Annotated in this window: 88 protein-coding genes and 2 tRNA genes (2 of these 90 only partly in view); 57 read left to right on the forward strand and 33 right to left on the reverse strand. The window is 42.5% G+C overall.

Annotation, left to right across the window (positions count from 1 at the left end; genetic code table 11):
• The 5 genes from AC1DUD_RS17400 to AC1DUD_RS17420 form a co-directional block, all read left to right on the forward strand.
• Positions 1-616: the 3' portion of a RagB/SusD family nutrient uptake outer membrane protein gene (locus AC1DUD_RS17400; RefSeq protein ID WP_477376588.1), read on the forward strand. It extends 1,220 nt beyond the left edge of the window; 616 of the gene's 1,836 nt are visible here — the last part of the coding sequence; its start codon lies beyond the left edge, outside the window; the stop codon is at positions 614-616.
• Between the two features lie 69 nt (positions 617-685).
• Positions 686-2,020, forward strand: a complete 1,335-nt coding sequence (locus AC1DUD_RS17405; protein WP_477376590.1) for an IPT/TIG domain-containing protein — start codon at positions 686-688, stop codon at positions 2,018-2,020.
• 214 nt (positions 2,021-2,234) lie between these two features.
• Complete coding sequence (locus tag AC1DUD_RS17410; protein WP_477376592.1) at positions 2,235-3,788, forward strand: hypothetical protein; 1,554 nt, start codon at positions 2,235-2,237, stop codon at positions 3,786-3,788.
• A 25-nt stretch (positions 3,789-3,813) separates the two neighbouring features.
• Positions 3,814-5,331 (forward strand): right-handed parallel beta-helix repeat-containing protein, encoded by a 1,518-nt coding sequence (locus AC1DUD_RS17415; RefSeq protein WP_477376594.1) that lies wholly within the window; start codon positions 3,814-3,816, stop codon positions 5,329-5,331.
• A 146-nt stretch (positions 5,332-5,477) separates the two neighbouring features.
• On the forward strand, positions 5,478-6,512 hold the full coding sequence (locus tag AC1DUD_RS17420) for a LacI family DNA-binding transcriptional regulator (RefSeq protein WP_477376596.1): 1,035 nt from the start codon (positions 5,478-5,480) through the stop codon (positions 6,510-6,512).
• A gap of 10 nt (positions 6,513-6,522) precedes the next feature.
• On the opposite strand, the gene AC1DUD_RS17425 is transcribed toward AC1DUD_RS17420, so the two are convergent.
• From AC1DUD_RS17425 to AC1DUD_RS17440, 4 genes are all read right to left on the reverse strand, one after another.
• A complete protein-coding gene (locus tag AC1DUD_RS17425) occupies positions 6,523-7,947 on the reverse strand; it encodes an alpha-L-fucosidase (protein WP_477376598.1) in 1,425 nt (474 codons plus the stop codon).
• A 31-nt stretch (positions 7,948-7,978) separates the two neighbouring features.
• Complete coding sequence (locus tag AC1DUD_RS17430; RefSeq protein WP_477376600.1) at positions 7,979-9,340, reverse strand: alpha-L-fucosidase; 1,362 nt, start codon at positions 9,338-9,340, stop codon at positions 7,979-7,981.
• Between the two features lie 59 nt (positions 9,341-9,399).
• Positions 9,400-11,532 carry an alpha-N-acetylglucosaminidase gene (locus AC1DUD_RS17435; protein ID WP_477376602.1) on the reverse strand — a complete coding sequence of 711 codons (2,133 nt, stop codon included), beginning with the start codon at positions 11,530-11,532 and terminating at the stop codon, positions 9,400-9,402.
• 765 nt (positions 11,533-12,297) lie between these two features.
• Complete coding sequence (locus tag AC1DUD_RS17440; RefSeq protein WP_477376604.1) at positions 12,298-13,413, reverse strand: WD40/YVTN/BNR-like repeat-containing protein; 1,116 nt, start codon at positions 13,411-13,413, stop codon at positions 12,298-12,300.
• A gap of 1,059 nt (positions 13,414-14,472) precedes the next feature.
• On the opposite strand from AC1DUD_RS17440, the gene AC1DUD_RS17445 reads away from it, so the two are divergent.
• Positions 14,473-15,816, forward strand: coding sequence for an SAM-dependent methyltransferase (locus tag AC1DUD_RS17445; protein ID WP_477376606.1), 1,344 nt, complete (start codon positions 14,473-14,475; stop codon positions 15,814-15,816).
• Between the two features lie 173 nt (positions 15,817-15,989).
• On the opposite strand, the gene AC1DUD_RS17450 is transcribed toward AC1DUD_RS17445, so the two are convergent.
• From AC1DUD_RS17450 to AC1DUD_RS17465, 4 genes are read right to left on the reverse strand one after another with little or no spacing between them, the layout of a single operon-like run.
• Positions 15,990-16,757, reverse strand: a complete 768-nt coding sequence (locus tag AC1DUD_RS17450) for a LytR/AlgR family response regulator transcription factor (RefSeq protein WP_477376608.1) — start codon at positions 16,755-16,757, stop codon at positions 15,990-15,992.
• A complete protein-coding gene (locus AC1DUD_RS17455) occupies positions 16,741-17,904 on the reverse strand; it encodes a sensor histidine kinase (protein WP_477376610.1) in 1,164 nt (387 codons plus the stop codon). The genes AC1DUD_RS17450 and AC1DUD_RS17455 overlap by 17 nt, the downstream gene beginning before the upstream one ends.
• Before the next feature lie 47 nt (positions 17,905-17,951).
• Positions 17,952-18,323 carry a TSUP family transporter gene (locus AC1DUD_RS17460; RefSeq protein ID WP_477376612.1) on the reverse strand — a complete coding sequence of 124 codons (372 nt, stop codon included), beginning with the start codon at positions 18,321-18,323 and terminating at the stop codon, positions 17,952-17,954.
• A gap of 7 nt (positions 18,324-18,330) precedes the next feature.
• Entirely contained in the window at positions 18,331-19,581 is a 1,251-nt protein-coding gene (locus AC1DUD_RS17465) for a rhodanese-like domain-containing protein (RefSeq protein WP_477376614.1), read from the reverse strand.
• An 846-nt stretch (positions 19,582-20,427) separates the two neighbouring features.
• Between AC1DUD_RS17465 and AC1DUD_RS17470 the strand changes: the two genes are divergently transcribed.
• Positions 20,428-20,805, forward strand: coding sequence for an alkylphosphonate utilization protein (locus tag AC1DUD_RS17470; RefSeq protein WP_477376616.1), 378 nt, complete (start codon positions 20,428-20,430; stop codon positions 20,803-20,805).
• 278 nt (positions 20,806-21,083) lie between these two features.
• Here AC1DUD_RS17470 and AC1DUD_RS17475 read toward each other — a convergent pair whose 3' ends face one another.
• Positions 21,084-21,230 carry a hypothetical protein gene (locus AC1DUD_RS17475; protein ID WP_477376618.1) on the reverse strand — a complete coding sequence of 49 codons (147 nt, stop codon included), beginning with the start codon at positions 21,228-21,230 and terminating at the stop codon, positions 21,084-21,086.
• Here AC1DUD_RS17475 and AC1DUD_RS17480 point away from each other — a divergent pair.
• The 18 genes from AC1DUD_RS17480 to AC1DUD_RS17565 all read left to right on the forward strand — a co-directional run bounded on the left by AC1DUD_RS17480 (position 21,219) and on the right by AC1DUD_RS17565 (position 48,377).
• Positions 21,219-21,371 (forward strand): hypothetical protein, encoded by a 153-nt coding sequence (locus tag AC1DUD_RS17480; RefSeq protein WP_477376771.1) that lies wholly within the window; start codon positions 21,219-21,221, stop codon positions 21,369-21,371. The two genes, AC1DUD_RS17475 and AC1DUD_RS17480, sit on opposite strands and share 12 nt — an antisense overlap.
• 429 nt (positions 21,372-21,800) lie before the next feature.
• Positions 21,801-22,403 carry an RNA polymerase sigma factor gene (locus AC1DUD_RS17485; protein ID WP_477376620.1) on the forward strand — a complete coding sequence of 201 codons (603 nt, stop codon included), beginning with the start codon at positions 21,801-21,803 and terminating at the stop codon, positions 22,401-22,403.
• Positions 22,404-22,471: 68 nt separating this feature from the next.
• Positions 22,472-22,609 (forward strand): hypothetical protein, encoded by a 138-nt coding sequence (locus tag AC1DUD_RS17490; protein WP_477376622.1) that lies wholly within the window; start codon positions 22,472-22,474, stop codon positions 22,607-22,609.
• Positions 22,594-23,565, forward strand: a complete 972-nt coding sequence (locus AC1DUD_RS17495) for a FecR family protein (protein WP_477376624.1) — start codon at positions 22,594-22,596, stop codon at positions 23,563-23,565. Before AC1DUD_RS17490 ends, AC1DUD_RS17495 begins: the two co-directional genes overlap by 16 nt.
• Before the next feature lie 148 nt (positions 23,566-23,713).
• Complete coding sequence (locus AC1DUD_RS17500) at positions 23,714-27,172, forward strand: SusC/RagA family TonB-linked outer membrane protein (RefSeq protein ID WP_477376626.1); 3,459 nt, start codon at positions 23,714-23,716, stop codon at positions 27,170-27,172.
• Between the two features lie 10 nt (positions 27,173-27,182).
• Positions 27,183-28,652, forward strand: coding sequence for a SusD/RagB family nutrient-binding outer membrane lipoprotein (locus tag AC1DUD_RS17505; RefSeq protein WP_477376628.1), 1,470 nt, complete (start codon positions 27,183-27,185; stop codon positions 28,650-28,652).
• 91 nt (positions 28,653-28,743) lie between these two features.
• The gene (locus AC1DUD_RS17510) at positions 28,744-30,066 is read left to right on the forward strand and encodes a purple acid phosphatase family protein (RefSeq protein ID WP_477376630.1); all 1,323 of its coding nucleotides are present in this window, start codon (positions 28,744-28,746) and stop codon (positions 30,064-30,066) included.
• Between the two features lie 2 nt (positions 30,067-30,068).
• Positions 30,069-31,043, forward strand: coding sequence for a purple acid phosphatase family protein (locus AC1DUD_RS17515; protein WP_477376632.1), 975 nt, complete (start codon positions 30,069-30,071; stop codon positions 31,041-31,043).
• Between the two features lie 144 nt (positions 31,044-31,187).
• Entirely contained in the window at positions 31,188-31,784 is a 597-nt protein-coding gene (locus AC1DUD_RS17520) for an RNA polymerase sigma-70 factor (RefSeq protein WP_477376634.1), read from the forward strand.
• Positions 31,785-31,850: 66 nt separating this feature from the next.
• Entirely contained in the window at positions 31,851-32,873 is a 1,023-nt protein-coding gene (locus AC1DUD_RS17525) for a FecR family protein (protein ID WP_477376636.1), read from the forward strand.
• 264 nt (positions 32,874-33,137) lie between these two features.
• Positions 33,138-36,575 carry a TonB-dependent receptor gene (locus tag AC1DUD_RS17530; protein ID WP_477376638.1) on the forward strand — a complete coding sequence of 1,146 codons (3,438 nt, stop codon included), beginning with the start codon at positions 33,138-33,140 and terminating at the stop codon, positions 36,573-36,575.
• Between the two features lie 2 nt (positions 36,576-36,577).
• Positions 36,578-38,287: a DUF4397 domain-containing protein gene (locus tag AC1DUD_RS17535; protein ID WP_477376640.1), complete on the forward strand. Its 1,710-nt coding sequence runs from the start codon at positions 36,578-36,580 to the stop codon at positions 38,285-38,287.
• Between the two features lie 36 nt (positions 38,288-38,323).
• Positions 38,324-39,490, forward strand: coding sequence for a hypothetical protein (locus tag AC1DUD_RS17540; RefSeq protein WP_477376642.1), 1,167 nt, complete (start codon positions 38,324-38,326; stop codon positions 39,488-39,490).
• A gap of 33 nt (positions 39,491-39,523) precedes the next feature.
• Positions 39,524-40,606, forward strand: a complete 1,083-nt coding sequence (locus AC1DUD_RS17545; RefSeq protein WP_477376644.1) for a fasciclin domain-containing protein — start codon at positions 39,524-39,526, stop codon at positions 40,604-40,606.
• Between the two features lie 22 nt (positions 40,607-40,628).
• Positions 40,629-41,873, forward strand: coding sequence for a fasciclin domain-containing protein (locus AC1DUD_RS17550; protein ID WP_477376646.1), 1,245 nt, complete (start codon positions 40,629-40,631; stop codon positions 41,871-41,873).
• A 32-nt stretch (positions 41,874-41,905) separates the two neighbouring features.
• Positions 41,906-42,892, forward strand: a complete 987-nt coding sequence (locus AC1DUD_RS17555; protein WP_477376648.1) for a fasciclin domain-containing protein — start codon at positions 41,906-41,908, stop codon at positions 42,890-42,892.
• 27 nt (positions 42,893-42,919) lie between these two features.
• Complete coding sequence (locus tag AC1DUD_RS17560; RefSeq protein WP_477376650.1) at positions 42,920-46,165, forward strand: TonB-dependent receptor; 3,246 nt, start codon at positions 42,920-42,922, stop codon at positions 46,163-46,165.
• Positions 46,166-46,190: 25 nt separating this feature from the next.
• Positions 46,191-48,377, forward strand: coding sequence for an IPT/TIG domain-containing protein (locus AC1DUD_RS17565; RefSeq protein ID WP_477376652.1), 2,187 nt, complete (start codon positions 46,191-46,193; stop codon positions 48,375-48,377).
• Between the two features lie 692 nt (positions 48,378-49,069).
• On the opposite strand, the gene AC1DUD_RS17570 is transcribed toward AC1DUD_RS17565, so the two are convergent.
• Complete coding sequence (locus AC1DUD_RS17570; protein ID WP_477376654.1) at positions 49,070-50,458, reverse strand: S41 family peptidase; 1,389 nt, start codon at positions 50,456-50,458, stop codon at positions 49,070-49,072.
• A 171-nt stretch (positions 50,459-50,629) separates the two neighbouring features.
• On the opposite strand from AC1DUD_RS17570, the gene AC1DUD_RS17575 reads away from it, so the two are divergent.
• The 4 genes from AC1DUD_RS17575 to AC1DUD_RS17590 all read left to right on the forward strand — a co-directional run bounded on the left by AC1DUD_RS17575 (position 50,630) and on the right by AC1DUD_RS17590 (position 57,456).
• Entirely contained in the window at positions 50,630-51,622 is a 993-nt protein-coding gene (locus AC1DUD_RS17575) for a FecR family protein (RefSeq protein WP_477376656.1), read from the forward strand.
• Positions 51,623-51,709: 87 nt separating this feature from the next.
• On the forward strand, positions 51,710-55,009 hold the full coding sequence (locus tag AC1DUD_RS17580; protein ID WP_477376658.1) for a TonB-dependent receptor: 3,300 nt from the start codon (positions 51,710-51,712) through the stop codon (positions 55,007-55,009).
• A 156-nt stretch (positions 55,010-55,165) separates the two neighbouring features.
• Complete coding sequence (locus AC1DUD_RS17585) at positions 55,166-56,602, forward strand: hypothetical protein (RefSeq protein ID WP_477376660.1); 1,437 nt, start codon at positions 55,166-55,168, stop codon at positions 56,600-56,602.
• Between the two features lie 83 nt (positions 56,603-56,685).
• Entirely contained in the window at positions 56,686-57,456 is a 771-nt protein-coding gene (locus tag AC1DUD_RS17590; RefSeq protein ID WP_477376662.1) for a hypothetical protein, read from the forward strand.
• Positions 57,457-57,688: 232 nt separating this feature from the next.
• Here AC1DUD_RS17590 and AC1DUD_RS17595 read toward each other — a convergent pair whose 3' ends face one another.
• Positions 57,689-58,264, reverse strand: a complete 576-nt coding sequence (locus tag AC1DUD_RS17595; protein ID WP_477376664.1) for an RNA polymerase sigma factor — start codon at positions 58,262-58,264, stop codon at positions 57,689-57,691.
• Positions 58,265-58,573: 309 nt separating this feature from the next.
• Between AC1DUD_RS17595 and AC1DUD_RS17600 the strand changes: the two genes are divergently transcribed.
• Together AC1DUD_RS17600 and AC1DUD_RS17605 are read left to right on the forward strand one after the other, a co-directional pair.
• The gene (locus tag AC1DUD_RS17600) at positions 58,574-58,999 is read left to right on the forward strand and encodes a hypothetical protein (protein WP_477376666.1); all 426 of its coding nucleotides are present in this window, start codon (positions 58,574-58,576) and stop codon (positions 58,997-58,999) included.
• A 7-nt stretch (positions 59,000-59,006) separates the two neighbouring features.
• On the forward strand, positions 59,007-59,282 hold the full coding sequence (locus AC1DUD_RS17605) for a hypothetical protein (protein ID WP_477376668.1): 276 nt from the start codon (positions 59,007-59,009) through the stop codon (positions 59,280-59,282).
• Positions 59,283-59,428: 146 nt separating this feature from the next.
• On the opposite strand, the gene AC1DUD_RS17610 is transcribed toward AC1DUD_RS17605, so the two are convergent.
• The 3 genes from AC1DUD_RS17610 to AC1DUD_RS17620 form a co-directional block, all read right to left on the reverse strand.
• A tRNA-Leu gene (locus AC1DUD_RS17610) sits at positions 59,429-59,513 on the reverse strand.
• A gap of 72 nt (positions 59,514-59,585) precedes the next feature.
• Positions 59,586-59,658 (reverse strand) — tRNA-Gly (locus AC1DUD_RS17615).
• 123 nt (positions 59,659-59,781) lie between these two features.
• Positions 59,782-60,264 (reverse strand): regulatory protein RecX, encoded by a 483-nt coding sequence (locus tag AC1DUD_RS17620; RefSeq protein WP_477376670.1) that lies wholly within the window; start codon positions 60,262-60,264, stop codon positions 59,782-59,784.
• 60 nt (positions 60,265-60,324) lie between these two features.
• On the opposite strand from AC1DUD_RS17620, the gene AC1DUD_RS17625 reads away from it, so the two are divergent.
• Positions 60,325-62,787 carry a bifunctional UDP-N-acetylmuramoyl-tripeptide:D-alanyl-D-alanine ligase/alanine racemase gene (locus tag AC1DUD_RS17625; protein ID WP_477376672.1) on the forward strand — a complete coding sequence of 821 codons (2,463 nt, stop codon included), beginning with the start codon at positions 60,325-60,327 and terminating at the stop codon, positions 62,785-62,787.
• A gap of 15 nt (positions 62,788-62,802) precedes the next feature.
• Positions 62,803-63,393, forward strand: a complete 591-nt coding sequence (locus AC1DUD_RS17630; RefSeq protein ID WP_477376674.1) for a DUF502 domain-containing protein — start codon at positions 62,803-62,805, stop codon at positions 63,391-63,393.
• Between the two features lie 60 nt (positions 63,394-63,453).
• Here AC1DUD_RS17630 and AC1DUD_RS17635 read toward each other — a convergent pair whose 3' ends face one another.
• Positions 63,454-64,710: a TCR/Tet family MFS transporter gene (locus tag AC1DUD_RS17635; protein ID WP_477376676.1), complete on the reverse strand. Its 1,257-nt coding sequence runs from the start codon at positions 64,708-64,710 to the stop codon at positions 63,454-63,456.
• Between the two features lie 311 nt (positions 64,711-65,021).
• Positions 65,022-66,287, reverse strand: coding sequence for a TCR/Tet family MFS transporter (locus AC1DUD_RS17640; RefSeq protein ID WP_477376678.1), 1,266 nt, complete (start codon positions 66,285-66,287; stop codon positions 65,022-65,024).
• A 93-nt stretch (positions 66,288-66,380) separates the two neighbouring features.
• On the opposite strand from AC1DUD_RS17640, the gene AC1DUD_RS17645 reads away from it, so the two are divergent.
• Positions 66,381-68,333 (forward strand): TlpA family protein disulfide reductase, encoded by a 1,953-nt coding sequence (locus tag AC1DUD_RS17645; protein WP_477376680.1) that lies wholly within the window; start codon positions 66,381-66,383, stop codon positions 68,331-68,333.
• Between the two features lie 75 nt (positions 68,334-68,408).
• Here the strand turns inward: AC1DUD_RS17645 and AC1DUD_RS17650 are convergent, their stop codons facing one another.
• On the reverse strand, positions 68,409-69,116 hold the full coding sequence (locus tag AC1DUD_RS17650) for an LOG family protein (protein ID WP_091219526.1): 708 nt from the start codon (positions 69,114-69,116) through the stop codon (positions 68,409-68,411).
• A 120-nt stretch (positions 69,117-69,236) separates the two neighbouring features.
• Positions 69,237-70,733 carry a sodium:solute symporter gene (locus AC1DUD_RS17655; protein ID WP_477376683.1) on the reverse strand — a complete coding sequence of 499 codons (1,497 nt, stop codon included), beginning with the start codon at positions 70,731-70,733 and terminating at the stop codon, positions 69,237-69,239.
• A gap of 213 nt (positions 70,734-70,946) precedes the next feature.
• Between AC1DUD_RS17655 and recR the strand changes: the two genes are divergently transcribed.
• From recR to AC1DUD_RS17670, 3 genes are read left to right on the forward strand one after another with little or no spacing between them, the layout of a single operon-like run.
• Positions 70,947-71,573 (forward strand): recombination mediator RecR, encoded by a 627-nt coding sequence (gene recR / locus AC1DUD_RS17660; RefSeq protein WP_121228440.1) that lies wholly within the window; start codon positions 70,947-70,949, stop codon positions 71,571-71,573.
• Positions 71,574-71,575: 2 nt separating this feature from the next.
• Positions 71,576-72,409: a glycosyltransferase family 2 protein gene (locus tag AC1DUD_RS17665; protein ID WP_477376686.1), complete on the forward strand. Its 834-nt coding sequence runs from the start codon at positions 71,576-71,578 to the stop codon at positions 72,407-72,409.
• Complete coding sequence (locus AC1DUD_RS17670) at positions 72,396-73,211, forward strand: SDR family oxidoreductase (protein WP_477376688.1); 816 nt, start codon at positions 72,396-72,398, stop codon at positions 73,209-73,211. Before AC1DUD_RS17665 ends, AC1DUD_RS17670 begins: the two co-directional genes overlap by 14 nt.
• An 84-nt stretch (positions 73,212-73,295) precedes the next feature.
• On the opposite strand, the gene AC1DUD_RS17675 is transcribed toward AC1DUD_RS17670, so the two are convergent.
• Positions 73,296-74,237 (reverse strand): ion channel, encoded by a 942-nt coding sequence (locus AC1DUD_RS17675; RefSeq protein WP_477376690.1) that lies wholly within the window; start codon positions 74,235-74,237, stop codon positions 73,296-73,298.
• A gap of 309 nt (positions 74,238-74,546) precedes the next feature.
• Between AC1DUD_RS17675 and trpD the strand changes: the two genes are divergently transcribed.
• The 3 genes from trpD to trpA all read left to right on the forward strand — a co-directional run bounded on the left by trpD (position 74,547) and on the right by trpA (position 78,229).
• On the forward strand, positions 74,547-75,536 hold the full coding sequence (trpD, locus tag AC1DUD_RS17680) for an anthranilate phosphoribosyltransferase (RefSeq protein WP_477376692.1): 990 nt from the start codon (positions 74,547-74,549) through the stop codon (positions 75,534-75,536).
• 3 nt (positions 75,537-75,539) lie between these two features.
• A complete protein-coding gene (locus AC1DUD_RS17685) occupies positions 75,540-77,348 on the forward strand; it encodes a bifunctional phosphoribosylanthranilate isomerase/tryptophan synthase subunit beta (protein ID WP_477376694.1) in 1,809 nt (602 codons plus the stop codon).
• 110 nt (positions 77,349-77,458) lie between these two features.
• Positions 77,459-78,229 carry a tryptophan synthase subunit alpha gene (gene trpA / locus AC1DUD_RS17690; protein WP_477376696.1) on the forward strand — a complete coding sequence of 257 codons (771 nt, stop codon included), beginning with the start codon at positions 77,459-77,461 and terminating at the stop codon, positions 78,227-78,229.
• Between the two features lie 18 nt (positions 78,230-78,247).
• Here trpA and AC1DUD_RS17695 read toward each other — a convergent pair whose 3' ends face one another.
• The 4 genes from AC1DUD_RS17695 to AC1DUD_RS17710 all read right to left on the reverse strand — a co-directional run bounded on the left by AC1DUD_RS17695 (position 78,248) and on the right by AC1DUD_RS17710 (position 81,749).
• Entirely contained in the window at positions 78,248-79,432 is a 1,185-nt protein-coding gene (locus AC1DUD_RS17695; protein ID WP_477376698.1) for a site-2 protease family protein, read from the reverse strand.
• Between the two features lie 413 nt (positions 79,433-79,845).
• Positions 79,846-80,118 (reverse strand): hypothetical protein, encoded by a 273-nt coding sequence (locus AC1DUD_RS17700; protein ID WP_477376700.1) that lies wholly within the window; start codon positions 80,116-80,118, stop codon positions 79,846-79,848.
• Between the two features lie 102 nt (positions 80,119-80,220).
• Positions 80,221-80,841 (reverse strand): L-threonylcarbamoyladenylate synthase, encoded by a 621-nt coding sequence (locus tag AC1DUD_RS17705; RefSeq protein ID WP_477376702.1) that lies wholly within the window; start codon positions 80,839-80,841, stop codon positions 80,221-80,223.
• Positions 80,842-81,206: 365 nt separating this feature from the next.
• Complete coding sequence (locus AC1DUD_RS17710) at positions 81,207-81,749, reverse strand: YceI family protein (protein WP_477376704.1); 543 nt, start codon at positions 81,747-81,749, stop codon at positions 81,207-81,209.
• A gap of 185 nt (positions 81,750-81,934) precedes the next feature.
• On the opposite strand from AC1DUD_RS17710, the gene AC1DUD_RS17715 reads away from it, so the two are divergent.
• The 8 genes from AC1DUD_RS17715 (at position 81,935) to smc (ending at position 92,617) form a co-directional block, all read left to right on the forward strand.
• Complete coding sequence (locus AC1DUD_RS17715) at positions 81,935-83,569, forward strand: FMN-binding glutamate synthase family protein (protein WP_477376706.1); 1,635 nt, start codon at positions 81,935-81,937, stop codon at positions 83,567-83,569.
• Between the two features lie 180 nt (positions 83,570-83,749).
• Complete coding sequence (gene nfi / locus AC1DUD_RS17720; protein ID WP_477376709.1) at positions 83,750-84,451, forward strand: deoxyribonuclease V; 702 nt, start codon at positions 83,750-83,752, stop codon at positions 84,449-84,451.
• 22 nt (positions 84,452-84,473) lie between these two features.
• The gene (locus AC1DUD_RS17725) at positions 84,474-84,797 is read left to right on the forward strand and encodes a hypothetical protein (RefSeq protein ID WP_477376711.1); all 324 of its coding nucleotides are present in this window, start codon (positions 84,474-84,476) and stop codon (positions 84,795-84,797) included.
• Entirely contained in the window at positions 84,794-85,444 is a 651-nt protein-coding gene (locus tag AC1DUD_RS17730; RefSeq protein WP_477376713.1) for an ATP-binding cassette domain-containing protein, read from the forward strand. Before AC1DUD_RS17725 ends, AC1DUD_RS17730 begins: the two co-directional genes overlap by 4 nt.
• A gap of 60 nt (positions 85,445-85,504) precedes the next feature.
• Entirely contained in the window at positions 85,505-86,479 is a 975-nt protein-coding gene (locus AC1DUD_RS17735) for an aspartyl protease family protein (protein WP_477376715.1), read from the forward strand.
• A gap of 49 nt (positions 86,480-86,528) precedes the next feature.
• Positions 86,529-87,908, forward strand: coding sequence for a hypothetical protein (locus AC1DUD_RS17740; RefSeq protein ID WP_477376717.1), 1,380 nt, complete (start codon positions 86,529-86,531; stop codon positions 87,906-87,908).
• Positions 87,909-88,076: 168 nt separating this feature from the next.
• A complete protein-coding gene (locus tag AC1DUD_RS17745; RefSeq protein WP_477376719.1) occupies positions 88,077-88,862 on the forward strand; it encodes a PhzF family phenazine biosynthesis protein in 786 nt (261 codons plus the stop codon).
• A 212-nt stretch (positions 88,863-89,074) separates the two neighbouring features.
• Entirely contained in the window at positions 89,075-92,617 is a 3,543-nt protein-coding gene (gene smc, locus AC1DUD_RS17750; RefSeq protein WP_477376721.1) for a chromosome segregation protein SMC, read from the forward strand.
• A gap of 201 nt (positions 92,618-92,818) precedes the next feature.
• Here smc and AC1DUD_RS17755 read toward each other — a convergent pair whose 3' ends face one another.
• From AC1DUD_RS17755 to AC1DUD_RS17770, 4 genes are read right to left on the reverse strand one after another with little or no spacing between them, the layout of a single operon-like run.
• The gene (locus AC1DUD_RS17755; protein WP_477376723.1) at positions 92,819-94,342 is read right to left on the reverse strand and encodes a S41 family peptidase; all 1,524 of its coding nucleotides are present in this window, start codon (positions 94,340-94,342) and stop codon (positions 92,819-92,821) included.
• A 54-nt stretch (positions 94,343-94,396) separates the two neighbouring features.
• Positions 94,397-95,005: an HAD family hydrolase gene (locus AC1DUD_RS17760; protein ID WP_477376726.1), complete on the reverse strand. Its 609-nt coding sequence runs from the start codon at positions 95,003-95,005 to the stop codon at positions 94,397-94,399.
• A complete protein-coding gene (locus tag AC1DUD_RS17765; RefSeq protein WP_110585961.1) occupies positions 95,005-95,304 on the reverse strand; it encodes a hypothetical protein in 300 nt (99 codons plus the stop codon). The genes AC1DUD_RS17760 and AC1DUD_RS17765 overlap by 1 nt, the downstream gene beginning before the upstream one ends.
• Position 95,305: 1 nt before the next feature.
• Entirely contained in the window at positions 95,306-95,965 is a 660-nt protein-coding gene (locus AC1DUD_RS17770) for an ABC transporter ATP-binding protein (RefSeq protein WP_477376728.1), read from the reverse strand.
• Positions 95,966-96,428: 463 nt separating this feature from the next.
• On the opposite strand from AC1DUD_RS17770, the gene sucC reads away from it, so the two are divergent.
• Positions 96,429-97,622: an ADP-forming succinate--CoA ligase subunit beta gene (sucC, locus tag AC1DUD_RS17775; protein WP_477376730.1), complete on the forward strand. Its 1,194-nt coding sequence runs from the start codon at positions 96,429-96,431 to the stop codon at positions 97,620-97,622.
• A 349-nt stretch (positions 97,623-97,971) separates the two neighbouring features.
• Here the strand turns inward: sucC and AC1DUD_RS17780 are convergent, their stop codons facing one another.
• Positions 97,972-98,832, reverse strand: coding sequence for a sigma-70 family RNA polymerase sigma factor (locus AC1DUD_RS17780; RefSeq protein WP_477376732.1), 861 nt, complete (start codon positions 98,830-98,832; stop codon positions 97,972-97,974).
• Between the two features lie 228 nt (positions 98,833-99,060).
• Here AC1DUD_RS17780 and AC1DUD_RS17785 point away from each other — a divergent pair, with 228 nt between their 5' ends.
• Positions 99,061-99,708, forward strand: a complete 648-nt coding sequence (locus tag AC1DUD_RS17785; protein WP_477376734.1) for a DUF2975 domain-containing protein — start codon at positions 99,061-99,063, stop codon at positions 99,706-99,708.
• Between the two features lie 3 nt (positions 99,709-99,711).
• Positions 99,712-99,912: a helix-turn-helix domain-containing protein gene (locus tag AC1DUD_RS17790; RefSeq protein ID WP_091219610.1), complete on the forward strand. Its 201-nt coding sequence runs from the start codon at positions 99,712-99,714 to the stop codon at positions 99,910-99,912.
• 347 nt (positions 99,913-100,259) lie between these two features.
• Here the strand turns inward: AC1DUD_RS17790 and AC1DUD_RS17795 are convergent, their stop codons facing one another.
• Positions 100,260-102,503: a sodium-translocating pyrophosphatase gene (locus tag AC1DUD_RS17795; RefSeq protein ID WP_477376737.1), complete on the reverse strand. Its 2,244-nt coding sequence runs from the start codon at positions 102,501-102,503 to the stop codon at positions 100,260-100,262.
• Between the two features lie 152 nt (positions 102,504-102,655).
• Here AC1DUD_RS17795 and AC1DUD_RS17800 point away from each other — a divergent pair, with 152 nt between their 5' ends.
• Positions 102,656-104,122: an APC family permease gene (locus AC1DUD_RS17800; protein WP_477376739.1), complete on the forward strand. Its 1,467-nt coding sequence runs from the start codon at positions 102,656-102,658 to the stop codon at positions 104,120-104,122.
• Positions 104,100-105,506: a D-alanyl-D-alanine carboxypeptidase/D-alanyl-D-alanine endopeptidase gene (gene dacB / locus AC1DUD_RS17805; protein ID WP_477376741.1), complete on the forward strand. Its 1,407-nt coding sequence runs from the start codon at positions 104,100-104,102 to the stop codon at positions 105,504-105,506. Before AC1DUD_RS17800 ends, dacB begins: the two co-directional genes overlap by 23 nt.
• Before the next feature lie 19 nt (positions 105,507-105,525).
• Here the strand turns inward: dacB and AC1DUD_RS17810 are convergent, their stop codons facing one another.
• Complete coding sequence (locus AC1DUD_RS17810; protein ID WP_477376743.1) at positions 105,526-106,458, reverse strand: HNH endonuclease; 933 nt, start codon at positions 106,456-106,458, stop codon at positions 105,526-105,528.
• Positions 106,459-106,561: 103 nt separating this feature from the next.
• On the opposite strand from AC1DUD_RS17810, the gene AC1DUD_RS17815 reads away from it, so the two are divergent.
• Complete coding sequence (locus tag AC1DUD_RS17815; RefSeq protein ID WP_477376745.1) at positions 106,562-106,963, forward strand: hypothetical protein; 402 nt, start codon at positions 106,562-106,564, stop codon at positions 106,961-106,963.
• A 3-nt stretch (positions 106,964-106,966) separates the two neighbouring features.
• On the opposite strand, the gene AC1DUD_RS17820 is transcribed toward AC1DUD_RS17815, so the two are convergent.
• The 3 genes from AC1DUD_RS17820 to AC1DUD_RS17830 form a co-directional block, all read right to left on the reverse strand.
• Positions 106,967-107,428, reverse strand: coding sequence for a lactate dehydrogenase (locus AC1DUD_RS17820; protein ID WP_477376747.1), 462 nt, complete (start codon positions 107,426-107,428; stop codon positions 106,967-106,969).
• 84 nt (positions 107,429-107,512) lie between these two features.
• Positions 107,513-108,556, reverse strand: coding sequence for a response regulator (locus AC1DUD_RS17825; protein ID WP_477376749.1), 1,044 nt, complete (start codon positions 108,554-108,556; stop codon positions 107,513-107,515).
• A complete protein-coding gene (locus AC1DUD_RS17830) occupies positions 108,553-109,740 on the reverse strand; it encodes a PAS domain-containing sensor histidine kinase (RefSeq protein WP_477376752.1) in 1,188 nt (395 codons plus the stop codon). The genes AC1DUD_RS17825 and AC1DUD_RS17830 overlap by 4 nt, the downstream gene beginning before the upstream one ends.
• Positions 109,741-109,926: 186 nt before the next feature.
• Here AC1DUD_RS17830 and AC1DUD_RS17835 point away from each other — a divergent pair, with 186 nt between their 5' ends.
• The 3 genes from AC1DUD_RS17835 to AC1DUD_RS17845 all read left to right on the forward strand — a co-directional run.
• Positions 109,927-111,168: a YdcF family protein gene (locus AC1DUD_RS17835; RefSeq protein WP_477376754.1), complete on the forward strand. Its 1,242-nt coding sequence runs from the start codon at positions 109,927-109,929 to the stop codon at positions 111,166-111,168.
• A 95-nt stretch (positions 111,169-111,263) separates the two neighbouring features.
• Positions 111,264-112,142 (forward strand): hypothetical protein, encoded by an 879-nt coding sequence (locus AC1DUD_RS17840; protein WP_477376756.1) that lies wholly within the window; start codon positions 111,264-111,266, stop codon positions 112,140-112,142.
• Positions 112,143-112,504: 362 nt separating this feature from the next.
• A protein-coding gene (locus AC1DUD_RS17845) for a SusC/RagA family TonB-linked outer membrane protein (protein ID WP_477376758.1) crosses the window boundary here: on the forward strand, positions 112,505-115,343 show its 5' portion. It continues 452 nt past the right edge of the window; the window shows 2,839 of its 3,291 coding nt (coding positions 1-2,839); the start codon lies at positions 112,505-112,507; the stop codon falls past the right edge of the window.

Below are 115,343 nucleotides of genomic sequence, written 5' to 3' on the forward strand. Positions count from 1 at the left end.
TTCATCAGATGCCAATATTGACGGAACAGGCCGGGTTGAATTTTATTATAACGGTAAAGCCGGTGCAAAAGCCAGTGGTGCAAGTAATAATATTACCGGATATGATGTGTTGAAAAACGTAAGTCCTGCCGATAATATAAGGCAGGATGCCACCAATTACCGGCCTTTTATACTCATGAGATACGCCGAAATATTGCTGGATTATGTAGAGGCCCTGAATGAATATGATCCCTCTAACTCCAATATCGTGCTTTATCTTGATCAGATCAGGACAAGAGCCGGCTTACCCGGTATAGAAACTGTTTATCCGGAAGCTGTTGGAAACAAGGATTTAATGCGGAAATATATTTTAAGGGAACGCCAGGTTGAGCTTTGTTTTGAAAGCGACAGATACTTTACTCTTGTAAGAAGGTTGTTGTTGGGTGCCGATGAAAATCAGACCATTTACGGATTGAATGTCAATACGGATGATCAGGGACAGGGATTTGCTTTTACCGGTCTTTACAACAAAACGCTTTTTCAGAAAAGGGTGTGGAACAATAAAATGTACCTGTTCCCAATATCTCAGTACCAATTGGACCGCGATAGGGCATTGGTGCAAAACCCGGGTTGGTAATGCCGGCTCTTATTTACCCAACAGGGTGTAAAAGATCTGGAAATAAATAATTAAACCGTAATTATTCAAATGAAAACATTTATAAACATATTGGCAAAAGGTATCAATCAATACCTGCTTGCCGGGGCGCTTTTTATAATGGTAGCTTTTATGAGCTGTAAAAAAGAAAAAGTTCCTGCACATGACCCTGCATCACCTATCAGTATCAGTACATTTATCCCTGCACAGGGCGGGGGTGGTACTGAAGTACTCATCTCCGGTACTAACTTTTCAACAGATACCTCGCAAGTTTCGGTTACCCTGAATGGGTTTAAACTGAAGGTAATCGGTGCTAATACCAAACAAATGATGGTAGTGGTGCCTAAAAAGGCTGGTTCCGGGCCTATTGTTGTAACTATTGGAAAAGGAACCGCAACAAGTACCGATAATTTTACATACCAATATACCAGGACTGTCACTACACTGGCAGGGTCGGGCAAGGCTGGTTTTGCAAACGGCCAGGGCACAGATGCCATGTTTGATTTTAGCGGACAAAGCTGGTACAGAAGCTGCGGGGTAACCGTTGATGACAACCTGAATGTTTATGTTGCCGATCCCGGAAATCATTGCATCAGGAAAATTGACACTGCCGGTAATGTATCCACGCTTGCAGGTAATCCCCTGGTTTCGGGTTACGCGGATGGTAAAGGAAGCGCGGCAAATTTCTCCTTACCTTATGATGTAGCTGTTGATGCCCAGGGAAACGTATATTCTGTTGATCCCGGAAATTATGATATCCGTAAAATAAGTCCCGATGGTACTGCAACCACCTGGGCCTGGGGCAACCAGTCGCCATGGAGTGTTGCTATCGACAAAACAACAGGTTATGTTTATTACTCCAGTTGCTCCAGTCCCGGAAATATCTACCAGGTATCAGCCCAGTGGACTACCAAACAGGTTATATCCGGTCTTAACTATCCCGCTGGAATCAAATTTGACAAGGCTGGCAACTTATACGTATCGGTTAACGGCGACCAGGTTATCAGGAAATTCAGTGCCGGCAATTGGAATGGTAGTATCATAGCAGGGCAGCTTGGGGTTTCTGGTTATTTAAACGGAGCCGCTACAACAGCAAAATTTGCTTATCCATGGGGCATCGCGGTTGATAACAGCAGCAATATTTATGTAGCAGGCAACGGAACCTGGGACGGCGGAAGCTATAATCCCGACCAAAGCATCCGCTTTATACAGGCCAATACTTTTGATGTAAGCACCTTTGCCGGCAGCGGCACAGCAGGATACACTGATGCTATAGGTGGATCTGCGCTTTTTAGTGCGCCAACCGGTGTTGCTGTCGATAAAAACGGAACTGTTTATGTTTTGGATAAAATCAACAACCGGATAAGAAAAATAGTTTCGGAATAATGACGGTCCGCATTGAAAATACTATCACAGTTTGGTTTTTAACCCTGGCAATGTCCTTTTGTTGCCGGGAAAATTTTGAGTAGTAGTTAATAATTGTTTGGTTTTATTTAAGGGTACTCCGTAGCACAAAACATGTTTCTGCTACGGGCAGGTACTGCCTGGCTTTTAGTGCGATAAACTTAAGCGGGTACACTGATTTTTTAGAATAGATTTAATGAAACATTATATAAATATCTTTTTAATACATGTTTTTGCCATTCAGGCTATGGCCTGCAGCAAAAAAACATTGAGTAATGATGTAATCCCTTCAACAGGTAATACACATATCTACTATGTATCGGTTAATGGCTCTGATGCCAATTCGGGCAAAATTAATGCGCCCTTCCAAACTATCAACACAGCCCTGGGCCATGCTATACCCGGCGATACCGTAATGGTAAGAGGAGGTAACTATTATGAAAAAGTGATATTTCCACAATCGGGTATCATGAACAAGTTAATTACTTTAAAAGCATATCCCGGCGAAAAACCGGTGATAGACGGGAGTAAAATAATTGTTTCGGGCTGGGTGCCGCTGGTTACGCTGAGCAATGTAAGGTATATAACACTGGATGGCTTTGATATTTGCAATCTTACGAGCTCCACTTTTAATACTGATCCCGAAGGTATCGCTATCAATGGCAATTCGCACGACATCACTATCAAGAACTGCAATATTTATAACATAAAGAACAACGCATCCCTGAACGACTGGCGAAGCGGGCACGCTATACTGGCAATAGGCAACGGAACTACCGCCATTACTAACCTGGTTATTACTAGTTGTACAGTACATGATACGCAGACAGGTACAAGTGAAAATGTAACGCTGGCCGGTAATATTGACGGTTTTGTTTTTAGCCATAATAAAGTATATGATACAGAAAACATCGGGATAATTGTTGCCGGTGGCGATGGTTTAAATCCCAAAGGAGATGTGGCTACCAACTATGCCCGCAATGGCGTGATAAGTGATAATATTTTTCACGATAATACCATGACCAGAACCCCGGAAACCTGGGGGCCTGACAGGTACGGTGCTATCTCAATTTACGTTTGCGGCGGCGCTAATACTATTATTGAACGAAACAAGGTGTACAATAGCGACAGGGGGATAGGGCTGGTAAGCGAGAGCAATGTATATGCAACCAGAACCACCATTGTGCGAAATAACTTTGTATATAACTGCTATCGCACCGGTATATACATGGGCGATTACCTGAATTACACCTCGGGCGGAACCAAAAACTGTTACATCGTAAACAATACCTTATATCAGAATAACCGTGTACCAGGCGCGTTTGGCGAAATTGAAGGAGAGATAAGACTTACGGAGCATTGCGACGATAACGTGATCAGAAATAACATAGTTTATGCAAGGCCTGTTGATGTATTTATTCATAAGTATACCACAACAGGCAGCAATAACATTATCGACAATAATTTATACTATACTACAGGAATTCCGCAATGGATCTGGAACAGCACTAACGGTGCACCTTATACCGATTTGAGCGCCTGGAAAGCAGCCAGTGGCAATGATGCCGGTTCAACAAACGGGCGGGACCCTCTGTTGCTGAGCACCTCGTCGCCTGATCTTCATATACAATCGGGCTCTCCTGCAAAAAATACCGGGAATGTAATCTCTGCCGATATAAATGGCACTGCAGATATTGACAGAAATACACGCATTGTAAATAATAAGATAAGTAAAGGCGCACAGCAGTAAGATGTTTAATTAAAAAAGTATGCTTATGAAATGTAATGTCAACGTTTTTTTAATGCTTGGTTTTGCTGTACAGGCATTTGGCTGCAGCAAAAAAAACGATGCGGGCGGTAATGTTACCACTACCGGAAATACTCATGTTTATTATGTAGCTGCCAACGGGCAGGAGTCAAATAAAGGAACAATTGATGCGCCTTTTCAAACTATTAATAATGCGCTCTCCCACACCATTCCAGGCGATACCGTAATGGTAAGGGGCGGGGTATATAGCGAAAAGGTTGTATTTCCCAAATCGGGGGTAATGGATAAATATATTACCTTAAAAGCATACCATGGCGAAACTCCGGTAATTGACGGGAGTGCTTTTAGCGTTAACGGGAGGGAAGCCCTGATAACCATTGATAAGGCAAAGTTCATTGTTGTAGATGGCTTCGAAATACGCAACCTCAAAACCGCTACAGGCGATCCCAAAGCCATTATGGTTAAAGGCGGTTCTGATTATATTACCGTAAAAAACAACACCATATATGGTATTGATTATACTCAGCTGCCGCTTAACGGGGGCGGTAATGCCATTTTAGTTATCGGAAACACTTCTGATCCGGTAACTAATATTACTGTTACAGGGAATACCATTCACGATTGTAAAACCGGTTATGGCGAAAATTTAACTATCAACGGCTACGTTGATGGTTTTACCGTTACCAACAATACCATCTATAACGCTCAAAATATCGGCATTGATGCAGCCGGCGGCTATGCGGCCAATAGTGATCCCGCACTAAACTATGCCCGTAACGGTGTTATCAGCGGCAATACCCTTTATAATATTGAAAGTAAAAGGGGGCCGCTTGGCGGGCATGGGGCTATAGGTATTTATGTGGATGGTGGCAGAAATGTGATAGTAGAGAAAAACAGGGTGTCTGTTACAGACAGGGGGATTGGTGCAGTGAGCGAGACAAATGGATTTCCCACGGATCATGTTACCATAAGGAACAACCTGGTATATAACTGTTGGTGCGCTGGTATTTACATGGGTGGGTACTTAAATTATACAGGTGCCGGCACAAGTAACTCGGCCATTGTAAATAACACTTTATATAACAATAACCAGGCATTGGGCGCTTTTGGCGAGATAGAAGGAGAGATAAGCATCAGAGAAGATTGCACTAATAATGTTATTAAAAATAATATCATTTACGGCGGGGCTGCTGATCTATTTATTCACAAGTATACCAACAGCGGATCGGGCAATATCATTGACTACAATCTGTATTATACAACAGGTGCCGCGCAATGGACATGGAACGGCGTTTCATATACCGGCTATAGTGCATGGATGGCCGCTATGAACGGGGACGCTAATTCAACAAATGGAGTAGCACCCTTATTTATAAATACATCCAGCCCCGATTTTCACCTTCAGTCATCCTCTATAGCAAGGAATAGCGGTCAGGTGATATCTGAAGCGGTTAACGGCGATACTGATTTTGATAATAAACAACGTATTGTTAATAAGCAAATAAGTAAAGGTGCTTATCAATGATCAAGTAATTACGCTGTAAACGGATTATGGCTTTGCCCCACTGGGTTTAAATTTAAAAATCCGCAAGGATGATAATCCTTCACTTGTTAAATGCTCAGATGTTTTGGACTAAATAGATATACTCATTGTTTTAATCCCAATTAAAAATGGAGAAGATTCCCACAATTAAAGAGATAGCTAAACGCTTGAAGGTAAGTACGTCTACTGTGTCGCGCGCGCTTCATGGCCATCCCAGCATTGGCCTTGTAACTACTATGCGGGTTAATAAGGTAGCAAACGAATTAAATTATGTGCCAAATCAAACCGCCATATCTTTTAAGCAACGTAAAACATTTACTATAGGTGTTATTCTTCCGGATTTTTCCGATGCTTTTTTTTCTGCTGCCCTTAGCGGGATAGAAAATAGCGTTAGCAAACGTAATTATAACGTTTTTATCGGGCAGTCATCAGAAGATCCCGCAAAGGAAAAGCGCATTTTGGAAGCCATGAAAAACCAACGCTTAGATGGCATTATCATATCCATAAGCAAAAACACCACCGATTATGGCGTGTTTGAACAATTAAAAAAATATAATATCCCGGTTGTGTTTTTTGATCGTATTCCTGGCATGGAGGATATCCATTACTCTGCTTGTAATCTGCAGTCGGGAATGTTACAGGCCATTGATAGCTTAGTAGAAAAGGGACATCGTCGTATCGGGTTAATTAATGGCCCATCGCAATTGCTTGCAAGTAAAGAGCGCCTGGATGGTTATAAAAAAGGGCTCCATAAACACCAAATAGATATAAATAACGAGTTTGTTGTTTCGTCAGATCTGTCACCGGCACAAAATTACTATGCCATGAAGAGACTTTTATCTTTAGAGCAAAGACCTACGGCCATCATCACTTTTAATGATTATGTAGCACGCGATGCAATTGCGGTGGTTAAAAATAGCAATCTGGTTGTTAATCGCGACATAAGCTTTATCAGTTTTGCAAATTCACCTATCTGGAGTTTTATGGATAATTCGCCACTTGCTTCCATTGAACAGTTCCCTAAAGAACAAGGAGTAAAAGCAGCCGAAATACTTTTCAAACTAATTGACTATCGCATTGAAGAAACGCCATCAGCTCCCGTTTTTCATCGGGCTGTATTTGATTCCAGTATGGTATCTCACAAGGTAAATTTCGTGGCATAGGCGTAGCCCTTTAGTATTCCAATACAAAAGCGCCACTATACTTTAAAGTGGTGCTTTTTTGTAAAGCTTCCGGTATTTGAATGTTTAACAGTCCGCTTTTGTAATTCCATTTTAGTTTTTGGACGCTGCCCAGCAAAGTTATCTTTTTAATTTGTTTGATATTATTTACCGGGATGGTTACATTGGCCGGAAGGCTTACAATATCCTTTTCAGACAGCCAAAAAGCATATAACTTTTTTTCAGTTTTCGATTTAGTGAAATAGATATTACCCGCCGAGTAAGGGGCCACCGGTTCCGAGCCATAAATACCCTTGCCATTAATTTTTATCCAGTCGGCAACATCCTGTAATCGTTGATAGGCAACAGGGTTCCAGTCACCATCAGGGCCCGGGGCAATATTAAGCAGCAGGTTACCTCCCCGTGATACTATTTTTATGAGCGTTTGTACCAGCTGACGGCTGGGTTTAAATTCATCATCAGGTACATAGCTCCAATATTTACCAATGGTCATACAGGTTTCCCAGGGGTAGGATAGGGGGGTATCCGGCACCTCCTGTTCTGGCGTGGTATAATTTTCAAATTCACCGGCAACCGTGCGGTCTACCATGATAAGGCCGGGTTGATGACTGCGGCTCATTTTCGCTATTTTAGCCATATCAAGATCCTGGTTATAGTGCTGCGGATCATCACCTTTTTCATGAGACGGTCTTACCCAACCACCATCAAGCCATAAAATATCCACCTTACCATAACCGGTCATCAATTCTTCAATCTGGTTATAGGTAAAATCTTTAAATTTTTGCCAGCGTTCGGGGTAGCGTTGCGGATCGTAATTAACGTTGTGGTCTTTTGGGGGATAGTAAGGCCACCAATAGTTTTGATTATGCCAGTCGGGCTTGGAAAAATATGCCCCGATCATGAAGTTGTCTTTACGAAAGGCGTTAAATATTTCTTTAGTTACATTGCTTCGCGGATTTTTTGAAAAAGGCGTCTTAGGGTCTGTAATTTTATAATCGGTTTGTTTGGTATCAAACATGCTAAAGCCATCATGATGTTTGGTTGTAAATACCACATAATTCATGCCTGCGGCTTTGGCTGCCCTGACCCATTTTTCGGGGTTAAAGTTTACAGGGTTAAAAGTAGTTTGTAAGTTTTCGTATGCCTTTTTGTAGGTAAAATAATCATCACTATAAGGGCCGGTTCGTGTAACCCAGTCATCAGGGCAAATTGTCCAGCTTTCTGCAACTCCCCACTGGCTGTAGGTGCCCCAGTGCATAAACAATCCAAATTTTTGGTCTTGCCATTGGGCAAGTTTTTGCCGTACCAGGGAGTCTTTAGGTACCTGGTATGTATTTGACATTTCGTGCTCGTTTTGCGCGAGCACTATCTGGCTGCATAACAAAAAGCAAAGGCCAAACAGGAGTTTCTGAATCATGATGAATATAAACTATTGATGATGAGTAGATTTAGTTTAATACCAGTTCAATTACCGGGATCTCGCTATCGGGTTTACTTTCCGGAAGGTTTAATACAAGGTCGTTTCCCTGCTCTGTTGTTTTGCTGCTTGTCTGTATCTCTGATGCATCGTGCAAAAACTGAATGTATTTTACCTTATTCTTATAACCGGGTAAAGTAATTGTTTTGCCCGGATACTCTAACAAATGAACATACAGTCGTTTGGTGGCCGCATTATAGGTAAGCATGGTGTGATCCGGGGCTTTGAACGTTGCCGGAGCTTCGGTACATCCATAAACCGACCGGCTGTTGTATTTCATCCAGGCTGCTATTCCGTCCAATCTTTCATTGGCCCGTTTATCAAATAAACCGCGGGCAGTGGGGCCCACATTCAATAACAGGTTACCACGTTTGCTTACGGACTCTATGAGCATTGTAATTAATTGTTTGGTGCTTTTCCAGCTGTTCTCATCGCGGAAATATCCCCAGGAGCCAGAAAATGTTTGGCAGGTTTCCCAATACGTTTTATAATCGTTTTTCTTTACCCATTCACTTAAGTTTACCTGTTCGGGTGTCAGGTAATCCCAACCGTCCTGGTATTCGTTTAAATCAAGGCGGTTATCAATGATAATGTTGGGTTGTAGTTTTCTTATTTCTTTAACCAGTTCAACAGATCCCCAGTCTTTGGCCCCTTTGCCGTGTTTACCGTTATCAGGGTATGAAAAATCGAGCCAGAGCATATCAATTTTGCCGTAATTGGTAAGCAGTTCTTTAATTTGGTTATGCATGTAGGTACGGTACCTGGCCATATCACGGCCTTTATTGAGCTTGTCGTAATCTTCGTCCTTTTCGCTTGCGGGTTGTAAAGGGTGTAAAACATCAACCGTAAAATCCGGATGATGCCAGTCCAGTAACGAGTAATAGAAACCTATTTTTATACCCTCGGCCCTAAAAGCATCTACAAATTCTCTTACGAGGTCTCTTTTTGCTGCGGTATTTGTGGCCTTATAGTCGGTGTATTTTGAATCAAACAAACAAAACCCTTCGTGATGTTTGGTAGTAAGCACGGCATATTTCATTCCGGCTGCCTTGGCCTTCTTTGCCCATTCTTTAGGGTTAAATAAATCGGGATTAAACTCGTCAAAATAAGGTTGGTATTGTGCATCTGTCATGCGCTCCCACCGTTTTACCCACTCATGCCTTGCAGCCTGCGAATAAAGCCCCCAATGAATAAACATGCCAAAACGGTCGTTTGTCCACCAGGATATACGTTTGGCCTTTTGTTCGGGCGTTTCTATTCCTATTCTCTTTTGGGCATATAATGGAGAAAATGCAATAAGGATCAATAAAATAGCTAAAGCGTTTTTTTTCATCGGATAGATAGAGGGCCGTTAGTTTTAAATAAAAGGACTGTTTTGCGGATAAGCCGTTTTTATAGCGATAAAATTTCATTAACTACTTCCTGTATGGGCCTTTGAGGTTTTTCAGGATATAGCTTTTGATTTTCATCCACCCATTTACGCTCCCATGAAAAGTAATCGGGCTCCTGAAGGCTTTTGCCCTGTAGGCTACCGCGCAGGTAATCAAAATAAATCTCCCAGCGGGGCAGGTAATAACCATCCATAAGGCCGGCCCATTCTTTGTAGGCATACTCATGCAGGTTATCTTCAGTGCGTACGTTTTCGCCCCAATAGGTGATCTGCATTAACATGTTTTTTAAATTGTTTGCCTTTTCCTCTGCTGTATTGCCGTTATCTATTGATTGTTTAAGATAGGTATTAAGCCTGAAGTAATGATCGGTGTTCAAAAGATCATCAGTTAATTTGATCATATTCAAAAACTTTCCGCTCGCCTTGTTGAAGGCCTGCAGGTCCTTATTGTTATATGCTGTTACCAGATCATTAAAAACAAGGGTTCCTTTATTGGCCAGTAACTGCCTAACCATATTGATAAGGTCTATTTTATAAGTTGCTGAATTAATGAGCGCAGGGGAGGCTTTGGCAAATTCTCTTACGGCATTTTCAAACTTAACGGTATCATAATTACGGGTAAGCGTACCCCAGCTGGAAATTGATTTAACTTTGAGTGCCGGCCTGGCGCAAAAGATAGATTCGCCTGCACCTTCCTGGTAGCCCGGAAGGCTTTGATAAATTGTTTGTAAAAATCCTTGCCAGGCATTATTGGCATGGTCATTACTCTTACCGTAGCGATATTTTGCATAATCATTGATCCAGTTACGGGTATCTACATGGTCTTTGCGCCAGCCTAATTCAAGCATCAAATCATAATCCGGTGGATTGTTATTAATGCCTTCGGGCATTATGCCTACGCCTTTAAGATAATTGCTGTAATTACTTTTTCGGGCTCTGTCTATTTCGTCAGCAAAGCGCTGTAATTTTCCATAAACACCGGGACGTTCGCCAAAATTGTTAACACTGCACCATATAAATGGAGTGCCATCATAAGCTTTACGCTTTTCCCAGTTATTTGTAAATTCACCAAAAAGCTCCTGCACTAATACTTTTGATTTATCGAGGCCATCAAGCATGCCCTGTTTGGGGTTATCCTGCCAGCCCTGCAACACCCATGTTGAACCCGGGTAATATTCTTGCATGGATGCCTGTATGGCAGCTCCTGCCTTCTTCAAGTCAACACCTTCTGTTTTGCCTCCTTCATGAAAAGGATCGCCTGCAAAAAAGTGAATATTTTTACCATATAATGCATGCATTTCGCTGTAATATATGCCTGCTATGCGGGCAAATTCAGGGTCGGTAGGATCAAGTATATCGGGCCTTTTAAAAGCCCCCCAGGTTAATTGATCAATGATATGCGCTTTGCTCTTGCTTTTTAATGAGCTTGGCACCATACCATAAAAGCCCTGCAATACCGGTTCTATGCCCAATTCATGCATCCGCTTCATCATTTTTTGTTGAAGCAGTTTCCGGTTGTCGATCTGACTTTGAGGCATAGGGCCTCCCCAGCCTTCGATATTACCCATCAGCCACCAGGCAGTATAGGCCGGGCCAACTATAAAATCGTTAATTTCTTTTTCGCTGTAGCCTATCTTCCTCAGCGTGTTTTGCCACACTGCTTCCATGCCTTCAACGGTAAGCATGGTATTTACTCCATTCAATGCCATCCAATCCAGCTCCCGTTCCCAGTCCGGCCAACTGTAAAAGCTCATTGTATAATTGTAAGTACAATAATTTAATGCGTATCGATACTTAGCCGCGGCCTGTACAGTCGTCTTTTTGCTAACAACTGGAATAGGGAATACAGGTGTCAGGTTGTCGCCCATGTGCGACATAGAACGGTGGCAATAGTGTTTCAAATACCAGTTAACACCAACGGCAGCAGCATTAGCGCCGGAGGCTGTGATAACCAGTTTGTTTTTTACGGTTTGCAGCTCAACTATCTCGGGGCCGGTACCTTTTAATGACTTGAAAATAACATGTTCGCTTAACCAGGGGGCACGCCTTTTAACCAATCCTTTTACAGGATCAAACTGTTGGGCAAAAAGCTTTAATGGCAGTAACAAAACAAGCAGGCAGGTTAGTTTTCGCATAAAAATGGGTCGATTTTTTCCGTTAATATGTCCGAAACTAACTAAAATTTAATGGAAAGATGGCTTGTGGTTGCATGCCCCATGACCTTAAAAATTACGCAAACGTTTGTTATGGCACACACAACCGATTGCGTAATTTTTCGCTATTTTTTTGGATTATAATTTTGTTACAATTGTAATCAATGGGCGCTGATCTATACTTTTTGCTGATGTCTTGCTCGGCATACCTTATCCCTTTCTCCAAATCGGGATGCTATCACACTCGAAAAAAACTTAAGTGTTTTTGAACTTACTTAGTAACACAGTTGAAATTGACCTTTAATGAAAAATAGTATTATCAGCCTGCTCCTTTTAATATATCTGCTAAGCTGCAAACCTGCTTTTGGTCAGCAGGAAATAAATGAACCGTTTAAAATTGTATGCTTTGAACGCGTAGAGGGGGAATTCGTGACTCCGGGAGTATTAAACGGATAATTTAGGTAGTCAGTGGAGTCGCCCGAACCTATAATCCAATGTTAGATTAGGATTTTTTGACAACAAAAAAGCGATTGGTGTATTTACCTAATCGCTCTATTTTTAAGTAATATCGAAGATGCTGATTTCCAAATACTTTATTGAGGATTTGGAAGTTTTATTACGTTTAATCGCTTAAGTCGGTATTTGCAAAGAAGGCGGTGGGAAGAAGATTCAAACTTTTATTGAATTTAAAACTGATCCCACCGACGGCCTTTTTTATGAATAGTTATTATAAGGTTTTTTGATTTTTTAACATCCTTTATTTGGTATGGCATAAATCACGTTGCCTGAAACAGATAAACTGAAGCCCTTATTTTCTATAGAAGGAAGTAACAGTTTTTCCCATGTTTTGCCCATATCAGACGATCGGAATGCACCATCTGAGCGACTACATATTAAATATTTGCCCGCTTGTTTGATAGATAAAATATCCGATGAAGATTGAACTAAGCCTATTTTTTTCATTAATAAATTACTCCAGGAAGGCTGAAGTTCTTCGCCTATGGCATTCCAGGTTTTTCCATCATCCAGTGAAATGTGTATACTGTTTGTTTGGGTTATTGTGTTGTTTACTATAGTAGCAAATCCTCCATCAATACGTTCCACAGCGATGCCAGCCCCCCCTTCGTTAAGGACACGATCCCAGTTTTGACCATCATCCGTCGATCTTAATATTCCTTCATAGCTGGTAGACAGAAGTACACCGTTTGACTCTGTCAATGTCATTCTACCGTCTCCAACATGTACTTGTTTCCAGGTTTTTCCACTGTTAGTGGATCTAAAAAGCATGTTGTTGGAGCCGATGAAAACTGTGCCTCCGGCAGTTTCAAAAACGCTGCGTACCTCCCTCTCTTTATAATTCTTGTACATCCAATCTATCGTTTTGTCTATGCGTACGGCTTGCTCCTGAAAATTCGTGTACATGGGCGACCAATCACTCTTTCCGTTTATTTTTTGTAAAAACTGCCCCCTGAAATTATATGCAAATATCCCATTCTTGCCAGGGGCAATCTCACGCTGTTGACCAGGAAAAATCTCTTTTGTCCAAAAAGCAGTTGTGGAATTTGGTTCACTGTGATAAACCCCATTTCCGGTACGTAAATAGAGCCCATGGTCATTTGCAAATAAACCATGACTCCACACACCTTCTCTTTGCAAATTTCCAGGCAGTCCTTCGCTAATGTTCTGCCATGTTTGTCCGCCATCAGTAGATCTGAAAACAATATTCAAAACACCTGGTTTAGCTCCTTCTGTTGTCTTCCCGCCAGCTTCTTTTTCTTTTAGCACAAAAGAATTTAGTAGAAATAATACCAGGAGGATAGCCGGAACAAATACAAATAATTTTTTCATTTTTTCATTTTTCATCGCCTATAAATTTGATACAGCAAATCTACTTTGATGTTTCCCGGCTTAAGGAATCAGGATTGTAAATAAAACTGTAAATTTTGTAAATAAATAGTAAATGGAATGTTTTATAGCCGAAATTTCCTCTCCGGGAAACGCAAATACCTGTGCAGATTGATACTGTTCTTGCTTCCCTCTGTAATCTGCACAACGTACAGCATGGAGAGAAATGATGATTTATCCTATGGTCGGTGTTATCACTGCAGGTGTTTGGAAGAAATAAAAAAGCTGGGGATTGTGTGATTCCGCCCTTGGGAGGGTGTAGGGAGGGGGGCACCGATAGGATTATCTGATTGAAATGGTGCATAAACCCCTCCCTGACACTGTACAACTCTGCAGCATCCATCCCCAAGGAGGTAATTAAAAAATCTTCCGAACACCCATGGTCCGTAAAAAATACTTGCGGCCGGAAGGAGCGTTGAAAATGTCATTGTAGGGCATTAAAAAAGGGTTTTCGAAAATCGCCAGATCTTCAAAAAACCTTTCAGTACACTTAATGATACAACTATACAATCATTTTTTGGGGGATATTCAGCTTTTGGGACGTTTAATAGCATAAAATCAGATAGAAGACGATACAATTATCCGGACGTTTCTAAAGACTTAGGAAGATATTCTATGGGACAATTGTTATGCATCACGCATCATCAAAAAAGTTGAGTTACAGACAGTGCAAACGCAATTGTCATTACCATTTATGCCCCCCTTCAACGCATTCCTGACAGGATACGAATTATCATCCTTGCACAAATAAATCATGTCGCCACTCGCGTCGTTGCCGCAATTTTTGCATTCGGTTTAGGTTTCCGTGATTAATGAGGTGGGTTAAGTAACTGCAATAATTATCCTAAATATACTGTATTTGTTGATAGTAAGTTAGTTAAATATATTTTACACGATGATATTTAAACAATATGGCAAGGCTAATAGTTATTCCGCATAGTAAAAAACATACTAAGGGAATTAAATGCAGATGATGAAATTATAACGGCCATTGACACCAGTGATGACCTTTACCGGGTGGGACTGGGTTTCTCTGTAGGTTTACGTTGTCCATCTTTCCGCTTATATCTTCATACACGCTGTAAGCAAAAGGGCTACAAAGCTGTTTATAACGCCCTGCGCTGGAATGTAGACGGCATTGAGCGTTCTAGGTACTACTTTCATTTCCACTCTGATGGAGTGGCAAGCGCCATTAGTGGCACTATACCATCCCAACTTGTTCAAGCGTTTAATGCACTTACAGATATTCAACTATTTAAACAGCTTTCGGGATACTGGTTACGAAGAAATACTGCGGGACTGATTGATCAAACCAACGTTACTTTATCCTGGCATCCGATTGCCGGGCAACTGGCTGGTATCAAAGCTGTTTTTAATACCTTACAGATTCGATCAGCAGATTTGCAGTTTTTAGCGGATATACCTTTACGCCATGTTGCATTTAAACCGATTGATGGGGCGCCGGAAGTTACTTTTTATATATCAGGAGCGGTGCCGCATTCCTGGCCGCAAAATGAAACAGCATTACAACAGCTTGTAATTGATAGCGCTATTAGTACGGCTCGGCAAACGGAAGGCTTTTTTGCCAAATTGCTCCTGCCAGAAAGTGAACCGGCGGGCTATTCCCCGGTTGATTCCTATGATGTTGATACCTGGCAACGAATATTAGGCCCCGGCATGCATTATCATATGGGTTTGTTTGAAGGGACCGGGCCTTTTGATGACGGGGACATGGAGGCTGCAATGATTAAAGCCGTGAAAACGCTTTACCCGCATTTGCCGCGCGGCGGTTCCGTTTACGATATTGGCTGCGGCTGGGGCGGACCAATGTCAATGATTAGCCGCGACCTTGATATACAAGTGCTTGGCCTAACGAAAAGCAGGCAGCAATTCGAATATATAACTGCACTCGGTTTCGATGTACGGCTGGGAAATGCCGAGCATTTGCTGCCGCCAGGCAATTTCGATGCCGTGCTGATGCTGGAATCATTGTGTCGCATCACAGATAAAAAGTCACTCTTAAAAACACTTTCTTTTTTTACTAAAAAACTGATTATTCGCATGAATTGCCAGGATAATGGAGTGCCGGGCGAAGCTTTTGACAATACCAGATATATGATTAGTTCAGCGGAGCTACGTAACCTGTTAACTGAAACCGGGTGGACGATCCAACATTGGCAGAACATTCGTATGCAAACGCTTCCATCTATTAAGTTCTGGAATGAAAGGGTAAGTTCCATTCTCTTTTACCGGGATCCGCATATCGATATGCTCAAAACATGGTCGGCAAGGGTGCTGTCTTATGCCGACGAATGGGGCCGAAATAATCCGCTTATAGAAGTTGTAGCTATAAGATATTGAGATGCGCATTAAAGTGTCCAATAAACTGATATCACAAGGGGCCTATTATGCTTTTTTAATTTTAGATTGCTTTTAAGGTAGGAAGGGAAAATTACAATTAAAAGCAATATGTTTAAAATTTCTCTAAAAATTGTCGGCGAAGAGAAGGTTTGCGTTATGAAGTACACTGTAATTTAAATCCCAAACGCCTCCTTGACGATTCCGAAATACGAGGGGCCGGTAATAATGCGCGTAAAATCCTGATTGTTTAAAACCAGTGAGTAGCGGTTGTTGGAGTATTTATGTATTTCGACTACTTTTTGCTTGTTGACAATATAGGATTTCTGCACGCGGATGAAATCGGCAGATAGCTTTTCTTCCAGCACAGCCAGCATGTGATCGCAAAAAAGCTTTTGCCCGTTCTGCGTATGCACGTAGGTGTATTTATCATAGGCTTCGAAATAAACGATATCGCACAGTTGTACCAGTGTGAATTTGGTGCCTTTTTTTACCGAAAGCGTTTTGATCTCTTTTCGCGGCTTGAACCCATTAAACATCGACTCGATATTATTCCAAACCGGGTTGACCTCGTTACCGCCTGCAAAGTGCTGTAACTTATTAATTGAACGTGCTATCCGGTCTTCTTTTAAAGGTTTCAGCAGGTAATCTACCGAGAGTGCGTCAAATGCTTTGATGGCATATTCATCATAAGCGGTAGTGAAAATAACAAAAGGCTTGTAGTTTAATTCCTTCAGCACATCAAACCCTAGCATATCGGTTAATTGAATATCCAGGAAGATAACATCAGGTCTTAGCTCATCGATCAGCTCAATCGCGGCCCTTCCACTATCAGTCTCTCCCAAAATATGGATCGTTTGTCTGTGTTCGCCTAAAAGCTCTGCAAGCAGCCGCCTTGCCGGGGCCTCATCGTCGACAATAACGGCATTAAACAAGTTGTGCATTTTTTACAGTGTCGGTTATAGTAATGGTTACTTGCTTTACTGGCTCGTTCTCAAAATAGATGGCATGTTTATCAGGATAAAATAAGCTCAGCTTATCCATCACGCTTTTTAAGCCGTAACCAATTTGTATATCTTCCGGGAAAGGTTCGCCATTGTCAAATATGATAAGATCAATATGATTCGCCTCACCCGTAATCGTTATTTTGATGAGCCCTTTTTTATCAGGCGCTTTCAATCCATGTTTCACCGCATTCTCAACAAGCGGCTGCAAGATAAACTTGGGAACCTTTACCTGCTTTACAGCTTCATGCATTTCAATCGATATTTCCAGTTTATCTTCAAATCGGATCTTTTCTATCATCAGGTAATTTTCAACCATTTCAACTTCGTCCTCTAAAGCGATCATGGTTTCGTTCTTTTTATTCAAACTATACCTAAACAATTCAGCGAGGGCTATCGTCATCTGCCTGGCTTTTGCGCCCTGGTGCAAGGATAACTCGGCAATAGAATTAAGCGTGTTATATAAAAAATGGGGGTTCACTTTGGCCTGCAACGCGTCCAGTTCCGCTTTCGTTTTTTGCTCGTTCAATTTTGATATCTCCAGTTCCCTTTCAAAGCGAAGTCGTTTTTCGGCGAGATTAGCGTAGGTGATATTAAGGTATAGTGCTGAAACGATCCCGCTAAACAACAGCGACATCAGGAAGGTATAGGTAATGGTATTGATGCGATGACTGGGGTCTATAAGCATAGCCATCCAGATATTGGTAGAGGTGAGGAAAAAAAATATACAGGCTACAATAATCAAATGCTGCTTAAAGAGTGGCAAGCCCCTGTTTTCGAGCCATCGTTGTATGTAGGATATGACCAATACGGGCAGGAAAACGAAAAAAGCCGACCTTAATAAATGAAAGAAGGAAACAAGACAAAATTGTCCAAACGTATCGAACCCGTTATAACACGGGTAAAACGACATGATAGCCATGTAAAAGCACAGGAATATGAGGCACAGCGCCAATCTGCGTCGGTTAAAGCTGCTGATATTAAACCCGCTGAATAGGATTTCGGACCGGTAATATAAATAGATCCCGATGCTCGAGAAGATGAAAATATTACTTAACACCACTGCCGTTCCAAAAGGGATATGCATAATTTAGTTTTAATAATAGCGCAGCCTGTTGATCATACCGGGCGCATTTATTTAGTAAAGATCATTTTAGCGGCGATAATTACCAACAATACCGCAAACATTTTTTTTAATAACGGGACTGGCAGGTTTAATGCCAGTTTTGAACCAAGGTAACCGCCAAGCATAAATACGATAGCGATAATTAAAGCATATTTGATGTTTACATAACCAGCCTTGTAATAATTAAAGGCAGCAAAAAAACCGATCGGCGGCAGCATAATTGCAATAGTTGTTCCCTGCGCCATACGCTGATCCATAGACAGGAAAAGCATCAGCGCAGGTATCAGGATAATGCCCCCGCCAAGGCCGACCATACCGCCAAGAAAACCCGCTGCGAGGCCTATCAATATAAGAATTAAAAATGTTGACCCGCTCATCATAATATAGTCAATAAAGGTTTTGATGATCGGTTAAAATAGTCTTTGCATCACGGCAGCTTTCAACATTACCGGACGCCCATACTACCGAATACAGGCCATTATACAGCAGGTACACGTGAGTATAGCCTTCTGATGTTAGTTTTTTACAAAGTGAGCTCACATCTACCCCGGTCATTCCCCGCATTTTCATACTTGCAGTAAAGGCCCCGTAAATCAGAACAGGGGTAGATTTGGGTTTATCCCTGAGGTAGGTTTCCAGGCCCGTTTCAGAAAAATTAACAGCATTTTTAATGTGCCCTAAATTTGAGTAGTTATTGGATGACATATTTTTAAACTCCATCGCCGGCCGGATGTCTGCTACTATTAAGCCGGGCGTTTTGTTCACCAGGTCCACGGTTTCCCTGACACCGATTATTTTATAGGCGGGTGCGCCGATAATTAATTCCTTTCGCAAATCTGATGTGGATATAGTGTTAGTCAAAAAAGAATTATATCCTTCGAAAAGTACAGATACGTTCCGGAACCCTACTTTAATTAATTTCGAGGCGGCTTTCATCGCATCGTCGGTATGCAACTCGTATACTAAAACAGGGCGCTCTTTATATTGCTCAAGCTTTGATATTTCCTGGTCAAAATTACTTAAAGGCACATTAACAGCGCCTTTTAACCGGCCAACATTCGCATAGTCCATGCTATCTGTGCCGTTAAATGCCGCCACAGACCTGACATCGATCACCACATTGTTTTTATCTTTAACAAATGTGAAAGCATCTTTCGGCCCCATTAATTTATAAGGCATCGCGGTGGTGAATAATGATGCTTTACAAGGAAAATCAGCATCCGGTGCCCTGTCAACTTCGGTCATCCCGCCATTTAAACTGTAAACTTTGGTGAACCCATTATCAGCCAGCGCTTTACTCACCACACGGCTACGCTGGCTGTGGGAACAATAAACCAGTATTGTTTTATCCCTATAGGTCTCCAGGTCCTTGGCATGATTATCAATGGAGTCAATGGAGATATTGATGGCCCCTTTGAACCTTCCTATATTGGAGCTAATATACTTGCTGGTATCCGCATACTCGCCCGGCGATCGTACATCAAGCAAAACGATATCCGGATTTTTAGCGATCAGGTCGCAAGCTTCTTTAAAGTAAATGGCTTTGTAATTACTATTGTCAAAACGCTGGTTTATTTGTGCATTTGCAGTGAAGCAAGCGATGCTGCAAATGGAAAAGACAAGGGTTTTAAATTTCATATGGTTGTTATTCAGATTTATTCCCTAAAGATATTTAGCACGCGACAGTCCGCCTAATAAAATGGAGTGAAAGCAAGGATAGCTGGAGTGAAGTAAGATTAATGAAGCTCATAGGGAAAGCTTTTTCGAACCCTTTTTAGCAGAATTAAGACTGTTAGCCGTGTCCGTATAAATATGAGACATTAATTTATAGTGTTTTAAAATGCTCTTCCAATCGCAGAGATTTGTTTTTACTTAACATAATATGTATCGTGTATCGATCGAATCAACATCTAATGTATGCTTGATGGTATTGGTGAAAACTTTTGCCCTTGCCACACACAGCAAGGCGGGCATTTATATCAAATAGTATCTGCCCGGGGCACCCGGGTTTCCTTTATTAGTGGTGTATGGGGGATAATACCGCCCCCTTATTTTTTGTAAACGGAATAACAGATATGGTCTTATAGGCGCTTTTGCGCTTGATCCCGGCCCTTGCTTCTTTGAACAACTGCATATTAAACTAAAGATGAAAATTATTATGGTGATTTATTACGCTTTTTGCTATTTTTTTAATGCCCGTTCTAATCCAAAATCAAGGATTAAACGATAGCTATAAACAAAATAATTACCTTTACGCCCATTTTTAGCAGCAACACAACGATGAATTTAGAGGAGCAATTACACGAGCGAAGCAATAACCAATGCGAACTATGTCTGTCTACTACAGATCTTTCTGTATACGAAGTACCGCCGCAAGACAGCAGTAACGCCGTTAATAGTATTCTGCTCTGTGGAAAGTGCGTCGCTCAGGCAGAAAAAAAGGAAGTATTGGACAACAGTCATTGGAGTTGCCTCACGAGCAGTATGTGGAGCGAGGTTCCTGTTGTTCAGGTAATGAGCTGGAGAATGCTCAATCGTCTGCGGCAGGAAAGCTGGGCGGCAGAGAGCCTTGATATGATGTATCTGAATGATGAACAACTGACCTGGGCCAAAGCTACCGGTGATCACGATGACGATAGTAGCGTGGATCTGCACAAAGATTGTAACGGACAGGTATTACAGGCTGGAGATAGCGTAGTACTTATTAAATCACTTGATGTGAAAGGCAGTTCACTCAATGCAAAAATGGGTACGGTAGTAAAGAATATAAAACTTGTAGAAGATAATAGCGGGCAGTTAGAAGGTAAGATAGAGGGGCAGACGATCATTATTCTTACTAAATTTGTAAGGAAACAGCACTGAAATATTTCCTGACTTAAAATAAAGGAGGCGAAATGATGACTATCTGAAATCGCTGCCGTCAGTATGGATTATAACATAATCCTTGAGACCTTCTATGTACAATATGTCATTAAAAAAAATCTTATGGTAGCGGCGTTCAGCCTTCACTGGTATGAAGTCTACCGATATGCTTTCCGCAGTGCCTGACCGGGTTAGCAGTTGCTGATACAACAAGGCTTTGTTAACAGCCCGGTCTAACTGCTCTTTTTTAATAGGCTTGACGAGGTAGTAGATCGCCTCTACCTGATAGCTGTCCAGGGCATATTTAGAATAGGCCGTGGTAAATATGACCAGCGCTTCTTCGGAAGTGTCACGGCGAAATCCAATCCATTTATATCCGGCATCTGAATATCTAAAAAAATCAGGTCGACCAGATGATCCGACATGTAAGCAGCAGCTTTACGCGTGCTATTGAAGCTACCGGCCACGTTGACTACCGGTATGCCCCGCAGCTGTATCAGCAATCTTCCCTGGCCAGCGGCTCATCGTCAATAATGATACAATTCATAGTGGAAAATTTAGTTTGATGTTATCAAGAACCGGGAAGGTCCCGATCTGTAATAAATAATTGACTAAGGCATCGAAAAGTTCACTAGACCATTCTTCGAACGCGTCCGTTTTTCTCGCACTTGGAGTGTCTTTCAGTTTTTGAACCGTAAAATATGCGGTTCGAAAACTGCCCAGTAAGGGTTCACTAAAAGCGCTCCAATTCATTTAAAACCCGGATTTGTTCTAAAAGTTGGTTCGAATTCCACCCAGTTAAGGGAGCCGGCGGATCATTTTTGATTGCAAGACTTTTTGAATGAGTCCATACGTAAGGCGAATAAAGTCGACTTTCCACCGATTAATAGTAAACATCGTTAGATTATTGGGTTGTTTACAATAACTTAAAGATTCCTTATCGCAGGCTCAAAACAGGGATTAATAATTTTGCCCGTATCCAATAGTGGGTGTATATGGCAGGTAAAGTTAATATGATGTTGAATGAGCAGGAAATCCTTGAACGATTGAAAGATCAGGATCAAAGCGCTTTTACCGTCATCTATAACACTTACTCCAAAAAAATTTACCGTTACGCCATTCGTTTTGTAAAATCAAACGATATGGCCGAAGATGCTGTTCACGACATTTTTGTTAAGCTTTGGAACAACGCGGCCGAGTTGGATATCCGGGTTTCCATTCAGTCTTATCTCTATAAGCTCGCCCATAATCATTTACTTAACCTCATCAGGCGGGAAGCGGTTGAAGGTCGCTATATTGATGAGATGATGAACAGTGCCGCCGACTTCAGTCAGAATACTGAAGAAACTATTCAATACCGCGAAACCCTCGCCAAGACACAACAAGCTATTGATAACCTGCCCCCGCAAAGAAAACTGATATTTGAAAAGGGCCGCGGCGAAGGCATGAGCCACAAACAAATTGCCCGCGAACTCAATTTAGCCGACAGCACGGTTAACAATCAAATTGTAAAAGCGCTTAAATCAATTAAAGACCATCTCTTGGCTACCGGCGCCATCGGTGCTATGACCGGTTTTATCCTCCTTCTAAAAAAATAAAAATATTTTTTATTTGGCGATAGTTATACCGCCTAACCTGGGTGTCTTTATCAATGTAGGACAGGAATATGGACCAGGAAATAATTTTATTATTACGTAAGTACGCTAACAATAGCTGTAACGCCCGGGAGCTGGAGCAGGTAAAACAGATCATCACATCCGGACAATACGCCGCCGATAGGACAGGAATATGGACCAGGAAATAATTTTATTATTACGTAAGTACGCTAACAATAGCTGTAACGCCCGGGAGCTGGAGCAGGTAAAACAGATCATCACATCCGGACAATACGCCGCCGAGTGGGAAGCTGTTTTACTGGAGGAAACTTTAAATGAAGATACCGAAACTTCAGATATACCAAACTTTAGGCAAGACGAAGTTTTAAGCCGTATAAACCGTAGCATTAAACCGGTTAAAAAGCTGACTTTGCCGCGTTGGAGCTTGGGCGTAGCCGCCGCGATATTGATCATGCTTTCGGCCGGTTATCTGTTTTTTAGCGACCACAATCCTGTTTCGGAAAACCAACCTTTGCTGAGCGTAACTTCATCAACAGGTCAACAAAAAAAGATCACTCTTACAGATGGTACCGAAGTTACGTTGAACAGCCAGAGCACACTACATTATAAAGATGTATTTAACGGGGCTAAACGAGAAGTTTATTTAGAGGGAGAGGCTTTTTTTAATGTAGTACATGATGCGCAACACCCATTTATAGTACATACCCAAAAACTGCACGTTCAAGTGTTGGGTACTTCATTTAATGTAAGGGCTTATGCGCGTGACCGGAAAACTACCGTAAGCGTAGCAACCGGAAAAGTAGGTGTAAATGTTTCCAATTCAGCTCATGCCAACATGTTGCTGCCCGGCGATAGGCTTAGCTATAATGCCGATAACAATATTCAAACAGATCATATCAATCCTGATGATGTGCTGGGCTGGCAAAAAGGTATTCTCATTTTTCACCAGGAAAGCATTCGTGATATAGCGCCGGTATTGGAGCGGTATTATGGTGTGCATATCTACTTTGGTAAAAATAACAATCCGGGTAAGCAGGTTACAGCCGCTTTTAAACAGAAAACACTATCGCAGGTAATGGTGATTTTATCTCAAACGGCTGGATTTACCTACCAATTGACTAACAACGAAATACATATTGATTAAACCCATTAAACAAGGAGGTACCCCAAAAGGAAACTTTACAAAAAAGTATGCGCCCTGTTGGAGCAGGGCGCAGAATATCAACTGAATTTGGAGATTCAATTAACAAAAATGCAGGTTTTTGACCCCTGCGATAATCAACACTAAAATAATGAAAAAAATATTTAGGTATCAATTTTTGATGCTTGTTTTTATGCTGTGCGCCGTTTTGCCGCGTGCAGAGGCGCAAAATACCGAACGCGCCATTACATTTAACAGCGGCCAGATAACACTGCAACAGTTTATAAAGCAGGTTAAAGACCAACAGGGTATTGAATTTACGTTCGATCAGGATGTTAATTCCCTGATGGCGAAAAAAATCACCGTAAGAAAAAAGAAAACAACCGTTGCCAACGCTTTAAAGTGGCTTACTGCCGATTTGCCTGTTAAATACAAAGCCATCGATAATTATATCATCCTCAGCCTGGCAAATGCGGGCAAGAGCGCTGGCGGAAAAGGCCATATTTCTGGAAAGATAGCCGATGAAGCTGGTGAACCATTGCCTGGTGCTACCATAAGTGTGGTAGAGGCCGGTGTATCTGCTACTGCCGATAAAGATGGTTTGTTCAATATCCCTGTGTCTGCGGGATCGTACACACTTGAAGTTACGTTTATCTCTTTTCAAAAAGAGGTAGTAAAAAACGTTTTGGTAGGGGATGACCGTTCGGCGGCTGTTACGGTGGTGATGAAAGCCAAGCCTAATTCACTTAACGAGGTTGTGGTTACTGCTTTGGGTATCAAGAAGCGCGAGCGTTCATTGGGCTATGCCAGTTCACAATTAAGCGCTAAGGATGTGAGCACTGTTCCGCAGCCTAACGTATTAAATTCATTGTCGGCAAGGGTTGCCGGTGTAAATGTACGGTCTACGGGTTCTGATCCCGGTTCGAGCGTGATGGTTACCATTCGCGGTCAATCATCATTAACTAAAGATAATCAGCCTTTATATGTGATTGATGGGATCCCGGTAGCGCCTGCGCTTCAAAACCCTACCGCTGGTATCGACGGTAAACAAACTATAGATTACGGCAGTCCCATAGGCGATTTGAGTGCCGATGACATAGCCAGTGTAACGGTATTAAAAGGGGCAAGCGCGGCTGCATTATACGGCAGCAGGGCAGGGTATGGCGTTATCCTCATCACAACAAAATCTGGCGCTGAGAAAAAAGGTTTGGGTATCAGCTTTAACTCAACCACCATTTTTGATAAAGCTTACCTGTTTCCGCATTTTCAAAACGAATATGGTTCTGGCGATTCGCCGGTTTCCGATAATACCATCAGCACCAGTGCCTGGGGGCAACGTTTAAACACAGGTACCAAACTGGTTCAGTGGAACAGTCCTCTTGATGGCAATGGCAAGCAGATAGCCACCGATTGGGTATCATACCCAAACCGGGTAAAGGATTTTTTTAAAACCGGGCATACCATTACCAATAATATCGCGGTTTCTAAATCGGGTGAGGCCGGTGATTTCAGGATCTCGTATGCCAATATGCAAAATAAGGGCATCGTTCCTAATACTGATATTAAACGTAATAACCTCAATTTTGCAGGTAACTACAACATTATTAAATCAATAAGGTTAAGCACCAACCTTGCTTATACCAATAACCAGAGTGATAACCGCCCATCAGCTTACAGCGAAAGTGTAACGTCTGAAGTATATAAGCTTACGCCGAATATCAACATTAATGACCTGCGCAATTACTGGGTTCCTGGCAAAGAAGGGATAAAACAATACAATCCGTTATCAAGCGATGACAACCCATTTTTAATAGCCTACGAAGAAACGAACGGCTTCAACCGTAACCGTTTAACCGGTCATGTGCAATTAGCAGTTGATCTCTTGCCTAACTTAACGCTTACCGCGCGCACCGGTTTGGATTACTATTCAACCGATTTAAACGAAAAGCGCCCATTCAGCGCCAAGCGTAACCCTAAAGGGGCTTATCTTACCCAAAACGACTATTTTAAAGAGCAAAACAGCGATTTCCTGTTAACCTATAAATCTAAAGTTGGCCACGACTGGAATTATTCAATTTCGGCGGGTGGTAATCAGATGGATCAGAAAGTTCGTACAGTACAAAACTATACTGGCACACTTACTTTGCCGGGGATCTACAATCTGTCAAACGCGGCTGCCGGCTCAATGATCTACGCTGAATCAGCATCACAAAAACGTATTAACAGTATCTACGGTTTAGGGGAGATCAGCTACAAACAATGGGCGTTCCTGAACTTAACCGCCCGTAACGACTGGAGCAGTACATTGCCCGAGGCCAATAATTCCTATTTTTATCCATCGGCATCATTAAGCCTTATCGCGTCCGATCTGTTGGGTATTAAATGGGATAAGCTATCGTATCTAAAGCTCCGCGGAAATATCTCGCAGGTAGGTTCAGATACCGACCCTTACCAGCTTTATAACGTGGTTCCATTTGATACCGATTGGGGTTCGGTAAAAAGGGCATCATTATCTTATGATCAAAAAAACAGCCAGCTAAAACCTGAAATTGCAACCTCATACGAAACAGGTGCCGATATCAGCTTTTTTAATGATAGGCTGGGCGCAAGTTTTACCTGGTATAAAACCAATAACAAAAACCAGATCATCCAGGTGCCAACTACCATTGCTTCCGGTGCCAGTACAAAACTGATCAATGTCGGTAATATCCAAAACTCGGGTATTGAATTTTCAATAAACGCGGTACCTTTTAAAGGCAAATTTACCTGGCGCACCGATTTGAACTTTACCCGCAACCGCAATAAAGTTGTTTCGTTAACTCCGGGTATAACCAATTATTTATTGGGCAGTACCGATGGCAGCAACGTTGAATACCTCATTAAAGAAGGTACCCAAATGGGTGATTTTTATACCCGCAGCTGGAAAAAAGTACCGAGCGGGCCCTATGCCGGTCAGCCGTTATTAAATAGCAATGGTTTGTTGCAGCAATCAACAGATTTTGAGAAGATAGGTAACTACAACCCTGATTTTATTTTAGGGATCAACAATAGTTTTACTTACGGGCCAGTTACCATGAACGTGCTTATTGACTGGCGTAAAGGCGGCAGCTATTACTCGTATGTAACTAAAAGCCTTATCGATGATGGTTTCCTGGAAACCACTTTACCCGGTCGTGATGCTGCCCATGGCGGTTTAGCCTGGACTGACGGCGACGGCGTGAAAAGAAATGATGGTATGATAATGCCGGGATATGTGGCCAATGCCGATGGCTCATACAGCGCAAACAATACCATTATTGCCGCGAGCGATTTTTACGATAGCAAATACTGGAAATACTACCAGAACGATACGTTCAGTGCTACCTATGTGAAGCTGAAAGAGGTTTCATTAACCTATACATTCGATAAAAAGATCATACGCCATATCCCGTTCATCAGCAATCTGTCGTTATCGGCGGTAGGTTATAACCTGTACACCTGGACTGCCGCTAAAATGGGCTTCGATCCCGAAACAACCATGAGCCTTTCTGGTCTGCGTTACCAGGGCGTTGGTCACTGGACACTGCCCGGAACCCGCTCATACGGTTTTAAACTGAGTGCCAATTTTTAACAACCAACACATGAAAGCTTATTCCCTTTTATATTTAGCAATTGGCGCGATGTTTTTTACATCATGCACCAAAGATTTTCAAAAGATCAATACCAATAATAATAGCCCGTCGTCAACCCGTCCTGAATACCATTTCACCGAGGCTATTACACAAACCGCTTATGCCTACCAGGAAAACGCATTCGATCGCCGCCCGGCAGCCTTGGGCAGGTATATCACCCTGGTACGTAATAACGACTACGAAACTTTCAGGTGGACAGCCGTTGATTGGAACGACATTTACCAGCGCGCCATGATCATCAAAACGATGCAGCAGGAGGCTACCACCACAGATCAACCTGTTTATGTAGCTACGGGTAATATTTTGATGGCTTTTAATATATCGTATCTAACCGATTTGTATGGCGATGTGCCTTATTCGCAGGCGCTGCAATCGGTAAGTACAGGTAATATCAAACCGGCTTATGATAAACAGCAGGATATTTACATGAGCCTGCTCCAGTTACTTAAAGATGCCAACGAGCAGCTGCGTACCGCCGGTACCGGTATTGATGCAAGCGCCGATGCTTTATATGCAGGCAAAGCTTTGCAATGGAGAAAATTAGCCAACTCATTGCGTTTGAGATTATTGCTGCGTTGCTCAAAAGTTTACGCAAAGGCATTTACAGATATGCAGGAGATCATTAACAACAGCGATCTGTACCCGATTTTCACCGCTAATACTGATAATGCCGAGGTAATTTACCAGGGCGTTAAAAAAGACGACAGCTGGCCTGGTGGCGCGAAAAACATGATCGATGCCGACTTTGCCAAAACCAAAGCAAGTAAAGAAATGGTTGACGCCCTCATTGCCCGTAATGACCCGCGTTTGGCAGTCTGGGTAGCACCCGTTGCTTCAACCGCAGGTTCAACGGTTGATCATAACCAGTATGTGGGTGTACCTCACGCGTTGGCTAACCCGGCAGATTATAATGGCGGTGAAACCCATCAATCGGTATTATCCTCATTTTTCAGGCAGGATAAGGCTACTGGTTTGAAAGCCAGCTTAATGATCTACCCCGAAATATGTTTCATATTGGCCGAAGCCGCGCAAACAGGCAAAGTAACCATCCCTTCAAAAACAGCCGAGTCATTGTATCATGATGGCATCGAGGCCTCGATGGATTATTACGGTGTTAAAGCACAGGCTGCGAGCCAGGCTTATTATGATTTGCCGCTGGTAAAGTACGATGGTACGCAAAAGCAGTTGATCATCCAAAAATGGCTGGCAATGTTGTTCCGTGGCTCTGAAGGTTGGTTTGATTTTCGCCGCACCGGCTTCCCGGAGTTTGTAGCGGGGCCGATGGCATTCCAGCCGAAATTTCCGGTGAGGTATTGCTGGCCAACCAGCGAGCCAAACGTAAACAACGACAGTTATCGTGCAGCTATAGCTGTATTTGGCGCCGACGATATCAATACCAAAATGTGGTATCTAAAATAAAATTATCCCCTAACACTACATAACAAATCAATAAGGATACGGACGGCAGGCTAATGAACCTTGCTGTCTTGTATCCTTTTACCAATGTTTTATGAGCAAAATAGCAAGAAGGAGTTTCATTGGCCGCACCTTGAAAATGGGGGCGCTATTGCCTGTTATCGCATCGCCGGTTAAGTTATTAAGCAGAGGTGCCGAACTGACAAACTACTCCGCCACTGAAATACCCGACCGTGTACTACTAACCATAACAGAAAATCCAGCTGTTAGCATTACCATTAATTGGCGTACCGCGATAACATCCGAAGTAAATTCGGTTGAATATACAATAGCCGATGCACATCCGGAATTTGTATCGAAAGCTAAAACGGTAAATGCTGTTTCAAAAAAGTTCAGCTTTGAAGAGATCAGTTTTGTTAACCATCGGGTTACTTTAAATGATCTCCAACCGGATACCTTATATGCCTACCGGGTTGGATATGGCGAAAACAGGAGCGAGTGGTTCCAGTTCCGTACAGCCAAGGCCAATCTTGAAAAAGCCAGGCTAAGCTTTATTTACCTCGGCGATGCGCAGGTGGGCATCAAACCATTATGGAGCCGTGTTATCCGCAAAGCTTACGCCACCGCGCCCAACGCGCAGTTAATGATCCACGCCGGCGATCTGGTAAATCGTGCCAATAAAGATGATGAATGGGGCGACTGGTTTGCCGCCGGTAATTACATCCATGCCGGTATGCCTGCTTTAATGACACCCGGTAATCACGAATATACCCACGAGGATGGTAAGCCCCACCTTTCTGTTTATTGGAACGAGCAATTTAGCCTGCCCACCAATGGTCCTGATGATGAGTTTTTGAAAGGAAGCTGCTATTATACCGACATACAAGGTGTAAGGTTTATCTCGCTCAATACCCAAATGATTGAAGAAGCCCCATCTGATGATTGCATACAACGGCAGGTAACCTGGTTACACAATGTATTGAAACAAAACCGCCAGCAATGGACATGTGTGGTTATGCACCATCCTATGTACTCAACAAAAAAAGGGCGGGATAACAAAACATCACGCGGGCATTTGAAACCCATATTTGATCAGTACGGAGTGGATCTTGTATTGCAGGGGCATGACCACGCTTATGCTCGCGGCATGAGTAAAATAAAGTTAACCAATGGTGGCCCTAATGATACTTCGCACACGGCTTACGTAGTATCGGTAAGCGGTTCAAAAATGTACGAGACCGAGCCGATGGATTGGGCTGATATCATCATTAACCATACCCAGGTTTATCAAACCATAAACATTGATGGCGATACGCTGCAATTTAAAGCATACCTGGCCACCGGGGAAATTGCCGACGCGTTTGATTTGATTAAGAGAAAAGGTAAGCCCAATCAGCTTATCAATAAAAAATCATAGATATGAAAAGAAGAGATTTTGTGAAAGGAACGGCTTTAACAGCCCTGGGCGCGTCAATTATAGCCCCGCTTGAAACACTGGCAGGCAGCAGGGAAACACACCTGGAAAGTGACGACCTATCAGGTGCCGTTGTTGCTGATGAAAATTACCCCCTCAATTTTGTGGCCATTGGCGATTGGGGCCGTAACGGCGAATATCATCAAAAAGAGGTAGCCGACCAGATGGGGAAATGGGCAGCTACGCATGCCAATAAATTCATTATTTCGGTAGGTGATAACTTTTATCCCAAAGGCGTTGTAAGTGAAAACGATCCCCTTTGGCATTACTCTTTCGAAAATGTTTATACAGCGCACTCTTTGCAAGATGACTGGTATCCTGTTTTGGGTAATCATGATTACGGCACCGATCCGGATGCGCAAGTGCGTTACAGCAAAATAAGCCGTCGTTGGAATATGCCGGCATTGTACTACAGTAAAGAAGTAAACATCAATAAGGTGGATGGAAAAGTATTGTTTGTATTCATAGATACCCAACCTATTGTTTATGATTTTGAAGAACGTCAACCCAAAAAACAATTGCAGTGGATAGATGACACGCTTGCTAAAGCATCTGCCGATGTAAAGTGGAAAATTGTTATTGGTCACCATCCTTGTTACACGGTTGGCCCAAGGATTAAAAACTATGATACGCTTGCTATCAGGAAAGCGTTATCCGGCATCTTCGAAAAACATAAGGTTGATGTTTATTTATCCGGGCACGAACATTCGCTGCAACATTTAAAAGCTGATGGGTATACACATCAGTTTATATCCGGTGCAGGCTCTGAACTTACTGAGGTTACCGCGGGCATCCCTTATTGCCGTTTCCAGGCTTCTGAGCATGGGTTTATGTATTTTTCTATCAATGCCAATAAACTTAGGGTAAACGCCATTAATGATGAAGGCAGGGTTCTTTATGAAACTACTTTAAGCAAATAATAATACAGCCGGGTTGATGCGATTATTGGATATCCACCCGGCCTTGTATACTTTACTGATATAAATAGAACGATAACTTAATATTGAGTTAATGTGATGAGGGGGCAAGCCTGTTTATTTTTGCCGGGGTTTGTTTGGTTAAGCATGACGAAGGTAATTAAGGATTTTTCAGATCGTTTATTGTGGGATGAATATCAGGGCGGCAATACCAGTGCTTACGATATCCTGTTTAAACGCTATCATGACCCTGTTTTTAACTACGCCCTGAAAAATGTACCAGACAGGGAAATAGCCGAGGAACTTACCTTAGATGTGATGCTAAGGCTTTGGCAAAAAAAAGGTGATCTGATTATAGAAACAGATCTTCGTTCGTACCTCTTTCGCTCCATCAAAAACGCCATTTATAACTACTACCGCAAAAAAATCCTGAGCACCATTCCTATCGATCTGTTAACCTTACAGGATACCCCTGTTGGCGGCGCAACTGATGACAAACTAAAATACGTTGAGCTGGAAAAGATCTATCATCAAAAGCTAAATGAGCTTAGCCCACAACGCCAAAAAATTTTCAGAATGAGCCGGGAACGGAACATGACCTACGCGCAGATAGCCGAAGAGACAGGTCTTTCGGTTAATACCATCGAAAATTATATGGTGATTACCTTGCGCATATTACGCCGCGAATTAAGCGAACATGCCGACCTGACGGTGATGCTTATCGCCATCGCATCTTTTTTTTAATTTTTTTCAAAACCGATAGGTGGTGCATCCGCTAAATGGTGTTTTCTATTTTGAGAGCCCATTTAAATGCAATCAGAAGAGAAAATAAAATCACTTATCAGGAAATACATTTCCGGTCAACATACTCCCGAAGAATTGGCAGATATCCGGGAGTTTATTTCAAAACCCGAATCACAGCAGCTTTTTGACGAGGTGCTGGAAGAGCAGGGAACAGGCCTTATTCCTGAGGAAAATATCGACCAGCCCCATCTTGAGGATAAGCTCAATCTTTTTTATCAAAAACTGCAACAACAAACGCAGGATGAGGTTCCGGAACCAACACCACGTGTTGTATCTATTTTTAAAAGAGGTTACCTGCGCCACGTCGCTATCTGGACAGTGTTTATACTGGGTGCAGCTATTTATGGTATAACGCGTTTTCGTAAAGTACCGGTAAAAGAACAAATAGCTTTTCACGAGCAGGTGAACCCCTTAGGCCAGCGATCAAAAATTGTGCTGCCCGATAGCTCGGAAGTTTATCTTGGGGCAGGCAGCAGATTGCATTATCCCGATAAGTTTGCAAATAATACCCGCGAAATTTCATTAGAGGGCGAAGCCTTTTTCCAGGTAACTAAAAATCCGCATAAACCATTCATCATTCATACGGGTACCGTGCAAACCCGGGTATTGGGCACTTCATTCAAAATAGATGCCTTTAAAGATCAGCCTTTGTCAGTTTCTGTTGCCACCGGTAAGGTTAGGGTTGATGATGTAAAGGGGAACAAAATTACATCATTAGCTGTGCTGATACCCGGCCAGATGGTTACCTACAATAACAGCCAGGCAATTACTTCGGCGGTGTTGGCTACCGAGGTGAGCGACTGGAAAAATGCATTGCTTTCATTTCATAACCGCAGCCTGAAGGATGTTACCTCAATACTTGAGCGCTGGTATAATGTGAAAATCCTATACCGTAAGCCGGCCATCGCCAATAAAAAAATATCTGTTGCCTTACAGGCCGATATGCCATTAAATAAAATTATGAAAGTGCTGGCGGCAACCGCTCAATTCAATTTTATCATATCCGGCCAGGAGGTAAATGTCAATTAACAATGATTCAGGTAATAAATACACGCTAACGAAAGGACAGGATATGTAACCTATTTGTACAAACAAAAAACGTCCCCTGCCACAGGCCGGGAACGCGTAATGCTTATAAACCGTGTGATTTTCGACCTCCCGCGGTTTAGATAAATAACCCATACCTTGAACAGGTATGGCCATTTAACAGATCATCGCCTCGGGGCGAATAACTTCATTATGCTCAAAAATATGCAAAAAGGATTAAAAGAATATCCTTCAATCCGATTTTTTATGAAATGCTCTTTTGTGCTCATTGTTGTCAGGCTCACTTTTATAGGTATGCTGATGGCAAGCAATGTGAAAAGTCAGAACCTTGATCGCCAGATAAGCTTACAGTTAAAAAATGTGAGCGTGGCAGAAGGCCTGACAGTTATAGGCAAACAAGGCAATATCAGGTTCTCCTTCCAGGAGCAAACTATGGATGCCGAAAAAAAGAATGTGACCCTGGTTGCCGAACATATTTCGGTAAGGAACGCATTGAATAACCTGTTAGCACATACCGGTTTGGAGTACAAACTGGTGGAAGGATATGTTGTAATAGGCAACAAGCCTGTACCCCTGGTTATAACCGGTACCGTAAAAGATGAAAAAAACGGCGAAACGCTGATAGGTGTTGCGGTTAGAGTAAAAACCACCGGTGCCGCCGTAGCTACAGATGCGAACGGGCGCTTTAAAATAACCCTGCCCGAAGGCGGGGCAACGCTGGTATTAAGTTATATCGGCTATCAAACTAAGGAAGTAAAGGTTGGCCCGCAGGATCGTGAGCTGACCATCACTCTGAAAGCATCGTCAACCCAACTGAGCGAGGTAACCGTACAGGCAAGGAGAAGAACCAACACTGAAATTTCTGTACTGGCCGAAAGAAAGAAAGCCGCCATTGTGCAGGATGCTATCTCGGCTGCGCAAATTGAGCGTACTGCCAGTATCACCACTACTCAGGCTCTGCAAAGGGTATCGGGCGTAACGGTTACTGATGATAAATATGTAGCTATCCGCGGCCTGGGCGACAGGAGCGTGATCGGCCAGTTGAACGGCATCCGCCTGGCTTCGTCTGACCCCGACCGCAGCGCTATCCCGCTCGATTTGGTACCGGCATCGTTACTGGATAACATCACAATTTTTAAGACTGTAACCCCCGATAAGCCGGCCGATGCCGCGGCAGGTATTGTGGAACTGAAAACTAAATCGGTACCTGACAGTATGGTGTTTGAAGTTGCGGCCCAATCGGGTTTTAACTCAAATATTGGTGTAGGCGGACAGTTCAATAGCTTTTATAACAGCGATATGGGTTTCTTGGGCCAAAAGATCAATAAAAAAGATCTGAGCAAAGATTTCCTTGATCTGGGTACTAAGTACAAAGGTGGCCTGTCGCAAATTCAAAAAATGATAGCCAATAGCGGCTATAGTGCCGAAACCCGGCAGGAGGTAAACCGCATTAACGGCATTATGCAGGGTTTTGATCCAGTTTTAACTACCCGTTATAAGCAGGCGCCGCTTAACCAGTTGTATTCGGCATCATTTGGTAATAGCTATACGCTGTTTAAAAAGCACAAGCTTGGCGTAATTGCCGGTGTAAACTATTACAGCCGCACTACTGATATCTCTGGCGGTGATGTGCAGCAATACAGCATATACCAGGGCGTAATTACCGGTAACCCGCAGGTTTATAGTCCGCGTAATATTCCTAACTATATCACGCCCAATAACCTTTACATGGGCAGGTATCAAACTTATAAAGAAAATACCGGTACCCAAACCCTTAACTATGGTGGCTTACTGGGATTAACCTATCGTTTCAGCCCGCAGCACGAGATCAGCATGCAATACCTTGGTAGCTGGGGTGGCGAAACGCAGGCTTATAACTTAAATGGTAAGTATGATTACACTGGTTTGCCTGGCGAAGTAAAAAGTACGGTTTACTCATTAAAGCAATCGTACCGCAAGCTGAACACGTTTAACTTACAGGGTGAGCACAAGTTTTTAAAGGGTGTTTATTCGCCGCGTTTAAGTTATAACGTAGCCACATCAAAAGCCGGTCAGAATGATCCCGATTATCGTTTCGTAAACCTTGCCGATTATACGCCAAGGGGAGGAGCCTACATTGCAGACCCAACAGTAGGTTCTACAAATACGAATCCCGGGTCGGTTTATACCAATCATTTATACGCGCTATCATCAGGTTATGTAAATGGTTTTGGTGCTTACGGCATTATCCAGGCCGAGCCTAACGGTCGCCGCTACCGCAACCTATCCGAAACAAACTACAACTACAAGGCCGATTTGACCCTGCCTTTTAAATTTTTAGGTAAAAAACAGGAATTTAAAATTGGTGTAAACTACCTAAACCGCGACCGCGTATTTACAGAGAACGTTCTGTTTTTACCGGGATCGAATTTTTCCTCTTTAGGAGCGCAGTCGTTGTACAGGGTGGAAGGCAATCTCGATCGTTTGGTAAGCTCAGAAGTAATAGGTATCCACCCAACAGCCTCCGGAACGGGAGAAGGCGCAGCACCTATTGGCGGCTTTTTATACAACAGCCAAAAATCACCTAACAACTACAAAGGCTTCTTTGAAACCAAGGCAGGTTATGCCATGCTTGATATGAAGCTTACCGAAGATTTGAGGGTTACAGGCGGCGTAAGGTTCGAATCAACAAATATCCAGTCGGCGGTTGATACTTCGGGCGTTTTTCTTGATCCGGCATTAACCACAACCCGCCCGGACGGCTCGCACATTCCTCTTTCATTAACCAACCCTAACTCGGTATATAAACAAAGCTATAAGCCATTTTACTCGTTAAATATGACTTATAACTATAAGGAAAACATGAATTTTAGGGCCGGTTTTAATACCACGCTCGCCCGTCCCGAATTAAGGGAAATCACCAATGTATTTGAGTTCGATGCTTTTCAGGGCGGTTTGGTTGTTGGTAACCCTAATTTGATCAATCAATCAACCCAAAATCTCGATTTCAGATGGGAATATTTCCCCGCGGCAGGCGAGGTGCTCTCTTTTTCACTATTCGGCAAGCGGATAAAAAATCAATTGTACAAAGTGTTCAGCCTGCAAACCAGCGGTCTTGCAGCTACTTATCCCGAATACCCAACCATCCGGTTTGAAAACGACCCTAACACAGGTAAGGTATGGGGATTGGAAGTAGAGATTGTTAAAGATCTGGGCAAATTATGGAGCCCTTTAAATAATTTTTTCATCGGCTCCAACTTGATGCTGGCGCAAAGCGATATTAAAAAATCAGCCCAACGGTTGGAGGCTAACCGCTCTATCGATCGTCACTCGCCCGATAATAGTCCACTGTTTGAGCAGGCCCCATACTCGGTTAACGGGTGGTTAAACTATACCAGTAAACGCTGGGGTACCACTTTTACCGGCACATTCAATATGGTAGGCGAGCGCCTGGTGCAGATAAACCTAACCGGCGAACCCGACCTGTATACCCGCCCCGTGCCGGTGTTGGATTTTGTGTTCAGCCAGCGTTTAAACCGTAAAATACTGTTTAAAGGTTACATCAAAAACTTGATTAATCCGGCTGTGAAAACCGTTTATGCCAACCCCGGTACCGGCGGCAAATGGTATGGCGGCGAATACATTAACCGCAGCTATCAGCGCGGCAGCGAGATCATGCTTGGTTTCACCTATAACTTATTGTAACCATGAAAAAACTGAATAAATATTTATGCAATCCGGTATTAGCGGCATGTTTGGCTTTAATGCTGGTATCAGCTTCCTGCAAAAAAGCCAAGTTCGATACTGTAATTGATAACCGGGCTGTTACCGATGCACGCAAAAACTCTACTGTGCGTATTGTTAATCTTGGCAGCTACAACCAGTTGCAGGCTAACGGCGATACGTTAACAAATTATTTAATAAGGGACAAGAATGGCCCCTTGTATGATAGTTACCCGGCTACCAAATATTTTCCAACCAATGGCAGGCTTAGCACCACCTGGGGTATCCCGCAAGCGATTTTAAATAATGGGTCAGCAAAATTTATAGCCGAAACAAGCGGTTACCAGGAAACGCCAACCAAAGTTGAATTTAATGTGCAGGAGAACGCGCAGCAACCGGTTGATTATTACCTGCTTCCTTCTCAGGCTTACATGCAGGTTACCGGTTTGCCTGCTTACTTAAAAGTGCCGCGTTCAATTGCCCCGGCTGCTGATGCCTCGCATTTTAAGATAAGATTACTTAATCTTAGCGGAACCCCCACAGATGATTCGCGTTTGGAGAACCTGGTTAGCCCGTTAACTTTAACCTGGGCCGACGGTACGCCCATTAGTACCCAAACCAGCAATATAGCTCCCGGTCAGTATTCTGAATATATTGATCTGCCTTATACAACGGCTCAAATTAAGGTGCTCACCACCAGTGGCGCGCAAGTACCGGGCTATGAATCAACTTTAGTGCTAAATCCTGCCAATTCAACTATTGAAGGTGCACCGGGACTTAGCTATATCCCTATTAAAACTTATGCGCCGGGTGGTGTTTACACCATGGTGGTTACGCCAAGGCCATATAATGTTCCGTCGCCGGGCACCACAACAGGTGAGACTGTGAAGGCACACCAAAACAGCGTAAGGCTGATAGCTGATATCAGCGAACCGGTTAACGTTACCTATTTCAGGATGCAGGCCGTGAATACCCTACCTGGAGTAAATGGTGTTAAAATATTGGTAAACGGCAAAACATTAGGTGCAGCTATTGATTACACTGCACATACCGATTACGATACTTTTATAATCGGGCAGTACGATATCCAGGCAGTAAATGCTTCCGGAACCGTTTTGGCAAGTACAAAAGTTAAAGCCGAGGCTAACAGTAATTATACACTTTGGTTAAACCCCGGTGCTGATGGTAAACCTGCCTTGGCTGCGGTAGCAAATGACCTGAGCGGAACTTTGGTAACCAATGCTACCGATGACGCTACTTATGCCCGCTACAGTAACGAGTTTTCATTCAGCATGCGTTTCCTGAACCTGAGTCCCGATATTCCTTACTTAACACTCACTACCGATAATGCGCAGGATTTTGTTAGCCAATATGGATTTGATACAGGCGCGGTGACTAATCTGCAACCCGGCAAAGTTCCTGTTGAGTTTCCTTACATCCGTGTTGGTTTTGATGCAAAACCTTACCAGATCATGGCATTCCGTTCTAAACCTACGGTGGTTCCGGGTACCTGGGCCAGCGATATCCCCGTGATTAACAGTAAAGACCTTATTGCCCGTCCGGCACTGTATGTAAAAGGAGTTTTGCCAAACCATGAGGCCGGTTTTTATACGATAGCCCTTATTGGTAAAACCGGCGCGCAGGCATCCGCGGCAGATAAAGCAAAAATGATCATTGTAAAACACAGCAAATAAAAAATTATGCTACGATCAAGATTACAATCTACAATAATGAGTGCTTTGGCCCTGCTGCTTTTAGCTTCGGGCTGTAGCAAGGTAGAATATAGAAAGATAGATAGCCCCGCCTATTTACGGGTATTTAATAACCTGAACTATACCATATCACTTGAAAACAAAGACGAACCGGTTCCCTTTCTGACGATGCTGATTGACCCACAGACCGGTCAGGACGGGATGCCGGTAAGCGCCGCCATTAAAGGCGATTTCCTGGATCAACGCGATCCTTATGCTCCGCCGTATCCATCGCATGTGGGCACAAGCATTTCCTATAAAAACCCGGAATATCCCGGTAAGGAAAATGTATTGGTTGGGCCTGTACTGAACGGTTTTGACCTGAGCAGCTGGGCGCAGATCCCATCAGGCAAGCATCGCGTTGTATTCATGTTCAGGCCGGTTAACAACACGCCGTTTTTTGACCTCGAACCGCGGTTAAAGAAAAGTGTGCTGATAGATACTACGCTAACGCTTGACGCCAAAGAGGTGTATACCCTGCATGTACTGCAAAAAGATTTTATATCCAAAAAGAACGGCATTTACCTGAGGCAGGAAAACTTTCATAAGCTGCCCCTGTCCGATTCGATGGTGTATGTTAACTTCTATAACATGAGCGCCAAGGGTTTCCAGGAAGCTGATAACAGCCTTAAAACTGGTTATAAAAAATCGGGGGCGCTGCAAAACGGGGTAAAGGATAACATGAATATCTTTTACACGCTATATAAAACCGAACCTTCAGCCGCATCGCCATTAACAGGTTACACACAAAAGTTTTTAGGTACACTTATCCGTAACTCAGAAGTACTGCAGGTAACCCCATATTACAGCTTCCCTCTTTTTGCCGACGGAGCATCGGATGGCATACATACTACTATATGGCAGCACCTTGATTTTATGGCACCGGGCATGCATCCGGCCAACAACCCGTATTATCCTTTTCAGTCTCAAACTGATGGAAACTGGGCACCGGTAGAATGTCTGCTGGCAGGTAAAACCGCTGTAAAGGGTAAAGATAACAGTGCGCTGCTGCCCAATATGATCGTGAATATCCCATCGGGCATTTATAACCCGCGCTCGTTTGCCACGGTTAATACCATCGAGATAGTTAACGGCAATATTTATCTCACCACAGTGCAGCGTAAATACGCCCCTCCAATTTATTAACCAAGGCAATCAGCTATCAAAAACATAGTCTAAATGAAAAATAGAAAACCGATAAGAAACTTGTTGCCGCTCATCCCCGCGCTGCTGATGCTGTTGTTCAGCGCCTGCAAGCACGATGACCTGGAAATTGCTAAACCGAACGAAAACTTCAGGCTGGCAACTGATTTTGTAAAGAATAATTATGACCTCACGCTCTTTTCGGCAGCGGTAGAAAAATCAGGCATGGCCGAAACGTTACGCGGCAAAGGGCCATTTACACTGCTTGTGCCAGCTAATTTGGCCTTTAATGAGATAGGCATCAACCGGGCATCTGATTTTGATAAGATGAATACCGATAGCTTAAAGGCCCTGGTACAACGTCACATACTTGATCAGCAGTTAAATTTTAACCAGGTGCCGGTTAACGGGGTTGATATCCGTTACCATACCCTCGCCGGAACCGATGTTTACGCCACCCTGGCAAGTTATGCGCCTAATAACAGCGCTTACCCTGCCAATGAACTGTATTTCAACGGATCGTCGGTAACGCGAAAGGATGTTACCGTGGCCAATGGGGTTGTTCATGTACTCAATAAAGTAATGAAGGTTACGCCCAATAGTACCGTGCAGGATTGGCTGGCTAAACGCCCGCAATACAGCATTTTTGTAAGCGGCCTTAAAAAGTTTGGTTTTTGGGATAAGCTTTCGGGTACAGGGCCATTTACGGTATTCGCCCCGCAAAACAGTGCATTTGAAGCAAATGGTATCACTGAAGTTTCAGTGGCCGATTTAGATCCTGCAATCTACTCGGGCGAAAGGTTATTTGGGAGTTATATACTGAATAACAAACACTTTTTTATCTCCGATTATAGTGTGTTTAACATTATCAACAATGAGCCCACTTACAACGGGCAGCTGGAAAATGACAGCTGGTATTTCATTATAGGCAGCACCAGGGATTTCTTTACAGGAGCAGTTACATACGGAGCGCATTTGCAATCGGCACTTACTTATCCTTATGATACCTACCCTGGTGCAACATCCACACCGGCTTTAACGGATAACCTGACAGATAACGGGCTTGTTCATGATATGCAAGGCTTGCTGCTATTGCCCGAACAGGCTTTAAAACATTGATAGATATTAAAGATTTATAGCTATGAAACTGATGAAAATTATTGCGTTTTGCCTGCTCACGCTAAGCATAGTGTCGTGCAGGAAGGCCGAATTTATGCCTGTACCCGAAGGTGCGGCTATCCCGCATACAGACATTACAATTACCTTGAAGGAGGCGTTGGCCACATCGCCTTATACCCTGTTCAAAGCCGCCTGGGAACGCAGCGATATGAACAGCATTATAAAAGCTAAAGGGAGCAAAGCCCCCTTCACTTTGCTGGTGCCAACAGATGCCGCTTTTATTGCAGATGGTTTAACGCTTGATGTGATCAACAAAACCACACCCGCTTTGCTGGATAGTATCCTGTTATACCACACCATATCATCCGGCATAAGTTTAGATGATATCAAAACCAGGAAGGATAGCTTTAAAGGCTTGTCGTTGTTGCAAAACCCATACCTGAAGGTTGCGCCGGCGGCCGGGGCCACTGGGGCAACCACATTCGATATTTATTCATATCTGCAATACATCAAAGTTGAGGACAGGACTTTATTGGTTAACGGCAAGGCCTGCGGTAAGCTAACACCAACCGAAGCTAAAGACGGCTTGCTGTGGCCAATAGACCATGTTTTGCACAAACCAACCAAAACCTTGCTGCAAGCCTTACAGGATGACGGCCGTTTTGGAATGTACATCGAGCTTGGTTTACAAAACGATGCTTTATATAACGAGTTAACCTTTGGTATTGTTGTTCACGATTTTACGCAGGGCTTGGTGCTTTTACCTTATTATGCCAATTATAACCTAACCTTTTCATCATTATTTGCTATTCCTGATGAGGTTTTTCATGCTGCCGGTTTCCAAACGGTTGATGACGTAATGAAACTGAACGACCGCAACCCGCTCCCTACTGTTGATTGGGATACTTATTCGGTAGTGGGTGGCCTTGCTACCGATACTTTGGTGGGCTATCACCGCTGGGGTACTATGTTTTCCTTTTATGATGTAAACTATGGCCGTGGAGATATCAATGCCCTCAATTTTTACACGCCTGATTTGACCAATGCTTTACTGGGTAATTATACAGTAGTAACCTCGGGTTCGAATGGCACTTACCCAATTTATCCGATGCCGCTTGATTTTGGTAAGCAGAACGGTGCCATTACCGTGAATGTAAAAGGCTCAAACCACCCGGCGGCAAAGATCATTGAGCCGGATATCAATACGCTGATGGGGCCAATACATGTAGTTGATCATTTTATGGTGCCAAAAAACTTTAAGTTTTAAACGCTGGTAACACACATCTAAACAAAAAATTAATGAAAGCTTATAAATATATGCTATTGCTTTTGCTTGCCCTTACTATGGGCAGCTGCAAAAAAGATAAGCAGGAAAAAGCGAACCAAGGCGGTAATAAGTTAAGTGATATTATTGCCGATAACTTTAACCTTTCGGTTTTTAACACCGGTTTAACAGCTGTTAGCTTACGCGCAAAATTGGCGGGTAATGGGCCTTTTACGGTGATCACCCCATCAGATGATGCTTTTGCACGGGGAGGCTACGGAAGCTCAGAAGCGGTTTTGAGTGAGGCCCCGGCACGCATCTCATCGATACTTAATTACCACATCCTTAATGGCGAGTATGAACTGAACAAACTTCCGTTTCTTTTTAACCAGGAGTTGAAATCATCAAACGGGGGTAAGCTTTTTGTTACCCATTGGATAAACGGTGCCGATACCGTACTTACCATAAACGGCGCGAGGGTGCTATCGCAAAATATAAAGGCGAGCAACGGATTGATCCAGGTGATTGACCGGATGCTTGAACCGTATACTTATGAGCAAATTACCGACGCCATAGCATCCGATAAAAACCTGAGTTTATTTTATCAGGCACTTCAGCGGGCGGGGCTGGTCACTTCGTTACAAAGCGGCGGCCCTTACACCATTTTCGCACCCGGTAATGCGGCCATGATTTCGTACGGTTATCCAACTTTAGCCGCCATTAACCAGGCCGATCCTAACACCCTGAAAACATTTTTACGATACCATGTCCTGAACGACAGGCGGTTTGTTTACGATTATGTTTTAAGCGCCGGCGCATCTAACAAAACCGAGCAGACCATGCAGGATGGAAATTCTATAGCGATAACCATATCATCCACTTCCGGACAGGGGGGCACAATTTACAGTATCAACTTAAAGGGAAGCGGAAATACATCAACCGTACAGACAACTAAACAGGATGTATTAACCGGGAACGGCGTTTTACACACCATAAACGGTGCGCTTAAAATTACCCAATAAGTATAACTCAAAAAAGACTTTACAGAGATGACGATATACAAAATATTCAAAAGGATCTTTTTACTCCTGTTGCTGCTATCGCCCTTTGTGGTAAGCGCGCAGGAAACAAGCGGTGCCATAAGCGGTTCGGTAACTGATGCTTCGGGAATGGCTTTGCCGGGCGCTACCATTACGGCAGTGCACTTGCCGTCAGGAACCCGTTATGCTTCTGCCGCTAATAAGGACGGCCGCTTTTATCTTAACAACTTACGCATAGGCGGCCCTTACAGTGTTGAGGCGACCATGGTAAGTATGGCTTCGCAGAAAAAGGAAGATATTACCATCAGGCTCGGTGCTGCTTATGAGGTTAACTTTTCGCTGGCAGATGCATCAAAGCAGCTTGGTGAAGTTGTAATTAAATCCACCCAAAAAAGTGCGCAGGCCAGTACTTATGGCTCGGGTAAAAATATCAGCGCAACGCAGGTGCGCAATATGCCTACCGTATCGCGCAGCATTACCGATATCACCAGGTTGGTACCGCAAGGCAGTAAGGATAATAGTTTTGGCGGCAGTAACTTCCGGTACAACAACGTAACTATTGATGGTGCTATCAATAATGATGCTATCGGTTTTAGTCCTTCATTGGGCGGACAGTCTGGTACTTCCGGTATGGCCGGAAGTTCAACCCGCACCAACCCTATATCGCTGGATGCTATTGAGGATATGCAGGTTTACCTGGCCCCGTTTGACGTGAAGATAGGCAATTTTACAGGTGGTTCGGTAAACGCCGTAACCCGCAGCGGTACCAATACTGTAAGCGGTTCGGTATATGGTTTTGGCCGTAACGCCGCGCTAACCGGTAACGATAGGGTAGGCACGCTGGGCAAAATGAATAGCGATTTTTACGATTACCAAACAGGTATCAGGCTGGGCTTTCCTATTATTAAAAATAAACTATTCTTTTTTACCAACGAGGAGATAGCCCGCAGGCAGGACCCTGCTCAGTTATTGGCAGGTCAGGCAGAAACCAGCCAGATCTTGAGTGTTGCCGATGCCAAAGCCATTGCCGATGCTACGCCGTTTAATGCGGGTACTGCCGGTAACTTTAACACTTACGCACGATCTGTTAAATTTTTTAACAGGTTGGATTGGAATATCGACGATAAAAATCAGCTGGTGGTACGCAATAATACCATCTTATCAAAAGCTACCATTATGGATCGTGATCAGCAGGATTTCAGGTTCAGCAGTATGGCTTATCTACAGAAAAATAACCAGAGCTCAACCGTTGCCGAGCTTAAAAGCAGGTTAAGCAACACGTTGTCGGGTAATTTACTGGTAGGGTACACCATGGTAAATGATTCGAGAGATCCATCAAGTGACCCGAGCCTGCCGCAGGTGCAAATTATGGGCCGCACGCCGGGTACCACCATTTATTTAGGTACCGATCGCGAAGCCAGCATATTTGATATGAAGCAACGCACGCTTGAACTTACCGCTAACCTGAACTGGACGGCTGGTAACCACCGCTTTACCGTAGGTACCCATAACGAGTTTTATAAAATTACCTACGGCTTTGTAAACGCATGGAACGGCCGTGTTGATTATAACAGCATTGACGATTACCTGAACAATAACCCTTACCGGGTACGCGGCGCATACAATTACACCAATAACAACCGTGATTATATCCTTAATAATCCGGGTGCTAAATTTGATGTGAACATGTACAGCGCCTACGTTCAAGACGAGATCACGGTATCGGATAAATTTAAGGTGATCCCCGGTTTACGTGCTGATATGACCTATTTGCCCGAAATGCCGTTTTTAGGCGATAAAACCCGTACCGCGCTGGATGATCCCAATTTTGGTACGACCTACACTTACACGCCGCTTAAAAAAATTACCAATAACTTTTTAAACAAGGTGCAGGTATCACCCCGTATCGGTTTTAGGTATGATTGGTTTGGCGATCAAAGCCTGATTTTGCGTGGTGGTGCTGGCTTGTTTACCGGCCGCATCCCTATGGCCTGGCTGGCTTATGCCTATTACAACACTGGTAACAGCTATGGCGCATTTGATCAAAAGGCCGATCAGAAACCTTTTGTGCCAGGCAGTAACCCGCTAAAAGGAGGCCCGAATGGCATTGCCGATTTTATCCAGGCCAACGGCGCGGTAATCAATAACCCCAACAGCGGCAAAACTCAGGTTGATTTGGTTGATAATAATTTTGTGATGCCACAGGTATTACGCACCAGCTTAGCCGGCGATTACACTACTGCCGACCAGTGGAAGTTTACCGTTGAGGCTATCTACACTAAAAACATTAAGGATGTACTGTTTCAACAATTGAACGTATTGGATAACCCAACATATTATCCGTACGATAAAAATCGTCAGCAACCTATTTACAGCGGCACTGTCGATCAGCGTTTTTCAAATACTTATTTGCTGAGCAATACCAATAAAGGTTATCGCTATAGCTTAAGCGCAACGGTAAGTAAAACCATTGCCAACCAGTTGCAGGCTTCGATATCATATACCTTCGGTCAATCAAAAGATCTTTCAAACGGGGTACGTAACTCTATGGAATCAAACTGGCAGTTAAACCAGTCGCTGGTTCCTAATAACCCAACTTTAGCTAACAGTAACTTCGATATCAGGCACAGGATTGTTGCCAATATCGGTTATAATAAAAATTGGGTTAAGGCTGGCCATACCAACGTTTCCTTGTTTTTCAGCGCGCAATCAGGCAGTCCGTTCAGCTATGGTGTAGTTAATAATAGCGTGCAGGGTTTGCCGCAGCAGGTTAGTTTAGTTTATATCCCAACAAGGGATGAAGCCATCCGCTTTTTCCAGGATAGCCCAACAGCAGGCACCGCGGTGCAGCAGGCTACAGCGTTTAACGCTTATATTGATAAAGACAGCTACCTGAACAGCAGGAGGGGCAATTTTACCGAGCGTAACAAAGGCCGCACACCATGGAATGTCCAGGCCGATCTGCATATCGCCCATGATATCTACTTAAACGCTGATAAAAAGCAGTTTTTCACTATCACGGCAGATGTAATGAACCTCACCAACCTGATCAATAAAAGCTGGGGCGTTCAGTACTTTTCGCCAAATACATTTAACTCTACCGCCAGTGTGGGCCTAACCCCGGTTTTATTCCCTCCGCAGCAAAACGTGGGCGGGTATCCGCTATACCAGTTCAGTACACCGGGTAAACCTTACAGTATTGACTACTATGGTTCCAGAACACAAATGCAATTGGGCGCACGATATACATTCTAAACCAGGAATTTAAAAAATCAACAACATGAAAAAATATAGTATCAGGTTTTTCAGCATGGTGTGTTGCCTTATGGTGATTATGCTGGGTGCCTGTAAAAAAGATAAGGATAAAGGCGTAACGCCCCAGCCCAAAGTTACAGAGTATTACCCTAACAGCGGTGGCGAAGGTACACTTGTTACCGTTGCAGGCAGCGGCTTTAGCGGCAGTATATCAGCTACGTTTGCCGGTACAAGTGCGGATGTAGTAAGCGTTACGACTACCGAAATGGTTGTAAGGGCACCTAAAGGTGGTAGCAGCGGGGATATAGCCTTAAAGCTGGATAACGCATCGCTAACTGTAGGCAAGTACACTTACCAGGATTTGAGCATCCGTAAAATAAGCCCCATCAACGGTACTGCCGGCGCGCATGTGCGTGTATCAGGTTCGGGCTTCAGTAGCGCCACCGGGCCTGCTGTAGTTACCATTAACGGGAAAACCACGCAGATAGTAAGTGCTTCAGACACCCTTTTGGTTGTTGAAGTGCCTGCCAACGTTGGCACAGGACCGGTAAAGATTACTGTTAATGGTAAAAATGTTACCGGGCAAAGCTTCAAATACCAGGTCATCAATACCATAAAACCGCTTACCGGTGGTAAGGGTACAATTGTGCGTATTAACGGCAGTGGCTTTGAAAATACCATTGTGGGTAACACTATCGATTTTAATGGTAAGCAAGCAGTAGTGAAGGAAGCTGATGTTGATCATATTATAGTAGTTGCTCCTGATGCGGTACAAACCGGGCCGCTATCGGTAACCATTAACGGGCAAAAAATTGTTGGTCCGGTGTTTACCGCAGTGCCGCCGCCGGTTATTCAAACAGTTACTCCGTTAAGCGGGCCTGCAAAAACAGTAATGACCATAGCGGGAACAACATTTAGTGCCATACCGGATGAAAATAAGGTAACCATCAATGGCATAACAATCCCGGTTACGGCAGCCACGGCTACAAAACTAACCTTGACCATTCCCGGTGGCACAGGTAACGGCAAAGTGATTTTAAGTGTAAACGATCAAACGGTGCAAGGGCCTGATTTTAAAGATCAATCGGTAGGTATTACCTCTTTGAGCCCGGAAAATGGTTTGGCAGGTACACATGTTATCATCAGCGGCTTAGGCTTTAATACTACCGCAAGTATGAACAAGGTAACCTTTAATGGCGTAGCCGCTACCGTGGTAAGCGCCACAGCCTCCAGCCTGGAGGTAATTGCACCGCAAGGTTTATCAACAGGCCCGGTAAAGGTGGTAACCGATGGAGTTGAAGCACTCGCTCCGGCCGACTTTAAACGTGCCGGCGTGATAACAATTGCCGGTGGGCCTGGAAACACTTCATTAACCCTGGCCTCGTACCGCTCAGGTAGTTTGGCTGTGGATAGCAAAGGCAATGTTTTTGTGATAGAGGTGGAGCAAAGCCGTATTAAGAAGATAGCCACGAATGGCACAGTTACCTTATTTGCAGGCAGCCCAACAGGCGAAAGAGGCTATGTAGAAGGCCAGGGCGATAAAGCTTTGTTTAACCTAAGTACCAACCCCGGCATGGATATCGACGAAAACGATAACCTTTATGTTAGCGATGGTACTAAGGTTCGTAAAATAACGCCGCAGGGCATGGTAAGCACTTTCGTGAGTAATTTAGGAACCATCAATAAATTGGCGTTTGATGAAACCGGGATCCTTTATGTGATGGGGAGTTTTAACGGCGCATGGCGAATAGATAAAGAGGGCACCCGCTCGGCTGTGAGTATTATCGCTTCGCAGGATGATTCACGCCCTGCTCCATATAATGGTTATTTATATAAGGTGAGTAACGAGGGGAATTATCTTGATAGTTATAACCTGCTTACCAATAGTTCTTTAAATAGATGGGTTGGCTCAAATTACGGTTTTGCTGATGGCATAGGGATGGCAGCCGCGTTCAGTGCTATAAACGGATTGGTATCTGATCGTGCCGGTACTATTTATGTATCTGATTACATTAATAAGGCGATCCGTAAAATAAATATCGCCACCAGGGAGGTTACCACCGTGTTACAATTCTCAGCAGGTACCAATGTTGATGGCGCATTCAACCAGGCCAAATCAGGCTCGTTAGGAGATATCACTGTAGACAGGCAGGGCAATATCTATTTTATAGATATGAGCAATAATGCAGTGAGGAAGATTTTCCTGAAATAAAAAAAGCGATGTAATAGTTTATGAACCGGGACAGTTTAATTGTCCCGGTTTGTTATTCAATATGTTTTATTTATTTTAGGAAAACATTTCTTCGGATTATAAGCCAGTAATGATAATACCTCATCAATCTTTGTTTTCATTTTAGATTAATTATCATGTCGCAAACTAAAGAAGAAGCCTATTCATTCCATAATCCGCATTTAATGATATTAGGTTTAATCGCAGTATTAGGAGGTTTAGCCATATATGGAGCGATTACGTGGCTTGTGTTAATTGTAACCGATACTAATTAAACCGGCGAAATAGCTTTAATATGCTACTATATGTTAAATTAGGGGCTCTCTGGTTGCCATTATTTCTGATATTGATTTGCATATACAAATGATAACCTGCTTTTAAAATCTTGATTGAAGCTCCGAAAATGAGCAGAAGGAAGCCATCTGCAAACTTTTCCAAATCATTAGCCAGGCTTTTGAAAAGTTTGGTATTATTATCACTTAAGTAAATCCTTAAACGGCACCGCCCGCTGTTGCTTGGTAACAGCGGGCGGTTTTTGACTTTAAGTATATTTCTTCTATAATCTGCCCTGCCAATTGGCTGATCCTTTTTAGGTGGTAAGACCTTCGAATTGAAAGGGGATGGTTAAAATTGCCATGGAACAGCAATCTGCGGCAGTACATCAAGGGGACTTGCTATTGTTTAACATGATGAACATTAACCGGCGCAGCATGGGAAGCCCGCTCTTGTGCCGAATGGTACGTTAGTATTGTAGTTGCGGCCGTGTTTAGTGCCATTTTATTTTTTGTAACTGTTGATGTGGTTAAATTACCTGTCAATTTAAGTGCCTCATTCAGTAAAGGATCTGCGGGATCTCCAAATTGTTTAAGCGGGAGCCCGGTAAATTCATCAGCCTGATAATCGGGTACCAGGCCGCTGCTGTAATCTCCATCTCCCCTGGCATTGTACAGCTTAAACACAAGCGGATGAAGTACCAGGTTTACAAGGGCTGGCTTACGTTCATCGGTAATCGAAAAACTGGCCATATCTTTACCTATGGTTTTTTGCCCTATTTGTATCACCGAAGTATAGGGCTTTAAGGTATTAATCAGTAACTCGGCCGATGAAGCAGTTGCGGCTGTGGTTAACACTATTATTTTTTCGAGGGACAGGCGCCTGTTTTTAATTTCTGAAAATGATTGCGGTTGATAATCGTTTTCAAGCATGGTTTGCTGAAAAGTGCGGCTGCTCCGGCCTCCGTTTTTGTTGGCCTGGTATATGGCAAACGTTTGGTTTGCCTCGGTGTTGGTTAATAACCCTGCTATTTTAGCGGCCGAAGAAACGTCACCACCGGGGTTATAACGAAGATCAATAACGAGGTTTGAAATTCCGGCTGCTCCCAGTTTTGATAATGAATCGAGCATATTACGATCAAATACGCCGTTAAAAGCATCATAAAAAATATAGCCTGTCTTTTTACCGGCCAGGCCGAATGTTTTGGTAAGATATACCGGCTGTTCGGTAAAATAAAGTGTAGAGAGGTTAATTGTTCCGGCGCTGATAAAAGCGCCGTCATGTAATTGGGCCAATTGTAGCTTGATATTACCACCCTGTTTAAAAATATGCTGTACATTGCTGCTGGTAGTACTGTTAATGGTAATATCATTAACAGCAGTAAAAAAGTCGCCCCGTTTTAATCCCGCTTTGTCGGCTGCACTGCCGGGCACCATCAATGTTACTGTAGCTATTAGTGACTGGGGTGCAGTGGCATTAGTTAATAAGGCATAATCAAACCCGTAATATCCAAATGAGGAGTATTCTGTTTTTACCTCGTCAGGATCATCAAGGTATGAAAACCTGTCGACACTATTTAGCAGGCTTTTAAAAAATGATGTGGCCGACTTATTCTCTGATGGGTTGCTGGGCAAAGTTTCATTCCAGTAATAATATACTCGCATACTATCCAATATCCATCGCCGGCTGGAAGAAAGGCTATCAGAAGTCACATTTTCCTTTTTGCATGATAGGGCAGTGACCATTATCAGCATTAAATAAAAAAACAGTGGGTGGGAATTGACCTTCATTTTTATCAATTTGAATTGTTCCTTCCTGTCATACGAATGGCAAGAAGGGATTCCCTATTGAGATTGGTGTTTTTCCTTACAGACAGAATTACCCTCAAAAAAATCAAAACCGGATAGGGAATCGGATCGGCTGCCGCGTATTATCAATAAAGAAAGAAAATACACCACCATATGGCCGATACGATCACCAAAACATTACTCAAAAAATACTTTGATGGAAATTGCTCCATTGATGAAAAAAAGCAGGTTTTAAAATATTTAGAGCGGGACGATCAATCGGTATTGGATGAGTATATAATGGAACAGGCTGCAGTGGGCAGCAAAATCGAAAGTTCTGCGTCGTTAAAAGAGCAGTTTTTCAATAGGCTTAGGTCGGCTATTGATAAACCGGATCAGCGCAAAATAATTAGTTGGAAACACGCAGTAACCTATCGCGTTGCAGCGGGGATTGCTTTACTTATGGCCGTTGGCATAGCGTACTGGCTTATTGGTAATAAAACAAATGAAAAAATACAGCAATTGGTTACCATCAGCAACCGTGAAAACTTCACTCATAAAATTGTATTGAGCGATGGTACTCAGGTTTGGCTTAATCCTAACTCTTCCCTTAGCTACAATAAAATTAATTTCTCAGATACCAGCAGGGAGGTTGCCCTGACCGGTGAGGCTTTTTTTGATGTAAGCCATGATGCTGCTAAACCCTTCAGGGTTACATCGGGTAATATTGTCACCCGTGTTTTAGGTACCGCTTTTAATATAACAGCTTATAAAAACGAGAAAAATATCGATGTATTACTTGTACGTGGACGGGTGCAGGTATCATCGGGCAGCCAACAGCGGTTGCTCACCCCCGGACAGTTGCTTAGCTACAACAACAGCAACAGTAATATCGATGTGCACAGTGTACAGGTTGATGGTAAAATGGATTCGTTTACCAGCGGTAAAATGGTTTTCGACAATACACCGCTGGCTACTGCAATTAACCGCATAGCCGATGCCTATGCTGTTCACATTGACTTTAAAGACAGTTCATTAGTTAAAAACAAAATGATAACCGGAGCCTACACCCGTAACACAGCAGATGAAGTGCTGCGCAGGATCCTGTTTATACATGGATTGAAATTTAAAAAGAAGGGAGAGCATGAATATATCATAAACGATTAATCCCTATGTTGAAAATTGGGAATACCGCAGCAACGGTATCCCCTTAAATTTTGAAATAAGTCCTCGAAAAACGTTATCAAAAAATTTATGTACGTATTTACTAATAATAAGTTCTTCAAACAAAAAAAAATCCATTTCACAGCTCAACTATTCTTTTTTATTGTTTTTTATGCGATATCCAAAGTCAATGCCCAGACAAATATCAGCCAGCTTCGCAATTCTGTGAGCCTGACCCTGGCCTCCGCTAATTTAGATGAGGTACTGGTGCAATTAAAGAAGCAATCGGCATATGACTTTTTTTACGATAAAGAAGCTGCAAAAAAAGTAAAAGTCAACAACCTGAAATTCAGCGACACCCCCTTAGGCAGCGTTTTACTCGATCTCAAAAAGAAACTGTCGCTTGAATACAATCTCGAAGGCCGGGAAATATCAGTAAGGATAGAAAAACGGCCGGTACAAAGCCCGGCTAAACAACAAAAGGACGGTAAAATTACCGGTAAGGTACTTGACGATAAAGGCGAAACATTACCCGGTGCAACCATTAAGCTTACAGAAGCCAATAAAGCAGTGCAAAGCGGCCCCGACGGCTCATACATGTTTGTAGTTACTCCCGGAACATACACCATTGAGATCACTTATATTTCCTTTCAATCGCAGCGGATCTCCGGCATTATTGTAACTGAAGACAAAAGTACGCTGCTGGATATTGCACTTAAACCTGCCTCAAATGCATTGAATGAGGTGGTGATCAAATCCGATTATAAAAAAGCATCGGTAGAAGGTTTATACGCGCGGCAAAAAAACAACGCTGCTGTATCTGATGGTATCACCGCCGAACAGATTAGCCGTACGCCGGATAATAATACCGCGCAGGTACTTACCCGGGTAAGCGGTTTGCAGGTATCACAAAACAGGTTTGTGGTGGTACGCGGCATGAGCGACAGGTATAACAATGTGATGCTGAACGGAGCACAACTGCCCAGCACGGAGCCTAACCGCCGCGATTTCGCGTTTGATGTTATCCCAAGCCCGCTGGTTGATAATATTGTAGTAAATAAAACCGCCACACCCGATTTGACCGGCGAATTTACCGGCGGACTTGTGCAGATAACCACTAAGGATATCCCTGATGAAAACTTTGCGGAGTTTACCGTAGGCAGCGGCTACAACAACAGGGCTACCGGCAAGGATTTCATAAGTGGATACCGCGGTTCTAAAAATTATTGGGGCTTTGCAAATGATTATCAGCGTAAGCCCACAGGTATGAGCCTGAATGAGTATAATAACCTGGCCATTAAAATTGGAGGGGGTACGGCAACCACCGATGAAAAAGCGCAGGCCGCCAAATTTTTAGGAACCTTGCCCAACAACTGGGCTTTAAGAAAATATACCGCGCAACCTATTCAAAACTACCAGTTTACCGCAGCACATAGTTTTCCTTTTAAGGATAATTCAACCCTGGGCATTGTTGCCGCTTTAACCTACCGTAATGAGCAGTTGGCCAATGAACACAATGTATATCAATCAACTGTAAGTGATTATAAAGGGACTGATTATATATTTAACACACTATGGGGCGGCAGTGTTAACCTTGGTTATATTAACGGCACCAACAAGTTTACTTTAAAAAACACCTATAACCGGCGTTTTAGTGACAAGTATTTTACCTATGCCGGCATTAATGGTGAAAACAATTCTAAGATTGACAACTACAGTGACCAAACCGTAATAAATGAATTATTTCAAACAAATTTTACCGGCGAACATATTTTAGGCAAGCGAAAGATTAAGGCCGATTATGGATTTGCGCTTTCAACTGTAAATCGCGATCAACCCTTTAGCCGTTTGATGGACAGGGTGATACCTAACGGGAACCAAACCCCCGATGATTATTTCACTTATAATTTCAGCGATAGCAATATAAAAAATGGCAGTGTTTATTATTCAGACTATGCCGAAAAACGCTACTCATGGCAGGCAAACATACAGGTACCTTTTCAATTGTTAAAACTCAACCAGGCTTTTAAATTTGGTTACCAGGGTAATTATCGTACTGCTGATTATCAAACAGATTTTTACCGCATAAAAAATGTTGGCGACAGTGGTACTGGAAACAGTCGCTACGATGGGTTAGCTTATTATGATGTATACAATTCATCTGAATTTGCCAAAGGAAACCTGTACCTGTTTCCTACTATTGCTGATGGTAACGGAGTAGCTGATAAAACAGTTGGTACCGGTTACAAGGGCCGCCAGAACCTCAACGCGTTCTATGGCATGTTTGATGCCAAGCTTACCAAACAGATAAGGTTAATTGCCGGGGTAAGGTACGAACAAAATACGCAGAAGGTATCTACTCGTACACGTAGGCCCGTGCCAGGCGACCAGGTAGCCCCGATTGTAGACAGCCTCATTACCACCAAAAAGAACACCCTGCTACCATCTGTTAATGCTATTTATGCCCTAACACCTAAAATGAATATCAGGGTCGCTTATTACAAAACAGTTGCCCGTCCGGATTTCAGGGAGCTCTCTTATTTTAGTTATTTTGATTTTGATCTGTTCAGGTCTGTAAGGGGATCAAACCTGAAATCAACTACCGTACAAAATTTTGATATCAGGTATGAATATTATCCTTCACCGGGTGAAATAATATCCGTATCAGGTTTTCACAAGGATTTTAAAGATCCCATCGAGATACTTTACCCTAATCAGGTTCCAAGGTCTTACGTATACAGTAATTTAAAGAGTGCTAAAAATACTGGCTTTGAAGTAGATGTACGAAAATCATTCAATTTTATTTCAACGTCTTCGTCCTTTTGGTCAAGCCTTTACCTTTCGGGCAATTTTACTTATCTCAAAGCCAGTGTTGACCTGGGTACTGTATACGCTGTTAATGATAAGGGCGAGGCCGTACCCAGCAAGCGCGACCGGCCGTTAACAGGGCAATCGCCTTATATTATTAACGCGGGCATTCTTTATACCGGCAGCCACTTTGGTTTTAACGCTGTTTATAATCGTTATGGCCAGCGTATAGTTTACGCGTCGCCAAACCGTGCCGAAGATCAATATGAAAACGGCAGGGACGTGATAGACCTACAGCTGAGCTACAAATTCCTTAAAAACAATAAGGCCGAGTTCCGCTTAAATATCAGCAATTTGCTCAATAGCCAAATGTTTTATTACGTGAACGCTTATCCGCCGGGCAACAAAACTTATTCTGAAGCAACACCTTCTGTTGATACTTATCCTGGCGATGGCACGCCGCCTCTGCCAGCAAATCAGGTTGATCCCAAGGGGACCCGGTACAATGCTGCTTATGACACAAAAATATTTACCTGGAAGTACGGTACTACTTCAACGCTCAATTTCATTTATCGCTTTTAATTGTAACCATCATATAAATTTTAAGAAGAAAGGAAACAAACATCTATCAAAAAACAACAAAAGCCTGCGTTGCTTACCGGCTTAAAAGGTGAAGCCAGTTAAAAACCAAATTGAATAAAGGGAACCAAATTTCTATTTATTTAAAAAGCACACACTATGAAAATGCAATTTAAATCCATCAGTTTATTAGTACTTGCTGCGGCTTTAGGCTTTAGCAGCTGTAAAAAACAGGAAGGCGTAACTGCTCCTCAAGGCGATTTTGACCGCTCCTCAAAAGCGTTATTCCCTGATACCCATGCGCTGCCAACTGCAACTGGTACTATCAGCGGCCTTATTACCAGCAACATTACCCTTACTAATGATAAGGTATGGTTTATTAATGGCCCTACTTTTGTTGACAGCACTGTTACTATCACTATACAGGCTGGTACTTATATTAAAGGTTTAGCAACTGCCAACACTACAAGCGGCTTCCCTTCATACCTGGTTATCAGGAGAGGGGGTAAAATTGACGCACAAGGTACTACTGCTAACCCTATCGTATTTACATCGGCCAAGGCAAGCGGCCAGCGTGCAAAAGGCGATTGGGGTGGTGTTGTACTTTTAGGCCAGGCTCCAACTAACCAGGCTAAACCACAAATTGAAGGTATCCCTGTAGCCCAGATCCCATCTGGCTTAGCAGGTAAAGACGCTATCGGTTACGGCGGCGCTACTGAAACTGATAACTCAGGTATCCTTAAAAATGTACGTATTGAATTTGCCGGTGTTGTTGTTAGCGACGGTAATGAACTAAACGGCCTTACTTTGGGTGGTGTTGGTGCAGGTACAACATTGGATCATATCCAGGTATCATACGGTGCCGACGATGCTTTTGAGTTTTTTGGTGGTTCGGTAAACGCTAAATTTTTAATCTCTTATGGTAATGATGATGATGATCTGGATTTTGATCAGGGTTACCAGGGTTCAATCCAGTTTGCCCTTGCTGCTAAAGATCTTAACTTTACTTATTCATCAAGCCCTAACGGTATCGAGAGCAACAATATCTCTTCTCCTATCGTTACCACCGGCGGTGCATTTGCAAGCCGTGTAACACAACCGGTTTTATCAAACATTACCTTTGTTGGTGGTGCTACAGCGGGCCCAACTTCAGGTATCGGTCACCTGTTCCGTGTAAATTCAAGTTACAAAGTACGTAACTCAATTAATTTTGGCTTTAACGCCGGTGCCACATTGATCAATACTACTGGTAGTGAGTATTCAAACAGTTACGTTCATGGTTACAGCACAGCTGTTACAGGTGCTGCTTTAACTTCAACCGCAGTAACATCATTAACCGGTGCAAATCCAAACACTACAATTAAGCTGGTTGCTCCGTTCAGTGCTACTGCTCAAGATTGGAGAATCCTGCCAAGTGCACCTGCAAATATCAGAACCGGCGCTGTGTTTACAGGCCTTGCTGTTACCCACCCGGGCGGTACTTTCTCCGCATTTGATACCACACCAGCTTATTTAGGTGCATTTGGGTTACAAGCTGCTGCCCGTTGGGATAGCGGTGGCTGGGCTTCATACGAGCCTTTCACCAATGCTTACTAATTAAAATTTATTTTGACTGGTTATAATTAAAAGAAATAAAGTACCGTGAGCATAAGGCTCATGGTACTTTTTAAATTAGTTTTATGAAAAAAATCAAACTCCTGTTTTTAATAATATTCGTTACACAATTCTTTATTGCATGTAAAAAAGAGGGTAAGCTTATTGAAGCAAAAAGCTACGGTAGTTTTTATATCAGTTCAACTACTACTACAGACATAGGTATACTTTTAATTGATATTGACGGTAAAATAGCCGATACATTGAAAGCCCCGGCAGATAGTAAAACTATCAAGGCATATATTGGTAGCCACAAAATAAAAATATATCAGCCTGGTAAATCGGGTAATCCGGTAATTGACACCGCGCTTAATGTAAAAGCCAATAATTTAAAACTGAATTTTTTATACACCGGCGATTTAAAAATTATTGGCGGCGGCTACGATGGTAGCATAAAACCGGCAACTGGAAACAGCCTTGTACAATTTGTTAACCTTGACAATTCATTACCAGCATTACTAAATATGAAGATCTATGAACTTTACTATAATGACGCAGGTGAATATTTTTACGATGAAGTTTCAACTATAAATGGTATAAGTAAAACGGGGTTTAGTCCTTATATAGAATTGCCGCCGCCTAAACATATTGATGATGGCTTCGGTGGTTATTATTATGAAGTTTTTAACGCCGCAAACAATGATAAATTGGTTGATGTATTAACCGATTTTCCAGCAGTATTATTTGAGAATCAATCACAGCAATTCGTACCTAACAAGGTCATGTCATTGGGTATAATTAAAGATCCATCCGGCCTCTTCAGTTCAACCATTATCTATGATACCATGCTCAAATAACCCCAATTAACAAATCAATATATATATAATAAAAAAGGCCGGTTCCAAATAACCGGCCTTTTCAAAATGCAATTTATCCATCAGATAATTTCTTATCGGGATATCCACAAAAATACATTTTTATATCGTTTAAATTAGTGTAATTTTAATATTAACTCCAAGTATAAATATATCAAATAAGTTAATGTTTGTTGGTAGTCACCCCCGGCATGTTACGCTAATCACTACTGAACTAAGTTGTCAACAGTTGAATGATCAGCACAACGGTTAATGATGACAAATTACCGGTTTGGTAAGCGAGTTTAACCTGTTTCCTTATTTCTTTTGATGCTTCATTCAAGTGGTTATCCACTGTTTTTGATGAGATCCCGAGACTTAACGCTATATTTTTATAGCTAAGGCCATCCTCCTTAAACATACGGTAAACACGCTGCCGTTTTGCGGGCATTTTATCAATAATTTCTTTAACGATAATTTCATATTCCTTTAATTCGGCCGACCCCTCCGAATCAACTGATGATGCGGCAAAGTATTTTAATTCGTCCCTGGCAATTTCCTGCCTGCATTTTTTTCGCAGTTCATCCCTGAAAACGTTGCGGGCATATACATATATTACCGGTGTATAATCGCCATGATCTTCCAGTTCATCCAGCTTTTCCCATAGCTTTATGTACGCTGTTTGTAATATATCATGGGTTTGCTCCTCATCCCGTGTCAACTTTAAAAAAGTGTTCCTGAGCTTATCAAAGGTATCGCTGTAAATTTCTTCAAAACGGGTTAACCGGGCAGGTTTATCAGCTAATTTCATATGCAGGTTTTACGTATGTAAATTATCCAGCAGATATTAACTGAATGTTAAAAGCCTAAAATATTTTTTGAATATTGTTCCTTATAAAATAAATATAAAATAGGAAACATAATTTAAAAATGCCGTCCTGACCAGTAGTACGACTTTATAAAAGTGATATGTATTGAACACCTTTGGTTAATCCTGCATTCGCTCATGACTTAATGGGAGAGCAAAGAAAAAAGCTACTCAATATAAAGTAGATCATTGTTCGAAAGGTTGTAGGACAAGATAAAATCGGAATTCGTAAATAACAGCTATAACGAGAGATTGCAGGAATTGCGTCTTTTAGATGGATCGGTCGGATTGTTTGATCTTGTTTTGGAGGATGAGAATATTGGTGTTCAAAGGATTGAATATCTGCAGGACCGCAGGTTATTAATAAAACAACTTGAAGAACAACGGTTGGTGATTTCGAAGGCAAGAAAATTATTTGTTGCAGATAGGTTGAAATTTGATGATTTTAAAGAACTTAAGATAGAAAGCCAGGCAATTTGTAACAATGTAGGGGTAGAGTTGAACAGTAATGCATCTAAATTAAAATTACTTCGGGAACAATTAAAAGTAGAAGGAAGAACTATCAATCAGATATTTTACAACTTTTTAAACCTGGACATATTGGATAAGATGTATATTGTGAGTATGATTCCACCAACAACTATTAATATTACTACAGGCTGTATCAATACAAATTAATAGTGTTTTGGCAAATATATTGTCTTTTAAAAACCCGAACGCAACCTTTGAAGGGGCGACTCCGGATAGGGAAATAAAAAGTTATAGAGAAAGAAAAGTTCCGACAAGACGGGCGATTTCGATCCTGATAAAAAATGGTATTCAATTAGATGAAAGCGAAGCCGGGGTGGTTTTAGATTTTCTATATCGCATGGCAAAAACATATAATTTTACTAATGCCCCAAATAACAAGATCCCTAAGTGGATATCGAACCAGCAAAAAACAGAGCAGAAGGTATCTTAAACTTACTTTTTAGACTACATCTCAAAAAGGTATAACAAATATTTACGGAAAAATCGAACCGTTGCTGGGAGTGGTGTAACTATTTGATTAGTAGATTTTTACGGGTATAAAAAAAGGAAACAACGACCATGTGTTGTTTCCTTAAGTACTCAGAGCGGGAATCGAACCCGCACTCCGTTTACGGGAACAGGATTTTAAGTCCTGCGTGTCTACCAGTTCCACCATCTGAGCAGCGCTTGTCCCGATTTGATCGGGATGGCAGTTTTAAAAATAAAACCCTTCTTTTTATCAGGAAGGGCTTTGAGCGAAAGACGAGATTCGAACTCGCGACCCCGACCTTGGCAAGGTCGTGCTCTACCAACTGAGCTACTTTCGCATTGGTATTTTCCTCGCTTTGAGTTGGCTTTCGTTAACCGGCTGCCTATCTCGTTTGCGGGAGTGCAAATATAGGCAGAAATGTATACTCTGCAAGGAAAATTTTAACTTTTTTGAAAATAGTTTATAACTCGCTGTTTTTCAAAATATCAGATATCAGCTCGGCCTCAAATCCGCGGCCCATGGCGTACTGTTGCAACTTGTATCGGCGCTTAAGCTGGTTCTTTTCGGTTATGGTAGCCGATTTTTTTTGCAGCAGGTGGGTTAATGCAGCTAAATAATCGTCCAAATCGATACCAAGGAGTGCTTTTTTGATCAATACATCCGGTATTCGTTTAAGCTTTAATCCTTGTTTTATTTTAATACGGCCCCAGGTTTTTTGGTTGAATTTGCTTTTAGCATAGAGCTTTGCAAAACGTTCTTCATTAAGGAAGTTACCCTCTATCAACTGGCTGATGATGTGTTCAACGGCATCCGGCCAAAGTCCCCAATCGTAAAGTTTGTCGCGTACTTCCTGCTGGGCACGCTCCTGGTAGGCACAAAAGTGTTCGGCTTTGGCAAGGGCAACTTTCTCGTCGGTAATTTTAATTGATTTGGGCTGATCCATTTAGAAATCAAAATTCGTTAAAAATTATTCTTTTTGTTTTAATATCTCCAAATTAGCATCATGCGCAGTAACACGTACACTATAACCGCTATAAAAAAGATCATCAAGGCAGATGGCAACATTGTTGATGAACATACCATCAGTGCGCTTTTTACTGATAGCCGCCGGATCAGCAATCCTGCCCATGGCTTGTTTTTTGCCCTGAGCGGCAGGCGCAACGGCCACGAGTTTGTTGCCGAAGCTTATGCAGGTGGTGTGCGCAATTTTGTGGTAGAGCATGGCCCTGAGTTTAACCTGCCCGGCGCCAACTTTTTAATAGTGCCCGATCCGCTGGCTGCACTACAGACACTGGCGGCTTATCACCGTAGCCGCTTTAAGCTGGAAGTGATTGGTATTACTGGCAGCAATGGTAAAACTATAGTTAAAGAATGGCTTTACCAGCTGCTTTCGGCCGATAAAAATATCGTACGTAATCCTAAAAGTTATAATTCGCAAATTGGTGTGCCGTTATCTGTATGGCAAATCAACGACCGCAACGAACTGGGTATCTTTGAAGCGGGCATCTCCACGGTAAATGAGATGGCTAAGCTGGAAGCTATCATCAAACCCGAGTTAGGGGTACTAACGCATATTGGCCCGGCACATGATGAGGGTTTTGAGTCGCCCAAACAAAAGCTCCTGGAAAAGCTTGGACTTTTCAAGCACAGCCGGTTGTTGATCCATAATTATGATCAGCTGATCGGTTATGAAAAAGATATCGCCGCCAAAGAAACTTTTACCTGGAGCCGCAAATTCCGGGAATCTGACCTGTATGTTTTCAGCGAGACTGTGATCTCCAAAAACTACTATTTCCGCGCCCGCTACCAGGGTAAGGAGATCGAGTGCCTTATTCCTTTTACCGATCAGGCTTCGGTAGAAAATGCCATTACTTGCTGGGCTGCCATGCTGGCTTTAGGCTATAGCCCTGTTGAGGCCGATAAACGCATCGAGCGCCTTGCGCCGGTAAGTATGCGGCTGGAATTGAAAAATGGGGTAAACAATTGCTCGGTTATCGATGATTCATATAATTCGGATCTGCAATCGCTTGAGATAGCGCTTAATTTTCTGTCGCAGCAAAATCAACATCTAAAAAAGACACTAATCCTGTCGGATATTTATCAATCGGGCCTGCAGCAGGATGTGTTGTATAAACAAGTGGCCGAATTGATCTGTGCCAAAAAGATAGACAAGTTTATTGGCGTGGGAGAGGCCCTGCTAACGCACCAGCAGTATTTTGATGTGGCTGAACAGTATTTTTATGCCGATACCACCACATTGCTACAACAATTAAAAGCGCTCAATTTTAAAGATGAAACCATCCTGATCAAGGGATCACGCAGTTTTGAATTTGAGCAGGTAAGCCGTGCATTGGCTCAAAAAGCACACGAAACCGTAATGGAGATCAACCTGAACTCCTTACTAAATAACCTCAACTTTTATAAGTCGAAATTAAAGCCGGGCGTAAAGGTAATGGCTATGGTAAAGGCATTTAGCTATGGCAGCGGTACGTTTGAGGTAGCCAATATGCTGCAATACAATAAGGTTGATTACCTGGCTGTGGCTTATATAGATGAAGGGGTAGCCTTAAGACAGGCCGGGATCATCCTGCCTATTAAAGTGCTTAATCCCGAAGCTTCGGCATTTGATAAACTTGCCGAATACAAGCTTGAGCCTGTAATTTACAGTTTTGGTTTGTTAGATGATTTTGTGGGATACGCTTCGGCGCGGGGTATTGCCGCTTACCCGGTTCACCTTAAAATTGATACGGGTATGCACCGCCTCGGTTTTGAAAATTATGAGATAGAAACCCTGTGCGATATGCTGGAAGCTAACCGTTACGTACGGGTGCAGTCGGTTTTTTCACATTTGGCAGCAAGCGAAGCTCCGGAGCATGACGAGTTTACAAAAAAACAGATCAAGCGTTTTGAAAAAGCTTTTAAGGAGATAGAAAAGGCACTGGGTTATAAGGTGATCAAGCATATCTGTAATACGGCTGGTATCATCCGCTGGCCTTCGGCGCATTATGATATGGTACGACTGGGGATAGGTTTGTATGGGATAGATTCGTCGGTACCGGCATCGGATGCCGGTTTGCAGCCTATTGCCAGCTTAAAAACCAGTGTTGCCCAGGTTAAAAAGATAGGGGCGGGGGATACCATCAGTTACGGCCGCAGTGGCAGTCTCCTGAAAGATGGTAAAATAGCTACCATCCGTATCGGTTATGCCGATGGTTATTTACGTGCCTTTGGCAAAGGTGTTGGCAAAATGCTGGTAAAAGGAACACTGGTACCTACGGTAGGTAACATCACTATGGATATGTGTATGCTGGATGTAAGCGGATTGGATGTGCGGGAAGGCGACGAGGTGATCATATTTGACGAGCACCAACGCATCGAAGAACTGGCAAAGCAGATAGGTACCATCCCCTATGAAATATTAACCAATATTTCGCAAAGGGTAAAAAGAGTGTACTTTTACGAGTAGAAATCAGGGGTTAAAATGAACAGGTTAGCGCGGGTATTATTCAAGTATTTTGTAAAAGGGATGTTAGTGGTAGTACCCGTTGGTGCCGCCATTTTCCTGATGTACTGGGCAGTGGCCAGCATTGATAAGGCACTTAACCTGAGCGATCTGTGGGTTGATAAAACCGGGAAACATATGTATATCCCGGGATTAGGGATCTTGAATGTGATAGTGGTTATCATGATCATGGGGGTATTAGTTACCAATGTGATCACCGAACCTATTAAAGGCTGGTTCAGGCGTTGGTTTGCGCGTTTGCCCATCTTTGCGTTCCTATACTCATCGATAAAAGATTTGACCGAAGCTTTTGTAGGAGAGGAGAAAAAGTTCAACGAGCCGGTGTTAGTTGAGGTGAACGAGTTCGGTTTAAAAAAGATAGGTTTTTTGGTTCAAAAAGATCTGGCCAAGATAGGACTACCTGGTGAAGTTGCTGTGTATTTTCCTTATTCTTATTCCTTTGCCGGGCAGGTGGTTATCATTGCTGCTGATAAGGTAAAACCGATGGATAAGAGCGCTGCTGATGTGATGAAGTTTGTGATATCAGGAGGGGTAAGCGGATTGGATTAATTTTTTGTAGAGACGCATCACATGCGTCTTTTCGCTTCAATAGACGCATGTGATGCGTCTCTACGTAATTACTTCCACTTCCTTTGACTCTACCAACTTTGCTTTCCTAAAACTTCTGATCGCTAAAAAAACAGCAATTAACATTAAAACGGCTCCCAAAATATAAGGCGCACCCGGAAAATAAGTTGAAGTGTTGCGATGGGTAAACAAATGAAACACCGAACTCATCAACAGTGGACCAATAATCACTGCCAAACTACTGATACTGGTTAAGGAGCCCTGTAATTCGCCCTGTTCTTTAGCAGACACGGTACTGGTGATCATGCCTTGTAACGACGGCCCGGAAATACCCCCAAGGCAGTAAGGCACCATAAAAACGTACATCATCCAACCCTGGTTAGCAAAGGCTATAAGCGTTAAGCCGATGGTGTAAAATAGCAACCCTGCCACAATGTTTTTCTCCTGCCCAAATTTGGGGATGGTATACCTGATGAGTCCCCCTTGTATAGCTACCAGAACAATGCCTATAAAAAAGCCTAAAAAGCCTATGCTTTTGAGTGCCCAATCAAATTTTTCGGTTACATAAAATGATAATACATATTCAACTGCTTTTTGGGCTATGTAAACCAATGAGAACGCGCCTATAAGCCCGGTCAAAGAGGGATAGCGCGACAGGTTCCGTAACGAACTAATAGGATTGGCCTTTTTCCATTCAAAACGCCTGCGATTTTTGATGTTCAACGATTCGGGCAGTACAAAATAGCCGTATGCAGCGTTTAGGAGCGCCAGACCCGCGGCCAGCATGAATGGGAACCGCACATTTAATGCACCCAAAAAGCTTCCGGTGCCTATACCAATAATAAATCCAAGTCCGGATGCTGCGCCAACCAAGCCAAAGTTTGCTGCCCGGTTTTTACCGGTGCTGATATCGGCTATGTAAGCGGTTGCTGTGGTGTTACTGGCACCAGCAAAGCCTGCTATTGCCCGGCCAATGAACAGCCATGCAACGGTAGGCGCAAAGGCCATAAAAACATAATCGATGCCGAAACCTAACAGGGAGCCCAATAAGATAGGTCGGCGGCCATATCTGTCGCTCAGGTTACCCAACAACGATGAAAACAGGAACTGCATAGAGGCATAGATAAATGTTAAGTAGCCGTTGTACTGGGCGGCTGTACTTACATCCATATTGCCCAGTTTTTCGAGTAAGGAGGGCATTACCGGGATAATGATGCCTAAACCAAGTACATCAATAAAAAGCGTTACGAAAATAAAGCCTAAGGCGGCGGTATGTTTTTTTTTAGGTTTGGCGCTCATTAATAATGATAAAGGTTTAAACAGGTTAAAAGTTTTGGGAGTCGATATTTTACAGTTTGACCGTTGATTGATACTTGTGCTTTTGCTGTTATTGATGGTAGCTCCATAAGGTTAGGATGGCAAAAAAATATGTCCTTACGAGGAGGAACGACGAAGCAATCGCATACTATACAGGGCGGTTATACTTCCGTGCGATTGCCGCGCTATGCTCGCAATGACATAGCTTTTGTTTGATTTTCCGGACGCCTATGGTAATAACATCAACAACGGCGAAGCTTTAAGCTTTGTGCATTCTGCTTTTATATAAATGATCAATGCAACGTAGCTACAGCATCAATATCCTTTGCCGAGGTTTTCTTTACGTTTTTAAAATTACGGATAGCAAGCAAGGCGCTTATGAGCATCAATATCGCACCTAAAATAAAAGGTGCCCCCGGTAAAAAGAAAGGCCTTTTATCGTTAGTGAAATAATAAAACAAAGTGGTCATCACCCATGGGCCAAAAATGGCGCTCAGGCTCATCAAACTGGTGAGGCCGCCCTGTAGTTCGCCCTGTTCATTGGCGGGTACCTGGTTGGTCATGATGCCCTGTAGTGCCGGGCCCGCAATACCGCCAAGAGCGTAAGGCACCATAAAGGCGAACATCATCCATCCCCGGGTTGCTAATGCAAACAGGATGAGCCCTACGCTGTACAGCAGCAGGCCAACCCAAATGCAACGTTCCATACCCAGCTTAGGTAGTATGATACGCATCAATCCGCCTTGAACAAGTGCTATCATCAAACCTATAAAAGCGAGTGAATAGCCAACAGTATCCTCGCCCCATTTAAATTTTTCGAAAGTGAAATAAGTCCAAACGTTTTGTACAGCCTGCCCTGCAAAATACACCAGGAACAGTGACAATGCTAAACCCATTACCGAAGGGTATTTTTTTAACTGCAGCAACGAACCCAGCGGATTTGCCCTTTTTAAATCAAAAGGGCGGCGATGCGCATCGTCCAGTGATTCAGGCAATATGAAGAAACCATAGATAGCATTCAAAAATGCTAAGCCGGCGGCCGCAAAAAATGGATATTGAACATCCATTTTACCTAATATGCCGCCAATTGCCGGGCCAATGATGAAGCCAAGACCGAAAGCAACGCCGATCATTCCAAAGTTTTGGGCCCGTTTTTCGGGCGTGCTTACATCAGCAATATAAGCAGATGCTGTAGTAAAACTTGCCCCGGTGATACCGGCAATAGCCCGGCCTAAAAACAGCCAGCCTATAGATGGTGCAAAAGCAAGAAACAGATAATCGATACCAAAACCTAACAGCGAGCAAAGTAAAACCGGGCGGCGACCGTACTTATCGCTCAGGTTGCCTATTAATGGTGAAAACAGGAATTGCATTACCGAATACGCAAGCGTTAAAAAACCCGCGTATAACGAAGCCTCGCTCAAGCCGGCATGGATCAGTTTTTCAATTAGCTTGGGCAGCACAGGTATAATGATCCCTAATCCTACCACATCAATCAGTAAAGTAACAAAGATAAAGCCTAATGCCTTCTGCGGTTTATTCTTGACGGAATTGTCCATGGTGCAAAATAAATTATTAAGGTTAATAATTGTTAAAATAATTGTATTTAAAATAATTTGTACCTAACTTCAACTATATTATTAGTTAAACCTATGAAACCACACAAATCAATCCTGCTATTGCCGGCTTTGCTGGCTATACAATGCGTTTTTGCACAAAAAACTCATCTTACATTATCCAGTAGTAATCCATCTCCAACTGAAAAGATTAAGATCACCTATGATCCGGAGGGTACGCCTATTGCCGGCAAAAAGGATATCGGTGCAGAGGTGTATTACATTGATGGAAAAGATAACCCGGCCACCGATATCAGTTTGAAAGCGGAGGGAAGTTTATTGTCAGGTGATTTTACTATCCCGGCTACAGCGAAGGCTTTCTTTATAAAAATATTTAGTGACGGTGATATTGATAACAATAACGATAAGGGGTATGTTTATTTAGTTTATAAGGATAAAAAGCCTGTCCAGGGCGCTTATGAAGCCCAAGGTTATATATTAAGTGGTGTTGGTAATAATTATGCCAAAATAAAGACCGACTCTGAAGAAGGCCTGGCATTGTTTAAAAAAGAGTATGACGCCTATCCTCAGGCCGAAAAGCCTTATCAGTTTAATTACTATTACATATTAGCGAAGAAAAAAGATCCCGCTACTGCAGCCATGTTAAACGCCAAGGTTAAATCGCTTGAAAAAAGCGCCGTGGAGAAAGACCTGATCCTTGCAGCCAATATCCTGAACTGGCGAAACCAAAAAACATCTGCCGATTCATTGGGCGAAATAATCAAAGCTAAATTTCCCAAGGGCGAATCGGTGAAAAATGATGCCGAGTTTGTTATGGTGCGCGAGCGTGACGTGCACAAAAAGGATTCGCTTTATACCGCTTATGTGACCAAATTTCCTGAAATGGCCACCGATAAAGGCGGAAGGATAGATTTTATAAGAGGTCAGTTAGCCGGTGGTTTTTTAAGAGCTGGTGATACCGTGGCGTTTAATAAATACGCAACGTTGACTCAAGACAAAATGAGCATAACAATGAGCTACAATAATATGGCTTATGAATGGGCACAAAAAGGAGAAAACCTTAATCAAGCCGAAAAGCTTTCAAAGCAAACGCTGGATATCATTACTGGAAAAATGAAGAATCCGATTGTATCATCGTTCATGTCGGTAAATGATGCAAAAAAGCAAAATAAAGTTGTTTACAACATCTATGCTGATACTTATGCATTCATTTTATATAAAGAGAAAAAATATGATGAGGCACTTAAGTATCAGAAAGAACTTTATGCCACTAACAAGGATAATGACCCAACCACAAACGAGCATTACGTACTTATTTTGAATGCCCTCGGTAAATATGCCGAATCAAAAGAGGTAATTGAAAGCGCGTTTAAGGCAGCTAAAGTTTCACCGGTTTTAAAGGATGAATTGAAAAAAGCTTATGTTGGATTAAAAGGTAGTGAAACGGGTTATGATCAGTACCTGGTTGGTTTATCAGATATCGCAAAAGATAAAAAGAGGGAAGAGGTGGCTAAGCAGATGATCAACCAACCAGCCACAAAGTTTGCCCTTAAGGATTTTGCCGGAAACACTGTTTCGCTGGCCGATTTGAAAGGCAAAATTGTTATAGTCGATTTTTGGGCTACCTGGTGCGGCCCTTGTAAAGCATCTTTCCCGGGTATGCAAATGGCCGTAAATAAATACAAGGACGACCAGGATGTGAAATTCCTGTTTATAGATACCTGGGAAAATGGAGATAATTATATTGATGGCGTAAAGAAATTCATTGCCGATAATAAATATACTTTCAACGTGCTGGTAGATGAAAAAGGAGGCGATGGCAGGCAGTCAAAAGTAGTATCACAATTTGGCGTGAACGGTATCCCAACAAAGTTTATTATTGATAAAAATGGCAATATCCGCTTTAAGGTTGTGGGCTTTGATGGTTCGGCAGAGGGGTTGGTAGATGAAGTGAGCGCAATGATTGACATGGCAAAAGGGCCTGTCACCGCCGAAGCTGCTGTTGCTCCAAAACAAAGCATGAAATAGCTGATCACAAACCTAAAACTATATCAAATAAAAATGCCGCCCTGATGGAGCGGCATTTTTTTATTGGTGAGCCTGTTAAAAGTTTGGCTTAAGTACGTATTTGTTGTAGAACCTGGTGATGTGCTCAACGGCTTCTTCGGCAGTGTCAACAACCCGGTAAAGGTTAAGATCGTCGGGGTTGATGTTATGCTGTTCGTTCAGCATTTTTTCCTCAACCCAATTAAACAGGCCTTTCCAGTATTCAACCCCAACAAATATGATGGGGAAGCGGGCAATTTTACCGGTTTGAATGAGCGTGATGGCCTCAAACGATTCATCCATAGTGCCAAAACCACCGGGCAAAATGATAAAGCCCTGTGAGTACTTCATAAACATAACCTTGCGGATAAAGAAGTAATCGAACTCCATGATCTTATCCCTGTCGATATATTTATTGTGGAACTGCTCAAACGGCAACTCAATGTTAAGGCCTACTGATTTACCGCCGTTTTCATAAGCACCTTTGTTGGCAGCTTCCATAATACCAGGGCCACCGCCAGATATTACGCCATAGCCATGCTCGGTAAGCAGGCGGGCGGTATCTACTGCAAGTTGGTAGTATTTGTTATCGGTATGCGTACGCGCCGACCCGAAGATGGATACGCAGGGGCCAATTTTAGCCAGTTTTTCAAAGCCGTCAACAAATTCGGCCATTATTTTAAAGATCTGCCAGGAGTCGGTAACCTTAATTTCCTGCCAGTTTTTATTCTCGAATGCTTGTCTTATTTTATCTTCTCCGGTCATATGCTTTTTTTAGTCCGAAAGTCCGATGTCGGGAAGTCGGAAAGTTTTTTTTATTCTGTATTAATTAATGCAAAGTACGAAGAAAATTGATTTCGGTTAATTAGTGGATGAATTTTTTAGCTATCCAATCTCAGGGCTTTCGGACTTGCGGACTTCTCCGACTTTCTGACTCGAAGTAATCCACAACCCAACAAATGTAATTAATCCGTTTACAATGATGAGTTCGTTACCAAAAACATATCCGCCTAAAATAGATTTTGATTCGGCATTTAATAAATAACATATAGCAGGAGAGAGCAGGCAAATGAAAGGCACCAGTTTATCCATAACCTGCCTGTTGCTTACAAACAAACCAAACGAATAAAGGCCAAGTAACGGACCATAAGTGTAGGATGCCACGCTGAATATAGCGCTTACTACAGCCTCGTTGTTAATTGCATTAAATATGATAATGGTTAAAAACATCAGCCCCGAAAAAGCTATGTGTACCCAATGGCGCACAGACACCATCTTTTTGCTGTTCACATCCGCGCGTTTGTTAAAACTTAAAAAATCGACACAAAAGGAAGTGGTTAGCGCTGTAAGGGCCGAATCGGTAGTGGCAAAGGTGGCTGCCGTTAAGCCCAGCATAAATATCATGGCCGGAACAAGCCCTAAATATTGCAGGGCAATGGTAGGGTACAGGTAGTCGGTTTTAGTAACGTTGATGCCGTTTTTAGCAGCGTACATGTAAAGCAAAGCACCCACGCTCAGGAAAAAGATGTTGATGATCACGAAAACGCCAACAAAGCTGAACATGTTTTTTTGCGCTTCTTTGATGTTTTTAAGACTGAGGTTTTTCTGCATCAGGTCCTGGTCAAGCCCGGTCATACCAATGGTAATGAACATAGCCCCGAAAAACTGTTTACCTAAATGCAGCTTGCTGCTCATGAAATCATTAAAGAAAAATATTTTAGAGTAACTGCTGTTTTTGATGGTTTCGGCAGCCTCAAAAATATTCATGTGCAGGCTCTGGCAAATGAAATATATCGACAGGAAAACGGACAGCACCAGGAAAAACGTTTGCAGGCTATCGGTAATAATGATGGTTTTCAATCCCCCTTTAAAAGTGTACGACCAGATGAGCGCCAAACAAATAAGCACTGTAACGGCAAAAGGGATGTGGTAACTATCAAAGATGAATTTCTGCAATACGATTACTACCAGGTATAACCGGAATGCAGAGCCAATTACCCGGCTCACCAAAAAGATAGCTGCCGCTGTTTTATAGCTCCAAACGCCCAAAGCTCCTTCAATATAACTATAAATAGATGTGAGCTTAAGCCGGTAATATAACGGGAGTAATACGGTGGCTATAATAATAAACCCTGCCGCGTTGCCTAATACAAACTGAAAGTAGGCAAACTGATCGGTACCAACCTTGCCCGGTACAGAGATGAAAGTAACCCCGCTCAGCGCTGTGCCTATCATCCCGAAGGCAACCAGGTACCATTTAGAGTTTCGATTAGCTACGAAGAATGTATCATTATCCGACGATTTTTTTGATGTAAGCCAGGAGATGATAAGTAATACCAGAAAGTAACCGATAATGAATGACAATAATGCTCCGGGTGACATAGGCGTGTGTTATGTTTTTCTAAAGTCGGAATCTTTTTTTGAAAAAAGGTAATTATTGTTAGATGTGTATTTCAGCTCCCGTCATTGCGAGGAACGAAGCAATCGCGAACTTTACAGGGAAACCTTGCATAGCCCCTCCGCAAATCGGGGATTGCTTCGTACCTCGCAATGACGTTATGGAGATGTTATTCAAAAAATATTTACCTTCGCACAATGAATTTCTCGTCCAAATTACTGGAAAATGCTGTAGCCGAATTTGCCAAATTACCGGGTGTTGGTCAGAAGACCGCCCTGCGTTTGGTACTGCATTTGCTTAACCAGGATAAGCAGGATGTTGAACGATTCAGTACCGCGGTGACTAAGCTTCGTAACGAAATACAGTTTTGCCGTGTTTGCCATAACATATCTGATTTACCGGTTTGTGAGATCTGCTCATCGCACCGCCGCGATCATAGCCTCATTTGCGTGGTTGAAGATACCCGTGATGTGATGGCTATTGAGAATACCAACCAGTTTAACGGTGTTTATCATGTGCTTGGTGGCTTAATATCGCCGATGGATGGCGTTGGGCCGTCAGATTTGCAGGTAGATACCCTGGTTGAGCGCCTTAAGCCAACAGATGACAATGAGGTGAAAGAAGTGGTTTTTGCCCTTAGCGCCACTATGGAAGGTGATACAACACTATTCTATCTTCATAAAAAATTAAAAAGTTTCAATATTACCATTACAACTATAGCTCGTGGCATAGCTTTTGGTGGTGAATTAGAGTATGTAGACGAGATAACTTTGGGCCGTTCCATAGCTACCCGCGTTCCGTACGAAAATTCACTATCCAAGTAAGCATGAAACTATCTATAGTTGTTGTAAGCCATAATACCTGCAACCTGCTCAGAATTGCCCTGAATGCAGCGATCAGGGCTGCCAAGGACGTTAGTCATGAGGTTTTTGTGGTCGACAATGCTTCGGCCGATAAGTCGGTAGCCATGCTTAGTACCGAGTTTCCTGATGTGAAAATTATTGCCAACGACAAAAATGACGGCATGGCCCGTGCCTATAACCATGCACTTAAACTGGCTATAGGGGAGTATATTTTACTGGTCAATGCGGATACAATTACAGGCAAGAAGACTATTGAGAAGGCGCTCGAGTTTATGGATATGCATCAAGATGCTGGCGGTTTAGGCGTACGCATGTTAACTCCCGAAGGAAGATTTCTGAAAGAATCAAAACGTGGTTTTAATAAACCGTGGGAAAGTTTCTTCAAGGTTACGGGGATGGCAAAACACTTTTCAAAATCGAGGCTTACCAGCCCGCAGAGTAAAGACTGGGTTGAAGAGTTTCAAACTTCCGAATCGGATATTATCAATGGTGCTTTTATGCTGTTGCGTAAAGAGGCGCTTAACCAAATAGGGTTGATGGATGAGCGTTTTCATACCTATGGCTATGATATTGATTATTCATACCGCATCAGGCTTGCCGGGTTTAAAAATTACTATTTTCCCAAAACATATATCATCAATTTTAACATACAAAATAAGGTTAAATTTAGCTGGATACACATTAAGGAATATTATGGGGCGATGATTATCTTCGCGTCCAAATATTTATTTAAGGTGCCCGAACTTAAGGTGGAAGGCATCCCCCAGCTAATTCCTCCTTCGTATGAAGTTAAATGATAAGGTTGTTATAATTACCGGCGCTTCGTCGGGCATCGGAAAATCACTCGCTTATGAATGTGCCAAACGCGGTGCCTATGTGGTGCTGGCGTCAAGGCAGTATGTTACCCTTTGCCAGCTTACCGAACAGCTTGAGCGGGAATATAAAATCAAAGCTTTAGCTGTACAGTGCGATGTAACCAATGAGGACGATTGCGCCCATCTTATAAAACAAACCCTTACCACATTTGGTAAAATTGATGTATTGATCAACAATGCAGGCATTACTATGCGCGCTTTGTTTAAGGATGCTAAAGTAGAGGTACTTAAACAGGTAATGGATGTTAACTTTTGGGGGATGGTAAACTGTATTAAGTATGCCCTGCCCGAAATAACGAAAACTAAAGGTAGTGTTGTAGGTGTATCATCGATAGCGGGCTACAAAGGTTTGCCTGGCCGCTCAGGCTATTCAGCTTCAAAGTTTGCCATGAATGGTTTTTTAGATTCATTGCGGATCGAAAACCTCAAAACCGGGGTACATGTTTTAACTGCATGTCCGGGATTTACAGCATCTAACATCCGCAATTCGGCTTTAAACAGCGAAGGCAAACAACAAGGTGAAAGTACGCTTGAAGAACAAAAAATGATGAGCAGCGATGAAGTGGCCAGAAACATTGTTGATGCCATAGAAAATCGCTCGCGTACAATAACCCTAACAGGACAAGGCAAATTAACTGTTGCCCTGAGCAAATTTATTCCGGCGTTTTTAGATAAAATGGTTTATAAGCATTTTACTAAAGAACGGGATCCGCTTCTTCATTAGTCAGAACCGGAATTTTTAGAATTAGGTGAATTAATCGAATTTGAAAAGCAATTCTGGAAATTCTTTAATTCCGAAAATTCAGGTTCAGACAATATCATACTCACTTATCCTGCTCAGATCCAAAATAACACGACCTGTTTCGTCGCGCTCAAAGGCAGGCTTAAACTTAGCATCCCACATAAAATCATCGTATTGATATGATGTGCGTGAATGGATGGTTTGCGAAAAAGTATCATCGAAAGTTTTGAGACTAACCGTTAATCCGGCTTGCCTGCGCTCAAGCTCTTCGGGGTTGATATCTTTGATCGGGCTGTTTTCATCAAGCGGGTGAACCACTGTCCAGTTTAGACTGAGAATGCTTACCCGTTTGCGTTCCAGTTCCAGCTGGAAAAATTTGCGTACCGTTTTACCATTTTCCTCATCGTTATAACTGAAAACTACCTCCATCTCCAGGTCGATAAGAATATTTCTGCGTTCGTTGGCGAGGCGGAACATTAATCCTTTGCCGCCATCACGATAGGGGGCAATAAGCACATTACGGCTATACATGATCTTAGCTGATGGGCGTGAAAAACGACCGTAAAGTAAGCCGGTTGCCAAAGCAAAGGCCAGCAGTCCCATCATTGATTCGAGCGCGGCGATGGTATTGGGGATCATACCCTTGGGACTGATATGGCCATAGCCTACAGTTGATATGGTTTGTGCCGAAAAAAAGAAGGCATCCATAAAACGGTCAAAATCGCTATTACCGCTTTTGCCATCAAGTACATCAGGCCCCAAAGAAACGTAGATGAGTGCAAAAATGATGTTTACAGTAAAATAAGCGCTGAAAACAATAACCCAAAACTTGCGCCAGCTCATGGTAATAAGCGAGTGGTAGTTGTTTGAGGTAGTGAAAAGCGGCAGACCGGTACGTTTCACATTGATAGTACCATCCTTATTAATAACCGGCTGGCTTTTAATAACCGGCTGGGTACCAAAACCAAGATCGTCTTCGGGGTTAATTTTCTCTTTACGTATGGCCATGTTATATAAAAGCAATGAGCTTCATGGTAAATTTATCATTCTGTTTGTTTTTATAAAAACTATTTCCATATTTGTGCCAACAAGTAACAATGAACAAATTAAACAACAATTGGTGGTGGCTTAACGAGTAATCGTAAGGCAATTCCATGTTTGTTTAAAAAATATATTCAAAAAGGGTTGCCATACGGCAACCCTTTTTTTATGCCCCCCTAACCCCCTAAAGGGGGAACGATTAGCGCGAGGCACAATAAATAAAAATTAAATTATTCCAACTCCTCCGCCGGCTGGCGGAGGCCGGGGGGCGAGCACATGAAACAGATACTGAATCATCTTTTTGAACACAAAACCTTTAGCAGGGAACAATCTAAAGGCATTTTGATGAACATCGCGCAGGGTAAGTACAACAACGCGCAAATGGCCGCCTTCATGACGGCGTATTGTATGCGAAGCATTACTGTTGAGGAACTGGAAGGTTTTCGCGATGCGATGCTGGAACTTTGCCTGCCGGTCGACCTGGAAACCGACGGCTTGATCGATCTTTGCGGCACAGGTGGCGATGGTAAGGATACTTTCAACATCTCAACGCTTGCTTCATTTGTTGTTGCGGGAGCTGGTTATAAGGTTGCCAAGCATGGTAATTACGGTGTATCATCAGGTTGCGGTTCATCTAATGTGATGGAGTACCTTGGTTATCAGTTTACCAATAATATCGACGAGCTGAAACGCAGTACCGATGAAGCCAATATCTGTTTCCTGCATGCGCCGCTGTTTCACCCGGCTATGAAAACGGTTGCACCTATCCGCAAGGAGCTGGGTGTTAAAACTTTCTTTAATATGCTTGGTCCTATGGTTAATCCGGCCAAACCTGATAATCAGCTGGTAGGGGTGTTTAACCTGGAGCTTGCCCGTGTGTATGCTTACCTGTACCAAAAATCAACAACAAAATATACTATTATAAATGCGCTGGAAGGGTATGACGAGATCTCGCTGACCTGCGATTTTAAAACTTTCTCTGCTGATGGAGAGAAGATTAACAGTGTTGAAGACCTCGGTTTTGAATTGCTCGATCCTAAAGAGATCATAGGCGGTGATACCGTTGAGGCTTCTGCAGCCATATTTAGTAATGTACTTAAGGGCGATGGTACTCCTGCTCAAAATAACGTAGTGCTGGCTAATGCTGCACTGGCTATAAAAACCATAGGCCCGGAAAAAACCTTTGGCGATTGTTTTTATGAAGCAGAGGAAGCATTGTTTAGTAAAAAGGCGCTGAAAAGCTTTAATACACTGTTGCAAAACTAAGTCATGAAAATAAAGGTTTGCGGTTTAAAACATCCTGAAAATATAGAAGCGGTTGCCGCTTTACAGCCCGATTATGTGGGCTTTATTTTCTACGGAAAATCGCCCCGATATACAGCAGGCTTGCCTGCGGATACACTGCGAGCTATACCCGCTTCCATTCAAAAAACCGGTGTTTTCGTAAACGAAAGTGCCGAAAATATTGAAAAGCTGATTGTTGAATGTGGCTTTAATGCTATTCAACTGCATGGCGATGAAAGCCCGGAGTTTTGCGCTGCTTTTAAGGGCAGGGTAACGGTGGTCAAAGCATTTGGCCTTAATGAGGATTTTGATTTTGAACAGCTGAAAGATTATGCGAACAATGTTGATCTTTTCCTGTTCGATACCAAAACGAAGGAATACGGCGGCTCGGGCAAAACGTTCGACTGGAAAATACTTGATCAATATAAACTGGAGATCCCTTTCTTTTTATCAGGAGGGATAGGCCCGGAAAATATAGCAGAGGTTAAAAATATCACACATCCCCAATTTTATGGGGTTGATCTTAACAGCAGGTTTGAGATTGAACCGGGCTTAAAGAATATCGAAAAATTACAACAGGCATTTAACATCATCAATAATAAAAAACAACAGATGAAATACGGAGTTAACGAACAAGGTTATTACGGCGATTTTGGGGGGGCATATATCCCCGAAATGTTATACCCTAACGTGGAGGAATTAAGGCAGCAATACCTCAATATCATAAATAGTGATGATTTTAAAGCCGAATTTGATGACCTGCTGAAAAACTACGTTGGCCGTCCTTCTCCGTTGTATCATGCCAAAAGGTATTCGGAAAAATATGGCGCCAATATCTTCTTTAAACGTGAAGACCTGAACCACACCGGCTCGCACAAGATCAATAATGCCATAGGTCAGATCTTATTAGCCAAACGTTTAGGTAAAAAACGCATCATTGCCGAAACCGGCGCCGGACAGCATGGTGTCGCCACTGCCACTGTGTGCGCACTGATGGGCATTGAATGTGTGGTTTACATGGGCGAAATTGATATGGCCCGCCAGGCCCCTAACGTATCGCGCATGAAAATGCTGGGCGCTAAAGTGGTGCCGGCTACATCAGGCAGTAAAACATTGAAAGATGCTACCAACGAGGCTCTGCGCGACTGGATAGGTAACCCGGTTGATACCCATTACATCATAGGTTCGGTAGTTGGTCCGTATCCGTATCCTGATATGGTGGCCCGCTTCCAATCTGTTATTTCTGCCGAAACAAAAAAACAACTTCTGGAGCATACAGGCAATGAGTTGCCGCAATATGTACTGGCCTGTGTAGGCGGCGGCAGCAATGCCATGGGCATGTTCTATCATTTTTTAGATGATGAAAATGTAAAACTGGTAGCAGTTGAAGCTGCGGGAAAAGGCGTTAACAGCGGCGAATCGGCAGCTACTACAGCATTAGGAAACGAAGGTGTATTGCACGGCAGCCGTACCATTTTAATGCAGACCGAAGACGGGCAGGTTGTTGAACCTTACTCCGTTTCCGCAGGTTTGGATTACCCCGGTATTGGTCCGCAGCATGCACATTTATTTAAAAGCCATCGTGGCGAGTACGTGAGTATTACCGATGATGAAGCTTTACAGGCAGGCTTGCTTTGCTGCCAGCTGGAGGGCATCATCCCGGCCATTGAAACAGCCCATGCTTTAGCCCATTTGGAGAAAATGAAGTTCGAGGCTAACGATAACGTGGTGATCTGCATTTCAGGCAGGGGAGATAAGGACCTGGATACTTATATTAAATATTTCGGCTATTAAAAAAAATCGTCTGAACTCGAATTAAACGAATTATAAGAATTAATTGAATTCTAAAATTCTGCTCAATCGTTAAATTCGATTAATTCGAGTTCTGACAAACCTAACATACAATGAACCGTTTAAACAAGCTTTTTGCATCAAAAAATAACAACCTGTTATCTATATACTTTACCGCCGGTTACCCGGCACTAAATACCACGGTTGATATTGCCGAGGCCCTTGAAAAATCGGGTGTTGATTTCCTGGAGATCGGTTTCCCTTATTCCGACCCGGTAGCTGATGGCCCAACTGTTCAGCACAGCTCAGAAGTTGCGCTTGAAAACGGTATGAGCCTGAAAGTTTTGTTTGAAGAACTGGCCGAACTGCGCAGTCGGGTAAGTATTCCTATTTTGCTTATGGGCTATTTTAATCCCATCGCCCAGTACGGTATCGAGCGTTTTTGCAAAAAGGCGGCTGAAGTTGGTGTTGATGGCATTATCGTGCCCGACCTGCCTATCTATGAATATGAAAAGATGTATTCGTCATATTTTATTGATAACGGACTAAGTAATATATTCCTGGTAACGCCGCAAACATCCGAAGATCGCATCCGCAAAATTGATGATTTAAGCAGCAGCTTTATTTACCTGCTATCGTCATCAACCATAACCGGTTACAACCTGAAATTAAGCGATAGTGTGGAGGATTATTATAAACGCATCGTTGCAATGAAGCTGAAAAATCCTACTATTATTGGGTTCGGTATTACTGATAGCAGCAGCTTTGCTAAAGCATGTAACTACGCTAACGGTGCCATTATAGGCAGCAGGTTTGTAAAGCTTTTAGGTGAGGAAGGTTATATGGATAAGATAGATGGGTTTGTGAAGGGAATAAGGCCGTAATTTCTTAAATATCTAATTTTATGTGATGGCTGAGAGTTTGCTTTCGGCCATTTTTATTTCTTCGTTTATTCCATAAGTATCAGGATTAAGTTCGAAAGCTAAGTGTAAACTTTCGAGTGCCTTGCGGTATTGTTTTGTATCAAAATAATACACCCCAATTGCACGGTGTGCATATGCTTCATTTTCATCGATACTTATCGCATACTTGATATCCTCCCGGCCATCATCTAAGAGATCAAGTTTAATTTTTGCATATCCTTTATTTGCCCATGCGTAAGCATAATCGGGCTGCATTTTTATTACGCTGTCAAAGTCCCTGATAGCTTCTACATACTGTTTTAATTGGATGTATGTAAAAGCCCTGTTGCTAAGTGAGTAGATATTAGCTTCATCAAGGGCAAGCGAATTGTTATAATAAACCATTGCTATCTTATGTTCGCCTAATAGTGATTCAATAAGCCCGATTTGTGCCCAAACCTCCGTTGAAATTGTGTTTGACGGCCGGTTCAGAATAATAGTGTAAAACTCTTTGGCTTTTGAATATAATTTGAGCTGCCTGCATGCTTCAATGATATAGGAGAGGTTTGTTTCATCTATAAATTCGGGCTTTAATTTTTCAAAAAACTTTATAGCTTCCTTATAGTTTTCCTCTGCATAAAATTTATACGCTTTGTTTAATAAAGTATAACCATCCTTATTTTTTAGTAATAACATTATTCTATAACCATCCTGGTATGTAATTGTGCCATTATCGGTTATAATAGGTGTCGGGTTGGGATAAATATTTCTGAGATCGACCAACGCTGAGAAAGAAAAAATGGCAATACAAAGTTTAACAGCGCCATGGAAATTGAATGAGAACGACACATATAAAGCGATTACAGCTAACATTAACGACATTAACGGGCCAAGCGCTGATATAATAATACGTTTACCGTGCGAAAGATTAGTTGCATAATGCTCCACCATACCGCTTCGCCATCTGAGGATATTATATTTGAAATAAATAGTGAATCTTCTCGAGACTTGCACTTTTTTCGAGTTTTGCTTATCTCCATATGATCCCAGGTACATATTGACCGGTTCCCTGGTAAATATTAATGCAGGTATGGCGTGCCCCATTTCGTGAAGAAACGTAGTTATCGATAGAGCTGCCACCCATATCGCAAGAAAAAGCGGTAATATGAAAGAGAAATATTCCACCGTGTTATGTGTAAGGTTTAATAAGTTATAAAGTTAACTTATTCAGGCATTGTTGCAAACGGGCGAATTACAAATACAGCTCCAAATCTCCTCTGGCGCAAGTCTTGTGTGACGGTCTAAGCCGGGAGGACTTGTGCATTCTGTATAGTCCTAAAAAAGTTTACAATTTTAAAAATCACAAGTCATCTCCCCGCATGGCTCCCCACAAGATTTGCGCCAGTGGTGTCATGTTGTACGTATTTAATAGTCAATAAACTTTTGCTAACGGACCGTCCTGTACTACAACTCTCGACCATCCTGGCTTAGATCCTTGAGAAAGCTTGGCGATAAGTTTTCCTCTGATCCAAATGATAGCTTCTTGTATAACTTCATTATCATTAATCGTAAGCCATTTTATTTCGACCTCATTATCGTCAGTAATGGGGGAAATATTTTCTTATTATATAATCTAACGAATTTAAGAATGGTAAATCATCGGGATTATCCCAATTTTCTTTAACCGGGGATTGCTCTTGATTATAAAGCCAGACATCCCCCACAATATTTTCTCCCTCCAATAAATAGGCGTAAGCAACTCTATTATCATCCTCGATTATTATCGAATAATTGGCATTGAAATTGCAAAAATATTGGAAGAAAAAATTAGACATAAAATTATTTATTGGATGGCATTTTGTTGGTGCCAATTCTCTAAATAGGTTAAAGGTGTTATGATAAACTATGTAAGATGTTTGAATAATCTGCTTCCGGATATGTCTTAGACGGGGGCACTACCTGCTACAGATTACTTACAAATACAGTTCCAAATCACCCTTACCCTCACGCACAATTTCAAAGTCGCCGGTGGTGCAATCTACAACGGTTGAGGCCACGTTATCGCCATAGCCGCCATCAATCACAATATCTACCAGGTCTTCATATTTCTCGTGGATCAGTTCCGGATCGGTAGAGTATTCCATGATATCGTCATCATCTCTTATTGACGTTGAGAGGATTGGGTTTCCTAAAACGCGGACAATTTCGCGGGCTATATTATTATCGGGCACCCTGATACCAACAGTTTTTTTGTTAGAGCTAAGCATTTTGGGCACCATATGACTGGCGTTAAATATAAAAGTGAACGGCCCCGGCAAGGCTTTTTTCAGTACACGGAAAGATGTGTTATCAATTGGTTTGATATAATCTGATATATGGCTGAGGTCATAACAGATGAAGGAGAAGTTAGCTTTTTCGGGTTTAATGTTCCTGATCTTACAAATAGCCTCAATGGCTCGATGATTTGTGATATCACAGCCAAGACCATAAATGGTATCGGTAGGGTATATGATGAGGCCGCCTTTCTTTAACACCTCAACCACCTGCTCAATAGCTTTAGGATTGGGGTTTTCGGGATATATTTTAATCAACATAAGTATAAGAACAAATATAGCGCTACTTAGTTTAATAACGGCTGTGAAACGACTTTAAATCATGTAATTACGATGGTGGTAATAAAGAATCGTCATTGCGAGGAACGAAGCAATCCCCAATGAGCAGAGTAGCTATGCAGATTCGCCCTGTAAAGTCGGGGATTGCTTCGTTCCTCGCAATGACGTTTTTTAACTCTGAACAATTTCTCAGATCGAATAAAAACCAAAAAGCCATTCGCTTTAAACGAATGGCTTTTCTATCATTAATTTTAACCTGTTAAGTGTTTCAATAATGCCGTGTTGTTTGGATCCTTTAACAACAGCGGCATTTTAAAAGTTAAAACACAGCAACAGTATTAAAACAATTAAGCTTGTTTGGTGAACTGTATGTTGATCAACAATTTAATGTCTTCGCCAACTACAATTGAACCGGCTTCAGTTACGCCGTCCCAGGTTAAGCCGAACTCTTTACGGTTAATTTTACCACTGATCTCAAAACCTGCTTTGGTGTTGCCATAAAAATCAGCAGCCGAGCCACCAAATTCTACGTCAAGGGTTACCGGTTTAGTTTGATCTTTAATGGTCAGGTTACCTTTCAATTCATATTCTTCGTCATCAGTTTTGGTGAATGAAGTTGATTTGAAAGTGATCTGTGGATATTTTTCAGCATCAAAAAATTCAGCTGATTTTAAGTGCTCGTCGCGTTGGGTCTGATTGGTATCGAGGCTGTTGATATCAAGAGCAAAGTCGATCTCTGCATTATCAAAATCATCGTTGTCAGTTAGTAACTCACCGTTAAAGCTTTTGAAAAAACCGCTTACAGTTGAGATAACCAGGTGTTTAACTTTAAATTGTACTTCTGAGTGCATTGGGTCGATAACCCATTTTGTTGCTGTTTCTGTTGCCATGATTTTTTTGTTTTTTTTGTTGATACAAAGATAAGTACAAAAATGAATGTTTAAACATCTATTTTTGCTTTGTGACTTTAAAACGACATAGAGTAAGTTTGTTAACCACAAATTTGCCCTATTGTTTAAATTATAAATCTATTTTTATAAAACTTAATAGCCGCTTCATATAAAATTAACCATCCATGAGAAAGCTCTTCGTTGTTTCCTTCTTTATCATATTTAGCATGCTAACTGCCTGGAGCATTATCTGGCCGCCGGCGGTATGGTCATTCCTATTCATGGGACCTATTTATGTTATCGGCTTTTATGATATGATACAGCCCAAGCACAGCATTGTGCGCAATTACCCGGTGTTTGGTCACCTGCGGTATTTGATGGAGGAGTTGAGGCCCAAAATATATCAGTACTTTATTGAAAGCGATACCAACGGCACGCCTTTCAATCGTCAAAACAGGAGTGTAGTTTATCAGCGTGCCAAAAAGGTTGATGATACCCGCCCCTTCGGTACCGAACTTGATGTTTATGATAATGGTTACGAATGGCTTAATCATAGCATTGCTGCTATCGATCATCATAAGCTGAACATGGATCCGCGTGTAAAAGTAGGTGGACCGGAATGCAAGCAGCCTTATATGGCCAGTGTATTCAATATTTCGGCCATGAGTTTTGGCTCACTGAGTATGAACGCTATCTTGGCCCTTAACGGTGGTGCTAAACTGGATAACTTTGCCCACAATACCGGCGAGGGTGGCCTGAGTGATTACCACCTGCAACCCGGCGGGGATATCATCTGGCAAATCGGTACAGGCTATTTCAGTTGCCGCCATAAAGATGGAACGATAAACTATGATGCTTTTGCAGAACGTGCGGTACTTCCGCAGGTAAAAATGATCGAGATCAAACTATCTCAGGGAGCAAAGCCCGGTCACGGTGGTATTTTACCGGCAGCTAAGGTAACCCCCGAAATTGCCCGTATCAGGTTGGTGGAGATGGGAGAGGATGTAATATCGCCGCCATATCATACCGCTTTTACCAATCCTTTAGAATTGATGTCCTTTATTCAAAAGCTCCGCGATCTTTCAGGGGGGAAGCCTGTCGGGTTTAAATTGTGCGTTGGTCATAAAAGTGAGTTTTTAGCTATTTGCAAGGCGATGGTTAAAACGGGCATAACGCCAGATTTTATTACGGTTGATGGGGGAGAGGGCGGTACGGGTGCCGCACCATTGGAGTTCAGTAACTCGGTTGGGATGCCGCTGCGTGAAGCTTTGGCATTTGTTTATGATGCGCTGACAGGTTTCGATCTTAAAAGGCGTATTAAACTCATTGCATCAGGCAAAGTTGCTACCGGCTTTGATCTTGTCAAAAATTTCGCTCTCGGTGCCGATATGTGTAACAGTGCCCGCGGTATGATGTTCGCCCTTGGTTGTATCCAGGCGCTGGAGTGTAATAGCAATACCTGCCCTACAGGTGTAGCCACGCAGGATAAAAGCCTGATGAAAGGCCTAGTGGTTGATGATAAAAAAGTTCGTGTAGCCAACTTTCACAGGTTGACGATCAGCAGTGCTATCCAAATGATAGGCGCTGCAGGTTTAACCAAGCCCTGCGATCTGCATCGCATGTATATTTACCGCCGTATCAACCACAGCCAAATCCTCACTTATGGCGAGTTATTCCCTTACATCCCGAAAGGTAGTTTGCTCAATACACCTTATCCGGCATCGTTTGAATTTGATATGGCCATTAGCAAGGAAGATACTTTTGTACCGGATTACAGTGGCGTAACCAATATTGATTATAGTAATGTGAGTTCGTATTGAGATGAGTGGTTGCCTGGGTTGACTAAGTGAATGGTTGGCTGTTTTAAAACTGGCATATTCAAGCGTCAACGCTTGAATATGTGATTGAGTAAATCCATCAGAATCAAAACAAAATCCCCTTAAAAATCATTATCACAATAAGTTATCAACTAAATCAGCGTAATCAATTCCCAATCAACGGTGCGGCCAGCAGCATATGAAAACCTTACCCCCGAACAGGCCATAGCCTGGCAGCATGAACTACGCGGGCAAATAGATATCCGCCCTTTAGATAAGTCCGTTAAGATCATAGGTGGTGCCGATATCTCATTCAATAAATATTCGGAAGTGGTTTATGCGGGCATAGTCCTGTTAAAATATCCCGAATTAACTATCATAGGCCACGCAACGGCCATCAGCAAAACAAAGTTTCCGTATATATCCGGCTTGCTGGCTTTCAGGGAGGTGCCTGCTTTATTGGAAGCTTGGGAGAAGCTGCCCTTTAAGCCCGACGTCATGGTTTTAGATGGGCAGGGGATAGCGCATGAGCGCCGTACAGGGATAGCTACCCATTTTGGTTTGCTTACCAATGTTCCATCCATCGGCAGTGCTAAAAGCAGGCTTTACGGCAGGTACCAGGAGCCCGGTAATGAAGTGTTTGACCAAAGCCCAATGTATGATAAAGGTGAGCTGATAGGCACCGCCTTACGCACCAAAAGGAAGTGTAATCCCATTTATATCTCTCCGGGGCACCATATTAGCATGGAGCAAAGTGTTGAGCTCATCAAAAACTGTATCAAGGGATATCGCATTCCCGAACCTACCCGCCAGGCGCATTTGTTAGTGAATAAAATAAGAATTGCCGATGGAGAAAATTTTAATCCTCAACCTACGTTATTTTAGCTGACCTGTCATGATTAGCTGAATGCGTAACACCATAAAAATTACCTGGTATTTTTATAAGTCGATATTGTTATGGTGTACGGCCATCAATATGATATGTATTTACTATCTGTTTCGTGGACAGGTAAACGTTGTTGGGTCGTATGTTTTGAAAGTAATGAGCTATGGCATAATGATCGGCTTTCAGCATTACAATTATAATTCTAACAAGGCTTTCTTCTACTTCCGCAATGCAGGTTATGGTATCGACAGATTGTATCTATATGCCCTTACTTGCGACGCCGTAGCCTATGGTTTATTGCTATCACTCTTAAAGCTTGTAAAATATTGGGCCAGCATATTTTGAAAACCGATAGCGTTCACCTGGAGTTTGATGGGCGCAAAATTTTGCAGGATATTTACCTCGATTGCAGGCAGGGCGAGGTGGTGGGTCTGCTTGGCCGTAATGGTTGCGGTAAATCATCGTTGCTGCGGATTATTTTTGGTACCCTAAAGCCATCTTATAAGCACATCAGTATTAATGATAAGCATATTTACAAAGGTTATGACGGAGGGCGTGTAGCCTACCTGCCACAGCATAATTACCTGCCGCAAAATATAAAGATCGAAAGCCTGGCTAAGACCATTATTGACGAACAGTTTTGGGATGATTTCACCGCTCAATCTATTTGGCAAAATAGTAAAAGTAAAAAGGCCGGCGAATTATCGGGCGGCGAGCTCAGGCAACTGGAAACCCTGATGTGTATTTACAGCCGGGCCGATTTTATTTTGCTTGATGAACCGTTTACACATGTTTCGCCGGTACAAACGGAAATGTTTAAAGGTATTATTCGTAAATGCGCGGAGGTGAAGGGTATTATTGTTACCGATCATCAGTACTATAATATACTCGATGTGGCCGATAGGGTAATCCTGATCAATGATGGCAGCACTAAAGCTATAAGCAACCCCGACGACCTTATCAGGTACGGATATGCCAATCACATCATTTAATCGTTGGGCTGTAACTTGTAGTATAGAAAGCGGGTCTTATTAGGTATAGTATGTAATGCAATGCCTAAGGTTTGTTTGTTTATCATAATTTTTGTTTTCTGCTGTTTTAATGCTGCGGGAAAAGAGAATGTGACTATTGGCGGCATCACCTTTAAAAACGTTAGGCCCAACCCCGCTCCATCTCCCGACGGCGATTTTAAAACGCTGGTGATCCCTATAAAAAGAGCCGGCAACCTGATCATTGTTGAAGCGCAAATTGATACGCTTGAGGGCAATTTTGTGCTGGATACAGGTGCTCCATACCTGGTTTTAAATGAAACTTATTTCAGGGATCTGCCGCACGTAGCAGAGCAGGAATCGGGAGGTATTAATGGCTATGCCGCGAGTTCGTTTACAACTTACGTCCGCAATTTTAACATCCTCGATCTGAATTATCCAAGGCTCCGGGCCGATGTTACCGATCTGTCTGCCATTGAAAACGGCAAGGGGATTAAAATATTAGGATTGCTGGGCACCAGATTATTTGCAGGTTTTGCGGTTACGGTTGATCTTTTTCGTAATACCCTTTACATCCAAAAGCTTGATGAGAACGGGAATATCCCCGAAGCCGAAAAAGTATTTCATGATCGCTTTATGGTGAGCCCTTTTAGTTTGCTTAACGACGTTATTTTAATGAAGGGTACAGTGAACGATAAAACGCTTTGGTTTGCTTTTGACAGCGCCGCCGAAACCAGCTTGCTTGATTACCGCCGTTCAAAAAAACTGATCCCCGATATGGATGTTATCAGCCGCTCAAAAATTATGGGTATAGGCGGTACTTCCATCGAAGTGATCTATACCCGCTTTGATAACCTGGTTGTTGGCGACCGCAAGTACATGAAAAACCGTATTTTGATAACCAATCTTGAAAAAATGGGAAATGCTTACGGTTACAAAATTGATGGAGTGTTAGGCTACGACTTCTTTGTTCGCGGTATATTCACCATCAACTTTGTTAAAAAAGAATTTGAAATGTACATTTACAATAACCAGTAATATGAAAAGTTGCACGCATATAGTTATTGTTTTTTTTGCGATTGTTTGCATGGCTATATCTGCAAGGGCGCAAAAACGCAGCAACCTGGTTATGGGCAAAGATAAACTGGTACTGATCATTGATACGCGCTCGTCCAAAACAGAAGTGGATAGCCTGCTCAAAAAAGCCGGTCTAAAAGGTGTTAATGCCACTGCTGTTTTAAAAGGCGACTTTACCGCCCTGAAAAAAGATGGCTGGACAATGGCAGCAAAGCAGGGCAATGTAATTAAGTTTGAAAGGCCGCTTGAAGATGTTAACCTTAACCCGCAAACCAGGCCTTACCTGATCACCACTAAAATGGATAATGAAAATGATGGTTCGCCGGGTTATCCTGCTGATGTTGATTTCGGTATCAACAACTTTGCTAAAGTTACCGTGCATGAGTTGCCATCGGGATTAACCCGTTTCTTTTTGCCTGGCTATTTGCAAAACAGGAGAGTGCTGTTATCAGGGAACTTTAATAACTGGAGTACCCTTAAAGGTATCATGGCTAAAACAGACAGCGGCTGGATTGCCGACCTGAAGCTGAAACCAGGCAAATACGAGTATAAATTTATTGTTGACGGCCATTGGATCAACGACCGGTATAATAACCTGGTAGCGGATCATGATGATAATTCCATCTACTTTCGTTATAACTATACCTTTAAACTGAATGGATATGCCAACGCCCGTAAAATAATGCTGGCAGGCAGTTTTAATAACTGGAATGCCAATAGCCTCATCATGGAAAAAAATGGCGGAGTTTGGCAAAAGCAGCTTTACCTGCATGATGGTACTCAGGCATATCGTTTTTTAGTGGATGGCAAATGGATCACCGATCCTGCCAATCCAAACAAGATCCAAGGCGATGATGGCATTACCAACTCAGTACTAAATCTTGGCGAAACAGTAGTTTTTAAGCTTGATGGTTTTGCCGATGCTAAAAAAGTATATGTGGGCGGAGGTTTTAATAATTGGGAGCGTGGCTTAATTCCGCTTTCCAAAACCCAAACGGGCTGGGCTTTATCGCTGATCATTCCGCCTGGTAATTATGGCTATAAGTTTGTTGTGGATGGYAGGTGGATTACGGACCCTAAAAACCCACGGAATATGATGGAGGGCGGCATTGTCAATTCATATATTTCGGTAAAACCTAATTATACGTTTAAGTTAAGCGGTTTCAATAATGCCAAAAGCGTTCACCTGGCAGGAAGCTTCAACAATTTTGATGAGTTTGGCTACACCCTTGCTTTTAATGGTACCGAGTGGACGGTTGATGTTAAATTGAAACCTGGCAAGCAACTATATAAATTTATTGTTGACGGTAAGTGGATGATTGATCCGGGCAATAAACTTTACGAACCCAACCAATATAAATCGGGTAATTCCGTTTTATGGATCGAATAGAGGAAGGAATCAAGAGGTAAGAATAAGAGAAAAGAATTAAGAAGCAGTAAAAACACAATTACAAACGCTGAATAATAAAAATCTTTATTCTTATAGTCTTGCATCTTGATTCTTATTGACTTGCATCTTGACTCTCAGCTCACTATATTAGCTAAACACAATATTTTTATGACCATCCCAATATACCAGGCCGACGCGTTTACCGATAAGCTTTTTGGCGGTAACCCGGCGGCTATCTGTCCGCTTAATGAATGGCTGCCTGATGCTACCATGCAAAAAATAGCCATTGAGAATAATCTTGCCGAAACTGCCTTTTTTGTAAAAGAAGGGGGCGGCTATAAACTTCGCTGGTTTACACCCGAATATGAAATAGATCTTTGCGGTCATGCTACACTGGCATCGGCACATATCCTGTTTTCGGAAATGGGTTATGAAGGTGATACTATTCATTTTGACACCATAAAAGCAGGAACGCTTACCGTAAAGCGCGATGGCGATAAATATACCATGGACTTTCCATCGCGGCCGCCCATTCCTATTGAGGCCCCAAATGGATTGGCTGAAGCACTTGGGGAAAAACACCCGGTGGCCTTTTTGCGCTCGAGGGACTATTTTATTGTTTATGAAACCGAGCAGGATATCAAAGATCTTACACCCGATTTCTTCGCGATGTCAAAAATGGATACTGTAGGTATTATAGCTACCGCTCCCGGCGATACAGCCGATTTTGTTTCCCGCTTTTTTGCGCCGGGTGCAGGTATACCAGAAGACCCGGTAACCGGTTCGGCACATTGCAACCTGATCCCTTACTGGGCAAAACGTTTAGGTAAAGATAACCTTCATGCCTACCAGCTCTCGGCCCGCCGAGGCGAACTTTGGTGTGAGCTTAAAGGTGACCGCGTGCTAATGAGCGGTAAGGCGGTTACTTATTTGAAAGGGGAGATAAGGGTTTGATTTCTTCTTCATGTCATTGCGAGGAGGAACGACGAAGCAACCGCATACTATACAGGGCGGCTATGCTTCCCTGCGGTTGCCACGCTGCGCTCGCAATGACATGGTGCTATAACCTTTAGCCTTTTCCCTTTCTCCTCAAAATATACTTTCAAAACTCAATTATTTATGATTACTTTGAAGGTTTGAACTTTGCAAGGTACTTAATAAATTAAATGCAGCTTACCCGTTTAGAAATCAAGGGTTTCAAGAGTTTTGGCGATAAAATAACCATCAATTTTAATGAGGGTGTTACCGCTATTGTGGGGCCCAACGGTTGTGGTAAGTCGAATGTTGTTGATAGTATCCGTTGGGTTTTGGGTGAGCAAAGCACCCGGGCGCTTCGTTCGGAGAAGATGGATAACGTTATTTTTAACGGTACCAAGAGCCGGAAATCGGCCAACCTTGCTGAGGTTTCCCTGACTTTTGATAATACAAAAAACATACTGCCTACCGATTATTCGCAGGTAACGCTTACCCGTAAACTTTACCGTACCGGCGAAAGTGAATACCGTTTAAATGATGTACAGTGCCGGTTAAAGGATATTACCGATCTTTTCCTGGATACGGGTATCGGCTCCGATTCCTATTCTATCATCGAGCTCCGGATGATCGACGAGATCATCACCAATAAAGAGGGTTCACGCCGTAACCTGTTTGAGGAAGCATCCGGCATCTCCAAATATAAGCTCCGCAAAAAGCAGACTTTCAGTAAACTGAAGGAAACCGAGGCGGACCTGGCCCGTGTTGACGACCTGCTGTTTGAGATTGAGAAGAACCTCAAATCACTGGAGAACCAGGCGAAGAAGACGGAACGGTTCTATCGCCTCAAAGAACAGTACAAAACGCTGAGTATTATGCTGGCCTCGTTCAGGATAGTGGCTTTCAGCGAATCATTAAAAAAGATAGAGGAGCAGAAGTTAAAGCATAAAGCAGATAAAGGTGATATTATAGCGCAGATAGATACTTTAGAAGCTACCCTGCAACAGCAAAAGCTGGATAGCATCACCAAGGAAAAGAACCTGTCTGTTCAGCAAAAAACAACTAACGAGTTTGTTTCCAAGATCCGAGCTTATGAAAGCGAAAAGAAGATCAAGAACGAACAACTAAAATTTCAACAGGATAAAGAGTCGCGTTTGACGGAAGAGTTGGAGCGGGATAAAAACCAGCTGAACCACGTTTTGTACAACATTAAGCGCTTAAGCGAAGAAAAAGCTACCGAGGATGAAACTCTGCAAACTATCCAAAGCCGGGTAACTGATTTAAAGGAGGCAGTTGATGAATTGCGTGCACAGCAAACCGAAGCCCGCAACGAACTTAACGAGTTAAATAACATTAACACGCGCCTGCAAAATCAGGCTTACAAAGCCGAAAAAGACCTGGATATCTTACAGATCCAGCAGCAGGCTTTGGAGCAGGAAAGTCAGCGCAATATGGAAGATACCACCAATAAAGAGGTGGAACTTTCGCACTTTAACCAGGTGGTTGCCGAGCTGCAATACCGCAAGGAAACGCTTGATGATGAGTTTCAGCAGGCTGTTGAGTTTGAAAATAAGTTAAAAGAGCAAATTGCCGAAACCGATGTTGAATTGAACTCGGTTAAGGATACCATTATAAAAGAAAGTCGCCGCCTGGATGCCAAGCAAAACGAATACAACCTTACCAAAAGTATGGTTGATAGTTTGGAAGGTTTTCCTGAGTCGATCAGGTTCCTGAAAAAGAATACCGACTGGGCTAAAAACGCGCCGCTGTTCAGCGATGTGCTATTTTGTAAGGAGGAATTTCGCGTAGCCATCGAAAACTACCTGGAACCGCTCATGAACTACTATGTAGTTGAAAGCTATGACGATGCGGTGAAGGCTATTAACCTGTTGAGCAATTCGGCTAAAGGCCGGGCAAACTTCTTTGTACTGAACAACTATGCCGATGAAATTGCTGCACAGGTAAATTTTGAGAGAGTTGATGCTATTCCTGCGCTTGGCGTTATTGAGGTTGAGAAACGTTACCTGCCACTTTGTAATTACCTGCTTAAAGGTGTTTACCTTGTTAATGATGATAAAGAGGGACAGATCAACAGTGAGGCTTTGCCGCAAGGCGTAGTGCTGATAGGCAAAAGCGGAAAGTTCAATAAATCAAAACATACCATGGCCGGTGGTTCAGTGGGTTTGTTTGAAGGTAAAAGGATCGGTCGTGCTAAAAACCTGGAGAATTTAGCCAAGGAGATCCGTGGGATAGAGAACCAGGTAGGGGCGTTCCGTACTAAATCCGATGAATTGCAGAATAAGCTTGCTGCTTTACGTTCATCAACCAAAGCTGCCGAGATCAACGAACAACAGTTGATCATTAACAGGTTGAATACGGAACTGATCACTGTTAAAACCCGGCAGGAACAATACCAAACCTTTATTGAAAACAGCCTTAACCGCAAGGAAGACATCGCCCGCAAAATTGCCGGAATAAAGGATGAAATGGCTGCCCTGCAACCGCAATTGGCCGAACTGAAAACCCAGCGGCAGATCCAAAGCGATTTACTGGCCGATAAGCAGATGGCTTTTAACGAGCTTAATGAATACGTATCGGTACAATCAAACGCATATAACCAGGAAAACATTCGCTTCCATCAGCAGCAAAACAAGGTGTCGGGTTTAATGAAAGACCTTGACTACCGCGATACGCAGCAGGAAAGCCTTGAAACACGTATCAGGCAAAACAGCAGCGAACTCGAAAAAGTGAAAATTGCTATACAGGAAAACCTGAAGCTGGCCGATAATTCGGACGATAACCTGCTCGAAATGTATGAGCAAAAAGAGAACCTGGAAAAGGCTACGCAACAAGCCGAACAGGAACACTATCAATGGCGGGGTCTGATCACCGAAAATGAAAACCAGGTAAGCTCATTAAGGCGGAAGAAGGAAAATAGCGAGGTTATTGAGAACGAGCTGCGTGACGAACGTAATAATTTAAAGATAGACTTGAACGCACTGAAAGAACGCCTTTCGGTTGAGTTTAATATAGATATTGAGGACCTTCCCGAAAGCGAGGTGCCTGAAKGCGAAAATGAGCAGGACCTGCGCGAGAAAGCCGAGAAGCTGAAAAAACAGCTGGACGATTTTGGTGCTATAAACCCTATGGCGGTAGAGGCTTATAACGAAATGAACGAGCGTTATACCTTTATCCAGGCGCAAAAAAAAGACCTGAGCGAGGCTAAAGCATCATTGCTGGCTACGATTCAGGAGATTGACGATACGGCTAAAGATAAGTTCATGACCGCCTTTATGATGGTGCGCGAAAACTTTATCAAAGTGTTCCGTTCATTGTTTAATGAAGAAGATTCATGCGATTTGATCCTTACAGATCCTGATCATCCGCTCGAATCGGATATCGATATAATCGCCAAGCCCAAAGGTAAACGGCCGTTATCTATTAACCAACTGTCGGGAGGAGAGAAAACGCTTACCGCAACGGCTATCCTGTTTTCGCTATACCTGCTTAAGCCGGCACCGTTCTGTATTTTTGATGAGGTTGATGCGCCGCTTGATGATACCAATATCGATAAGTTCAATAACATTATCCGTACGTTCTCTAAAGAGTCGCAATTCATTATCGTATCCCACAATAAACGCACTATTGCCAGTACCGATGTTATTTATGGCGTAACCATGGTTGAGCAGGGTATTTCACGAGTAGTCCCTGTTGATTTAAGGGAACTGGCCGATTAATCTGAAGCTTAAAGCTCTTGCTGACGAAGTCATCAATAGTCTTAAATGAAAAAGGCGAAAAGCCTTTTAGCCCTTCGCCTTTCTGTTTACATTATATAAAGTCTATTAATTAATTTCACATATAGCAGTCAAATAAACTTGATAATCAATTTGTTTGCTTTAGGCTTTGCGCATTCTGCTTTTAGCTTATATAAAATATACTTATTGCTTCTTTTTCCTTTTAAAAATAGCAGGCTTTTTAAGCATTAATCCATTGGTTTTTCGTTGCTCAAGCTGTTGCGCCATTTTTCGGGTTTGCTCCGCCGAACGTGTATTTAGCGATTGGGCTAAACTTTGCGTTTGCAGGGAACTAAGCTTATATGTACCTTTTCTGATAAACTTTACCGCATGTGCTAAAAGGGTTTCGGTAGTATCTCCGAAGTCTTTTGTTAAATCGTCATCGTCAGCAAAACCATCGTAAGTGGTACTCCCGGGTGTCATACCTGAATAATAATCCCCTTTATTGGCCGAGTTTCTTGTTGAAAACATTGGCATGTAAAGCTGGTACCTGTTTATATCGATATTGTAAAATCCAACAGGTTTACCATAAGTGGTTAAGCCTATCAGTTTAACATCCATTTGAGGGATCAAGTTATTGATGGTGAGCTCGCTTGCTGAAGCTGTACCTCCGGTAACAATAAAAAATATACGGCTAAGGTTTAATGAACCCCTCTTTTTGAAATTAACAGATTGATTATTTACCGAAAAGAAACCCCTTGGTATTTCGTAAAGATTCTTAAATAAGGTGTAATTATCTGATGTTAGTTTATCGTTAAAATATGAAGTGTACATTTTTGTTCCCGATTTTGAAGCTGGAACCAGGAAGTTATCCAGGATCTCGGCTGTTTCAACTGATCCGCCGCCGTTGTAGCGCAGGTCAATCACAAGATCGGTTATACCACCAAACGTGCTGAACGTGTTTATGAGTTGTGGAACCGCATTAGTTGTGTCTGTAAACGAATTAAAAACCATATAGCCGATCTTTTTACCGTCAACATCAATAACCCGATGGGTAATAACGGGGTTTATGGTGTATTTTTCTGTATTGAGGTTTACGGTAATCGTGGTGTTGTCTGCTCTGACTAAGGTCATTGATATTGTTTTACTATAAGCGTATGCGTTTACAACAAACTGTGTCGTAGCGCCTCCATTGTCGTAAGTAAGATCAGTGCGTCCGTTTATCTTAGTTATCTGATAGCCGCGTTTAATACCGGCTTTATCGGCAGGCGACCCCGGGTAAACATATTTAACTCTCAGATCGGTGTTTATGGGGTAAAAAACAGAAAAACCGAAATCACCGCCATTGCCGCCTAATTCACTTGATACGGAGCCGTCATCAATAAATGAATATTTGGCACTTCCCGAATTATCATAATATTCATAAGGCTGCTTAGTGGCCGGGTTAATAGCATATTGCGATAAGTGGTCAACCTCACTGCTTAAACCGGTAATGGTATCGGCACTTACATAATTGCGCGGCTGAAAATTTTTATACGTAGGTAGCTGATCATACCACAGGTAAGTTTCTTTAGGGTATAGAAATACCGAATCCCTGATGCGGTCAAGCAGTGTGCCGGTACTTGGCGGCCCCGAATTATCGTCGTTATTGCCGCCCGGCTTGTCCTTTTTGCAGGCTGCGAGTGAAACTATGGCGATTACTGTTAAAAAGTAAAATATTTTTCTCATAAGCTTGAGTTTAAGTATTTAGACGCCTTGTTAGTAAGTATGTTATAGTTGATATTATAAAAAATCATTGACATTAATACAGTCAATACCGCTGGCTTCGGCGCAGCGCCTGTCGGTTTCTGAGTTTTCAATCATCACAATCTCTTTACGCTGGAGGCCATGTTCCTGAATAAGCAGGTTTATTACATCAGGCTCGGGTTTCGGAGCGGTTTCTTCGGTAAAGTAGCAACGGAGATATTTTTCCAGTCCGTGCCATTCCGTTTGTTTTATTTTGTTTACTTGTTCCTGTACGTTGCCATTGGTTACAATGAACAGTGCTTTGCGGTCGACCACAATTTCCTGCATCAAGGTAAGTATATTCTGATACAAAAGCAGTTTCAGCGGTAATTTGGCAGTTAAAAGCAGGTTTTCAAACTTATCGCGGTATTGCTCAGCTACCGGAAATTGCTCCGTTAAGCGGTTAAAAGCAGCATCCTTCCCTTCAGTTATATACGTATCGGTTAGTACTTTGGTTGCAGCCTTAGCATCAATCAGCTCAATATATTCAAGCATGTTTGCAAACAGGTAATAAGCCTGAAAGTAATAATCCTTCGCCGGATAAAGCACATCATCTAACTCAAAAATAAAAGCCGTTTTACGTTTATCAATATCCTTATAGTCCATTAAGCAATTACGTGTAGTTTTATATCGTATTCATTAAAAAGGGTTTCGGCCTTTAGTAAAAGCGCTGTTTCATCGGGCCTTAATAAATAAACCGAATCAACGCCTTTATCAAGGCAAAGCGTTAACATCTCGTGCGTATAACTTGCCGAAGCCGGTTTAGGCAACAAGATCATTTTGCCTGTTTTAACCATAAAATCGGGCAAATCCATATGATCACCTAAAATAATATTTTTTCCTTCCAGTTTGTTTTTAAGCTGATAGGCTTGTGCCGATGTGGCGGCTGTAATTAAAATGCTCATGTTAATGGGCGTTAACAATTAAACCATCCTTCATTGTAACTGTACGGTCAGACAGGTTTGCAAGATCTTCATTATGAGTAACAATTACAAACGTTTGTCTGAAATCATTCTTCAGTTTAATAAATAATTCATGTAGTTCAAGCGCGTTGACCGAGTCAAGGTTACCCGAAGGTTCATCTGCAAAAATAAGGGCAGGGTTATTGATCAGTGCGCGCGCTACGGCTACCCTTTGCTGCTCACCGCCCGAGAGTTGATTGGGTTTGTGGTGTAGCCTTTCTTTTAAACCAAGCAGGTCAAGCAATTCAGATGCTTTTTTTTCAGCATCGGATTTTGATTTTCCGGCTATAAAAGCCGGGATACAAACGTTTTCAAGGGCACTGAACTCAGCAAGCAAATGATGAAACTGGAATATAAAACCAATCTGCCGGTTACGGAAATCACTCAGGTTTTTATTGCTGAGCTTATTTAGCTCGATATCATTAATGTACAACTCGCCCGAATCTGGCCTGTCAAGTGTGCCTAATATGTTAAGCAGGGAGCTTTTTCCCGCTCCCGAGGCCCCAACGATGGTCACAATTTCGCCTTTTTGTACCTCAAGATCAACACCTTTTAATATTTGCAGCTGTCCGTACGATTTATGGATAGATTTGGCTTTAAGCATTTGACAAAGTTAACGGATTAGCTGATTTATTTGTTTGGGTTGGATGGATTTGTTGTTTCTCGCAAAGGCGCTAAGACGCAAAGGTTTTTTACGGCTTGTGCGTAGGCCGCGTTAGGGATAGGAGTGGAAAGCCCGGAGCGTGCGATGACTCTGTGCGTTGGCAAAGCGAGGACTTGTAGCGGATAGCCCGGGCCGCAGGCAACGCCATATCGATTTCGGATTTTGGATGTTCGATTTCGGATTTATACAGATTGAAGAACTTACAGAACGGCGACACCCAATAATAGCTATTTTATTAATTTTCTTCTTTGTGCTTTTGAGTGCTTAAAAATTAAAGCGGTATTAGCTGATTAAATGTTATTGTAAATACAATGTTATTTACCCTAAATAAGGGCAAATAAACTGAAACAAGGTGTTTACCGTTTCAAACAAAATTGTAGCTTTACCGCAAATTCTTCAAAACATGAATATTCACGAATATCAGGGTAAAGCTATATTAAAAAGCTATGGCGTTAGAGTTCAGGAAGGCATTGTAGCCGATACTGTTGAGCAGGCTGCTGAGGCTGCCCAAAAATTGAAAGAAGACCTGGGATCAAGCTGGGTAGTGATAAAAGCACAGATCCACGCAGGTGGCCGTGGTAAAGGCGGTGGCGTTAAACTTGCCAAAAATATCGACCAGGTAAAAGAAATATCAGGTAATATTTTAGGTATGCAGCTGGTTACTCCACAAACCGGTCCTGAAGGTAAAAAAGTTAAGAAGGTTTTAGTAGCACAGGATGTTTATTATCCGGGCGAAAGCGAAACCAAAGAGTTTTACATGAGCGTGTTGCTTGACCGTGCACGTGGCCGTAACATCATCATGTACAGCACCGAAGGCGGCATGGATATTGAGGAAGTTGCACATTCAACTCCTGAGCTTATATTTAAAGAAGAGATTGACCCTAAAGTTGGTTTACAGGGCTTCCAAACCCGTAAAATAGCTTTTAACCTTGGCCTTGAAGGCGAAGCTTTTAAGGATATGACCAAATTCATTGCTGCTTTATACAAAGCCTATGAAGGTACCGATTCATCACAATTTGAAATTAACCCGGTTTTAAAAACCTCTGATAATAAAATTTTAGCTGTTGACGCCAAAGTAAACCTTGACGATAACGCGCTGTACCGTCACCCGGATTATGCTGCAATGCGTGACACCGATGAGGAAGATCCAACTGAGGTTGAAGCCAGCAAATCAAACCTTAACTATGTTAAGCTTGATGGTAACGTTGGTTGTATGGTTAATGGCGCCGGTTTAGCTATGGCTACCATGGATATCATCAAAATTGCCGGCGGCGAGCCTGCCAACTTCCTTGACGTAGGTGGTACTGCCAACGCGCAAACTGTAAAAGCTGGTTTCAATATCATCCTTTCTGATCCTAACGTAAAAGCTATCCTGATCAATATTTTTGGTGGTATAGTACGTTGCGATCGTGTAGCACAAGGTGTAATTGATGCTTATAACGAGATCGGTAATATCCCGGTTCCAATCATCGTGCGTTTACAAGGCACAAACGCTGCCGAAGCAAAAGCATTGATCGATAACTCAGGTTTGAAAGTTTACTCGGCTATATTGCTGAAAGAAGCTGCAGACCGTGTTAAAGAGGTTTTAGCGCTCTAATTTATAGAGATTAGAGGTTGGTGATTAAAGATTAGTTGCCAATTTCTTTAGATATGAAAAGCGGTGAGTTTTGGCTCACCGCTTTTTTTGTAGGTACGCGTTTGTGCTCGCGCTCTATACCACGTCATTGCGAGGAACGAAGCAATCCCCAATAAGCAGAGCAGCTATGCAAATTCCTCTGTACAGTTTGAGATTATTAATAATTATAATTTGATTTTTATAGGTATTAATGAGCTCCCTACGGTCGGTTGTCTTCGTACCTCGCAATGACGGTAGGGAGAGGGTATGTAGTACAAACAAAAAAGCCACCGGCTTTAACCGATGGCTTCTGATATTTTTAAGATTGTGATTAACCTAAGTATGATTTCAATATTTTGCTCCTTGAAGTGTGGCGCAGACGCTGTAAAGCTTTATCCTTAATCTGGCGTACACGTTCGCGGGTAAGGTTAAATTTTTCGCCAATTTCTTCTAACGAAAGCGGGTGGTTAGTGCCTAAACCAAAGAACAATATAATGATCTCACGCTCCCGCTCAGTTAAGGTTGAAAGCGAACGTTTGATCTCTTCAGATAATGACTCATTGATCAGGATCGAATCGGTGTTGGGTTCCTGATTTTCCAGTACGTCAAGCAGCGTATTTTCTTCACCCTGTACAAACGGTGCATCCATTGACACATGACGACCAGAATTGCTTAGCGTATCCGAGATCTTATCAACAGTGGTTTCAAGGATATCGGCAAGTTCTTCGGGCGATGGTTCACGTTCGTACTCCTGCTCAAGCTTTGAAAAAGCCTTGCTGATCTTACTTAATGAACCTACCTGGTTAAGTGGTAAACGCACAATACGTGATTGCTCGGCAATGGCCTGCAATATTGATTGGCGAATCCACCATACAGCGTACGATATAAATTTAAAGCCTTTTGTTTCGTCAAAACGTTTGGCAGCTTTGATCAGGCCAAGGTTACCCTCGTTAATCAAATCACCCAGTGTAAGACCCTGGTTTTGGTATTGTTTAGCAACAGATACAACAAAGCGAAGGTTCGTTTTGGTTAAACGCTCCAATGCCGCCTGGTCGCCCTCGCGGATCTTCTGAGCTAAAATTACTTCTTCTTCGGCGGTTATTAGGTCTACCTTACCAATCTCGTGAAGATATTTATCAAGCGATTGCGACTCGCGATTGGTAATGGATTGCGTTATTTTGAGTTGTCTCATCTATTTAATAAACCTGTCTATTCCTTATATCCTGAATAGAACGTGCAAAGCTAATATTTTGTTTCTAAAATAAAACATATAAATCAGAAATAGCAATAGCAGTGTCAAATTTTATATTTTAATTTTTTGATTGATGATTTACAGATAAAATTTATTGTAAAACGATGAATTTATTTTGTTATTTAATAAATATTGTTTTCATTTGAATTGAATTAATATCATAGTGTAATGAAAAAGGTACGTGCCCTGCAAATACTTGTTTATATAGTGTTTGGTTTGTTTGTTTTTCAGAATATGGCCGCCGATATGTGGCTGGGGTTTCAGGATGGATATAATGATGGAATGGGTGCTACCGATGGCGTTAAAAGATACGGGCCAACATTGCAGGCCACTATTGACGGAAGCTTCATTTCGCAAAAAAATAATGGCGAAATGAAGATAGGTGACGATTATACTTTAAAGAATATAATTATAAACAGTAATATTGTTGTTAATAATGATAATATATCTGCATCCTGGTTGTTGAATGTGATTGAAATTGGACTGGTACTTATTACAACTGTAATAGTAATAAGGATAGCATATCTTATTAATAAGGTTATTGTAAATATTGTAGAAGGCACTTTGTTTGAGCCGCAATGTATTAAGCTGATCAAAAGCACAGGGATACTGCTGTTACTATTTACATTGATTGATTATGCAGGCCAGCAGGTATCTTACCGGTTATTAATAGCTAAGCTGCACTTGCCGCTAAAAATCATCAATACCTCGGCATTTAATTTTGGTACGCTGCTGTTTGCCATATTGGTATTTATATTGGCGGAAGCGTTTAAGCAGGGTGTCAGGCTTAAAGAGGAACAAGCGTTAACTATTTAAACTATGCCTATTATTATTAATCTTGATGTGATGATGGCAAAGCGAAAAATGTCATTAAATGAACTGAGCGACAGGGTAGGGATCACCATATCAAATCTTTCTATTCTGAAAACGGGTAAAGCGAAAGCTATCCGTTTTGAAACCCTTGAAGCGATATGTAAAGCCCTCGATTGCCAGCCGGGAGATATTTTGGAGTACAAGTGAAATAGAATGAGGCTGTATTATAAATCAAATTGACCAACTTTGGTGTTGTGTCACCTATGAATTGAAATTTAGCTGATAATATTTATACAAAAAGGGGGTTAACTTGTTTTCTGTATAAAAAGCGCTCAATTAGCTGATTGTCAATTGTATAATGAAATGTTAACCCTGAATTGTGTTAACCCTGTTAACCCCTTTTGTTAGTGGAGACAATCCAACCCAAACTTGCAATCCCTAACACTGAATTAAGATTAATAAATCCAATAATCCGGCAAATCGTATAAATCCTGGTTCAGACAACAAAAAAGCCGCCCTCATCGGGCGGCTCTTCTCATTAAATATAAAAACTATTAAACACTTTTCTCTGCTTTAACAACCACGTGAATGCTCATAGGTTGTTTATTCATCTCTTTTTGAATCCTGGCACTGGTGGCAGCCGGGTGGCTATTCAGGTGAGGAGCAATAACCAATGAAACTATCGACATTAATTTAATAAGGATATTCATGGAAGGGCCAGAAGTATCTTTGAAAGGATCGCCTACGGTATCACCTGTTACTGATGCTTTATGTGGTTCAGATTTTTTGTAGAAGATCTCGCCATTGATCTCACATCCTTTTTCAAAGGATTTTTTGGCATTGTCCCATGCACCGCCGGCATTGCTCTGGAAAATACCCATCAACACGCCAGATACGGTAACGCCGGCCAGCAGGCCGCCTAATACTTCGGGACCAAAGGCAAAACCGATAATAATAGGGGTGATCAGTGCTATTAAGCCAGGGGCAACCATTTCACGGATTGATGCTTTGGTTGATATGGCCACGCATTTTTCGTATTCGGGTTTACCTTCGTAGGTCATGATGCCCGGAATTTCGCGGAACTGGCGGCGTACTTCTTCAACCATGGCCATAGCAGCACGGCCTACTGCCGAGATACACAAGGCCGAAAAAATGAAAGGGATCATCCCGCCAACAAACAGGCCGGATAATACATCTGCCTTATAAATATCAATATGCTCAATACCTGCTACACCTACAAAAGCCGCAAACAGCGCCAGCGAAGTTAATGCTGCCGAAGCAATGGCAAAGCCTTTACCTGTAGCAGCGGTAGTGTTACCAACGGCATCCAGGTTATCCGTGCGATGACGAACTTCTTCAGGTAAACGGCTCATTTCGGCAATACCACCGGCATTATCCGCAATTGGGCCAAAAGCATCGATAGCCAATTGCATGGCAGTTGTTGCCATCATACCGGCAGCGGCAATAGCTACGCCGTATAAACCGGCGAAATGATATGAACCATAAATTCCCGATGCCAAAACAAGGATTGGCAGCACGGTCGATTCCATGCCTACTGATAAGCCACCGATAATATTGGTAGCGTGACCGGTTGACGACTGCCTGATGATGCTCAGTACCGGGCGTTTACCCATAGCTGTATAATATTCTGTAATGATCGACATTAAAGTACCTACTACGAGGCCAACCACTATTGATCCGAAAACGCCATTTTTGGTGAAAGGAATGATGCCTTCTTTTACAACACCGTTAACTTCGTCACGTACCATGTGAAATTCGCCGGCAGGCAACATCCATTGTACAACAAAATAAGTAGCGATGGCAGTTAGTATAATTGATGCCCAATTGCCTATGTTCAGAGCATTTTGAACGCTATCGGTTTCTTTCTTGATTTTTACAAGCGATGCGCCAACAATTGAAAATATTAATCCAAGACCTGCAATAACCATCGGTAGCAATACCGGGGCTATACCGCCAAAGTTATCGTGCGATACAATTTCGCGGCCCAGTACCATGGTAGCCAGCATAGTGGCAACATATGAGCCAAAAAGATCGGCACCCATACCTGCAACATCGCCTACGTTATCGCCTACGTTATCGGCAATGGTAGCAGGGTTACGAACATCATCCTCCGGGATGCCTGCTTCAACTTTACCTACAAGGTCGGCACCTACGTCTGCCGCTTTGGTGTAGATCCCGCCGCCAACACGGGCAAATAGTGCAATTGATTCGGCACCTAATGAAAAGCCGGCCAAAACGTCAAGCGCTTTTGCCATGGCCTCGCCGTTAACAGTACTGCCTGCTACCTTAACTACATAAACCTGGTAAAAAACAATAAAAAGTGATCCTAAACCAATAATGGCTAAACCGGCAACGCCTAAGCCCATCACGGTACCGCCGGTAAATGATACTTTTAATGCTTGTGCCAAACTGGTACGTGCAGCCTGCGTAGTACGTACGTTAGCTTTGGTAGCGATACGCATCCCCAGGTAACCGGCAAAGGCCGATAGAAACGCGCCTATCACAAATGATATGGCAATAACCCAGCTCGAAGTGGCAACTGTGGTGCCCGACCAGGCCAGTAAAATAGCTGCGACTGCAACAAAGCCGCCAAGTACTTTCCATTCGGCACGTAAAAATGCCATGGCGCCGTCGGCTATGTAACCGGCAAGCGTGGCCATTTCGCCATCACCTGCGTCTTGTTTGGTAACCCAGGCGGCTTTAACGGCCATAACAAGGATCCCGATAAGTCCAAAAACAGGAATTAAATAAATTAAGTAATTGTTCAGAAAATCCATATCACAAATTTAGTTTAGTAAGTAGGTGCCGTTTGGTTTTAACAGCGATTAATAATTGGTATTGCAAAATAGTAAATTTATTTATTTACTATGCTCAACCCTAATATTAAAGTTTTTTGAATAGTTTAGAGATTTAAACCCTAAAACAATATATGGCGAAAAACTCATCGCAACCCAAAATGAAACACGAGCTGAGCTTGCTGGATGGTACCATGCTGGTATCGGGATCCATGATAGGTTCAGGTATTTTTATAGTTAGTGCAGATATTACCCGTAACGTAGGCTCGGCCGGCTGGCTGATAGCCATCTGGATCATTACCGGGTTCATGACCCTTACCGCCGCCCTTAGCTATGGCGAATTAAGCGGGATGTTTCCTAAAGCAGGCGGCCAGTATGTTTATTTAAAAGAGGCTTACAATAAGCTAATAGCATTTTTATATGGCTGGAGTTTTTTCGCGGTGATCCAAACCGGTACCATCGCAGCCGTAGGTGTGGCGTTCAGTAAGTTTACGGCTTATTTAATACCGGCTTTTAGCGAAGATAATATATTGTGGAAACTGCAAACCGGGGCAACATCAACCGGCGACCCAAAGTTTTTTACTATAAGTGCTGCTCAGGTAGTATCCATTATATTGATCATTATCCTTACTTACGTAAATACCCGTGGTGTAAAAGGCGGAAAATTGATCCAAACTGTTTTTACATTAACTAAGCTCATTAGTTTATTCGGGCTTATTGCTTTTGGCTTGCTGGCTTTTAAAGGAGAGATCTGGCATGCCAACTGGACAAACGCCTGGGATTTGCATAACCTTAATAAAGACGGTAGTATTACCACCCTTACTACCGGCACTGCCCTTGGTGCTATAGCCGCCGCTATGGTGGGCTCTATTTTTAGCAGCGATGCCTGGAACAGCGTAACCTTTGTAGCCGGTGAGATGAAAAACCCCAAACGCGATGTGGCTTTAAGTATGATGTGGGGAACTATCATCGTAACTTTCATTTACGTGATGGCCAACGTGGTTTATACCGGTGTGCTATCATTACATGAAATTACTGTTGCCGATAAGGACAGGGTAGCGGTGGCTGCTTCGCACGTTATTTTTGGCAATATCGGTACTTATGTAATTGCCGTGATGATCATGGTATCAACGTTTGGTTGTAATAACGGTTTGATCCTTTCAGGAGCAAGGGTGTATTATACCATGGCTAAAGATGGTTTGTTTTTTAAGCAAACCGGTAACCTTAATAAATTCGGTGTGCCGCAGTTTGGGTTATGGATCCAGTGTGTGGTAGCTTCATTACTGTGCCTGAGTGGTCGTTACGGCGATTTGCTGGATATGATCTCCTTTGTGGTGGTGGTGTTTTATGTGTTAACGATATTGGGCATCTTTATTTTACGTGCCAAAATGCCTAATGCTGAGCGACCTTATAAAGCGATAGGTTATCCCGTTTTGCCTGCTTTATATATTATTATGGGTATAGCGTTTTGCATATTGTTATTTGCTTACAAACGTGACTTCGCCCTGTATGGCCTTGTAATTGTATTGATAGGGATCCCGATATATTATATCTCGCAGCGGAACGTTAAGAATGAGGATGAGAAGGTTACTGTTAGTTAGTTTTTTATTTATAGGGGGATATGCCGGGGCACAAACGCTTCAGCAAAAAATATCAAACGCTTTTAACCGTTTGCAGGCCGATAGCCAGTGCAGTTATGCATCGGTATCATTAACTGTACTTGACGCCAAAACCGGCGAACAGGTTTTTGGCGGCAACCCTAATATGGGGCTCGCAACAGCCTCAACGCTTAAAACCATTACCAGTATTACGGCTTTTAATGTTTTAGGTCCCGATTTTCAATATCAAACGCAGTTAGGTTATACCGGCGAAATTAGTGCCGACGGTACCCTCACGGGCGATATCATTATTAAAGGCGCCGGCGACCCAACCCTGGGCAGCTGGCGCTATGAACAAACCAAAGAAAATCATGTGCTTGCCCTGATGACTGCGGCCTTGCAAAAGGCAGGTATMAAAAAAATAAACGGCCGTATTATTGGCGATGACAGTATTTTCGGTACACAATCAATCCCCGAAGGCTGGATCTGGCAGGATATAGGAAATTATTACGGGGCAGGTACTTCGGGCCTTTGCTGGCGTGAAAACCAGTTTGATGTTAAACTACGTACTGGGGGCGTTGGTAATCCGGTTGGCGTATCCCGTACTGTTCCGCAAATGCCCTATCTTTCCTTTAAAAGCGAACTGATTAATGGTTCGGCAGGTTCGGGCGATAATGCTTATGCCTTTTTACCGGTTGGCAGCAAAGTGATGTATCTTCGGGGCACTTATGCTATAGACCAGGACAAAAAAAGTATTTCGGCAGCCCTGCCCGATGCTGCTTATGACGCTGCACTGAGGTTAAATGATACGTTAAGAAGTTTAGGTATTGCCATTGGTAACGAACCTGAATCCGCAGCTACTTTGAGTGCGAAGAATTTACCCTTGCCGGTTATTGCTAAGAATCTTGCAACTATCTCGTCACCAACCTTAAGCAAAATAGTTTATTGGCTAAACCAGAAAAGCATTAACCTGTATGCCGAACAGCTGCTTAAAACCATAGCCTGGAAGCAAGGCCGCAAGCCTACCACTGCCAACGGCGTTGATGAAGTACAGAAATTTTGGGCAGCCAAAGGGATTGATACAAGGAGTATGAATATCTATGATGGCAGCGGCCTTTCGCCCGGCGATAGGGTTACCACGTTAACACTGGCGCGCGTTTTGCAATCGGCTAAAAAGGAAAGCTGGTTTGCTGATCTTTATGCAAGCCTGCCTGTTTATAATGATATGAAAATGAAAAGCGGCAGCATCAATAATGTATTGTGCTATGCAGGTTATCAAACCAAAGGCGGACGTGAGCTTTGTTTTTCTATTATGGTTAATAATTTCAGCGGATCGAGCCGGGGGATAAAGGAAAAAATGTTCAAGGTGCTGGATGAGTTGAAGTAGGTATAGTTTGTTATGAACTCTATCCATTGTATACATTCGAATTGTGCCAATCAATAAAATAGGAATGTGGTTTTTCTATGTCTTTTCTTGGATAAGATATTAATTTATTTCCGTGGTATTTGTAATAGGTTTCCCCGCCATCAAATTCTTCTTTTATTCTTTTGCTAACTTCTATTCGTAGTTGTTTAGTAATCGTTATATAACCAGTATCAAATAGTCTGTGAAAATCTGATCTTAAAAGCAAACCATTGCAAGTTGAATTTGATCCTGATAATGCATAAGGTTTGATATGGGCTGCTTCAAGTACTGGTAACGCTTTCTCGCCACTAATTGCACACTTTCTACAATATGCATCAGTTACCAACACTCTAAAAGCTCCTTGGCCAATTCTTACCCTTGTTAAGGTAGGGTTACCATATTTTACGATGGGTTCTTCTAAAATCGACTGATTTTTATTGTAATTGATATCTAAATAATTTCCAAGTTTGCTTTCAACTTGTTCCCATAAACTGGCTCCTATATATTCCGTTGTCGAATATGACTTTCCCTGAACGATATTTTTAGCCCAATTATTGGGCAAAGAAATCCAATCTTCTTCTTGGAAAAAAATAGGGCTAGTTAAAACAATACATCCAATGGTCGGATTTATATTGGTCTTGTCTTTTCTATAATCGAAAATCTTTTTTTGAAAGTCTACGAAGCTATAGACTCCATTTCTGTTGTGAAACGTATCCCAAGCAATGGATAGTGGTAGAAATGTGTGAGTTAAGAAAAATCCTACGCCTCCAATGACATTTAATTGTCCCTTTAATTTGAATAAGAATGGATCACCAGGCGATAAAGCTCTAAACTTTCTATTTCCTCCGGGTTGCCAAAAGTTTACATCTTCTGGATTAATTTGACTTAAGTTCTTATACCAGCTATTATCAGTTACTCCTATGTAAAAGTTCACAGTATTTATATAATGGAAAATCTATAAGTTTGATTTTCTTAATCAATCTTTTAGCTAAAGATAAATATTAGAAGTATTTATTAACCTTTAAATCTAACTAGAGATGAATAAACTGATTTTTTTAATAAACCTCTTGTCAATAATGTTTTGTATTTCCTGCAAAAGCAAAAGCAGCTCAACTGATGATGTGCAATCTATTAAATTCAAATTTACAGAGCTTGGCCGTGAGACTCAGTTCAGGATCACCTGCGATAAGTTTAACTATTACTTCCCCGAAGGGAAAGAGAAAAACTTTGATAAAAAGCCTGCTATTGATAGCGTGATGCAGCTGCTAACCGGCATGAAAACGGTAAACGATGGTACCGAGCCTGATGTAAGGGGAAAGATCTATATTACCCACGCCAATAAAGCTATTGATACGGTTTGCGTTGGCGTTAAAGCGCTTAGCTATAAAGGCACAACTTATGAAACACCACAGGAGTTGTTAGTGCTGATCCAGAAATAAGATTTACAGCGCTTGCTTCATCTCATCCAAAACCACACTTCTGCAACCTTTAGCACAAACGCAGGCTTTGCCTACACATTTATTCAATTGCCAAAGATCGAGGCAGCGGATGATTTGATTGGCTGTTTCCTGTAAATCATCATCGGTATTCGTGGTATGTTGAGAAGATACAGCAGGGATATTGGCCAGTTTAATGCCAAATTGAGCGGCCGCTTCTTTATCGATATGAACGGTTTCGGATGATCGGGTTACAATATATTTAATACCCGCTGCTGCAAGCTTTTCCATAACACCGGCAGTTACCTCGTCATCAATGGTTATGATAGCTGCCGTTTTCCCTTCGGCAAATATGGCGGTATCCTGGCTGAGATTATTTGATATCAGCGTTATTTCGTGCTTTTTATGATTGGCTATCGCCAAAAACTCTTTTTCGAAGGGCTTAATATTGTAGGCTATCGCTTTCATCCATGATTTATTTAACCAAAGGCAAAGCTATCCTTAAGCTATCACCGCAGGAATGAGCAACATCAGCTAAAAAAGTGACGACGGTCAGTTTTTCATTTTACCAAGCCGTTCGGGCGAGAGCACGGTGATCTGGCTGCCCTTTTTATCAATGAGGTTTTCATCTTTAAAATCGGTGAGAGTGCGGCTTACTGTTTCAGTTGCCACCCCGGCCATCGCTGCGAGGTCCTCGCGCGAAACTTTGAAATCGCCCCCTTGTTGTTTATAAAGGCGCATCAGGGTATCGGCCATTCTTTTCCGTACGGAGTTATAGGCAAGCTGCAGTAGTTGCTCCTCTCTGTCGCGGATATGGTTGGAGAGCAGTTTGATAAACTCGCGGGCAACATCAGGATATAAATTAAGCAGATTATCCAACTGGTCTTTGGGGATCAGGCAGAGCAGGCTATCCTCCATTGCGGTCGCGGTATCTGAATAAGGCTCGTTGGAAAGCATAGCATTTACGCCAAGGTACTCTTCGGCCGAGTGAATGGCGGTCATCAGCTCGCGGCCATCGTTTGCCAGTTTAACCGTTTTGACCCTGCCGTTCAGTATCAGGTATAATCCATTCCCTTTATCGCCATCGTAATAGATAACCTGGTCTTTTTTAAACAGGCGCGCCTTACGTTCGGCAATAATGCGTTTAAGTTCGGCAAGACCACTGTTTTTTGATACAATCGAGTTCAAACTTTCAAGCGACTGGCTATAAAAGCTCTGCTGGGTGCTTTTTTTCCGGAGTCTGCTCTCAATCGCGCTCAATAATTCAATATCATCAAAGGGCTTGGTTAAATAATCATCTGCGCCCATTTCCATGCCCTTACGTTGGTCTATCCGTTCGGCTTTGGCAGTTAAAAATATAAAGGGAATGGTGGACGTTTTGGGGTTTTTGTTCAGCATGTATAAAACGCCATAACCGTCAAGTTCGGGCATCATGATATCACAAAGGATCACATCGGGCAGGTTTTTAACCGCCAGTTCTACTCCGGTTTTTCCGTTAGCAGACTCAAACACAGTATAACCGGCAAGTTCCAGTATTTCAACCACATTTTCGCGGATATCGGTATTATCTTCTATGATGAGGATCTTTTGGCTCATTGTGCAGGGAATGAAATGGTGAATAAGGTGCCTTCGTTTACATTGCTCTGGAAATCAACCTGGCCATTCATAAGGGCGGCATATCGGGCTACAATATTAAGCCCTAAACCGGTACCCGGGATATTGCCGGTATTATGCGCCCTAAAAAATGCCTCGAACAAATGCTTCTGATCATTTTCGGGAATACCTATGCCATTATCTTTTATAGTGATGGAACAACCGGAAGTGTTTATCTCAGTATTAAATTCGATAAAGCTATTCTCGCCGGAGTATTTAACGGCGTTTGTAATGAGGTTGATAATACAATTTTTGAGCAGGTTAATATCAAGCTGTACCATGCTGCTGGTACCGGTATGCTGATAAAGAATGTTTTGATTTTGTTTGGCCATCAACTGCATTTCCTCCGTAATTTCTTCGGCCAGCTTAACAAGGTCAAAAGTAGTATAGGAAGGTTCAACACGCCCTGCTTCCAGTTTTTCGAGCGAAAGGAAATCGTTCAGTATAGTGGTGAGGTTGCCAACCGCGTTTTTGATTTTATTAACATGTTTGCTTATCTGCGGGCTCTGTATAGGCTCTGCATATTTATCAATAAGCGAGGCCGATAATTGAACGGCACTTAAAGGAGTGCGAAACTCATGCGAGGCCATGGATACGAAGCGGCTTTTCAGTTGTCCCAGCTCTTTTTCTTTTTCGAGCGATTGACTTACCTCTTCCTTCGCTTTTTGCAACTCCTGAACAGATTGTTTTAAGGATAAAGTACGTTCCTCCACTACTTCTTCCAAATGGGAGGCATATTCCTTCAGTTTATCTTCGGCTTCTTTTTCGCGGCTCAGATCATGGATAAAGCCTGCATATATTTTGCGCCCCGAAAAATTCACATTACTAACACCAAGCCTGAAGGGGAATTGGGTGCCATCTTTGCGCAGTCCGGTAACTTCGCGGCCAATACCTATGATATGTGCCCTGCCGGTAGTTTGGTAACGATCAATATAATGGTCATGCTCCTGCTTGTAAGGCGGGGGCATTAATATCGATATATTTTTGCCGATAACTTCCTGCGGTTCGTACTGAAAAAGTTTACATGCCGATGGGTTGATGGTTTCTATATTCCCCCGTTCACCAATGGTAATAATACCATCGATGGCGTTTTCAATAATGGCTTTTAGTAAGGCGGCATTTTCCATGGGGGATATTCGGTAAAATTATCAGCTTTTACAAATATCAAAATTGACATGGACTATTTTGTCCTAAAGATGGTATATCTTAATTTAAATCAAAAATAGGCCTGTTTTGTAAGAGGAAAGTTACCGGCCGTTAACTTTGAGTTTATGTGCTTAGGCGTTATTTGCGCCTTGTAAAAAAACAGTTCAATGAAAAAAATCCTGCTACTAATAATGCTTGGGTTGAGTGGTTTAAGTGTCTCCGCACAAACACCGGCCCCCGTTAAAAATCCCCCGACAGATTATGTAAAGACTAAAAACTACGGCCTGCTAACTTTGTTTCAACAGGACGCCGAAGTAAGCACTTTACTTAAAAACGATGCTGAACTGGCCCAACTTACCAGGAAAAAACTAAGTGCCCTTAACAGTTCACTTAGCGATTGTAAAGACGCATCATGTTTAACAGCTGCTATAAAACTAACCGACGATGATATCAAATCAGTAAGCGACCGCCTTACAGCTTTATACAAAACAGGTAACGCACTTGACCGCCTGGTTAAATCAAAGCTGATCCCATCGGGCCAATACAGTTTGTATAAAAAACTATCGCCAGAGCAGTTGCTCGTGAAGGCATGGGAGCAGGATGCAGGCAGTATCAACTATACAATTGGGGTTTACGCTGAAGGCAAAAAGCCTAACTATCCGCAGATAGATTCGATTAGCTACAATGTTAAAGCGAGGGCATACTATACGCTAATGTACGATGCCTCGGCAACATTGGCGGGTGATATTAAAGGAACAAAATTGTTTTTTGAACCGGCCATGCAGGCTGCCCTGCTTTACCTGCAGATAAATGAAAGGCAGGATCCGGCTAACTACGAGCCTATGGAGCTAAACGCAAATAAGGCTGCCGTAACCCGCGTCAAAACCATTAAATGGGCCGATTATCCGTACTCAAATATCCTTGTACCGGGCGCTGGTCCGGATAATTTAACATCGCCGCTGAGCGGGGAGGGGATGCTGCGCTGCAGGCTGGCGGTACAGGAATATAAGGCAGGTAAAGCACCGTTCATCATTGTATCGGGCGGTAAGGTGCATCCTTATAAAACAAAGTATAATGAGGCTGAAGAAATGAAGGTATATCTGCTGAAAACCCTTCACATTCCCGAAAACGTGATCATCATTGAACCACATGCACGCCATACTACCACTAATATGCGCAACAGTGCCAGGCTGCTTTATAAATATGGTATCCCCGCCGATAAGCCGGGTATCGTAGTAACCGATAAATCACAAACAGATTTTATCATGACTATGGATGCCCGCTGCCAAAAGGAATTGAACTATGTGCCTTACAAATTGGCTAAGCGCAATTCTGAAACCGAAGTTGAATATTACCCGGTTGAGGAAGCCAAACAAATTGACCCGGATGAACCACTTGACCCCCGTTAATCATTATATAAAAGCTGAAAGCCGAATGCACAAAGCTTAAGGCTAAGGACTTGATTAATTACTTTATGTGGAATTAATAGATTTTATATAAAATCATGCAAAAACTTACTTTAACAATGATAGCTGCTGTGTTAGGTATCGGCAGTATTACCACCGGGACAATTGATCATAAACTTAACCGCGCCATAACCATCGATTCGTTAGGCGCCTGCCAGGGCATCTCTTACCAAAATGGCCGCATATTTTTATATGGCGACAGGGAAGTTGGGATGATTCGTGAGTTTAAGCTGGAAAATGATAGCCTGGTTTATCAGCATAAAGAATATAAACTAACCCAAAATGGGCAGGATGTTATTAACCACCCAACAGGTATAGCTTATAATAATGACAAGGGGCCAACTTTTATAGGTAACTCCATCCGTTTGAATGCCGCGGGCAGCCAATGGAGAGCGGTAATTTATAACGTAAACTGGAAAGGATTACTTAAAACCGGCACGCTGGATGGTAATTTAATTAATACCATTGAAGATGATGCCTGCATTCAGGGCACCCGCCCCGAATATGTAAAATATAATAATAAGTGGTATGTAGCCACTGCCGATTACGGTGATCATGGCAATGAAGTGCGTTTATACGACCCCGAAAAGCTGGCTAAAGCCAAAAGTACTAAGGAACCCGGCGTACTTTACAAAAAGTTTACCTGTACACCATGGGTACAAAACCTGTTTTGGAAGGCTGATAAAGGCGTTTTGGTACTTATCCAGAATAAACTCGAAGGCAGGCAGTGGCGGTTTACCTATGTTGATCTTAAAAAATCTATAGAAGCTGGCAAGCAAGTGGTGCTGAGCCAGATTGACGGCATAGACAGGGGCGATGAACTGGAAGGTTTTTCGCTACTTGGCGGCAACGAAAAAGGGATAGCCGTAACCTCGTCACGCAAAAATAACGTGAATTTTACCACTACTTCCTGGTAGTATGAAATCCTGTCAATAGACGGGTGTTTTTACTTTTTTTGTTAATGTAAACTTAACACTGAGGTGTTCTTTGGTTAAGATAGCTGGTTTAGCTTTGCTGCCATTATTACAATATTAATAACTCTGTATTAATATTATTTAATGATAACGCAATAATAATTATTAAATTATTAATTTCTTTTGCTTACGTCTTTAAAAATAATCGCCTATGTAACATTAACTTCAACTTAACATCGAGCTCGGCGATAAAACTAAGAACCGGTGAATGCGCTAACATCCACGCGGTCCGGGATTAATTGTCAAATAACTAAAAAGCGGTCCAAGGCTTAAAGTCATTTCTTTCAACAATCAAATTTAAAAGTATGAATAAAAAGATTATTCCAAATCTTTTGAGCAGGTTTTTTTTAATTCCTGTATTATTTTTACTGGTTTTGCTAAAACCTTTTATCTCAAACGCTTCGGCAAAAAATATAGTATTTAATGCCGCCAAGGAAATTACCGGTACAGTTACCGACGAAACCAGCCTTCCTTTACCTGGTGTATCGGTTAGGATCAAAGGCTCTGACAAGGGCACTGCTACCAACACAAACGGTAAATATACCATCTCTGCCGAAGAGGGCGCTGTGTTACTGTTTAACTTTATCGGTTATGAACAACTGGAAGTAACTGTTGGCAATTCATCAACTATTAACGTTAAGATGAAGCCAAAATCAAACATGCTTAACGAGGTTGTAGCCATCGGTTACCAAACCATCCGTAAAAGTGATGTTACAGGTGCAATTGCCAGCGTAAAAGCCAGCGACCTTAACCTTTCTGCCCCGTCATTGGGCCAGGCCCTTGCCGGTAAGGTAGCGGGTGTACAGGTGTCTCAAACCAGTGGTGCACCTTATACAAGCACCAAGATCCGTGTAAGGGGTATTGGTTCGTTCAACGCCAGTTCTGATCCTTTGTATGTAATTGATGGTTACCCTGCAGGTAACGATATTTTCATTAACCCTGATGATGTTGAAAGTATCGACATTTTGAAAGATGCTGCATCTGCTGCTATCTATGGTTCACGTGCATCGGGTGGTGTTGTATTGATCACTACTAAAAAAGGTAAAGAAGGCAAAGGCCGTTTTGAGTACGATGTACAAACCGGTGTTGATCAGCTTGCGCATAAAGTAAAATTGCTCAATGCAGATCAGGCTGCCTTGTTGGTTATCGATGGTCGTAACAATGCGTATCATGACCTTTGGGTGAGTAATCCTGCCCACACCTGGAGTGATGCCATGTACTCAGATGACAACAGCACCCGCGTTAAGAATGTTGGTAATAGCGGTAGCGTAAGTATCCCTAACGGTTTATATAATTTTGCTGCGCAAACGCCAATTAAACAAACTGTAAATACCGACTGGCAGGACGAATTATATCATAATGTTATATTTCAGAAACATACCTTATCGTTTTCAGGAGCTTCAAACGGCGTGCGTTACTATGTAAGCGGAGCATATCAGAATAACCCTGGTATCGTGGTTTCAACTGGTCAGCAGCGGTATAACTTCCGTACCAATGTTGATGGTGATGTAAGCAAGCGGATCCATATCGGCGCTAATATATCATACACTCAAAATACTAACCAGGAAATACAGGAAGGCCGTTTTGACCATAGTCCAATTTTAGGCGCGCTGATCTATATGCCTTATTTACCTGCGTATAATGCAGATGGTTCATTACAAACCAACGTTGAGGCGGCTGGTTCATCACAATATGGTTACCAGGGCATCGAAAACCCCGTAGCGCTTGCCGAAAGGGTAAAAATTAACAGGAAAGGATATCGTGGTACTTACAATGTTAATGCTACCTATAACATTTTGCCAGGGCTTAGCTTTAAAACTAATTTAGGAACCCAAACCTATACTGAAAAGTACGATTATTATTATCCAACTACTTTAAGTAGTGGTGCAAACCCTCCGGGATCAATACAATCTATCCAGGCAGCAAACGCCCTTGCTTCAGATCTGATCACGGTTGACAGGCTTGCTGAGTTTACCTTAAATTATAAAAAGGATTTTGGTAAGCATCATTTAGACCTGTTAGGCGGTTATACAGCTCAAAAAACAACTGATGATTTCCTGAGTGCGAAAGCAAACGGTTTCCAGAATGATAATATACCTGAGTTATCAAACAGGGGCGCATTACCGGCAAACTTTTATTACAATGGCACAAACGGTGTTTATAAAGATGCTTACACGCTGTTATCATATCTTGGCCGTGCCAGCTACAACTATGCAGGCAAATACTTTTTAACAGCATCATTCCGTGCCGACGGTTCATCTCGTTTTGGTCCTGCCAATAAATATGGTTATTTCCCTTCGGTAGCCGCAGGCTGGAATTTATCTGATGAGTCGTTCTACCACAACTTCCTTGGCGAGCAATCAACTGTTAAGATCCGCGCAAGCTGGGGTAAAAGCGGTAACTACAATATTGGTAATTACAATATCCAGCAAACTCTGGCAAGCCCTACAGGTGTTGTGCTTGACGGCAATAGCGCTGTTACAGCTACATACCCTAACGGCATCCAGGATAACACGTTAAGCTGGGAAACTACCTCACAGTATAACTTTGGTACAGATATCGGCTTGTTCAACGGTCGTTTGCAGATCATTGCCAACTACTACCTGAGCTATTCATATAATTTATTATACAAACAGCCAATTTCGGCAATATCTGGTGCCACTACTATTTTAACCAACCTGCGCGATTCAAAGATCCGCAACAGCGGTATCGATTTACAGTTAGATGGTAAAATCATTAGCACAAAAGATTTCACTTTTGGTGCAAGTGGTAATATTTCATTAAACCGTAATATGGTTGTTAAGCTGCCTGCTAAAAATACCCTGATCATTAATGGTGCCGAGCGTTCATACCTTACCAGTATCACCACGCAGGGACAACCGGTAGGCATGTTTTATGGTTTCCAGGTTGGCGGCATTATCAATGCCTCAAACTATGGCAAAACCGCACCATCGGCTTCACAAACCAATCCTGCCAAAATTGGCGACCTTTGGTTTGTTGATACCAACAAAGATGGTGTTGTAAACGATGCCGATAAAACAGTTATCGGTTCGCCTTATGCTAAATTTACCTACGGCTTTGCCCTTAACAGTACTTACAAACGTTTTGACTTCGGTGCATCATTCAATGGTTCTTATGGTAATA

This window comes from Mucilaginibacter sp. P4_A11 (genome assembly GCF_056402535.1).

Coding starts and splice junctions, on each gene's coding strand:
- AC1DUD_RS17725 (WP_477376711.1), top strand. CDS start 84,474: ATGCGTAACACCATAAAAATTACCTGGTATTTTTATAAGTCGATATTG.
- AC1DUD_RS17665 (WP_477376686.1), top strand. CDS start 71,576: ATGAAACTATCTATAGTTGTTGTAAGCCATAATACCTGCAACCTGCTC.
- AC1DUD_RS17460 (WP_477376612.1), bottom strand. CDS start 18,323: ATGATGAGCGGGTCAACATTTTTAATTCTTATATTGATAGGCCTCGCA.
- AC1DUD_RS17755 (WP_477376723.1), bottom strand. CDS start 94,342: ATGAGAAAAATATTTTACTTTTTAACAGTAATCGCCATAGTTTCACTC.
- AC1DUD_RS17830 (WP_477376752.1), bottom strand. CDS start 109,740: ATGGAAAATGCCGCCTTACTAAAAGCCATTATTGAAAACGCCATCGAT.
- AC1DUD_RS17545 (WP_477376644.1), top strand. CDS start 39,524: ATGAAAAATAGAAAACCGATAAGAAACTTGTTGCCGCTCATCCCCGCG.
- AC1DUD_RS17570 (WP_477376654.1), bottom strand. CDS start 50,458: ATGAAGGTCAATTCCCACCCACTGTTTTTTTATTTAATGCTGATAATG.
- AC1DUD_RS17525 (WP_477376636.1), top strand. CDS start 31,851: ATGCAATCAGAAGAGAAAATAAAATCACTTATCAGGAAATACATTTCC.
- AC1DUD_RS17575 (WP_477376656.1), top strand. CDS start 50,630: ATGGCCGATACGATCACCAAAACATTACTCAAAAAATACTTTGATGGA.
- AC1DUD_RS17840 (WP_477376756.1), top strand. CDS start 111,264: ATGCAAAAACTTACTTTAACAATGATAGCTGCTGTGTTAGGTATCGGC.
- AC1DUD_RS17735 (WP_477376715.1), top strand. CDS start 85,505: ATGCCTAAGGTTTGTTTGTTTATCATAATTTTTGTTTTCTGCTGTTTT.
- AC1DUD_RS17485 (WP_477376620.1), top strand. CDS start 21,801: ATGGCAGGTAAAGTTAATATGATGTTGAATGAGCAGGAAATCCTTGAA.
- AC1DUD_RS17655 (WP_477376683.1), bottom strand. CDS start 70,733: ATGTCACCCGGAGCATTATTGTCATTCATTATCGGTTACTTTCTGGTA.
- trpA (WP_477376696.1), top strand. CDS start 77,459: ATGAACCGTTTAAACAAGCTTTTTGCATCAAAAAATAACAACCTGTTA.
- AC1DUD_RS17685 (WP_477376694.1), top strand. CDS start 75,540: ATGAAAATAAAGGTTTGCGGTTTAAAACATCCTGAAAATATAGAAGCG.
- AC1DUD_RS17490 (WP_477376622.1), top strand. CDS start 22,472: ATGGACCAGGAAATAATTTTATTATTACGTAAGTACGCTAACAATAGC.
- AC1DUD_RS17620 (WP_477376670.1), bottom strand. CDS start 60,264: ATGGATCAGCCCAAATCAATTAAAATTACCGACGAGAAAGTTGCCCTT.
- AC1DUD_RS17420 (WP_477376596.1), top strand. CDS start 5,478: ATGGAGAAGATTCCCACAATTAAAGAGATAGCTAAACGCTTGAAGGTA.
- AC1DUD_RS17770 (WP_477376728.1), bottom strand. CDS start 95,965: ATGCTTAAAGCCAAATCTATCCATAAATCGTACGGACAGCTGCAAATA.
- AC1DUD_RS17800 (WP_477376739.1), top strand. CDS start 102,656: ATGGCGAAAAACTCATCGCAACCCAAAATGAAACACGAGCTGAGCTTG.
- AC1DUD_RS17815 (WP_477376745.1), top strand. CDS start 106,562: ATGAATAAACTGATTTTTTTAATAAACCTCTTGTCAATAATGTTTTGT.
- AC1DUD_RS17760 (WP_477376726.1), bottom strand. CDS start 95,005: ATGGACTATAAGGATATTGATAAACGTAAAACGGCTTTTATTTTTGAG.
- AC1DUD_RS17560 (WP_477376650.1), top strand. CDS start 42,920: ATGACGATATACAAAATATTCAAAAGGATCTTTTTACTCCTGTTGCTG.
- AC1DUD_RS17480 (WP_477376771.1), top strand. CDS start 21,219: ATGATCCGACATGTAAGCAGCAGCTTTACGCGTGCTATTGAAGCTACC.
- AC1DUD_RS17635 (WP_477376676.1), bottom strand. CDS start 64,710: ATGAGCGCCAAACCTAAAAAAAAACATACCGCCGCCTTAGGCTTTATT.
- AC1DUD_RS17645 (WP_477376680.1), top strand. CDS start 66,381: ATGAAACCACACAAATCAATCCTGCTATTGCCGGCTTTGCTGGCTATA.
- AC1DUD_RS17670 (WP_477376688.1), top strand. CDS start 72,396: ATGAAGTTAAATGATAAGGTTGTTATAATTACCGGCGCTTCGTCGGGC.
- AC1DUD_RS17555 (WP_477376648.1), top strand. CDS start 41,906: ATGAAAGCTTATAAATATATGCTATTGCTTTTGCTTGCCCTTACTATG.
- AC1DUD_RS17630 (WP_477376674.1), top strand. CDS start 62,803: ATGAACAGGTTAGCGCGGGTATTATTCAAGTATTTTGTAAAAGGGATG.
- AC1DUD_RS17535 (WP_477376640.1), top strand. CDS start 36,578: ATGAAAAAACTGAATAAATATTTATGCAATCCGGTATTAGCGGCATGT.
- recR (WP_121228440.1), top strand. CDS start 70,947: ATGAATTTCTCGTCCAAATTACTGGAAAATGCTGTAGCCGAATTTGCC.
- AC1DUD_RS17640 (WP_477376678.1), bottom strand. CDS start 66,287: ATGGACAATTCCGTCAAGAATAAACCGCAGAAGGCATTAGGCTTTATC.
- AC1DUD_RS17540 (WP_477376642.1), top strand. CDS start 38,324: ATGAGTGCTTTGGCCCTGCTGCTTTTAGCTTCGGGCTGTAGCAAGGTA.
- AC1DUD_RS17765 (WP_110585961.1), bottom strand. CDS start 95,304: ATGAGCATTTTAATTACAGCCGCCACATCGGCACAAGCCTATCAGCTT.
- AC1DUD_RS17590 (WP_477376662.1), top strand. CDS start 56,686: ATGAAAAAAATCAAACTCCTGTTTTTAATAATATTCGTTACACAATTC.
- AC1DUD_RS17475 (WP_477376618.1), bottom strand. CDS start 21,230: ATGTCGGATCATCTGGTCGACCTGATTTTTTTAGATATTCAGATGCCG.
- sucC (WP_477376730.1), top strand. CDS start 96,429: ATGAATATTCACGAATATCAGGGTAAAGCTATATTAAAAAGCTATGGC.
- AC1DUD_RS17405 (WP_477376590.1), top strand. CDS start 686: ATGAAAACATTTATAAACATATTGGCAAAAGGTATCAATCAATACCTG.
- AC1DUD_RS17790 (WP_091219610.1), top strand. CDS start 99,712: ATGCCTATTATTATTAATCTTGATGTGATGATGGCAAAGCGAAAAATG.
- AC1DUD_RS17550 (WP_477376646.1), top strand. CDS start 40,629: ATGAAACTGATGAAAATTATTGCGTTTTGCCTGCTCACGCTAAGCATA.
- AC1DUD_RS17440 (WP_477376604.1), bottom strand. CDS start 13,413: ATGAAAAATGAAAAAATGAAAAAATTATTTGTATTTGTTCCGGCTATC.
- AC1DUD_RS17745 (WP_477376719.1), top strand. CDS start 88,077: ATGACCATCCCAATATACCAGGCCGACGCGTTTACCGATAAGCTTTTT.
- AC1DUD_RS17715 (WP_477376706.1), top strand. CDS start 81,935: ATGAGAAAGCTCTTCGTTGTTTCCTTCTTTATCATATTTAGCATGCTA.
- AC1DUD_RS17595 (WP_477376664.1), bottom strand. CDS start 58,264: ATGAAATTAGCTGATAAACCTGCCCGGTTAACCCGTTTTGAAGAAATT.
- AC1DUD_RS17465 (WP_477376614.1), bottom strand. CDS start 19,581: ATGAAATTTAAAACCCTTGTCTTTTCCATTTGCAGCATCGCTTGCTTC.
- AC1DUD_RS17470 (WP_477376616.1), top strand. CDS start 20,428: ATGTGGAGCGAGGTTCCTGTTGTTCAGGTAATGAGCTGGAGAATGCTC.
- AC1DUD_RS17500 (WP_477376626.1), top strand. CDS start 23,714: ATGAAAAAAATATTTAGGTATCAATTTTTGATGCTTGTTTTTATGCTG.
- AC1DUD_RS17820 (WP_477376747.1), bottom strand. CDS start 107,428: ATGAAAGCGATAGCCTACAATATTAAGCCCTTCGAAAAAGAGTTTTTG.
- AC1DUD_RS17780 (WP_477376732.1), bottom strand. CDS start 98,832: ATGAGACAACTCAAAATAACGCAATCCATTACCAATCGCGAGTCGCAA.
- AC1DUD_RS17520 (WP_477376634.1), top strand. CDS start 31,188: ATGACGAAGGTAATTAAGGATTTTTCAGATCGTTTATTGTGGGATGAA.
- AC1DUD_RS17705 (WP_477376702.1), bottom strand. CDS start 80,841: ATGTTGATTAAAATATATCCCGAAAACCCCAATCCTAAAGCTATTGAG.
- AC1DUD_RS17415 (WP_477376594.1), top strand. CDS start 3,814: ATGAAATGTAATGTCAACGTTTTTTTAATGCTTGGTTTTGCTGTACAG.
- AC1DUD_RS17795 (WP_477376737.1), bottom strand. CDS start 102,503: ATGGATTTTCTGAACAATTACTTAATTTATTTAATTCCTGTTTTTGGA.
- AC1DUD_RS17825 (WP_477376749.1), bottom strand. CDS start 108,556: ATGAGCCAAAAGATCCTCATCATAGAAGATAATACCGATATCCGCGAA.
- trpD (WP_477376692.1), top strand. CDS start 74,547: ATGAAACAGATACTGAATCATCTTTTTGAACACAAAACCTTTAGCAGG.
- AC1DUD_RS17625 (WP_477376672.1), top strand. CDS start 60,325: ATGCGCAGTAACACGTACACTATAACCGCTATAAAAAAGATCATCAAG.
- AC1DUD_RS17510 (WP_477376630.1), top strand. CDS start 28,744: ATGAGCAAAATAGCAAGAAGGAGTTTCATTGGCCGCACCTTGAAAATG.
- AC1DUD_RS17585 (WP_477376660.1), top strand. CDS start 55,166: ATGAAAATGCAATTTAAATCCATCAGTTTATTAGTACTTGCTGCGGCT.
- AC1DUD_RS17675 (WP_477376690.1), bottom strand. CDS start 74,237: ATGGCCATACGTAAAGAGAAAATTAACCCCGAAGACGATCTTGGTTTT.
- AC1DUD_RS17450 (WP_477376608.1), bottom strand. CDS start 16,757: ATGCACAACTTGTTTAATGCCGTTATTGTCGACGATGAGGCCCCGGCA.
- AC1DUD_RS17495 (WP_477376624.1), top strand. CDS start 22,594: ATGGACCAGGAAATAATTTTATTATTACGTAAGTACGCTAACAATAGC.
- AC1DUD_RS17650 (WP_091219526.1), bottom strand. CDS start 69,116: ATGACCGGAGAAGATAAAATAAGACAAGCATTCGAGAATAAAAACTGG.
- AC1DUD_RS17710 (WP_477376704.1), bottom strand. CDS start 81,749: ATGGCAACAGAAACAGCAACAAAATGGGTTATCGACCCAATGCACTCA.
- AC1DUD_RS17425 (WP_477376598.1), bottom strand. CDS start 7,947: ATGATTCAGAAACTCCTGTTTGGCCTTTGCTTTTTGTTATGCAGCCAG.
- AC1DUD_RS17505 (WP_477376628.1), top strand. CDS start 27,183: ATGAAAGCTTATTCCCTTTTATATTTAGCAATTGGCGCGATGTTTTTT.
- AC1DUD_RS17580 (WP_477376658.1), top strand. CDS start 51,710: ATGTACGTATTTACTAATAATAAGTTCTTCAAACAAAAAAAAATCCAT.
- AC1DUD_RS17515 (WP_477376632.1), top strand. CDS start 30,069: ATGAAAAGAAGAGATTTTGTGAAAGGAACGGCTTTAACAGCCCTGGGC.
- AC1DUD_RS17410 (WP_477376592.1), top strand. CDS start 2,235: ATGAAACATTATATAAATATCTTTTTAATACATGTTTTTGCCATTCAG.
- AC1DUD_RS17835 (WP_477376754.1), top strand. CDS start 109,927: ATGAAAAAAATCCTGCTACTAATAATGCTTGGGTTGAGTGGTTTAAGT.
- AC1DUD_RS17455 (WP_477376610.1), bottom strand. CDS start 17,904: ATGCATATCCCTTTTGGAACGGCAGTGGTGTTAAGTAATATTTTCATC.
- AC1DUD_RS17435 (WP_477376602.1), bottom strand. CDS start 11,532: ATGCGAAAACTAACCTGCCTGCTTGTTTTGTTACTGCCATTAAAGCTT.
- AC1DUD_RS17565 (WP_477376652.1), top strand. CDS start 46,191: ATGAAAAAATATAGTATCAGGTTTTTCAGCATGGTGTGTTGCCTTATG.
- AC1DUD_RS17430 (WP_477376600.1), bottom strand. CDS start 9,340: ATGAAAAAAAACGCTTTAGCTATTTTATTGATCCTTATTGCATTTTCT.
- AC1DUD_RS17785 (WP_477376734.1), top strand. CDS start 99,061: ATGAAAAAGGTACGTGCCCTGCAAATACTTGTTTATATAGTGTTTGGT.
- AC1DUD_RS17530 (WP_477376638.1), top strand. CDS start 33,138: ATGAAATGCTCTTTTGTGCTCATTGTTGTCAGGCTCACTTTTATAGGT.